The 112,012-nt window shown below is 71.0% G+C and carries 113 protein-coding genes and 1 pseudogene (2 of these 114 only partly in view); 46 read left to right on the top strand and 68 right to left on the bottom strand.

Translation table 11 applies throughout. The features are described 5' to 3' along the window. From ACWD2L_RS11325 to ACWD2L_RS11340, 4 genes are all read left to right on the top strand, one after another. Nucleotides 1–1,136 carry the 3' portion of an FtsX-like permease family protein gene (locus ACWD2L_RS11325; protein ID WP_451188983.1) on the top strand. Its footprint begins 202 nt before the window's first position, so only the last 1,136 of its 1,338 coding nucleotides appear in the window; its start codon lies off the left edge, out of view; its stop codon occupies nt 1,134–1,136. Nucleotides 1,137–1,203: 67 nt separating this feature from the next. After that, entirely contained in the window at nt 1,204–2,517 is a 1,314-nt protein-coding gene (locus ACWD2L_RS11330) for a sensor histidine kinase (RefSeq protein ID WP_451188986.1), read from the top strand. Nucleotides 2,518–2,548: 31 nt separating this feature from the next. Continuing rightward, nucleotides 2,549–3,199, top strand: a complete 651-nt coding sequence (locus tag ACWD2L_RS11335; RefSeq protein WP_451188988.1) for a LuxR C-terminal-related transcriptional regulator — start codon at nt 2,549–2,551, stop codon at nt 3,197–3,199. A 365-nt stretch (nt 3,200–3,564) separates the two neighbouring features. Further along, complete coding sequence (locus tag ACWD2L_RS11340; protein WP_451188991.1) at nt 3,565–3,954, top strand: VOC family protein; 390 nt, start codon at nt 3,565–3,567, stop codon at nt 3,952–3,954. On the opposite strand, the gene ACWD2L_RS11345 is transcribed toward ACWD2L_RS11340, so the two are convergent. The 5 genes from ACWD2L_RS11345 to ACWD2L_RS11365 form a co-directional block, all read right to left on the bottom strand. Continuing rightward, on the bottom strand, nt 3,942–5,435 hold the full coding sequence (locus ACWD2L_RS11345; RefSeq protein ID WP_451188994.1) for an amino acid permease: 1,494 nt from the start codon (nt 5,433–5,435) through the stop codon (nt 3,942–3,944). The genes ACWD2L_RS11340 and ACWD2L_RS11345 overlap by 13 nt on opposite strands. Nucleotides 5,436–5,501: 66 nt before the next feature. Next, entirely contained in the window at nt 5,502–6,647 is a 1,146-nt protein-coding gene (locus ACWD2L_RS11350; protein ID WP_451188997.1) for an aminotransferase class V-fold PLP-dependent enzyme, read from the bottom strand. Nucleotides 6,648–6,751: 104 nt separating this feature from the next. Continuing rightward, complete coding sequence (locus tag ACWD2L_RS11355; RefSeq protein ID WP_451189000.1) at nt 6,752–7,288, bottom strand: helix-turn-helix domain-containing protein; 537 nt, start codon at nt 7,286–7,288, stop codon at nt 6,752–6,754. A 43-nt stretch (nt 7,289–7,331) separates the two neighbouring features. After that, nucleotides 7,332–8,945: an AMP-binding protein gene (locus tag ACWD2L_RS11360; protein ID WP_451189003.1), complete on the bottom strand. Its 1,614-nt coding sequence runs from the start codon at nt 8,943–8,945 to the stop codon at nt 7,332–7,334. A gap of 117 nt (nt 8,946–9,062) precedes the next feature. After that, nucleotides 9,063–10,043: a helix-turn-helix domain-containing protein gene (locus ACWD2L_RS11365; RefSeq protein WP_451189005.1), complete on the bottom strand. Its 981-nt coding sequence runs from the start codon at nt 10,041–10,043 to the stop codon at nt 9,063–9,065. 76 nt (nt 10,044–10,119) lie between these two features. Between ACWD2L_RS11365 and ACWD2L_RS11370 the strand changes: the two genes are divergently transcribed. Further along, complete coding sequence (locus ACWD2L_RS11370; RefSeq protein WP_451189007.1) at nt 10,120–11,652, top strand: alpha/beta fold hydrolase; 1,533 nt, start codon at nt 10,120–10,122, stop codon at nt 11,650–11,652. A gap of 48 nt (nt 11,653–11,700) precedes the next feature. Here ACWD2L_RS11370 and ACWD2L_RS11375 read toward each other — a convergent pair whose 3' ends face one another. Continuing rightward, nucleotides 11,701–12,576, bottom strand: coding sequence for a LysR family transcriptional regulator (locus ACWD2L_RS11375; RefSeq protein WP_451189009.1), 876 nt, complete (start codon nt 12,574–12,576; stop codon nt 11,701–11,703). Between the two features lie 143 nt (nt 12,577–12,719). Here ACWD2L_RS11375 and ACWD2L_RS11380 point away from each other — a divergent pair, with 143 nt between their 5' ends. Next, a complete protein-coding gene (locus tag ACWD2L_RS11380) occupies nt 12,720–13,529 on the top strand; it encodes an EamA family transporter (protein ID WP_451189403.1) in 810 nt (269 codons plus the stop codon). Between the two features lie 20 nt (nt 13,530–13,549). Here ACWD2L_RS11380 and ACWD2L_RS11385 read toward each other — a convergent pair whose 3' ends face one another. Together ACWD2L_RS11385 and ACWD2L_RS11390 are read right to left on the bottom strand one after the other, a co-directional pair. Next, nucleotides 13,550–14,401 (bottom strand): NmrA family NAD(P)-binding protein, encoded by an 852-nt coding sequence (locus ACWD2L_RS11385; RefSeq protein WP_451189011.1) that lies wholly within the window; start codon nt 14,399–14,401, stop codon nt 13,550–13,552. Continuing rightward, nucleotides 14,398–14,847, bottom strand: a complete 450-nt coding sequence (locus ACWD2L_RS11390; RefSeq protein WP_451189013.1) for a nuclear transport factor 2 family protein — start codon at nt 14,845–14,847, stop codon at nt 14,398–14,400. Before ACWD2L_RS11390 ends, ACWD2L_RS11385 begins: the two co-directional genes overlap by 4 nt. A gap of 107 nt (nt 14,848–14,954) precedes the next feature. Here ACWD2L_RS11390 and ACWD2L_RS11395 point away from each other — a divergent pair, with 107 nt between their 5' ends. Further along, nucleotides 14,955–15,548, top strand: coding sequence for a TetR/AcrR family transcriptional regulator (locus ACWD2L_RS11395; protein WP_451189016.1), 594 nt, complete (start codon nt 14,955–14,957; stop codon nt 15,546–15,548). A 29-nt stretch (nt 15,549–15,577) separates the two neighbouring features. On the opposite strand, the pseudogene ACWD2L_RS11400 reads toward ACWD2L_RS11395, so the two are convergent. Next, a pseudogene (locus ACWD2L_RS11400) lies at nt 15,578–16,418 on the bottom strand (helix-turn-helix transcriptional regulator). Between the two features lie 163 nt (nt 16,419–16,581). Here ACWD2L_RS11400 and ACWD2L_RS11405 point away from each other — a divergent pair. The 5 genes from ACWD2L_RS11405 (at nt 16,582) to ACWD2L_RS11425 (ending at nt 20,944) form a co-directional block, all read left to right on the top strand. Beyond that, complete coding sequence (locus ACWD2L_RS11405; protein WP_451189018.1) at nt 16,582–17,526, top strand: SDR family oxidoreductase; 945 nt, start codon at nt 16,582–16,584, stop codon at nt 17,524–17,526. Nucleotides 17,527–17,616: 90 nt separating this feature from the next. Continuing rightward, complete coding sequence (locus ACWD2L_RS11410) at nt 17,617–18,234, top strand: flavin reductase family protein (protein ID WP_451189021.1); 618 nt, start codon at nt 17,617–17,619, stop codon at nt 18,232–18,234. A 163-nt stretch (nt 18,235–18,397) separates the two neighbouring features. Continuing rightward, entirely contained in the window at nt 18,398–19,036 is a 639-nt protein-coding gene (locus tag ACWD2L_RS11415; RefSeq protein ID WP_451189023.1) for a hypothetical protein, read from the top strand. A gap of 67 nt (nt 19,037–19,103) precedes the next feature. Then, nucleotides 19,104–20,012: a TIGR03564 family F420-dependent LLM class oxidoreductase gene (locus ACWD2L_RS11420; RefSeq protein ID WP_451189026.1), complete on the top strand. Its 909-nt coding sequence runs from the start codon at nt 19,104–19,106 to the stop codon at nt 20,010–20,012. A 41-nt stretch (nt 20,013–20,053) separates the two neighbouring features. After that, nucleotides 20,054–20,944, top strand: a complete 891-nt coding sequence (locus ACWD2L_RS11425; protein ID WP_451189029.1) for an NAD-dependent protein deacetylase — start codon at nt 20,054–20,056, stop codon at nt 20,942–20,944. A gap of 42 nt (nt 20,945–20,986) precedes the next feature. Here ACWD2L_RS11425 and ACWD2L_RS11430 read toward each other — a convergent pair whose 3' ends face one another. The 15 genes from ACWD2L_RS11430 to ACWD2L_RS11500 all read right to left on the bottom strand — a co-directional run bounded on the left by ACWD2L_RS11430 (nt 20,987) and on the right by ACWD2L_RS11500 (nt 36,262). Further along, nucleotides 20,987–22,390: an ABC transporter substrate-binding protein gene (locus tag ACWD2L_RS11430; protein WP_451189032.1), complete on the bottom strand. Its 1,404-nt coding sequence runs from the start codon at nt 22,388–22,390 to the stop codon at nt 20,987–20,989. A 74-nt stretch (nt 22,391–22,464) separates the two neighbouring features. Then, the gene (locus ACWD2L_RS11435; RefSeq protein ID WP_451189034.1) at nt 22,465–23,925 is read right to left on the bottom strand and encodes a class I adenylate-forming enzyme family protein; all 1,461 of its coding nucleotides are present in this window, start codon (nt 23,923–23,925) and stop codon (nt 22,465–22,467) included. A 54-nt stretch (nt 23,926–23,979) separates the two neighbouring features. Further along, nucleotides 23,980–25,068, bottom strand: a complete 1,089-nt coding sequence (locus ACWD2L_RS11440; RefSeq protein WP_451189037.1) for a phosphotransferase family protein — start codon at nt 25,066–25,068, stop codon at nt 23,980–23,982. Beyond that, complete coding sequence (locus tag ACWD2L_RS11445; RefSeq protein ID WP_451189040.1) at nt 25,065–26,156, bottom strand: phosphotransferase family protein; 1,092 nt, start codon at nt 26,154–26,156, stop codon at nt 25,065–25,067. The genes ACWD2L_RS11440 and ACWD2L_RS11445 overlap by 4 nt, the downstream gene beginning before the upstream one ends. Beyond that, nucleotides 26,153–26,830, bottom strand: coding sequence for a TetR/AcrR family transcriptional regulator (locus ACWD2L_RS11450; protein WP_451189043.1), 678 nt, complete (start codon nt 26,828–26,830; stop codon nt 26,153–26,155). Before ACWD2L_RS11450 ends, ACWD2L_RS11445 begins: the two co-directional genes overlap by 4 nt. A gap of 16 nt (nt 26,831–26,846) precedes the next feature. Further along, on the bottom strand, nt 26,847–27,293 hold the full coding sequence (locus ACWD2L_RS11455) for a nitroreductase family deazaflavin-dependent oxidoreductase (RefSeq protein ID WP_451189046.1): 447 nt from the start codon (nt 27,291–27,293) through the stop codon (nt 26,847–26,849). Further along, nucleotides 27,286–28,560, bottom strand: coding sequence for a cytochrome P450 (locus ACWD2L_RS11460; protein ID WP_451189048.1), 1,275 nt, complete (start codon nt 28,558–28,560; stop codon nt 27,286–27,288). Before ACWD2L_RS11460 ends, ACWD2L_RS11455 begins: the two co-directional genes overlap by 8 nt. 4 nt (nt 28,561–28,564) lie before the next feature. Further along, nucleotides 28,565–29,347, bottom strand: a complete 783-nt coding sequence (locus tag ACWD2L_RS11465) for an SDR family NAD(P)-dependent oxidoreductase (RefSeq protein WP_451189051.1) — start codon at nt 29,345–29,347, stop codon at nt 28,565–28,567. A gap of 14 nt (nt 29,348–29,361) precedes the next feature. After that, entirely contained in the window at nt 29,362–29,562 is a 201-nt protein-coding gene (locus ACWD2L_RS11470; RefSeq protein ID WP_451189053.1) for a ferredoxin, read from the bottom strand. A 1-nt stretch (nt 29,563) separates the two neighbouring features. Then, nucleotides 29,564–30,826, bottom strand: a complete 1,263-nt coding sequence (locus ACWD2L_RS11475; protein ID WP_451189056.1) for an amidohydrolase family protein — start codon at nt 30,824–30,826, stop codon at nt 29,564–29,566. A gap of 27 nt (nt 30,827–30,853) precedes the next feature. After that, complete coding sequence (locus ACWD2L_RS11480) at nt 30,854–32,323, bottom strand: aldehyde dehydrogenase family protein (protein ID WP_451189058.1); 1,470 nt, start codon at nt 32,321–32,323, stop codon at nt 30,854–30,856. 55 nt (nt 32,324–32,378) lie between these two features. Next, entirely contained in the window at nt 32,379–33,581 is a 1,203-nt protein-coding gene (locus ACWD2L_RS11485; RefSeq protein WP_451189061.1) for a thiolase family protein, read from the bottom strand. Beyond that, entirely contained in the window at nt 33,578–34,006 is a 429-nt protein-coding gene (locus ACWD2L_RS11490) for a Zn-ribbon domain-containing OB-fold protein (protein ID WP_451189064.1), read from the bottom strand. Before ACWD2L_RS11490 ends, ACWD2L_RS11485 begins: the two co-directional genes overlap by 4 nt. After that, nucleotides 34,003–35,214, bottom strand: coding sequence for a CaiB/BaiF CoA transferase family protein (locus ACWD2L_RS11495; protein WP_451189067.1), 1,212 nt, complete (start codon nt 35,212–35,214; stop codon nt 34,003–34,005). The genes ACWD2L_RS11490 and ACWD2L_RS11495 overlap by 4 nt, the downstream gene beginning before the upstream one ends. Before the next feature lie 145 nt (nt 35,215–35,359). Beyond that, nucleotides 35,360–36,262, bottom strand: coding sequence for an alpha/beta hydrolase fold domain-containing protein (locus ACWD2L_RS11500; RefSeq protein WP_451189070.1), 903 nt, complete (start codon nt 36,260–36,262; stop codon nt 35,360–35,362). A 140-nt stretch (nt 36,263–36,402) separates the two neighbouring features. On the opposite strand from ACWD2L_RS11500, the gene ACWD2L_RS11505 reads away from it, so the two are divergent. Beyond that, a complete protein-coding gene (locus tag ACWD2L_RS11505) occupies nt 36,403–37,272 on the top strand; it encodes an IclR family transcriptional regulator (protein ID WP_451189073.1) in 870 nt (289 codons plus the stop codon). Nucleotides 37,273–37,288: 16 nt separating this feature from the next. Here ACWD2L_RS11505 and ACWD2L_RS11510 read toward each other — a convergent pair whose 3' ends face one another. Both ACWD2L_RS11510 and ACWD2L_RS11515 read right to left on the bottom strand, forming a co-directional pair. Further along, complete coding sequence (locus ACWD2L_RS11510; RefSeq protein ID WP_451189076.1) at nt 37,289–38,443, bottom strand: LLM class flavin-dependent oxidoreductase; 1,155 nt, start codon at nt 38,441–38,443, stop codon at nt 37,289–37,291. Between the two features lie 174 nt (nt 38,444–38,617). Further along, nucleotides 38,618–39,283 carry a TetR/AcrR family transcriptional regulator gene (locus ACWD2L_RS11515; protein WP_451189079.1) on the bottom strand — a complete coding sequence of 222 codons (666 nt, stop codon included), beginning with the start codon at nt 39,281–39,283 and terminating at the stop codon, nt 38,618–38,620. 162 nt (nt 39,284–39,445) lie between these two features. Here ACWD2L_RS11515 and ACWD2L_RS11520 point away from each other — a divergent pair, with 162 nt between their 5' ends. Further along, nucleotides 39,446–40,831, top strand: coding sequence for an ABC transporter substrate-binding protein (locus ACWD2L_RS11520; RefSeq protein ID WP_451189082.1), 1,386 nt, complete (start codon nt 39,446–39,448; stop codon nt 40,829–40,831). Between the two features lie 124 nt (nt 40,832–40,955). Then, entirely contained in the window at nt 40,956–41,573 is a 618-nt protein-coding gene (locus tag ACWD2L_RS11525; protein WP_451189085.1) for a TetR/AcrR family transcriptional regulator, read from the top strand. Nucleotides 41,574–41,588: 15 nt separating this feature from the next. Here the strand turns inward: ACWD2L_RS11525 and ACWD2L_RS11530 are convergent, their stop codons facing one another. The 4 genes from ACWD2L_RS11530 to ACWD2L_RS11545 are packed head-to-tail and all read right to left on the bottom strand — an operon-like array spanning nt 41,589 to nt 44,784. Then, entirely contained in the window at nt 41,589–42,386 is a 798-nt protein-coding gene (locus ACWD2L_RS11530; RefSeq protein ID WP_451189087.1) for an acyl-CoA thioesterase, read from the bottom strand. Between the two features lie 24 nt (nt 42,387–42,410). Then, nucleotides 42,411–43,208 carry an acyl-CoA dehydrogenase family protein gene (locus ACWD2L_RS11535; RefSeq protein ID WP_451189090.1) on the bottom strand — a complete coding sequence of 266 codons (798 nt, stop codon included), beginning with the start codon at nt 43,206–43,208 and terminating at the stop codon, nt 42,411–42,413. A gap of 8 nt (nt 43,209–43,216) precedes the next feature. Further along, nucleotides 43,217–44,326, bottom strand: a complete 1,110-nt coding sequence (locus tag ACWD2L_RS11540; protein ID WP_451189093.1) for an acyl-CoA dehydrogenase family protein — start codon at nt 44,324–44,326, stop codon at nt 43,217–43,219. 5 nt (nt 44,327–44,331) lie between these two features. Then, the gene (locus tag ACWD2L_RS11545) at nt 44,332–44,784 is read right to left on the bottom strand and encodes a nuclear transport factor 2 family protein (protein WP_451189096.1); all 453 of its coding nucleotides are present in this window, start codon (nt 44,782–44,784) and stop codon (nt 44,332–44,334) included. Nucleotides 44,785–44,924: 140 nt separating this feature from the next. Here ACWD2L_RS11545 and ACWD2L_RS11550 point away from each other — a divergent pair, with 140 nt between their 5' ends. The 4 genes from ACWD2L_RS11550 to ACWD2L_RS11565 are packed head-to-tail and all read left to right on the top strand — an operon-like array spanning nt 44,925 to nt 48,868. After that, nucleotides 44,925–47,039 (top strand): branched-chain amino acid ABC transporter permease, encoded by a 2,115-nt coding sequence (locus tag ACWD2L_RS11550; RefSeq protein ID WP_451189099.1) that lies wholly within the window; start codon nt 44,925–44,927, stop codon nt 47,037–47,039. Continuing rightward, nucleotides 47,020–47,730 (top strand): ABC transporter ATP-binding protein, encoded by a 711-nt coding sequence (locus ACWD2L_RS11555; protein WP_451189102.1) that lies wholly within the window; start codon nt 47,020–47,022, stop codon nt 47,728–47,730. The genes ACWD2L_RS11550 and ACWD2L_RS11555 overlap by 20 nt, the downstream gene beginning before the upstream one ends. Nucleotides 47,731–47,741: 11 nt before the next feature. Beyond that, a complete protein-coding gene (locus tag ACWD2L_RS11560; RefSeq protein ID WP_451189105.1) occupies nt 47,742–48,449 on the top strand; it encodes an ABC transporter ATP-binding protein in 708 nt (235 codons plus the stop codon). Further along, nucleotides 48,446–48,868 (top strand): hypothetical protein, encoded by a 423-nt coding sequence (locus ACWD2L_RS11565; RefSeq protein ID WP_451189108.1) that lies wholly within the window; start codon nt 48,446–48,448, stop codon nt 48,866–48,868. Before ACWD2L_RS11560 ends, ACWD2L_RS11565 begins: the two co-directional genes overlap by 4 nt. On the opposite strand, the gene ACWD2L_RS11570 is transcribed toward ACWD2L_RS11565, so the two are convergent. The 13 genes from ACWD2L_RS11570 to ACWD2L_RS11630 all read right to left on the bottom strand — a co-directional run bounded on the left by ACWD2L_RS11570 (nt 48,869) and on the right by ACWD2L_RS11630 (nt 62,702). Beyond that, a complete protein-coding gene (locus ACWD2L_RS11570; protein ID WP_451189110.1) occupies nt 48,869–49,696 on the bottom strand; it encodes a phosphotransferase enzyme family protein in 828 nt (275 codons plus the stop codon). 2 nt (nt 49,697–49,698) lie between these two features. Next, on the bottom strand, nt 49,699–50,484 hold the full coding sequence (locus ACWD2L_RS11575) for an SDR family NAD(P)-dependent oxidoreductase (RefSeq protein ID WP_451189113.1): 786 nt from the start codon (nt 50,482–50,484) through the stop codon (nt 49,699–49,701). 13 nt (nt 50,485–50,497) lie between these two features. Further along, nucleotides 50,498–51,646 (bottom strand): acyl-CoA dehydrogenase family protein, encoded by a 1,149-nt coding sequence (locus ACWD2L_RS11580; protein ID WP_451189115.1) that lies wholly within the window; start codon nt 51,644–51,646, stop codon nt 50,498–50,500. Between the two features lie 16 nt (nt 51,647–51,662). Next, nucleotides 51,663–52,814 (bottom strand): thiolase family protein, encoded by a 1,152-nt coding sequence (locus tag ACWD2L_RS11585; RefSeq protein ID WP_451189118.1) that lies wholly within the window; start codon nt 52,812–52,814, stop codon nt 51,663–51,665. Then, complete coding sequence (locus tag ACWD2L_RS11590; RefSeq protein WP_451189120.1) at nt 52,811–54,019, bottom strand: CaiB/BaiF CoA transferase family protein; 1,209 nt, start codon at nt 54,017–54,019, stop codon at nt 52,811–52,813. The genes ACWD2L_RS11585 and ACWD2L_RS11590 overlap by 4 nt, the downstream gene beginning before the upstream one ends. After that, entirely contained in the window at nt 54,016–55,623 is a 1,608-nt protein-coding gene (locus tag ACWD2L_RS11595) for a FadD3 family acyl-CoA ligase (RefSeq protein WP_451189123.1), read from the bottom strand. Before ACWD2L_RS11595 ends, ACWD2L_RS11590 begins: the two co-directional genes overlap by 4 nt. A gap of 18 nt (nt 55,624–55,641) precedes the next feature. Continuing rightward, a complete protein-coding gene (locus tag ACWD2L_RS11600; RefSeq protein ID WP_451189125.1) occupies nt 55,642–56,802 on the bottom strand; it encodes an acyl-CoA dehydrogenase family protein in 1,161 nt (386 codons plus the stop codon). Further along, the gene (locus ACWD2L_RS11605) at nt 56,799–57,842 is read right to left on the bottom strand and encodes an acyl-CoA dehydrogenase family protein (RefSeq protein WP_451189128.1); all 1,044 of its coding nucleotides are present in this window, start codon (nt 57,840–57,842) and stop codon (nt 56,799–56,801) included. The genes ACWD2L_RS11600 and ACWD2L_RS11605 overlap by 4 nt, the downstream gene beginning before the upstream one ends. Before the next feature lie 3 nt (nt 57,843–57,845). Further along, nucleotides 57,846–58,670 (bottom strand): enoyl-CoA hydratase/isomerase family protein, encoded by an 825-nt coding sequence (locus ACWD2L_RS11610; protein ID WP_451189131.1) that lies wholly within the window; start codon nt 58,668–58,670, stop codon nt 57,846–57,848. A gap of 98 nt (nt 58,671–58,768) precedes the next feature. Next, a complete protein-coding gene (locus ACWD2L_RS11615) occupies nt 58,769–59,590 on the bottom strand; it encodes an SDR family oxidoreductase (protein WP_451189134.1) in 822 nt (273 codons plus the stop codon). Continuing rightward, nucleotides 59,581–60,528, bottom strand: a complete 948-nt coding sequence (locus ACWD2L_RS11620; RefSeq protein ID WP_451189137.1) for an HpcH/HpaI aldolase/citrate lyase family protein — start codon at nt 60,526–60,528, stop codon at nt 59,581–59,583. The genes ACWD2L_RS11615 and ACWD2L_RS11620 overlap by 10 nt, the downstream gene beginning before the upstream one ends. Next, nucleotides 60,528–61,724 carry a CaiB/BaiF CoA transferase family protein gene (locus ACWD2L_RS11625; RefSeq protein WP_451189139.1) on the bottom strand — a complete coding sequence of 399 codons (1,197 nt, stop codon included), beginning with the start codon at nt 61,722–61,724 and terminating at the stop codon, nt 60,528–60,530. The genes ACWD2L_RS11620 and ACWD2L_RS11625 overlap by 1 nt, the downstream gene beginning before the upstream one ends. A 9-nt stretch (nt 61,725–61,733) precedes the next feature. Continuing rightward, complete coding sequence (locus ACWD2L_RS11630) at nt 61,734–62,702, bottom strand: TIGR03621 family F420-dependent LLM class oxidoreductase (RefSeq protein ID WP_451189142.1); 969 nt, start codon at nt 62,700–62,702, stop codon at nt 61,734–61,736. 76 nt (nt 62,703–62,778) lie between these two features. On the opposite strand from ACWD2L_RS11630, the gene ACWD2L_RS11635 reads away from it, so the two are divergent. The 5 genes from ACWD2L_RS11635 to ACWD2L_RS11655 all read left to right on the top strand — a co-directional run bounded on the left by ACWD2L_RS11635 (nt 62,779) and on the right by ACWD2L_RS11655 (nt 67,072). After that, complete coding sequence (locus ACWD2L_RS11635) at nt 62,779–63,633, top strand: enoyl-CoA hydratase/isomerase family protein (protein ID WP_451189145.1); 855 nt, start codon at nt 62,779–62,781, stop codon at nt 63,631–63,633. 107 nt (nt 63,634–63,740) lie between these two features. Further along, nucleotides 63,741–65,033 carry an aromatic ring-hydroxylating oxygenase subunit alpha gene (locus ACWD2L_RS11640; RefSeq protein ID WP_451189147.1) on the top strand — a complete coding sequence of 431 codons (1,293 nt, stop codon included), beginning with the start codon at nt 63,741–63,743 and terminating at the stop codon, nt 65,031–65,033. Beyond that, nucleotides 65,030–65,359 carry a hypothetical protein gene (locus tag ACWD2L_RS11645; RefSeq protein WP_451189149.1) on the top strand — a complete coding sequence of 110 codons (330 nt, stop codon included), beginning with the start codon at nt 65,030–65,032 and terminating at the stop codon, nt 65,357–65,359. Before ACWD2L_RS11640 ends, ACWD2L_RS11645 begins: the two co-directional genes overlap by 4 nt. A 20-nt stretch (nt 65,360–65,379) precedes the next feature. After that, the gene (locus ACWD2L_RS11650; RefSeq protein WP_451189151.1) at nt 65,380–66,291 is read left to right on the top strand and encodes a PaaX family transcriptional regulator; all 912 of its coding nucleotides are present in this window, start codon (nt 65,380–65,382) and stop codon (nt 66,289–66,291) included. 19 nt (nt 66,292–66,310) lie between these two features. Further along, a complete protein-coding gene (locus tag ACWD2L_RS11655) occupies nt 66,311–67,072 on the top strand; it encodes an SDR family NAD(P)-dependent oxidoreductase (RefSeq protein ID WP_451189155.1) in 762 nt (253 codons plus the stop codon). On the opposite strand, the gene ACWD2L_RS11660 is transcribed toward ACWD2L_RS11655, so the two are convergent. From ACWD2L_RS11660 to ACWD2L_RS11735, 16 genes are all read right to left on the bottom strand, one after another. Then, the gene (locus tag ACWD2L_RS11660; RefSeq protein ID WP_451189159.1) at nt 67,057–67,851 is read right to left on the bottom strand and encodes an enoyl-CoA hydratase/isomerase family protein; all 795 of its coding nucleotides are present in this window, start codon (nt 67,849–67,851) and stop codon (nt 67,057–67,059) included. The two genes, ACWD2L_RS11655 and ACWD2L_RS11660, sit on opposite strands and share 16 nt — an antisense overlap. Next, a complete protein-coding gene (locus ACWD2L_RS11665; RefSeq protein ID WP_451189161.1) occupies nt 67,848–69,059 on the bottom strand; it encodes a CaiB/BaiF CoA transferase family protein in 1,212 nt (403 codons plus the stop codon). The genes ACWD2L_RS11660 and ACWD2L_RS11665 overlap by 4 nt, the downstream gene beginning before the upstream one ends. Continuing rightward, complete coding sequence (locus tag ACWD2L_RS11670) at nt 69,056–70,516, bottom strand: aldehyde dehydrogenase family protein (RefSeq protein WP_451189164.1); 1,461 nt, start codon at nt 70,514–70,516, stop codon at nt 69,056–69,058. Before ACWD2L_RS11670 ends, ACWD2L_RS11665 begins: the two co-directional genes overlap by 4 nt. A 62-nt stretch (nt 70,517–70,578) precedes the next feature. Next, nucleotides 70,579–71,346, bottom strand: coding sequence for an SDR family NAD(P)-dependent oxidoreductase (locus tag ACWD2L_RS11675; RefSeq protein WP_451189167.1), 768 nt, complete (start codon nt 71,344–71,346; stop codon nt 70,579–70,581). Further along, complete coding sequence (locus ACWD2L_RS11680; protein ID WP_451189170.1) at nt 71,343–72,335, bottom strand: NADPH:quinone oxidoreductase family protein; 993 nt, start codon at nt 72,333–72,335, stop codon at nt 71,343–71,345. The genes ACWD2L_RS11675 and ACWD2L_RS11680 overlap by 4 nt, the downstream gene beginning before the upstream one ends. A 4-nt stretch (nt 72,336–72,339) precedes the next feature. Then, nucleotides 72,340–73,113: an enoyl-CoA hydratase-related protein gene (locus ACWD2L_RS11685; RefSeq protein WP_451189172.1), complete on the bottom strand. Its 774-nt coding sequence runs from the start codon at nt 73,111–73,113 to the stop codon at nt 72,340–72,342. Then, nucleotides 73,110–74,135 (bottom strand): phosphotransferase family protein, encoded by a 1,026-nt coding sequence (locus ACWD2L_RS11690; RefSeq protein WP_451189175.1) that lies wholly within the window; start codon nt 74,133–74,135, stop codon nt 73,110–73,112. Before ACWD2L_RS11690 ends, ACWD2L_RS11685 begins: the two co-directional genes overlap by 4 nt. After that, nucleotides 74,132–75,427, bottom strand: coding sequence for an acyl-CoA dehydrogenase family protein (locus ACWD2L_RS11695; RefSeq protein WP_451189177.1), 1,296 nt, complete (start codon nt 75,425–75,427; stop codon nt 74,132–74,134). Before ACWD2L_RS11695 ends, ACWD2L_RS11690 begins: the two co-directional genes overlap by 4 nt. Before the next feature lie 6 nt (nt 75,428–75,433). Then, a complete protein-coding gene (locus ACWD2L_RS11700; protein ID WP_451189180.1) occupies nt 75,434–76,264 on the bottom strand; it encodes an NAD(P)-dependent oxidoreductase in 831 nt (276 codons plus the stop codon). A gap of 31 nt (nt 76,265–76,295) precedes the next feature. Further along, nucleotides 76,296–76,802 carry a DoxX family protein gene (locus ACWD2L_RS11705; protein ID WP_451189183.1) on the bottom strand — a complete coding sequence of 169 codons (507 nt, stop codon included), beginning with the start codon at nt 76,800–76,802 and terminating at the stop codon, nt 76,296–76,298. Further along, nucleotides 76,799–77,731, bottom strand: a complete 933-nt coding sequence (locus tag ACWD2L_RS11710) for an alpha/beta fold hydrolase (RefSeq protein WP_451189186.1) — start codon at nt 77,729–77,731, stop codon at nt 76,799–76,801. Before ACWD2L_RS11710 ends, ACWD2L_RS11705 begins: the two co-directional genes overlap by 4 nt. A gap of 8 nt (nt 77,732–77,739) precedes the next feature. Next, complete coding sequence (locus tag ACWD2L_RS11715; protein WP_451189189.1) at nt 77,740–79,404, bottom strand: thiolase C-terminal domain-containing protein; 1,665 nt, start codon at nt 79,402–79,404, stop codon at nt 77,740–77,742. 42 nt (nt 79,405–79,446) lie between these two features. After that, nucleotides 79,447–80,805: a cytochrome P450 gene (locus ACWD2L_RS11720; protein ID WP_451189191.1), complete on the bottom strand. Its 1,359-nt coding sequence runs from the start codon at nt 80,803–80,805 to the stop codon at nt 79,447–79,449. A 13-nt stretch (nt 80,806–80,818) separates the two neighbouring features. After that, a complete protein-coding gene (locus tag ACWD2L_RS11725; protein ID WP_451189194.1) occupies nt 80,819–81,019 on the bottom strand; it encodes a ferredoxin in 201 nt (66 codons plus the stop codon). A 48-nt stretch (nt 81,020–81,067) separates the two neighbouring features. Then, nucleotides 81,068–81,928: a mycofactocin-coupled SDR family oxidoreductase gene (locus tag ACWD2L_RS11730; RefSeq protein ID WP_451189196.1), complete on the bottom strand. Its 861-nt coding sequence runs from the start codon at nt 81,926–81,928 to the stop codon at nt 81,068–81,070. A gap of 26 nt (nt 81,929–81,954) precedes the next feature. Then, a complete protein-coding gene (locus ACWD2L_RS11735) occupies nt 81,955–82,839 on the bottom strand; it encodes an NAD(P)-dependent oxidoreductase (protein WP_451189198.1) in 885 nt (294 codons plus the stop codon). Nucleotides 82,840–82,990: 151 nt separating this feature from the next. Here ACWD2L_RS11735 and ACWD2L_RS11740 point away from each other — a divergent pair, with 151 nt between their 5' ends. The 7 genes from ACWD2L_RS11740 to ACWD2L_RS11770 all read left to right on the top strand — a co-directional run bounded on the left by ACWD2L_RS11740 (nt 82,991) and on the right by ACWD2L_RS11770 (nt 87,202). After that, nucleotides 82,991–83,377, top strand: coding sequence for a carboxymuconolactone decarboxylase family protein (locus tag ACWD2L_RS11740; protein WP_451189200.1), 387 nt, complete (start codon nt 82,991–82,993; stop codon nt 83,375–83,377). A 2-nt stretch (nt 83,378–83,379) separates the two neighbouring features. After that, nucleotides 83,380–84,249, top strand: a complete 870-nt coding sequence (locus ACWD2L_RS11745; protein ID WP_451189203.1) for an NAD(P)-dependent oxidoreductase — start codon at nt 83,380–83,382, stop codon at nt 84,247–84,249. Beyond that, entirely contained in the window at nt 84,246–84,851 is a 606-nt protein-coding gene (locus ACWD2L_RS11750) for a carboxymuconolactone decarboxylase family protein (RefSeq protein WP_451189206.1), read from the top strand. Before ACWD2L_RS11745 ends, ACWD2L_RS11750 begins: the two co-directional genes overlap by 4 nt. A gap of 137 nt (nt 84,852–84,988) precedes the next feature. Beyond that, entirely contained in the window at nt 84,989–86,284 is a 1,296-nt protein-coding gene (locus ACWD2L_RS11755) for a cytochrome P450 (RefSeq protein ID WP_451189209.1), read from the top strand. Beyond that, nucleotides 86,281–86,469 carry a ferredoxin gene (locus ACWD2L_RS11760; protein WP_426884863.1) on the top strand — a complete coding sequence of 63 codons (189 nt, stop codon included), beginning with the start codon at nt 86,281–86,283 and terminating at the stop codon, nt 86,467–86,469. The genes ACWD2L_RS11755 and ACWD2L_RS11760 overlap by 4 nt, the downstream gene beginning before the upstream one ends. Nucleotides 86,470–86,480: 11 nt before the next feature. Continuing rightward, a complete protein-coding gene (locus ACWD2L_RS11765) occupies nt 86,481–86,756 on the top strand; it encodes a hypothetical protein (RefSeq protein ID WP_451189212.1) in 276 nt (91 codons plus the stop codon). A gap of 137 nt (nt 86,757–86,893) precedes the next feature. Beyond that, entirely contained in the window at nt 86,894–87,202 is a 309-nt protein-coding gene (locus ACWD2L_RS11770; RefSeq protein ID WP_327674687.1) for a hypothetical protein, read from the top strand. Between the two features lie 42 nt (nt 87,203–87,244). Here ACWD2L_RS11770 and ACWD2L_RS11775 read toward each other — a convergent pair whose 3' ends face one another. Further along, nucleotides 87,245–88,252: a 2Fe-2S iron-sulfur cluster-binding protein gene (locus ACWD2L_RS11775; protein ID WP_451189215.1), complete on the bottom strand. Its 1,008-nt coding sequence runs from the start codon at nt 88,250–88,252 to the stop codon at nt 87,245–87,247. Nucleotides 88,253–88,300: 48 nt separating this feature from the next. Further along, the gene (locus tag ACWD2L_RS11780) at nt 88,301–89,065 is read right to left on the bottom strand and encodes an SDR family oxidoreductase (protein WP_451189218.1); all 765 of its coding nucleotides are present in this window, start codon (nt 89,063–89,065) and stop codon (nt 88,301–88,303) included. 82 nt (nt 89,066–89,147) lie between these two features. On the opposite strand from ACWD2L_RS11780, the gene ACWD2L_RS11785 reads away from it, so the two are divergent. The 6 genes from ACWD2L_RS11785 (at nt 89,148) to ACWD2L_RS11810 (ending at nt 95,140) form a co-directional block, all read left to right on the top strand. Beyond that, nucleotides 89,148–90,653, top strand: coding sequence for a class I adenylate-forming enzyme family protein (locus ACWD2L_RS11785; protein ID WP_451189220.1), 1,506 nt, complete (start codon nt 89,148–89,150; stop codon nt 90,651–90,653). Beyond that, nucleotides 90,646–91,788 (top strand): thiolase family protein, encoded by a 1,143-nt coding sequence (locus tag ACWD2L_RS11790; protein WP_451189223.1) that lies wholly within the window; start codon nt 90,646–90,648, stop codon nt 91,786–91,788. The genes ACWD2L_RS11785 and ACWD2L_RS11790 overlap by 8 nt, the downstream gene beginning before the upstream one ends. 108 nt (nt 91,789–91,896) lie before the next feature. Continuing rightward, nucleotides 91,897–92,217, top strand: a complete 321-nt coding sequence (locus tag ACWD2L_RS11795) for a hypothetical protein (RefSeq protein ID WP_451189226.1) — start codon at nt 91,897–91,899, stop codon at nt 92,215–92,217. Between the two features lie 30 nt (nt 92,218–92,247). Then, nucleotides 92,248–93,543, top strand: a complete 1,296-nt coding sequence (locus ACWD2L_RS11800; protein WP_451189229.1) for an amidohydrolase family protein — start codon at nt 92,248–92,250, stop codon at nt 93,541–93,543. Further along, on the top strand, nt 93,540–94,301 hold the full coding sequence (locus ACWD2L_RS11805) for an SDR family NAD(P)-dependent oxidoreductase (RefSeq protein ID WP_451189232.1): 762 nt from the start codon (nt 93,540–93,542) through the stop codon (nt 94,299–94,301). The genes ACWD2L_RS11800 and ACWD2L_RS11805 overlap by 4 nt, the downstream gene beginning before the upstream one ends. Then, nucleotides 94,301–95,140, top strand: a complete 840-nt coding sequence (locus tag ACWD2L_RS11810) for an SDR family NAD(P)-dependent oxidoreductase (protein ID WP_451189235.1) — start codon at nt 94,301–94,303, stop codon at nt 95,138–95,140. Before ACWD2L_RS11805 ends, ACWD2L_RS11810 begins: the two co-directional genes overlap by 1 nt. A gap of 2 nt (nt 95,141–95,142) precedes the next feature. On the opposite strand, the gene ACWD2L_RS11815 is transcribed toward ACWD2L_RS11810, so the two are convergent. Genes ACWD2L_RS11815 through ACWD2L_RS11825 form a run of 3 tightly spaced genes read right to left on the bottom strand, consistent with a single transcriptional unit; the run spans nt 95,143 to nt 98,578 of the window. Further along, complete coding sequence (locus ACWD2L_RS11815; protein WP_451189238.1) at nt 95,143–95,937, bottom strand: SDR family NAD(P)-dependent oxidoreductase; 795 nt, start codon at nt 95,935–95,937, stop codon at nt 95,143–95,145. Beyond that, nucleotides 95,934–96,770: a TauD/TfdA dioxygenase family protein gene (locus ACWD2L_RS11820; protein WP_451189241.1), complete on the bottom strand. Its 837-nt coding sequence runs from the start codon at nt 96,768–96,770 to the stop codon at nt 95,934–95,936. Before ACWD2L_RS11820 ends, ACWD2L_RS11815 begins: the two co-directional genes overlap by 4 nt. Continuing rightward, entirely contained in the window at nt 96,767–98,578 is a 1,812-nt protein-coding gene (locus ACWD2L_RS11825) for an aldehyde dehydrogenase family protein (RefSeq protein WP_451189243.1), read from the bottom strand. The genes ACWD2L_RS11820 and ACWD2L_RS11825 overlap by 4 nt, the downstream gene beginning before the upstream one ends. A 134-nt stretch (nt 98,579–98,712) precedes the next feature. Here ACWD2L_RS11825 and mftR point away from each other — a divergent pair, with 134 nt between their 5' ends. Next, nucleotides 98,713–99,345, top strand: a complete 633-nt coding sequence (mftR, locus tag ACWD2L_RS11830) for a mycofactocin system transcriptional regulator (protein ID WP_451189246.1) — start codon at nt 98,713–98,715, stop codon at nt 99,343–99,345. A gap of 19 nt (nt 99,346–99,364) precedes the next feature. Here mftR and ACWD2L_RS11835 read toward each other — a convergent pair whose 3' ends face one another. Continuing rightward, nucleotides 99,365–100,909 carry a GMC family oxidoreductase gene (locus tag ACWD2L_RS11835; protein WP_451189248.1) on the bottom strand — a complete coding sequence of 515 codons (1,545 nt, stop codon included), beginning with the start codon at nt 100,907–100,909 and terminating at the stop codon, nt 99,365–99,367. Nucleotides 100,910–101,050: 141 nt separating this feature from the next. Between ACWD2L_RS11835 and mftA the strand changes: the two genes are divergently transcribed. The 5 genes from mftA to mftF all read left to right on the top strand — a co-directional run bounded on the left by mftA (nt 101,051) and on the right by mftF (nt 105,485). Then, entirely contained in the window at nt 101,051–101,203 is a 153-nt protein-coding gene (gene mftA, locus ACWD2L_RS11840; RefSeq protein ID WP_451189251.1) for a mycofactocin precursor MftA, read from the top strand. Nucleotides 101,204–101,217: 14 nt separating this feature from the next. Further along, entirely contained in the window at nt 101,218–101,493 is a 276-nt protein-coding gene (gene mftB / locus ACWD2L_RS11845; RefSeq protein ID WP_451189253.1) for a mycofactocin biosynthesis chaperone MftB, read from the top strand. Beyond that, nucleotides 101,490–102,704: a mycofactocin radical SAM maturase gene (gene mftC, locus ACWD2L_RS11850; protein WP_451189256.1), complete on the top strand. Its 1,215-nt coding sequence runs from the start codon at nt 101,490–101,492 to the stop codon at nt 102,702–102,704. The genes mftB and mftC overlap by 4 nt, the downstream gene beginning before the upstream one ends. 65 nt (nt 102,705–102,769) lie before the next feature. Beyond that, on the top strand, nt 102,770–103,954 hold the full coding sequence (mftD, locus tag ACWD2L_RS11855) for a pre-mycofactocin synthase MftD (protein WP_451189258.1): 1,185 nt from the start codon (nt 102,770–102,772) through the stop codon (nt 103,952–103,954). Between the two features lie 34 nt (nt 103,955–103,988). Next, a complete protein-coding gene (mftF, locus tag ACWD2L_RS11860) occupies nt 103,989–105,485 on the top strand; it encodes a mycofactocin biosynthesis glycosyltransferase MftF (RefSeq protein ID WP_451189261.1) in 1,497 nt (498 codons plus the stop codon). On the opposite strand, the gene ACWD2L_RS11865 is transcribed toward mftF, so the two are convergent. The 3 genes from ACWD2L_RS11865 to ACWD2L_RS11875 all read right to left on the bottom strand — a co-directional run bounded on the left by ACWD2L_RS11865 (nt 105,370) and on the right by ACWD2L_RS11875 (nt 109,221). After that, nucleotides 105,370–106,353 carry a hypothetical protein gene (locus ACWD2L_RS11865; protein WP_451189264.1) on the bottom strand — a complete coding sequence of 328 codons (984 nt, stop codon included), beginning with the start codon at nt 106,351–106,353 and terminating at the stop codon, nt 105,370–105,372. The genes mftF and ACWD2L_RS11865 overlap by 116 nt on opposite strands. A gap of 97 nt (nt 106,354–106,450) precedes the next feature. Then, nucleotides 106,451–107,860, bottom strand: coding sequence for an acyl-CoA reductase (locus tag ACWD2L_RS11870; protein WP_451189267.1), 1,410 nt, complete (start codon nt 107,858–107,860; stop codon nt 106,451–106,453). Then, on the bottom strand, nt 107,857–109,221 hold the full coding sequence (locus tag ACWD2L_RS11875) for a hypothetical protein (protein ID WP_451189269.1): 1,365 nt from the start codon (nt 109,219–109,221) through the stop codon (nt 107,857–107,859). The genes ACWD2L_RS11870 and ACWD2L_RS11875 overlap by 4 nt, the downstream gene beginning before the upstream one ends. Before the next feature lie 158 nt (nt 109,222–109,379). On the opposite strand from ACWD2L_RS11875, the gene ACWD2L_RS11880 reads away from it, so the two are divergent. From ACWD2L_RS11880 to ACWD2L_RS11890, 3 genes are all read left to right on the top strand, one after another. Beyond that, on the top strand, nt 109,380–110,027 hold the full coding sequence (locus tag ACWD2L_RS11880; RefSeq protein ID WP_451189271.1) for a TetR/AcrR family transcriptional regulator: 648 nt from the start codon (nt 109,380–109,382) through the stop codon (nt 110,025–110,027). 111 nt (nt 110,028–110,138) lie between these two features. After that, nucleotides 110,139–110,942, top strand: coding sequence for an enoyl-CoA hydratase (locus ACWD2L_RS11885; RefSeq protein WP_451189274.1), 804 nt, complete (start codon nt 110,139–110,141; stop codon nt 110,940–110,942). A 62-nt stretch (nt 110,943–111,004) separates the two neighbouring features. Then, nucleotides 111,005–112,012, top strand: partial view of an amidohydrolase family protein gene (locus ACWD2L_RS11890; protein WP_451189277.1) — the 5' portion only. It continues 171 nt past the right edge of the window; the window shows 1,008 of its 1,179 coding nt (coding positions 1–1,008); it begins with the start codon at nt 111,005–111,007; its stop codon lies off the right edge, out of view.

Consider the following 112,012-nt stretch of genomic DNA (forward strand, 5'->3'; position numbering starts at 1 on the left):
TGTTCTTCGCCATCGCCTCCACGCTGACCGTGAACGTACGGCAGCGCACCGTGGAACTGGCCCTGCTCCGCAGTTGCGGCGCGACACCCGCGCAGATCAAGCGCATGGTCGTCGGCGAGGCGGCCGTGATCGGGGTCGTCGCGTCGCTGCTCGCCACCGGGCCCGCGGTCCTCGGCGGGCGCGCGCTGGTGGGTGCCTTCCAGGACACCGAACAAGTCGCGCACAGTGTCGATCCCGTGTTCGGGACGGTCGCGGTCGGGAGCGGCGCCGCGGTGACGGTGCTGGCGTCGGCCGGTGCCGCGTTCCTCGCGGTGCGCCGCGCCACCCGGCAACAGGCCGGCGAGCGACGGCCGCGCGGACGACTGCGGACCATCGGCGGGACGGCGGCGCTCGTGCTCGGTGTCTGCTCGGCGAGCGCCACCTTCGCGTTCGACTCGACCGATCCGGCGCTGATGGCGCTCCCTGCCTACGGCTCGATTCTCCTCTCCATCGGCTTCGCCGCGTTCGCCCCCGCACTGCTGCGCACCGCGCTCGCCGTGCTCACCTGGCCGCTCACCTCGCTGACCGGCGCGAGCGGATACTTGACGGTCCACAACCTGCGACAGCGCGCCGGGGACCTCTCCGCCGTGCTGATGCCGCTGATCCTGTTCATCGGTGTGGCGACGGCGACGCTTTCCATGCAGGCCGTGGAGAACGACGCGGTCGCGGCCTCCGGCCTCGCGCGCAGTGTCGACGACAAGAACCTCGCGTCGCTCAACCTGATCGTCGTCGGCATCATCGTCGTCTTCGCCTGCATCATGCTGATCAACAGCCTGTACGCGGCGACCGTCCACCGGCGCCGCGAGTTCGGCGGTCAGCGGCTCGCGGGCGCGACTCCGGGCCAGGTCCTCACCATGGTCGGCGCGGAGAGCGCGGTCCTGACGGTCACCGGTGTGGTGGCGGGCACGATCGCGGCGCTCGCCGGGCTCATGCCGTACACGGTGGTGCGCGCGGACGGTGTGCTGCCGGGGCAGGCGCCGTGGATCTGGCCGGCCACGGTGGCCGTTGCCGTCGCGGCGACGTTCGGCACCGGTCTCGCCACGACACGGCGGGTGTTGCGCGCCCCGGCGGTGGAGGCGGTGGCCGTTGCCGCCTGAGGCGCCGGGCGCGGCCCGGCATAATCGGAGCGGCACGGGCCTACGGGGCGGCGGACGGATCACCGACATGCACGTCACACGGATCGAACGGAACGTACAGATCGAGCGGATCGCACGGATCAAGGCAGCGGCGTTGGCCGGGGCTCGTGGCCTCGCGCTGGCCCTGCTGTCGCTCGCCGGTTCCCTCGTCCTGTTGGTGCTGTGCGTCGTCTCGATCGTCTGCACCGTGGTCGGCGTCGGCCTGTTCACCACCCCATCGCTGCTGCGGCTCGTCCGCTCCCACGTCGACGTACGGCGCACGCTGGCGGCGCGTTGGTGCGGCGTGACCATCCCGCGGGCCGCGTACCGGACCCGGCCCGGCGGCCGACTGCCCGGTCCGCTCGGGCAGCCGGGCGCGTGTCTGCGGATGCTGCGCGACCCGGCGACCTGGCGGGACCTGCGCTGGCTGGTCGTCGACATGACCGCCGGCTTCGGCACCGCGCTGCTGCCCGCCGCGCTCGTCGCGTACCCGATCGAGGGCTACGCGCTCGCGGCGGGGCTCTGGCGCGCACTCGACGGGGGAGTGTGGTGGTACGGCTTCGTCCCGGTCAGCGGTCAGGCCACCGCACTGGCCGCGGCCGTACTCGCCACCCTCATCGCCTTCGCCGCCTGCTACGTGGCGGAGCCGATGCTCCGCGTCCATTTCACGCTCACCCGAAGCCTGCTGGCCCCGCGCGGCGCCGAACTGCGGCACCGCGTCGAGGAATTGGCCCGGACGCGGCACGACGCCGTCGACGCCTCCGCCGCCGAACTGCGCCGCATCGAACGCGACTTGCACGACGGCGCGCAGGCGCGGCTCGTCGCGATGGGCATGCACCTCGGCACCGTCGACGCACTGATGGAAAGCGACCCGGCGACCGCCCGGGAGCTGCTTTCCCGGGCCCGCGCCGACTCCGTCCGGGCGTTGGAGGAACTGCGCGAGCTCGTCCGAGGCATCTACCCGCCCGTCCTCGCCGAACGCGGCCTCGCCGACGCCGTCCGCGCGCTGGCCCTGCGGATGCCCGTGACCGTGGAGCCCCGGATCGAGCTGCCGGGCCGCCCCGAGGCCGCCGTCGAATCCGCCGCCTACTTCGCGACGAGCGAGGCGCTGACGAACGCCGCTAAGCACGCCGCCGCAACCCGCGTCTTCCTCCAACTCACCCACCATCACGGCACCTTGTGCATCGACGTCACCGACGACGGCCGCGGCGGCGCCGACCCCGAAGGCTCAGGCCTGCGCGGCATCGCACGCCGCCTCGACGCCTTCGACGGCACCCTCACCGTGCACAGCCCCGAAGGGGGCCCCACCAGCGTCACGATGGAGATCCCGTGCCGACTGCTCCCGCCCGGTAGCGTGGCGTGAGCCGATTGCCGAGATCCCCACGGGAGCCAGCGTGCGCGTAGTGATCGCCGAAGACCTCTTCCTGCTGCGCGACGGACTCGTCCGCATGCTGGAGGCGTTCGGCTTCGAAGTGCTCGCTGCGGTGGACAACGGACCGGACCTCGCCCGCGCGCTCGAGGAGCCGAGCCTCGAGGTCGCCGTCGTCGACGTCCGGCTCCCGCCGACCCAGACCGACGAGGGCCTGCGGTGTGCCCTCGCCGCCCGCCGCGCCCGCCCCGGCCTGCCGATCCTGGTCCTCTCCCAGCACGTCGAGCAGCTGTACGCGCGTGAACTCCTGGCCGACGGCAAGGGCGGCACCGGCTACCTGCTCAAGGACCGCGTGTTCGACGCCGCGCAGTTCGTCGACGCCGTACGCCGCGTCGCCGCGGGCGGCACCGCGATGGACCCCGAGGTCGTCTCCCAGCTCCTGGCCCGCAGTTCCACCCGAGACCGCGCCGTGAACCGCCTCACGCCCCGGGAGACCGAGGTCCTGGAACTGATGGCCCAGGGCCGCTCCAACACCGCCATCGCCGAGAAACTCGTCGTCACGGAACGCGCCGTGAGCAAGCACACCGCCAACATCTTCCAAAGGCTGGAGCTGCCCCCGTCGAACGATGACAACCGGCGGGTGCTCGCGGTGCTGGCGTATCTGGACCGGGAGTGAGACGTCGACGACCTCCTCGTCCATGTGGAACAGACCCAGGTGGAGCCGGCGTAGCGTGCCGATGCCGTGCTTGCCCTTGTGGGCCTTCGCGCAGGACCGTCACGCGACCGACGACCGACAGGCGTGCCGGCTTCGCCGGGTCGTCCACGGTGCTGCGGACGGTGGCGAACGGCGCGCCCACGATCCGTTCAACCTCGACGAGCGGCATCTGGACACCCCATCACCATCATCTTCGCTGTCATCCTGTCCCCGGCCCCGCTGCCGGTGTGGCCCTTACCAGGAGCGTGGACGGAACGTTCGGCATGGAGACATCAAAACAGGCCCCACTGACAGTCGCCGTTCCACCCGCCCCTGGAGGTCACCTCATGGCCGGAGCATCCACCCAGATCGTCGCCCTCGTCATCGACGCAGAGGATCCCGAGCGGCTGGCCGCCTTCTGGTCGCAGGTGCTCGGGCGGCCCGTCGAGCGGCGGGCGGGGCCGTACATCTGGCTGCGCCGGGAGGGCGGCCTGGTGTTCGGGTTTCAGCGCAATTCGCGGCCCACGCCCGGCAAGGACCGTATGCACGTCGACCTCACCTCACCCGACCTGGCGGCCGAGCAGGAGCGGGTCGAGGCGCTCGGTGGGCGGAGGCTCACGGAGTACGACGAGGGCGGGTTCCTGGTGATGGCGGATCCCGAGGGCAACGAGTTCTGCATCCTGCCCGAAGGGTCCGTTGACATGGACGACGACGGGCGCGCCCACTACCTGGAGTGATCCGGCTCGATGGGGTGTCTTTTACCCGGTTCGCGGGCGGGCGGGACCGCACCGTCCGGCGCCGTACTGTCCGGCAGGGCCGTCGCCGTCTCGTACCGCCGCGCCCCGAACCGGTACACCAGCACCAGCACCGCGAAGAACGGCAGGCCCGCCTTCCAGGAGTCGTCCAGACCCTCGATGAACACGGTGGAGACCAGGATCGCCGCGAGGGCGAGGGCCGCCGCGACCGTGGTGAAGGGCGCGCCGCGCAGTCGGGCCGGTGAGGCGGGCAGGCCGTGCCGGGTGCGGTGGCGGCGGAAGGCCAGGTGCGTGGCCAGGATGAGGATCCAGACCACCAGCGCGCCGAACACCGAGATGCCGAAGAGCAGGATGTACGCCGTGTCCTCCGAGTGCACCGAGAGGAGCGCGGCCGCGCCCAGGCCGATGCCTGACACGGCGAGCGCCCGGCGTGGGACGCCGCGTGCGCTGACCCGTGCGAACACGCGCGGCGCGTGCCGGTCCACCGCCAGGGAGTGGATCATGCGGGTGGCCAGGTAGGTATTGGCGTTGGCGCTGGAGAGGGCCGCGGTGAGGACGACGAAGTTCATGATGCCGGCCGCCGCCGGGATGCCCGCCACGTCGAAGAGCTGCACGAAGGGGCTCGCCGTGACGTCGCCGCCCTTCGCGGTGCGCGTCCACGGCACGACGGTGACGACGATCGCCATGGCCAGGACGTAGAAGAGCGCGAGGCGGACGACCATCCGGCGGGCCGCGCGGGGGATGTCACGCACCGGGTTCTCGGACTCGGCCGCGGTCACCGCGATGATCTCGGTGCCGATATAGCTGAAGATCACGAAGACGAAGGCGGTGGCGAGGCCGCTCACTCCGTGCGGCAGCAGTCCGCCGTGTCCGGAGAGGTTCGAGGTGCCGACCGCCGGATGGCCGGGCAGCCCGAGGAACACATACGCGCAGCCGAGCAGGACGAAGACACCGATCGCGGTGATCTTGATGGTGGAGAACCAGTACTCCAGGCGACCGAACACTCCGACACTCAGCGCGTTCGCCGCGAGGAGCAGCAGCGAGAACACCACCACCGGTAGCCAGAGCGGGAGTTCGGGCCACCAGAAGCGTACGTAGATGCCTGCCGCGATCACCTCGCCGCCGATCGCGATCACCTGGATCGTCCAGTACGTCCAGCGGATCACGAATCCCGCGAGCGGTCCCAGATAGTGCCGCGCGATGCTGCCGAAGGAGCCGGCCGCCGGGTGCACGGACGTCATCTCGGCGAGCGCCCAGCCGATCACCAGGGCGATCAGCGCACACACCACGTACGCGATCACCGTGGCAGGGCCCGCGGCCGAGATGGCGAGACTCGAACCGAGGAACAGGCCGGTGCCGATGGCGCCGCCAAGCCCCATCATGCTGAGCTGACGCCCGGTCAGAGACCGTTTCAGGCCGTGATCCTGCGGTGGTGCCGAGTCGGTGCGGGGCTCGTCGGGCATGTCACTCGCTCCGTGGTGAGTGCGGTGTTCCTGGACGTGCTGTTGCTGCTGGGCGACGTGCTGTTGCTACCTGGCGCGGATCTCGCCGAGCGCGGCGATCAGCGCGTCGACGTCGGCGAGGGTGTTGTAGTAGTGGAACGAGACGCGGAGCAGGGTGCCGCGCGGACTGGTGACGATGCGGCGCTCGCCGAGCGCGGCGGCCAGCGCGTCCGGTGCGGCGTCGGCCAACGCCACCTGCGGGCCCCGCAGTTCGGGGTCGGAGGGCGAGGCCAGGATCTCGCCGGTCTCGGTGAGGCGCCGATGTGCGTACGCGGTGAGCTCGCGGATGTGCGCCTCGACGTCCTTGGCGTTGGCCTCCGCCAGCGTGCGAAGACCGGCCGCGGCGGCGTACGCGGATGGGATCGACGGAGTGCCGGTCTCGAAGCGCCGCGCGGTGTCCGGGAAATCGAGCGTCCGGGGGTCGAAACCGAAGGGATCCACCCGCCCGAACCAGCCGGTGAGCTGCGGCGCCACCTCGTCACGCACGCCACCCCGCACATACAGGAAGGCGATGCCGGGAACGCCCAGCAGATACTTCAGCGCCCCGCACACCAGGTAGTCGCAGTCCAACTCCCGTACGTCGAGGGGGAGTACGCCGAGACCCTGATACGCGTCGACGAACACCCGCGAGCCCGCGGCCCGCGCCGCCCGGACGGTCTCGGCGACCGGCAGCCGGACGCCGTTGCGGTACGAGACCAGGGGGATGGAGACAAGGTTCGTGGACTCGTCGATGGCGGCCGCGTACCCGGCGGCAGGGACGATCCCGTCCTCGTTCGGCACATGCCGCACCTGGGCGCCCCGCCCGCCCTGCGCCAGCCACACATGCGCGATGGACGGGAACTCCATGTCCGTCGTGACCAGGCCCGGACGGCGCGACCAGTCCAGCGTGGACGCCACCTGGTACGCACCCTCGGAGGCGCAACTCACCACGGCGATCTCGTCTGTGGCTGCACCGATGTGCGCGGCGAACGCGGTCCGCGCGGCGTCGACCTGCACCATCCACTCGCCCCACGGCGCACCGTGGCTGCGCATGGACCACTGGAATTCCTGGAGCGCCGTCAGCATGTGCTCCGAAGCTGCTCCCTGGCTGCAACTGGCCAGGTGGACCGTGTCCTTGAGGGAGGGGAACCGGGCGCGGAAGCGCTCGGGGGTGTCCAAGGTGTCGATCGGCACGGGCGACTCGCATTCAATCCCAGTGAAATTGTTCAGTACAAGTGATCGAATCAGCCGAGTGCGGGCGGCGTCAATGGGTCTGCGCGTGCCAGGAGTTGAGGGGGCTATCGGCTCGGCGGCGTCACACTCACCAGGAATCGTGCGGTCTCCTTGCCCTCGTTCACATACCGATGCGGGACGCGGGAGTCGAACGTGCAGCTGTCGCCCGGTCCCAACTCGTAGCGCCCGTCGCCCGCTTCGACGACCAGGCTGCCGCGCAACAGCAGCACGCACTCCTCGGACGGATGGCTGTAGTGGGCGTCGGAGGACACGCCGCCCGGCTCCAGCGTGCCCTCCAGGACCTCGAGCCGCGCCGACCCGGCCGACACCCGCGTGTACTCGATCCCGCCCTGCGGCGACCGCACCTGGATTCGGCGCTCCCGCCGCACCAGCGCGACCTCCTCCGTCTCGTCCTGCCGAAACAGGTCGAACAGCGGAAGCCCGAGCGCGGCGGAGAGTCGGCGCAGCGTCTCCAGACTGGGGTCGGTGAGCCCGCGCTCGACCTGACTGACAAGCCCGGTCGACACCCCGGCCGCCGCCGCCAACTCCCGCACGGTCATCTTGTGGGCCTTGCGCAGCTCACGTATCCGATTGCCGATCACGGGGCGAGGTTAGACCACCGCGGCTCGTCTTCCGAGGGGCCGGTCAGTTGATCCGCCGCGCAGCCCCCGCCCACGCCTTGTCCCGCAGCACGTACTTCTGGATCTTTCCGGTCGACGTCTTGGGGAGCTCGCCGAAGGTCACCGACTTCGGGGCCTTGAAGCGGGCGAGGCGGGTCCGGACGTGGTCGATGATCTCCGTGTCGGTGGCCGAAGTGCCGTCCCGGAGGGTGACGTACGCGGCCGGGACCTCGCCCCAGCGTTCGTCGGGAACCGCGATGACCGCCGCTTCCAGGACCGCCGGGTGGTCCATGATGGCCTGTTCGACCTCGACCGACGCGATGTTCTCGCCGCCCGAGACGATGACGTCCTTGGAACGGTCACGGAGTTCCACATACCCGTCGGGGTGCACGACGCCGATGTCGCCGGTGCGGAACCAGCCGTCCGGGGCCGCGGCCGCCGTCGCCTCGGGGTCGTCCAAGTAGCCGAGCATGACGTTGTTGCCACGCAACGCGATCTGGCCGGTGGTCGTGCCGTCCGCCGGGACGTCGGTGCCGTCGTCGGCGATCACGCGGGCCGTGCACGAGATCATGTTGCCCACGCCCTGGCGGGCCTTGAGCCGGGCCTGCGCCGCGCCGTCCAGGGAGTCCCACTCGGGGCGCCAGTCGCACAGCATCGCCGGCCCGTACGTCTCCGTGAGCCCGTAGAGATGCGTGACGTCGAAGCCCAACTCGCCCATCCTGCGCAGGATCGCGGGGGAGGGCGGGGCGCCGCCCGTCGCCATGCGGATGGTGCGCCCCGGCGGGAGGGGCGCAGCCTCCGCCGCGTACGCGATCATCGACAGGACCGTGGGCGCGCCATTGAGGTGTGTCACGCCCTCCTCGCGGATCAGCCGCCACACCTCGGCGGGATCGAGCTTCGGCAGACACACGTGCGTCGCGGCCGCCGCGGTCACCGCCCAGGGGAAACACCAGCCGTTGCAGTGGAACATCGGCAGGGTCCACAGGTGCACGGCGGAGGGCGTGAGCCCCGTGTGGCCGACCATCGCCACCGCTTGCAGATACGCGCCCCTGTGGTGGTACATCACGCCCTTGGGGCGGCCCGTCGTGCCCGATGTGTAGTTGATGGCGAGGAGGGAGCGTTCGTCGGTCGGGGTGCGGTGGAGCGGGGCGGCTCCCGCCAGTAGGGACTCGTACTCCTCGCCCGACCTGATGCGGTGGGGCGGAGCGTCCAGGCGGGCCAGCGCGTCGTCGACCAGGACGTCGAACGACGGGTCGTGGATCAGCACGGCCGCCTTCGAATGGCTCAGGATGTACGCCACTTCGGCCGCCGCGAGCCGCGTGTTCACCGCCACGAGCGGCACGCCGGCCCATGGCACGCCGTAGTGCGCCTCGAGGAGCACGTGTGTGTTCGGCGCGAGCACCGCCACCGGCCGTCCGTCGGTCAGCGGTGCGAGAGCGCCCGCGAGGCGGGTGCAGCGCTCGTGCAACTCCGCGTAGGTCCACCGCCGTTCACCGTCGACGACGCCGATCCTGTCGCCGTGCGCCGCGGCGGCACGGTCCAGATACGCGGTGGGGGTGAGCGGCTCGTACGACAGCGCGTCGAGAGGTGGGGCGTCGAGTGGCGAGGTGTCGAGTCGCGGGGCGGTGGGGTCCGGCATGGCGTCCTCCTTGACGGAGCAGGCGTGCTCCCCGGCGGGAGTCTGACCTTGCCTACCCCGCCCGATGACCGCCAAGCCGTGGAACCCGCACCCGCCGAAACCCGCGCCACCGAGTGGTCAGGCGTCGGCGAGCTGCGTGTCCAGCGCCGCGAGGAGCCAGTCGTGGGCCGTGCCCGGAGTCGGTTCGGGGTGGGCGCCGTCCGGGGTGGTCAGCTCCGACACCAGGTCCCAGTAGCGGTCGAGGCGCGGGTCGGAGGCGAGCTGCCGGGCGAGGCCGCGGCGGAAGGCCAGGGTGTCGCGGGACCTGGTCACACTCGCGTATGTCGCGACGAAGCAGTCCAGAGCCTCGCCCGGCGTGGGCGACTCGCCCGCCCGCATCGGTCTGCCCGCGAGGTCGTACGCCTCGGCCAACCCTGCGTACAACACGGAGGATTCGCGCGCGCCGGCCGCACTGTGGGCGCGGGGCTGGGTGGGTCCCGTGTCCGGTGTGCAAGGGCGTGACACCAGCGCGCACAGGCGCGCGAAGGCGAGTACCTGGGCCGGGGCCGGGGCGTCGGGCGGTTGCGGAACTGTGGCCTGCAGGAAGGCAGTTCGGGACGCGGCCGGCATCCGTGGAGGCAGCCAGGCCCGCCAGAACCTGGCCAGTGGCGCCGTACTCGGAGGCGTGTCCAGCGCGCCGACGAGCCGTAGCCGGTCCGCCCGCTCCTGCGGAGTGCACTCCTGAACGAGGCGCAGCGCCGCCTCCTGCCAACGCAGCGCGCTGAGCCGGGAACCGAGGGTACGCAGCTGCCCCGCGACGGCGTCCTCCAGTGCCCCGTCCGCCCCCGCCCGCTCGTCGACGATGCGCCGCACCTCGGGAACGGGCAGGCCGAGCCCGCGCAGCGAGCGGATCATCCGGAGCCGGTCCAGCGCGTCGGAGCCGTACCGGCGGTGCCCGCCCGTGCTGCGGGTGCGCTCCGGGAGCAGTCCGTTGTCGGAGTAGAAGCGGACGGTCTTGACGGTCGTGCCCGCATGCTCGGCGAGCTCACCGATGCTCCACAGTCCGTCGGACGATCCGCGTGAATCGGTCGGGTCGGTCGAGTCGGTCGACAGGTGCACTTGAACCTCCCTCAGGGGGAGTTCCTAACGTACCTCCCAGCACTGACAAGCACTGCTGGAAGACGGGGAGATGGATATGGGAACGAAGGTGTTCGTGCTGGTCCCGGGTCTGTTCACAGGCCCGGACACGTGGCGGGAGACCGCCGGGAAACTGGCGTCCGAGGGCGCGAAGGTCCAGGTGGTGGACCTCGGTCCCGCCACAGACCTGGACGCGCACATCGCACGTGTCGTAGCGGCCATCGACACCGTCGCAGAGGGAGCCGGGGGAGCCGAGGGGGCCGACGGAGCCGATGCCCGGAACGTCGTCCTCGTCGGGCACGACTACGGCGCGTATCCGGCGGCAGGCGCGGCGGACCGGCGGGCCCACCGCGTCGCACGGGTCGTGTACCTCGACACGGGGCCGGTGCAGGACGGCGCCGTCGCCCTCGCCGCGGTCCCCGACCAGGAGCTGCGCGAGCGCATCGCCAAAGAGGGGGACACCGAGGGCGAGCTGCCTGTTCCCTCCCGGGAGGAGTGGCGGCACTGGGGGAGCACCGCCGGCGTCCCCGACGAGGCCCTGGACCGGCTGACCGCACACGCCTCGCCCCAGCCGCTCGGCACCCTGCTGCAACCGCTGCGGCTGACCGGCGCGGGAAACGGCCTGCCGACAACCGGAGTGCTCTGCGCGGAGAGCGGAGCGACCATCGACACCGTCCGCATGCTGCTGCGCTTCGGTGACCCGACCATCAAGGCGCTCGCCCGCCCGGAGGTGACCTTCTTCGAACTGCCCACCGGGCACTGGCCGATGCTGTCCTGCCCGGACGAGCTCGCCGGCGTACTGCTGCGCGCGGCGGCCGACGAAGGCACCCGGCTCGAACCCGTCGACGAGCAGGAAACGGCGGACTCCGGATACCTCCGACCATTCCTGCTGGACGTACCCGAGATCCCGCGGGAACGGCGCGGTGCCATCGACCTGTACGTCCCCGAGGGCGCGTCGGCGGAGCCCCGCCCGGCGATCGTGTTCGTGCACGGCGGACCCGTGCCGGAGGACGCGCGACCGACTCCGCGCGACTGGCCGACCCTGATCGGATACGCCCGCCTCGCCGCCTCACATGGCGCGATCGGTGTCACCCTCGACCACCGGCTGCACGCGGTCACCGCCTATCCGACGGCGGCCGAGGACGTGGCCGCCGCGGTGGCCGAGGTGCGCGCCGATCCGCGCGTCGACGCGGACCGGATCGCGCTGTGGTTCTTCTCCGGCGGCGGCCCTCTGACGGCGCCGTGGCTGAGCGAGGCCCCGCCGTGGCTGCGCTGCCTGGCGGCGAGCTATCCCATCATGGCGGCGCTGCCCAGCTGGGGCGTGAACGATCCCCGTTTCCGGCCCGCGGACGTGGTCGCGCACGGCGGGACACCGCCGTTCGTCCTCATCCGGGTCGGCCGCGAGGCCTCCGCGGTGGCGGCGACGGTGGCCGAGTTCGTCGGGGTGGCGGAGGCGGGCGGCGCCCCGGTCGAGGTGATCGACGTACCGGAGGCGCCGCACGCCTTCGAGGGCCTCGATCACGGCGATGTCGCACGGGATGCGGTGACGGCGGCGATGGAGCGGGTGCTGGGGCGGTTGGGGCTGGGATGAGACTCGGGCGCTCCGACCTCGGCCGATCTCGGTCGACCTCCGCCGACCTCAGCCCCCGTACAGCTCGCTCAGCAGCGCGATGGCCGCATGCGTACGGGGGTGGGGCTCCCGCTCGTCCCATATGACCCGCACCGGCACCGGATCCGCGCCCGACACCGGGCGGAAGACGACACCCTCGCGCCGGTACTGGGCGACCGTGGCCTGCGGGGTGACGCCCACGCAGCGGCCGGTGGCGATGGCGGCGAGCCAGTCGTCGACGTCGGCCGTGTACTCGACGTCGCCGTGCGGATCGCCGGGCCACAGGTCGGCGGTGGTCGTGCCGGTGCGCCGGTCCACGACGACGGTGCGTCCGCGGATGTCCGCGAGGGGGACGCGGCGGCGCTTGGCCCAGGGATCGTCGGCGGCCATGACGACGTAGCGGGGTTCGTGGCCGACGACGGCGGAGGCGTAGCGCCGCCGCAGATCCGCCCGGTGCCGTACGACAGCGAGATCGCAGACGCCCTCGGCGAGTCCGCCGGTGGGGCTGTTGTGCCGCACCAGGAGCAACTCGACGTCGGGACACCGCTGGTGCCAGCGGCGCTGGAACTCGGTGGTGTGCCGCCCGAACGCTCCCCAGGCGTGCCCGATCCGCAGCCGCGTGTGGCCCGTCGTGGCCTCGCGCACGAGGTTCTCGGCCTCGGTGAGCAGTTGCCGGGCGCGGTGGACGACCCGGAGGCCGGTGGCGGTTGGTGTGACAGCGCGGCTCGTGCGGTGCAGGAGGCGTACGCCGAGCACGGTCTCCAACGCGTGCAGGGTGCGGGACACCGAGGCCTGGGAGACGCCGAGTTGGATCGCGGCGTCGGTGAAGCTGCCCGTGTCGACGATCGCGAGCAGAGCGCGCAGATGTCGCAGTTCAAGCCCCGCGAGGCCGCTTCCCTCATCCATACGCCCAGCGTATGTGAGAAGCGTGACATGCATTTTGCGTATGGCCCGTACGGGTCGAATCTCACACCATGGCGACCACATCCCACCGCTCCCCGCAGCCGACCGGCACCACCGCTTCAGCTCACGCCGGCGGTGTCGCGCTGATGCTCGGCAGCGGCCTGTCGAACCAGGCCGGCGCGTCCCTGGGCGCGCTGGCCTTCCCCGTGCTCGGCCCGGCAGGTGTCGTCGCCGTACGCCAATGGGTCGCCGCCGTAGTCCTGTTGACGGCGGGCCGCCCGCACATCCGCTCCTTCACCGCCGCCCAGTGGCGCCTCGTGCTCGCCCTGGCCGCGGTCTTCGCCACGATGAACCTGACGCTGTACTCGGCCATCGACCGGATCGGCCTGGGCCTCGCGGTCACCCTCGAATTCCTCGGCCCGCTCACCGTCGCCCTCGCCGGAACGCGGCGCCGCCTCGACCTGCTCTGCGCCCTCGCGGCGGCGGCAGCCGTCGTCGTGCTCACCCGTCCGCGGCCGAGCACGGACTACCTGGGCATCGCCCTGGCTCTCGTCGCCGCGGTGTGCTGGGGCTGCTACATCCTGCTCAACCGGGCCGTCGGCCACCACCTCCCCGGCCTCCAGGGCTCGGCCGCGGCGGCCGGGGTCTCCGGCCTGCTCTACCTGCCGATCGGCTGCGCGGTCCTCTACCTGCACCCGCCGACCATCACGGCACTCCTCTGCGCCCTGGCGGCGGGCGTGCTGTCCTCGGCGGTGCCGTTTCTGTCCGATCTCCTGGCACTGCGCCGGGTCCCCGCCCGCTTCTTCGGCATCTTCATGAGCGTCAACCCGGTCTTCGCGGCACTCGTCGGCCTGCTGATCCTCGACCAACACCTCGACCTGCTCGCCTGGTTGGCGATCGCCGTGATCGTGGCGGCGAACGCGGTGGCGGTGGGCACCTCCACCACTCGCACATAGGGCCACGGCACTCGGGACCCTCACCCGGTGCTCCGCCTCTCGCTTTCCAGAAGCGCTCGGAAGCTGCCCGGCGGGCGCCCAGTGACGCGCTGGACGGTGTCGGTCGTGCGGTCCTCCGCTCCCTTCGCGATCGCGAGGTCCATGGCGGCCAGCAGCGCGGCGAACTCCTCCGGGATCTCCGCCGCGAGGCGATCGCGTAGCTGCGCGTAGGAGAGGTGTTGGTGGGTCACAGGGTGGCCCGTGACCTCGGTGAAGAGTGTCGCGATGGCGTCGTAGGTGAGTGCCTCCGGGCCGGTGAGTACGAGATCGGTGTTGGGGGCGACTTCGTCGGTCAGGGCGTGCACGGCGACGGCCGCGATGTCCTCGGCGTCGACGAAACCGACCCGGCCGCTCCCGGTCGCGGTCCGGATGGCGCCCTCGTCGCGGATGCTCACGGCGTGGGCATGCGCACCGGTGAAGTTCTGCATGAACCACGAGGGCCGCAACACCGCCCAGTTGTCGAAGAGTTGGGGCAGCTCCCGGTGGACCGTTCCTGCCGCCGGCCCGCCCTCGGGGACGGCCGAGGAGCTCAGCAGCACCGCGCGGTGGACGCCGGCGGCGCGGGCCCGACGGAGGAACGGCGACATGGCCGCCGCCGGGTCGGGGTCGCCCACGCGTGGTACGAGGTAGACGCGGTCGACTCCGCCGAGGGCGGTGGCGTGGGTGGCGGGCTCGTACCAGTCGAAGGGAACCGGCTCCGTGTCGGGGATCGGGGTCGCGCGGCGGCTGGCGGTCTTCACACGATGGCCGGCCGCCGTGAGCCGTGAGGTGACGCGGCTGCCCGTCGTGCCGGTGGCGCCGATGACCAGTGTGGTGCCGATGGGGGTGGTCATCGTGTGCTCCCGGTGAAGTCGGCGCCGTCCTGCTGGAGGGTGAGCGGGTTCCAGTAGTCGCGGTAGGACGTGATGTGTCCGTCCTCGACCGTGACGACCGCGACGTAGGTCATGTCGAAGGGGCTGTCGGTCTCCACCAGGCGGCCGGCGCCGCGCATTTCGGCCACGATCGTTCGCGGGTCGGTGGTCTCGTGGATCCGCAGTTCGGGGAAGTCGTGCAGGTCGATGTGGTCGGGGTAGTGGCGCATGTACGACGCGACGGCTTCCCTGCCGTCCAGCCGTCGCGGCCAACCCGGGGGAGCGAAGGGGAACTCCATCACGCCGTCCTCGGCCCACAGCTCGACCCAGCCGGCGATGTTCTTGTTCAGCAGCAGCCGCAGGCCGTGGCGGAACACCTGCGCTGATGACGACGGCGAAGATGTCGGTGTGGATGCCGGTGTGGGCATGGGTGTCCTCCTGCTCGTACAGCACATAGAATCCGGACCTGTGGTCCGGATTCGAATGTAGCGGACCGCCGGTCCGTTTTGCAATGAAGGGGAACGCGAGGAACCGCATGCCCGAACGCAAACCCCGCAAGGATGCCGCCCGAAACCGGGAGGCCGTCCTCGCCGCCGCCGACGCGCTGTTCGCGCGCGGTGAGAGTCCCGAGGAAGTCACCATGGCCGACATCGCGGCGGAGGCCGGCGTCGGCAAGGGCACGCTCTTTCGGGCCTACGGCGATCGGACCGGGCTGCTCCGCGCGCTGTACGAGGCGCGGCTCGAACCGGTCACGGAGGCCGTCGAATCCGGACCGTCGCCCCTCGGCCCCGACACCTCACCGCGGGAGCGTGTCACCGCCGTGCTCGACGCCGTGCTCTGCTTCAAGCTGGACAACCGCCGACTCGCGCTGGCCCTGGAGCGGACCGGGAGCGGCAGCCCCTACCAGGCGGAGCACTACGAGCGGTGGCACGGCCTGCTCCGTTCCGTGCTGGAGAGGATTCCCGGTCTGGCCGACGGGGACTTCGCGGCCCACGCGCTGCTCGCCGCCACACGGGCCGACCTCGTCGAGCACCTCGCCGGAAAGGAGCTCGCACCGCGCGAACGGATGCGGGCCCAACTGGCGGACTTCGCGGCCCGCGTCATGGCCGGCGCGCCGGACGACTCTTGACGGCCGGCCTCAGGGGGGCGGCCGTCGGCTCAGCGTGGCAGCGCCTGCGACCCTATGACGGACAGCAGTTGCAGCTTCTCGTGGCTCTCGCTGCCGGGGACGGCCGTGTAGACGAGGAGCAGATGGGACTGGCCGGGGTCGACAAGGGTCTGGCAGGTCAGTTCCAGCGCGCCGACCTCGGGGTGGACGAAGTGCTTCACCTCGTGGGGGCGGATGCCGACCTCATGGTCGTCCCACACCCGACGGAACTCCTCGCTCCGCGCGAGCAGCAGCTCGGCGTAGTGGGACGCGCGGGAACCGGGCCCCCGGAGCGTCGCGACGCCCCGCAGGCCCGAGACGAACATGCGGGTGAGGAAGGCGTGGTCCTCGGGAGCGTAGAGCAGGCGCGTGGCGGGATCGGTGAACCAGCGGTAGCCGATGCTGCGGGCGGGGCCGGTGTGGACGGTCTGGTCGCCGGTGAGCGCGACGCCGAGCGGGGTCTGGCGCCAGTGTCTCGCCGAGCTCCGTGACGATCTCGGCGGGGGTGTCCTGGAGGCGGTCGAGGACGCGCAGCAGGCCGGGGCCGATGTGTGTGGTGTCCGCGCCGCGCGGGGGCGGTGTGTGTCCGGCGAGCCGGAACAAGTGGTCGCGCTCGTCGAGGGAGAGGTGCAGCCCCTGCGCGATGGAGGCGATCATCTGCTCGGACGGATGGGGCCCGCGTTCACGCTCCAGACGTGCGTAATAGTCGGTCGACATGTGGCACAGCGCCGCCGCTTCCTCCCGCCGCAGACCGGCCGTCCTGCGGCGGCGTCCACGCGGCAGGCCGACGTCCTCGGGCTGCAGGCACTCGCGGCGGCGCCGGAGGAACTCCGCGAGGCCGGTCCGATCGATCACCCGTGTCTCCGTCACCGTGCGTGTGGACTTCGTGCGTGTGGTCTCTGTGCGTGTCTCCCCTGACGTCCATTTCTACCGTTCGCGCGTCGCGGTAACCACGGATTGTCGATCCCCCCTTCACTGGTTGCCGTCGCCGCGGCGCCGGTCGAAGCTCGGGAGCATGCCACGCAAACCCATCGACATCACCGTCCCCGACCTGTCCGGCAAGCGCGCCGTGGTCACCGGAGCGAGCGACGGCATCGGGCTCGGCCTGGCCACGAGGCTCGCCGCGGCCGGGGCCGAAGTGCTCCTGCCCGTGCGCAATCCGCGCAAGGGCGAGGCCGCGCTCACCACGATCCGCGAGAAGGTCCCGGACGCGGACGTGTCGCTGCGCGAACTCGACCTGTCCTCGCTCGACTCCGTCGCGGCCCTGGGCGAAACCCTGCGGGCGGAGGACCGGCCGATCCACCTGCTCATCAACAACGCCGGCGTCATGACCCCGCCCGACCGGCAGACGACCACCGACGGCTTTGAGCTGCAGTTCGGCACCAACCACCTCGGCCACTTCGCCCTGGTGGCCCACCTGCTGCCGTTGCTGCGCGCGGGCCAGGCGCGGGTGACGTCGCAGGTGAGTGTCGCCGCGAACCAGAACGCCATCAACTGGAACGACCTCAACTGGGAACGTTCCTATGACGGCATGAAGGCGTACAGCCAGTCGAAGATCGCGTTCGGCCTCTTCGGCCTCGAACTCGACCGGCGCAGCCAGGCCCAAGGCTGGGGCATCACCAGCAACCTCTCCCACCCCGGCGTCGCCCCGACGAACCTCCTCGCCGCGCGCCCCGAGGTCGGCCGCGCCAAGGACACGACGGGCGTACGCCTGATCCGGGCACTGTCCGCCCGCGGCATCGTCGTCGGGACGGTGCACACGGCGCAGCTTCTCGCCCTCTACGCCGCCACCTCCCCGGGAGCCGAGCGCGGCCGGTTCTACGGACCGCGCGGGATCGGGCACATGGGCGGCCCGCCCGGGGAGCAGAAGCTCTACTCGCGCCTCAGTGGCACGGCGGAGGCGCAACGCGTCTGGCAGGTCTCCGAAGAGCTCACGAAGGTTCCGTTTCCCGGCAGTTGAGGGCGGGATGGCGCCCCGTGTCACTCCGTACCAGTGTGTGCGGGGAGGGCCACGGCAGGCGTCTGTGCAGGTGAGCGCATACTGGCGGGCATGCGTCTCGACTTCCATGTTGCCGAACAGAACGCCCGGAGCGTCTACCGTCTGCTGACCGCCACGGTGGTGCCACGCCCCATCGCCTGGGTGTCCACCGTGTCCCCGGACGGCACGGACAATCTGGCTCCGCACTCGTTCTTCACCGTCGCCTGCGCCCGCCCGCCGATCGTGCAGTTCACCTCCGTCGGCCGCAAGGACTCGCTGCGCAACGTGGAGGCGAGCGGTCAGTTCGTGGTCAACCTCGCGCCGGAGCCGCTCATCGAGCAGGTCAACGCCACCGGCACCGATTTCCCGCGGTCCGTCAGCGAGTTCGACGCAGTGGGCGTGCGGCGCGAGCCCAGCGCCCTCGTACGGCCGCCACGGGTCGCGGAGTCACCGGTGGCCATCGAATGCGAGCTGCACAGCACCGTCCGGCTCGGCGACTCCACGGTCGTCTTCGGCCGTGTCGTGCACATCGCCGTGGACGAGGCCGTGTGCGACGAAGGGCACCCCGAGGTCACACGGCTGCGCCCGCTTGCGCGGCTGGGGAAGGACGAGTGGAGCACGCTGGGCACCGTGCACGAACTCGCTCGGGGTCGCTACGAGGGCGGTGCCGGAGCACAGGGCACGGCCTGACCCGGTGCAGCTGTGCATGCGGTGACACAGCCGTGACACAAACCAGGGCAACGGGAGTGTCGCGCCGCCGGTCGTACAGGGCGTACGGAACATTCGAAACGAGCATGCGCGAAGCCGTGCACAACCACGTGGGGATGTACCGATGAGACCTGGTGACGCAGCGATGACGAACACACGGATCCACACCCGAAGCGTCAACTCCCGTACCCGCAAAGCCCTGTTGACGCTGACTGCCATCGCCGCCGCGACGGCGGGCGTGGCGGTCACTGCTGCGGCCGCGTCCGCCTCCGGCGGCCCGGGGTTCCTGGCCGCGTCCCAGCTCCCGCCGCACCCTTCGTCGCCCTGGTACGCCGGCCCGGTCACGGCCGGGCAGCCGGACCCGCTGCCGATGTGCGTGGGCGAGGCCCTGCCGTCGATCTCGGTGCACCGTGCGTACCACACCGACCTCGACGCCACAGCGCTCCAGGTGACGGTGGTCGAGCGCGACACCCGGCACGCCAAGGACTTCGCGGCGCTGCTGCGCAAGAAACTCGCCGGTTGTGCCGAGGCGGTGATGCGGCAGTACCCCGACGTGAACGCCACGCAGAAGTACTACGGCCGGCTCCCCGTGGAGGAGGGCGCGTACGTCTACGGCGTGCACACCACGACCACGTGGGGCGCGTCCGACATCAACCTGTTCTCCGTGGGCCGGGACGGCGCCACCGTGACGGTGGTCCGCTGGGGCCAGATGGGCTCCTACGGCGACGCGCCGGTGGGCGCCTTCAAGAAGACGACGGTGACAGCGGTGAACAAGCTGCGCTGAGGCGCCGCGCGGCCCGGATCCCGAAGGGGTGCGGGAGGAAACTCACGTCGCGACGAGAGGCCCCGCCATGAGAATCGGCCTGACGGCTCGCCCGTACACGACCGAAAAACTGATCGAGCAGGCCAGGTCCGCCGAGGAGGACGGCTTCAGCTCGATGTGGTTCGACAGCTCCGTTCTCGGCGACCCGCTCGCCGCCATGGCCGTTGCGGGCCGCGAGACATCGAGCATCGAGCTGGGCGCCGCGGTCCTGCAGACCTACCCCTGCCATCCGCTGCTCCAGGCCAACCGCGTGGCCGCGACCGCCGAGGCCATGGGCAGGTCGGGGCTCGTGCTGGGCATAGGCCCGTCCCACGAGCGTGTCGTCAACGGCCGCTACGGACTCTCGTACGACCGCCCCGGACTCAACACCGAGGAATACCTGCGCATCCTCACCGGGCTGCTGCGCGGGGAGGAGGTCACGCACGAGGGCGCGGAGTGGACGGTCCGCGGGGCCAGGGTGCCGGTGGCGCGGCCGGTGCCGGTTCTGCTGGCGGCCCTGGGACCGAGGCTGTTGCGCGTCGCCGGTGAACTGGCCGATGGGGTGGTCCTGTTCATGGCTTCGGCTCGCGCCATCGAGACTCATGTCGCGCCGCGTCTACGTGCTGCTGCCGAGGCCGCCGGACGGCCCGAGCCACGGATCGTCGCCGGCCTTCCGATGGCGGTCCACGACGACGTGGACGAGGCACGCGCGGCCACGGCGGAGACGGCGACGAGCTACGAGGGGCTGCCCAACTACGAGCGGATCATGGCGATCGGCGGCGCCCGGACCCCGGCGGACGTCGCCGTCCTGGGCGACGAGAACAGCGTGACCCGGCAGCTGCGCCGTCTGCTCGACGCCGGGGCGAGCGACATCCAGGCGTTCGCCGTCCCGGTCGGCGCGGACCGACGGGCGTCCCGGAAGCGCACGAGGGAGTTGTTGGCCTCGCTCACCGGCTGAGCCGCCTGCCCCGAGGCCGTCACGTACGTAAGCTGGTCCGCATGCGTACCCGTCCGACCCTGAGCTGGGAACCCAGCGGCGACCTGCCGCCCGCCACCACCGACCTGCGGCCCGTCGTCGAGTCCGTGCGTGCGGGCGGGGCCGTCGTGCTGAGCGGGGCCGGGCTCTCCACCGAGTCGGGGATCCCGGACTACCGCGGGGAGCACGGCTCGCTGCGTCAGCACACCCCCATGACGTACCAGGAATTCACCGGCAGCGAGCAGGGCCGGCAGCGGTACTGGGCGCGCAGCCAGCTGGGGTGGCGGGCGATGACCCGCGCCGAGCCGAACGCCGGACACCTGGCCGTGGCCGAGCTCGCCACGGCGGGCCTGGTCACCGGAGTGATCACGCAGAACGTCGACGGTCTGCAGCAGGCCGCCGGCGCCCCTGACGTGATCGAGCTGCACGGAAGCCTGAGCAGGGTGGTCTGCCTCCACTGCCGCGCGGCCACCGACCGAGCCGACCTCGACCGGCGGCTGCGCGAGGCGAACCCGCGGTTCGAGGCCGAGGCCGGGCGGCACCGTGCCGCGCGCGTGAACCCGGACGGCGACGTGGAACTGCCGGACGAGGCAGTGCGCGAGTTCCGGGTGGTGCCGTGCGCGGCCTGCGGCGTCGGGGTCCTCAAACCGGACGTCGTCTTCTTCGGTGAGAACGTGCCGCCGGAACGCGTCGACACCTGCCGGCGGCTCGTCGCGGGGGCGGCCTCGCTGCTCGTGCTCGGATCGTCGCTGACCGTCATGTCAGGGTTGCGGTTCGTGCGCCAGGCCGCGGATGCCGGAACCCCGGTCCTGATCGTCAACAACCAGCCGACCCGCGGGGACCGGTGGGGTGTGCGGGTGGAGCTGCCGTTGGGGAAGGCGCTGGAGACCGTCGTGGCAGAGGTGGGAGTGTGAGCCCTCTGCCGGGCATTCGACGGACTCCTGCCTCGGCCTCGGCTACTTGAGGTCCTTGAGGCTCTTTCCCACATCCGCCAGCTTCCCCGCCTTCCCGTACCGGTCGCTGAGCTTGTACGACGCGATGTCGCAGCGGTAGGCGCCCTTGTCGGCGTCGAAGTCGGCGGGCTTCCAGCCGTCCGGTGTCGCCTTCTCGATGTTCATGCACTTCACGGGGGAGTCCTGGACGGACACGTTCACCGGTGCCTGGAGGCCGCCGCCGGTCCACGCGGTCTCCTTGCGGGCCGCGTCGTGGACGCACTTGCGGGTGAGGTCGTTGCCGCACCTCGTCGCGGACTTGGCGAAGAGGAGCCAGGCCGACATCGCCTTGACCGCGGGGAGGGTGAGCTGCTTGTCGGGGGCGTACTTCTTGAAGAGGTCGACGACCTGTTGGGTCGCCGGATTCGAGCCGGCCTTCTCCATCGGGTACATGCCGCTGACGTCGGCGAGGTTGTTCTGGGCGGCCAGGACGGCCGGACCGGCGAGTTTGAGGAAGGCCGGGCCGTAGGCGTTGCTGTTCGCGTCGATCCAGTCGAGCTTGTAGTTCATGGCGGTGAGTTCCTGCTCGAGCTTCGCCAGGGAGCTGAAGTCACCCATGAAGATCAGGCCCTTCACCTCTTCGTTCTTGATGGCCTGGGCGTACGGGGTCCAGTTGGTGACACCGGACGCGGGATAGAGGTCCGTGTAGGCGGGCTTGACGCCGCGCGAGCGGAAGTAGTCCACGCGCTGGTCGAGGGAGGAGCGGGTGACCGGGGAGTCGCCGGAGATGATGCCCACGGAGTCGACCGTGTCGGGGTAGGCCTTCTTGATCAGCCATTCGTAGAAGCCCGCGTAGCGGAAGTACGAGGGGCCGCCCGCCTGCATGGCCAGTTGCAGCTCAGAGCCCTCGTTCCTGTGCTGGACCGTCTGGGCGGGGAAGTCGGGGAGCAGGCAGGAAAGGCGGTCCTTCACCCCGAGTCCGTCCAGTGCCGCGCTGCCGCCGGCCAGGACGAAGTCGGCGCGGCACGCATCGTTCACCCGCTGGCGGACCTCGACCATCTTGGTGTCACGGACCGTCGGGACGATCTTGCGGCCGTTGATGCCACCGGCCTCGTTGCACCACGACGTGAACGCCTTGGCGGCGTCGGCGAATTCGGTGTTCTTGGTGAAGCCGACGTCCGACATGACACCTACGTGGATCTCCTTCGCCGTGACTCCTTGGGCCGGGGAACCGCTCGGGTTGCCCGCGCCGCACACGTTCTTGAGGTCGCCGAAGTCACCCGACGCGGGCGCCGCGGACGCTTGGGCCGCCGCCTTCCCGTCGGTCTCGGGGTCGCCGCGGCCGGAGCTGTCGCCACGGGTGGAACAACCCGCCGCGAACAGCGCGGCGGCCACCGTCAGGGCGGTGATGGTCCTCTGGGGCCTCACGGGCTGTCCTGCCTTTCGGGAAAGGGGAGTTGACCGATGGTGTGTGCCGGGAACGAATGGTGTGTGCCTGGCGATCAGCCACCGCGCGCCGCCACCAGCGCCCCGCGGTTCACCTTGGTCGCCGCGCTGCGCGGCATGACGTCGACGAACTCGGTCGTCTTGGGCAGCTTGTACGCGGCGAGGCGGGCGCGCGCGTACGCGACGACCTCGTCGTGGGTGGGCGGCGCGGCCGGGTCCGAGGGTTCGATCAGGGCGTGCACCCGGCGGCCCCACTCGGGGTCGCGCAGACCGATGACCACGACGTCGGCGATGGCCGGGTGGTCGATGAGGGCCGCCTCGACCTCGGCTGGGAAGATGTTCGCGCCGCCGCTGATGATGATGTCGACGCGGCGGTCGAGAAGGTAGAGGTAGCCGTCGGGGTCCAGGTATCCGACGTCCCCGGCCGTCTGGAAGCCGTCGGGTGTCGTCTTCAGGGTCGGGGCGTCGCCCAGGTACTCGTAGCCGTGGTAGCTGGCGGAGCGGAGGTAGATGTCGCCGGTCCCGCCGACGGGTACCTCCTTGCCTTCGGGGTCGAGGATACGCAGTTCGGTGGCGCGCAGCGGCCGGCCGACGCTGCCCTGGTGTGCCATCCACTCGTCGGCGCGCAGCGCGGTGATGCCGAGGCCCTCGGTCATGCCGTACGCCATGACGATGCGCTCGGCGCCGATCAGGCCGGCCCAGCGGTGCACGAGGGCCGGAGGCATGGGGGCGGCGCCCTGGAGGATCCACTCCAGGCTGGACAGGTCGCGGCCGTCGACACCGGGCAGGTCCGCGATGCGTTGCAGCATGGTGGGTGTGGCGGTGAAGGTCGTCACCCGGTGGCGCTCGATCGCCGACACCACGCGGGCGGCGTCGAACTTCTCCATCACCACCAAGCGGTCCCCGTCGAACATGCCGAACAGCGTGGTGAATCCGTTGGCGTGGTACATCGGCGCGACCACGAGGATCGTCTGCGGGCGCGGCACCGGGGCCCAGGACTGCATGAGCGGGGTGCTGAACGCGGGGGCGTGCATGGCCGGGCGCGCGGTGAGGATGACCTTGGGGGTGCCCGTCGAGCCACTGCTGCAAATGCCGTTCGCGTAGGGGGATACGACGTCGAGCGGCAGGATGGGCACGTGCGCGCTCGTCGTCGCGTCGATCCATGGCAGGTCCTCGGCGCCCAGGTGCACGGCCGCCCGCACCACCTCGCGCAACCGGTCCGATTCCCACTCGGGCAGATCCCAGCGCACCGGTACGGGCACCGCGCCCAGCTTCCACGCGGCGAAGACACCGAGTACGAGCTGCGGTGAATTGCGCAGGGCCAGCGAGAGCCGGTCGCCCTCGTGGAGACCGCGTGCCGCCAGCGCGCCGGCCAGTTGGTCCGAGCGGCGGTCCAACTCCCGCCAGGTGTGCGCGGATTCGGTGCCGTCCGCCGCGACATGGTGCAGCACCTCGGCGCCCGTGCACGATGCCGCCAGCTTTCTGATCAACAGGGCGATGCTCGTTCCGCGTTCCATGGCCGTACTCCTCCAGATGAGCCGACGGGACGTTCGTGGGCCGCGCGCTGTGTGTCAGACGCCGAGCAGGCCGAAGCTGTCGTGCCAGGCGACCGCCTGCGCGAGCCGCCCCGCGTGCCGTTCGGTGATCGACCGGTCGACGGCCCGGGTGATGCCCCACAGGAAGAACCCGTAGGGCAGATGCGCCCGGTACGCCCACCACGCCTCGTCACGCCCGGGTGGTGTGCCGCCGTGTGCGGCGAGCCGGTCGAGGTAGTGGTCGAGCAACTCCCTTTCGCTGCGGGCGCGTTCGTCGGGGTCGAGGGCGGCGGCGAGGTGGTACCCGACGTCGAGCGCCCAGGCGCCGTACTGCACCACCTGCCAGTCGATGAGTCCGGGCGCCCCTTCGGGCGTCGCGTAGATGTTGCCGGTGTGTACGTCGCCGTGGACGAGGCAGCGCGGGTGTGCGGGCGACAGCTCGGCGAGCGCGTTCACCGCGGCGAGCAGCCGGTCGGCGCGGCGCACACCGGCCGGGGCGTCCGCCGCCCGGCCGTCGTCGAGCTGGGCCCGTAGGCGCTCGGGTCCCGTGTAGCCGGTGAGACGGGCGAGCCGGGGCGGGAAGGCGGCGGCGAGGTCCACCTTCTGCTTGACGCCGTCCCAGGTCGCCTTGACGCCGCCCCACGTCGCCGCGTGCAGCGCCGCCAACTGGTCGAGTGTGCCCGCCGCTTGATCCCGGCCGAAGCCCATCAGCGGGTCACCGAACCGGTTGCCCGTCGCCACCAGGTCGTGCATCAGGAGCAGCGGATGCCCGGTCTCCTCGTCCACCTCGGCGTGCACGCACGGCGGCGTGCGCACCGGCAGCGTTCCGGCGAGCAGTCGGTAGAAGTCGACCTCGGCGCGCGACGTGCCGCGCTGCCGGGTGGCGGGGTTGAAGTAGGCCTTCACGCACAGGGCCGGCGGGGCGCCTCCGGGCGTGGCCCCGTTCTCGTACGCGACGTCGAAACGCACCTTGGTGGCCACCGTCTCGATCCGCTCGGTGACCTCCGTCGCGGTGACCGTGACGCCGGGGTGCCGCCGCCGCAGTACGGCGGTGAGCCAGGCCGGTGAGAGGGTCGTGTCGAGGTCGTGCGGCGCGGGGCCGCCGGGAAGACTCGTGACGGTCATGACACCTCCACGGTTCCGGAGTCGCGCCCAGCCGCCGGCCAACCCAGCAAGCGGCACGAACGCTCGATGAACGGGTTCGGGCGCCCGGCCGCGGGCAGCTTCATCGACCGACGCGTGTGCAGCGCCAGCAGGCCCGCCTTGAGCCCGGCGAACACCTCGTGCCAGTGCAGATGCTCGACCGGACGTCCTGTCAACTCCCGCCACAGGTCCACGGTTTCCTGTCTCGTGCCGAGCCCTTCGAGACGCGTGACGCCCTGCTCGACGCTGTGGATGTCGTCGAAGAGCAGCCACCAGCCGAGGTCGGCCATCGGCCCGGCGAGGGAGGCCTGTTCCCAGTCCATCACTCCCACGACTTCGTAGTCGTCGCCGAACATCATGTTTCCGATGCGGGCATCTCCCCACGACAGGCCGGGAGTTGACGTTGGCGGACGCGTGGCCGTCACCCAGGCGAAGAGCTCGTGCACGGTGTCGGGGATCTCGTCCTCCAGCGCCCAGTCCGCGAACCGTCGCCAGTACGTGAGCTGTTGCTCGTCGCCGGGTGCGCCCTGACCGGAGTCGTGGAGGAAGGTGAAGTCCTCGGTCGGCGCGCCGTGGATGGCCGCGAGCTGCCGGACGGCACCCTCCCACAGGATGCGGCGCTCGCCGGGTGTCGCCCCGGTCAGCCAGCCCGTCTCGTTGTACACCGGCATGCTCACCGGCACCCGGCCCCGCATCCGGCGCATCACGTAGAACGGCTGGCCGAGCAGCGCGGGATCCTCCTCGTACCAGAGTGCTTCGGGCACCCGGACCGTGCCGAGGCGGCGCAGCGCGGCCAGCATCTCGTACTGGAGCCGGAACCGCGGATCGAGGAACATCTGGTGCTCGGGCGCGGGAGCCACCCGCAGGACGAGTTCGTGGGAGCGCCCGGCGGAGTGGGCGTCGAAGAGGATCGTCTCGTTGGAGACACCGGCGCCCAGGGGATACACCAGGTTCGCGATGCGTACGTCCAGTGCGGTGCCCGCGCCGAGGCGGACGGCCAGCCACGGGCGCAGAGCTTCCGCGGCCGCGTCCAGATCGCGGCCCTTGGCGAAGACCGGAGCCTCGCTCATGCTTCCCCCATCCCTTGAGTCGGCGGTCCGCCGAACGCGGCCAGGCAGAACTCCCACAGCCGCCCGGCGACGTCCTCGACCGGCTCGTGCGCGGTGGCGAACGCGTAGTGGTGGTAGGCGGACGTGACCAGCTTCATCGCGAACCACGCGTCCTGCGCCGGATCCCTCGGCCGCAGCAGCCCCAGGGCCGCCGCCTCCCGCAGCTCGCGTTCGACCAGGTCACCGAAGGGCTGGGCGGCGCGCGCCATCTCGTCCGGGAACAGCTGGTGCAGCCGCCAGTGCTCGGCGGTGATGAACCGTGGCCCCGTGCGCTCGCGCCCGTCGCCGAGTCCGTCCAGGATGTGGGAGATGTAGAACCGCAGCCGGCCGACGGGGTCGGGAAGCTCGCGTGCCGCGGCCTGCATGCGCGCCGCCTGTACGGCGATGATCTCCTCGACGAGGGCGAGCAGAATGTGGTCCTTGCTCGGGAAGTGCCGATAGATCGTCTGGAGGGCGACACCGGACTCGCGGGTCAACTCCTGTGTCGTGAACGCGCTTCCCTTCTCCGATGCGAGCCGGTGCGCGGCCCGCGTGATCGCCTGCGCCTGCTGGACGCTGCGCGCCCGCGACCGCTGTACGGAGGGGGAGCGGTCGGCCGCGTGATCCGCCCAGGTGGTGGGGTTCGGGTTCGACATGTGACGGGTCCTCGTCCTACGTGTCCGTGGTGGGTGTCAGCACGACGACCGGGATGAGGCGTTCGGTCCGGGCCTGGTAGGAGTCGTAATTGGGCCAGTAGTCGTTGACGGCCTGCCACAGGCGCTCCCGCTCGCTGCCCGCGGTGACGCCGCGCCCGACGACCGGGATGTGCTCGCCCTTGACCTGGACCTCCGCCTCCGGGTGGTCGAGCAGGTTCAGGTACCAGGACGGGTGCTTCGGTGCCCCGCCGGTCGAGGCGACGACCAGATAGTCGTCCCCGTCCCGTCCGAAGATCAGCGCCTTGGTGCGGGGCTCGCCGGACCTGCGGCCCGTGGTGGTGAGCAGCAGGATGGGCACGCCGTTCCACTCGTAGCCGACCTCGCCGTCGGTCTCCCGGTAGCGGGCCACGTGTTCGGCGCCGACGAGCACCAAGTCGGGCTTCTGGTAAGCGGGTTCACTCACGTCCGTTCCCTTCCGTCGAGGACTCGAAGACCACCGGGATCTCTGTCGCGCCCCGCTCGTAGAGACCGATGAAGCGCGGCCGTGCCGCGTCCGGGTCGAGCCGCAGCCCCGGCAGCCGGTCGAGCAGCGCCCCGATCCCGACCCGCATCTCGGCGCGCGCCACATGCATGCCGAGGCAGACATGCGCGCCGCCGCCGAACGCGAACGACGGGCGCAGCTTGCGCGTGATGTCGAACTCGTCCGGACGGTCCCAGCGCGCCGGATCGCGGTTGGCGGCGCCGATGCACAGGTGCAGGACGGAGCCCTCCGGGAGGTGTACGCCGTGGAGGTCGGTGTCGCGCGTGACGTACCGGGAGAACATCGGGTCGGTCGGTGTCCAGCGCAGCGCCTCCTCGATGGCGGGCCGCAGCAGGTCACGGTCGTCTCGCACGGCGGCCAGGACCTCGGGGCGCTGGAGCAGCGCGGTGAGCGTGATGCCCATCTGCTTCCATGTGGTGCCCGAGCCGGCCGTGAGCAGAAGGACCGCGAAGGAGTAGATCTCGGCGTCGGAGAGGCGGTGCGCGACACCGTCCTCGTCGGTCATCTCCGCTTCGACCAGGACGCTGATGAGGTCGTCCTGCGGGGAGGCGCGGCGGGCCGCGACGACCGGCGCGAGGATCTCGACGATGGCCTGCGGATCGCGCAGTGCGGCCCGGATGTCCAGGGCCCGTTCGACCGAGACACCGAAGCTGCCGGTGATCGTGAGCACGGGGATGGCCGCACAGAAGTCCACGTTGAGTTCGGCGCGGCCGTCGTCGGCGAAGGAGTCGATGAGGAGGTGGACCGTCTGCTCGATCCAGTTGCGGATCCACCACTGCGCCTTGCCGGGCACGAACGACGGCTGCACCAGGGCGCGGTAGCGGCGGTGCTGCGGGCCGCCCATCGACAACATGCTGTTCTGTGCGGCGAGTTCACCGGTACGCGGGTCGATCGGGGTCGGTGAGGCGGCGAACACCTCCGCGTTGCGATACGCCTCGTCGCAGGCCGCGTAGCTGAACGCGGAGAAGTGCGGGCGGTCCGGGTACGGCAGGCCCTGGAAGTGGGCGGGCCCGTCGTAGCCGGTGAGTGCGTGCACGGTTCCGCGGTGGACGGGGGCCTCGGCGCGCAGCCGGTGCCAGGCCGGGTAGGGGTCGTCGTGGTAGCCGCCGCCGACTTGTGCGAGGTAGGCGCCGCGCAGGTCGAAGAGTTCACGGACCCGGTCGCGGTCGAGGTTCGCGGGCGTGGTCATGGCATCACCTCGCCACGTATCCGCCGTCGACCGGCAGGACGACGCCCGTGAGGTTGGCGGCCCGGTCGGAGACGAGGAAGAGGGCGGCCTCGGCGCAGTCCTGCGCGGTGATGGCCCGCCCCAGGGGATGGCTCGCCGCGACCCGCCGCACGGTCTCCTCCAGCGCGTCCGCGTCCGAGGTGTCGAGTCCGCCCGCCGGCATGAAGTTGGTCAGCGGCATCCCGGCCGGGCCGATGGCGTTGGCGCGGATGTCGAAGGGGGCTCCCTCGATCGCGACCGCCCGCGTGAGCTGGTGCACGGCCCCCTTGGTGGCTCCGTAGACGGAGCCGCCCCAGGCCACGAGCCCCGCCACGGAACCCGTATTGAGGATGACTCCGCCGCCGCCCTGCCGCTTGAACTGGAGTACAGCCTGCTTGCAGCCGTGGAAGACTCCGGCGAAGTTGACACCGACCAGGCGCTGGAAGTCCTCGGCCGAGTGGTCCTCAAGTCGCGCGCCCAGGCGGGGCGTTGGGATGCCCGCGTTGTTGAAGACGATGTCGAGCCGGCCGAAGCGCTCCACGGCCGCCACGACGGCGGTCACGACGTCCTCCTCACGGGAGACATCGCAAGCCACCGCCGCCGCGGTGCCGCCGGCCTTCTCGATGACCCGCACCGTCTCCTTCGCGGCGTCGGCGCGGATGTCCGCGCACACCACGCGGGCGCCCTCCTGCGCGAACCGCAGCGCGGAGGCCGCGCCCACGCCGGATCCGGCGCCCGTGACGATGGCCGTCCTACCTTCGAGCAACATGTTCGTCACCGCCCTTACTGATCGCTGTGCGCAAGCCGCAACGCCTGCGTGGGACACCCCTCGACCGCCGTCCGGACCGCATCCAGGGGCTCGGGCGGCCCGACGACCACCGCCTTCGCCTCCTCATCGTGGGTGAAGGTGTCGGGGGCGTAGACGACACAGATGCCGGTGCCGAGACACCGCTCCCGGTCGACGACCACCTGCGGTCCTGACACCTCAGGCCTTCGCCGTGGCGAGAACCGGCGGCTTAGCCGGAGTGAAGCGGTACAGGCGCTCCGCGTTGCCGCGCTGGATCTTGTACTGCCGCTCGGGCGACAGGTGGGCGATGCGGCGCTTGACGAGGTCGATGCAGTTCGGCCACGTCGAGTCGGAGTGCGGGTAGTCCGTCTCGCACATGATGTTGTCCTCGCCGATCACGTCGATGCTGGCGATGCCGTGCACGTCGTCGATGAAGCAGCCGTGGACGTGCTCGCGGAACGTGGCGCGGATGTCGAGGGTGTCGAGGTCGACGGCGTCGCTGCCCGCGTGGTCGTTGAAGCGGACACCGCGCTTGATCCAGTGCCGCTGGGTGTCGAGGACCTGCTCGGCGCGCTCGAGGAAGTACGGCATCCAGCCGATCTCGCCCTCCGACAGCGCGATCCTCAGGTTGGGGTAGCGCTGGAACATGCCACTGAACAGCCACGACAGCATGGCTCCCGAGGTACGCGTGGCGCCCCAGGCGAGGTTGGCGAGGAACGGGGCGTCGGGTGCGATCTGCGGCACCGTGGAGGACGAGCCGACGTGCATCGACACGACCATCCCGAGGTCGTTGGCCGCGGCCATCACCGGGTCCCAGTAGCGGCCCTTGTCGTGGATGGTGGGAAGGCCGAGCGGCGCCGGGTTCTCCGAGAACGCGAACGTGGTGGCTCCCTTGGCGGCGCAGCGCTCCAGCTCCTTCGCGGCGAGCGCCGGGTCCCACAGCGGGATGAGGACGAGTGGGATGTAGCGGCCGGGCGCGGCGGCGCACCACTCCTCCAGCATCCAGTCGTTATAGGCCTTCAGGCAGACGAGCCCGAACTCGCGGTCGCCGGCCTCCATGAACAGCTGCCCGCAGAAGCGGGTGACCGTGGGGAAGCACAGCGAGGCGAGGATCCCGGCCTGGTTCATGTCCTCGATCCGGGCCTTCGGGTCGTAGCAGCCGGGCCGCATCTCGCTGTACGGGAGCGGCTCGGGGCTGAACTCCTCCTTCGACTTGCCGACCACCGCGCTCAGTCCTGAGCTGGGGAACCGCTTGCCGTCATAGACCCAGCAGTCCATACCGCTGTCGTCCGTCTCCATGTGCGGGGCGCGGTCGCGGTCCGCCTTCGGGACGCGGTCGACCCACAGGTGAGGCGGTTCGAGGATGTGGTCGTCGACGGATATCAGCCAGTCGAGGGCGCCGTTGCTGGTGAGGTCCGGCGTGGTGTGGTCGGTGGGCACGGGGTGTTTGTCTGTGGGCACGGGGTGCTCCTTCAACTCGTGTGTGTCTTAACGGAGTTCGCCGATCGCCAGATGCTTGAGTTCCTGGAACGCGCGGATGCCGTCGGTCCCGCGCTCGCGGCCGAGGCCGCTCTGCTTGTAGCCGCCGCCGGGGGCGTAGGCGCTGAAGACGGCGGTGTTGACGTTGACCGCGCCGGTGCGCAGGCGGCGCGCCACGGCGGTCGCGGCCGCGGTGTCGGCGCCGTAGACCTGGCCCGACAGGCCGTACGGGCTGTCGTTGGCGATGCGGACGGCATCGTCGAGGTCGCGGTAGCCGAGGACCGTGAGGACCGGGCCGAAGATCTCCTCCTGGGCGGCGGGGTTGTCATTGCCCGGCAGGTCGAGGACGGTCGGCTCGAAGTAGTGTCCTGGCTGCAGCCCTTCGGGGCGTCGGCCGCCGCTGACCACGGTGCCGCCGTGCTCGGTGGCGAGCGCCACGAACCGCTCGCAGCGCGCCAGTTGGGCCGCACTGATGACAGGCCCGAGCGTGGTCCTGGGGTCGGTCGGATCGCCGACGACAATCCGCGCATACGCCGCGCTCACGGCCTCCAGGACTTCGTCCTTCCTCTCTTGTGGCACCAGCATCCGCGTCGCGGCGACACACGCCTGGCCCGCGGTGGCCGCCACGACGGCGACCGCCCCGGCCGCCGCCCGGCCCACCGCGTCGTCGAGGTAGATCTGCGCCGACTTGCCGCCCAGTTCGAGCGCGACACGCTTCACGGTGGGTGCGGCCTGCGCGAAGATGCGGCGGCCCACGGCGGTGGACCCGGTGAACGACACCATGTCCACGGCCGGGTGGCCGGTCAGCAGCTCGGCGCCGGCCGCGCCGCCCTCCACCACCACGCTCAGCACGCCCGGCGGCAGCCCGGCCGCGTCCGCCGCCGCGCCGAACACCAACGACGACAGCGGGGTCAGTGGGCTGGGCCGCAGGATCACGGAGTTGCCCGCCATCAGCGCCGGGACGATCTTCTGCAGCGCCATCACGATAGCCCCGTTGTACGGGGTGATGGCCACGACGACGCCCACCGGTTCGTGCCGCTCCACACTGAGCGCGACCCGGCCGCGCACCAGCTCGTCGACGGGCACGGGCGTCGCCGCCTCGTGCGGCATCCGCAGGTACAGGTCGATCGCACCACGTGCCACCGCCACCCCGCCCTGCAACTGGGCCCGTTCGGCGAACGCGGGCGGCTGACCGGCCTCGGCGACCATCGTGGCGACCAGCGCGTCCCGCGAGGCCTCGACGTGATCGAGGAAGGAGTGCAGGGCGCGGGCGCGCTCGGCGGCCGGGACGTCCGCCCACACGCCGCGCTCGAAGCTCTCGCGCGCCTCGACGGCCGCGCGCTCGATCTCGGGCAGCGGTGTCACCGACACATCGGTCACGTGCGAGGTATCGGCCGGGTTCTCGACGGCCAGCTTTTCCTCGCCGTCGACCCACTTCCCGGCGACGTACGAGCGCCGCTGCTCGATGATGTCGTGCACGGTTCCGCCTCTCTCGCACCGTGAACCGGCGCGGTGAACAAGGGGGTTGGTGGAGCTACCAGGGAAGTGCGCTGTACACGACCGCGCCCCCGTAATGGGGCGACGAATGGCAGGCGAGCCCGAACGTGGCCTGCGCCCGCTGGCGCGGCCCGGCTCGCCCCGCCAACTGCACGTAGCACTCCAGCATTTGAGGCACCCCGTGCATGCGCCCGTTGCCGAGCGCGCCGCCGCCACTGAGCACGGGCAGGCCGCCCGATGTGTCGCTGTCGATGCCGCCGTCCAGGACGAAGCGGTGTGCCTCGCCGGGCGGGCAGTAGCCCAGGGACTCCAGCCAGAAGTACACGAACGGAGAGAACCCGTCGTACAGCTGCGGAACGTCGATGTCGGCGGGCTTCACACCGGCGTGCTCCCACAGCCGCCGTGCCGTCCCCGCGCCCCCGGCCATGATGTCGTCGAGCGGCCAGTGCAGCGGAAGTCGGCGCGGTCCCGGAGCGCTGCCCGCGTACCCGGCGACGTACACGGGCCGGTGCGGCAGGTCGCGGGCGCGCTCGGCGGACGTGAGGACGAAGGCCGCGACACCGTCGACCGGGATGTCGCAGTCGTAGCGGCAGATCGGGTCGTTGACCATCGGCGCGGCGAGGTACTCCTCGGTGCTGATTGGGCGCCCGTGCCAGTACGACCAGGGAATCCGCGCCCCGTTCTTGCGGGCTTCGACGAGGACCGCGGCCATCGCCTCCCGGCCCGCCCCGAACCGCTGGAGGTACTCGTTGTACGCGAGCCCGATCATCGGCAGCGGCCCGAAGAAGCCCTGCGGCGCCGTCCACTGCTGTGCACCGCCGAACTCACGCTGTGCAGTGCCGTGATACGAGGCGCGCGGGTTGTGCAGGGCGCGGTGGACGAGGACATGGTCGGCGGCGCCGCTCGCCACCGCGTTGACCGCCATCGCCACCGAACCGGGAATCTGCCCGACACCCTGGAACCCGGCGACGTAGGACGGCTGCGCGCCCAAGTGCTCGGCAAGCCACGCCGGTGTGACGGTGCTGACACCGTCCTCTGCGGCATGGCCCCCGGAGCTCGGGAACAGTGCGGAGCCGACGAACCCGTCGACGTCCTGCGGGGTGAGCCCCGCGTCGGCGATCGCGGCGCGGGCCGTCTCGACCGCGAGGATGCCCAGCGGCCGCTCGGCATGCCGCCGTACGGCACTGTGCCCGTACCCGACGATCGCGACCTGCCCACCGGCGGCGAACCTCCCGCTCACGACGCCACCTCACTGAGTGTGAAGCCCGGTACGGAGACGCCCGCGGCCACGTCCTCGAAGGCGACCCGTACGCGATCGCCTACGCCCAACCGGGAGTTGACCCCGTCCAGCAGCCGCCCGACCATCCGCAGCCCGGCCTGCTCCTCAAGCTCCACGTCCACCAGCACGAACGGCACCTCGTCCGCCAGGCCCGGCAGCGCCGACTGCCGCACCACGGTCCAGGACCGCACCGTGCCCCGGCCGCTCACCTGCTCGTACGAGAAGTCCGGATCGGTCGCACGACAGTGCGGGCACGTCACATCAGGCGGTAGGGCGAACGCCGCACACCGGGCGCAGCGCGCGAGGGCGAGGATGTGTCGCGCAGAAGCCTCCCAGTACGGGGCGGACTGCGCGTCCGGCACGGGGACGGGGCGCGGGGCGCTCATGTGATCGCCCCCGCGTCCTTCAATTCGGCGATCTCCACCCAGCCGTAGCCGAGTTCGAGGAGCACGGACTCGGTGTGCTCGCCGTGCTCGGGCGCCCGGCGGAGCGTCGGCGGCCGCTCGTCGAACTGCACGGGAACCGTCGGCATCGCATACGACCCGCCGTCCTCCAGCTCCACCTCGCCGACGTAGTCATTGGCGACGACCTGCGGATCGGTCAGCAGCTCCTCGACGGCCTGAACCGGCGCCCACGGCGCGTCGATCCCCTCGAGCAGCACCTTCCACTCCTCGAACGTCCGCCGCGCGAACTCGGCCTCCAGCTCGGCGACACACGCCTCCCGGTTCTCGCCGCGCGCCCGCAGATCGACGAAGCGTGGATCGTCGGCGAGCTCGTGGCGCCCGATGAGCGCGCAGAACTCCCGCCAATACCGGTCCCCTTGGAGGAACACCAGCTGGACGTGGCGACCGTCCTTGGTCCGGTACGCCCCCACGAGCGGGTTCACGGAACCACCCCGCCCCGACACACCGCGCGGCTCCCCGCCCGCGAGCGCCGACAACACGTCGGAGGACAGCGTCCACATCGCGGTGGCCAGCAGCGACACATCCACCACGGAGCCCTCGCCGGTGCGTTCGCGCTTCAGCAGCGCGCCGGCCACTCCGAACGCGAGCGCCATGGCGCCGTTGCGGTCGCCCATCGCCCCGCGCTGACTGATCGGGTACTCCCGCTCCGGCGGCGTCAGTACGTGGGCCATCCCGCCCTGCGCCCAGAACGCGGACGAGTCGTACCCGGCCCGGTCGGCGTGCGGGCCGCGGACGCCGTAGCCGTGGCCACGCGCGTACACGAGCCGGGGGAAGCGACGTGCGAGTTCCCCGGCGCCGAGGCCGAGGCGGTCGAGGGCGCCGGGCCGCAGATTGGTGAGGAACACGTCTGCTGTGGCGAGGAGTTGGTCGAGCAGCGCCCGTCCCTCCTCGTGGCGCAGGTCGAGGGCGACGGACCGCTTGCCGCGGTTGGCGAGCGCCACCGACAGGTTTACACCGCCGCCGTCGGTCCCGATCCGTTGGGTCGCGAGCCCCCGGTACGGGTCGCCCTCGGGCCGCTCGACACGGATGACGTCCGCGCCCCAGTCGGCCAGCAGGGCGCCGGCCACCGGCACGAACACCCACTGGGCGAGCTCGACCACCCGTACGCCGTCGAACGCTTCGCTCCCCATCGAGCACCTCCCGCTCGCCGCGGTCCGAGTCGACCCGGCGTTGCCACGGTAGAGGCACACTGTTGAATTTGGGAAGTGGCGTTCTCGCATAAATAGAGTTGCACTCTTTTTCAGGTGGTGGCGGCCCCGTACTCCTCCCGCCCGGTCATGACGGCTCCTTCATCAGCAGGGGACGGACGAACCGCGCGAGGGCGTCGAGGGTCTCCGCCGACGCCGGCAGGTCCAGGAAGACGCTCGGCCAGGCGTGCGGCACTCCGGGAACGTACGAGGCGGACGTCGGCACCCCGGCGTGGGCGAGCGCCGAGGCGAACGACACGGAATCTTCGAGCAGGACCTCGTCCGTGCTCGCGTACAGCAGCGTCGGAGGGAACGCGGAGAGGTCGCCGAGGAGCGGGGAGGCCAGGTCGTCGTCTGCCGGATGGCCCTGAAGGTACTGGTCCGCGGCCTGCCGGGCCGCCTCGTGGGAGAACAGCTGGTCCGTGGCGGCGCGCGAGCGGTAACTCCCCGCCGTACAGCGCAGATCGAGCCATGCCGACAGCAGTACGAGCCCGCTCGGTACGGGCACGCCGGACCGCGCGCACGCCACCACGAGCGCCGCCCCGAGCCCACCGCCCGCCGAGTCACCCAGCACGACGGGTGGGACGTCGGACTCGGACAGCAGCCGCTCGTACACCTGCGCCGCGTCGTGCGGCGCCGCGGGGAAGGGGTGCTCGGGCGCCAGCCGGTAGCGCGCGGCCACCACGCGGGCACCCGTCGCGGCGGCGAGCCGCGCCGCGAACGCCGTGAACAGTGCCACGGGCCCCAGCCAGTAGCCACCACCATGCAGGTACAGCGCGGTGCCGCGCGGCTGGGGCGGAGTACACACCACGCAGGGCACATCCCCGTACCGCACGTCGCGGATGTCCACACCGGGGTGCGCCGGCCGGGGCAGGGAGTCCATCGCCCCACGTCGTTCGGCGAGTTCGGGTGGCGTAGCCGGCGTCGATCTTCTGACCGGCGGCAGGTCCCAGGTGTACGAGGTGGGGACGCCCGGATCGGTTGGTGTCATGTGCGCGGGTCCTTTCGTGGTGTGCATCGTGTCGTCGTGATGCGTTGTTCGCCTTCACGAAAAGTTCTTCGTCGGGCCGAAATCCCGTACGGGTGAGGTACGTTGGCGGCTGCCCGCACCGATCTCCGGAGGAGGACGTGATGGCGCGACCGGCCCCCGCCGCCGCGAAGGCGCTGAAGATCATCGACCTGCTGGTGTCGCAGCGCGGCGAACAGTTCACGATCTCCGACATCGCCCGGCGCACCGGGAGCAGTCTCGGCTCCGCACACGCCGTCCTCGCGGTCCTGGAGGAGTCCGGCTACCTGACCCGGCATCCGGCCCGGCGGACGTACGGGCTCGGCCCCGCCCTGGTGAGCGCGGGCATGGCCGCCCTTGAGCAGCATCCGGCGATCCGGGCCGCCGCCGAGCGCATCGGGCCCCTCGCCGCCGAGCTCGAGGCCGACGTGGTGGTGAGCGCGGGCACACCCACCGAGATCGTGTCCGTCGCCGTGGGTGGTACGGGTTCCCGGTACGGGCCCGGCTTCCGGGAGGGCGAGCGGGTGCCGCTCACGCCGCCGCTCGGCCTCGTGTTCATGGCGTGGGCGCCTCCCGCGGAGGTGGAGTCATGGCTGGCGCGCGCGCCGGAGGCGGTGGACCGCGACCGGGTCGAGCTGGCGCTGACGACGGTGCGCGAGCGCGGGTACGCGCTCGGCCTGGCCACCTCGGCCCACCGGGCCCTTAAGGGCATCCGGGCCGAGGACCGGCCGACGGCGACGGACCGGGACGTGTGGACCTGGACCGCGTCCTTCGACGACGACTACGACCTGCCGTCCGTCGACCCGGAGGGGGAGTACGACCTCGGCATGGCGTCGGCGCCGGTCTTCGACGCCGACGGGCGGGTGCTCGTCGCCATCACGGCGTCCGGGTTCTCGCCGGGCCTCACCGGCAGGGAGACCGTGCGCGTCGCCGAGTGCGTGCGGGCGTGCGCCACCGTGGTGACCAAGCAGACGCGCGGCCGGTTTCCCGCGTAGCGCCCCATGGTCCTGGTCAGGCGCCGCCGAACAGGGCTTCGTAGTCGACGCGATGGCCCCGCCGTTCCAGCTCGGGGATGACGCGGGTGCCGAGGAGTTCGAGGCTGCGCATGACCTTCTCGTGCGGCAGCGTGCCGAACTGCGTGTAGCACAACAGCTGGTCGACACCTGCCTGTTCGTACCTGAGGATCTTCTCCAGGCACTCCTCGGGCGTCCCCACGATGATCATGTCCTGCTCTGTGTACTTCGCGAGGTCGATCTCGCCGCGCATGGTGGGCCGCAGCAGCGGGAACGCCTTCTCCTTCTCCTCCTCCGGGAGGTGCGCCAGCTCCCATTCGAGGGTGAACTCGGCGAGATTCTGGTACCACCACTTCACCGAGTCCCACAGCCCGTAGTGCGCGGCCTCCTCGGGGTCGTCCGTGCAGTGCACCAGGGTGTAGGCGCCGACCCGGTCGTTGACGGCCCGGGGCAGTGGCTCGACGCACTCGGCCTGGCCGGCGCGGTACACGGCGATCTGCTCGGCCATCTTCTCCACCGGCTGCATCAGCGCGAACGACAGCAGTCCGAGGCCCAGCTTCCCGGCGTTGTGGGCGGACTGGGCGCTGGCGGCGGCCAGCCAGGCCGGCGGATGCGGGTCCTGGACGGGGCGCGGGGTGATGAAGCGCTCAGGAAAGTCGATCGTTTCGGACTTCCACTTGAGCTTCTCGTCCGTCCACGCGGCGATGACGAACTCGAAGGCCTCCCGCCACATGTCGCGGGAGCGGTCGTCGGCCGGGACGTTGAACGCGAGTTGCTCGTTGGGCGTCGAGCGGCCCGAGCCCCACTCCACCCGGCCGCCGCTGAGTACGTCGACGGTGGCGACCTTCTCGGCGACACGCACCGGATGCTGGAACCCGGAGGGGAGCAGGACCACGCCGAAGCCGAGCCGGATGTTCTCGGTGGCCTGGGACAGCGCCCCGAGAATGGTCTCGTTGGACGGGGACGCGGACCGGCCCTTGCGGAAGTGGTGCTCGACCACCCACGCGGTCTGGAAGCCGAGCCGGTCGGCGAACTTGATCTCTTCGAGCGCCTCGGCGTACGTCTGCTGCTCGGCGCGCTTCTGCCCGAGCGGGAACGGCTCGGCCGAGGGGCCGATCTTCGGCTGGAACTCGTAGAGCAGATCGAGCTTCATCGAATCTCTCCTTCGCGAATGCGCCTCCAGCCGCGCGGACGTCCAGCTATCGACGCTCCATTTTCGCTATAGCGAAACTGTCTTCGCTTACGTCGAGAGTGTGTGACCGCACACCTCAACTGTCAAGAAGAGTCGCCCTGTTGAGGGTGAGAGGTAGAGCGGTCCGCGGACGGGTCAGTCGCCGGCCCCGGTCAGCCCGCCCAGGCAGAAGTCCCAGACCTCCTTGGAGGTGACGGGGGTCGACTTGCTGCCCGTCGGGACGCCCGGGGTCTGGGCCGTGAACATGGCCGTCTGCATCACGAGCGCGGCGATCCGGCGCGGCTTGGCGGCGCGGGCGTCGCCCGACTCGACGGCCTGCTCGACGAGTTCGGTGAAGACGTCGAGCAACGGCACGTGTGCGGTGGCCACTTGGGCAGGATGGGTGGCGAGCAGCTGCATCGCGAAGTCGGTGAACAGGGGGCTCTGCTGGTTCGGGCGTGGCTGCGAGCTCTTGTAGAGCAGATCCACCGCGACCCGCAGTCGCTCCAGCGGCTTCTTCTTGGCCGCGGTCGCCGTGCGGATCTCGTCGGCGGACCGCGACAGGGCGTCCTCGAAGAGTGCGAGGAGCAGCTCGTGCTTGCCGTCGAAGTGCTGGTAGAAGCTGCGCAGCGACTGCTTCGAGCGCTCGACGACCTCCTGCACCGTGAAGTCGGTGGTGCCCTTCTCGCCCATCAACTCCTGGGCGGCGTCCAGGAAACGCTGGATGCGCTCCTCGGCACGGAGCTTGGCTGCGCGGGTGGACCGCTCGACGGCGCGTTGGCGCCAGGCGGGCGGAGCGGGTTCGGCGGGGACGGCGTTCATGGCAGAACGATACTCCGCGTCAGTGAAAAGCGTGGGGCATCGCCCTACCGAATCGCCCACCGCACGAGTGTTGGGCAAGATTCTCCTGCCCGGAACGTTGCTTCGCCTCAGCGGAGAATGTAGTTTCCGCCGCAATCGAGGTACGCCCCCTGGGGAGGACCGTTGCGAAGGCTACTCATCGGCGTGGTGACCGTGCTCGCGGTGCTGCTCGCCGGATGTTCCACCCGCTCGGACTCGAAGAACGCCGGTTCCGAGGACAAGGAGACCGCCAAGGCGAGTGCCTCGGCCGCGGCCGCAGGCGGCGCCGACTTCGGGACGCTGAAGGATGTGTGCGGCAAGGGCGAGGCGAAGGGCGGCGGCGCCCAGGGCGTCACCGCCAAGGAGATCAAGGTCGGCGTCTTCACCGACGAAGGCTTCAACAAGACCCCTGAATTCACGGAAGCCGCCAAGGTGTTCACGTCCTGGTGCAACGACAACGGCGGGATCAACGGCCGCGATCTCACGCCCGTCACCCACGACTCGAAGCTCCTCGAGGTGCGCCAGCGCATGCAGCAGGCCTGCAAGGAGGACTTCGCCCTGGCAGGCGGTGCCGCCGCGCTCGACGGGCTCGGCGTCAAGGACCGGCTGAAGTGCCTGCTCCCCAACTTCGCCGCCCAGTCGAGCCTGCCGCCCGCCATCGGATCCGACCTGCAAGTGGTGGGCTCGGGGCCGTACGCCGACTACTTCCAGTACGCCGGCCTCTACAAGTGGCTGATCACCGAGAAGTACCCGTCGTCCGCCAAGAGTGTCGGCATCATCTCCGGGGACAGCCCGGTCACCAAGATGATGACCGCGCAGTTCAAGGAGTCCATCGCCCAGCTCGGCGGCAAGGTCTCCTACACCGAGCTCTACCCGGCGACCGGCGTCTCGGACTGGACGCCGTACGCCCAGTCCATCAAGAACAAGAAGGTCAAGGGCCTCGTCTTCCTCGGCGACTTCAACTCGCTCGCCAAGCTGGAGCAGTCCCTCACCAGCCTCGGCTACGCACCCGACTGGATCGACTCCAACAGCAACTCCTACGGCGACGCCTTCCTGAAGCTCGCCGGGTCGGCTCTGAAGACCCAGCACAATTACGCCGAACTGTTCGCCACGGCACCCCTGGAGACGTCCTCGCCCACCACGGCGAAGATCAAGCAGCTGTACGCCAAGTACGCTCCCGACGCGAAGGTCGGCTACCAGTCACTGCGTGCCTTCGCCTCCTGGCTGCTGTTCGCCACGTCGGCCCGCGACTGCGCCGAACTGACGCGGACGTGCGTCTACGAGAACGCCACGAAGAACACCGGCTGGACGGCCGGCGGCATCCAGGCCCCGTTCGACCTGTCCAAGCTGCAGACCCCCGCCACGTGCTACTCCATCGTCGCGGCCACCCCCGAGGGCTGGAAGCCGGCCGACTTCAAGCCGGACAAGGGCCCCTACCGCTGTGACGCGCCCGCCGTGAAGTACCGGGGCAAGTACGTCGAACCCGCCACGCTCGCCGACGTCGGCAAGTCGATGTCCGACGTGAAGTGACAGGCGCCGACTCCTGCTGATCGCGGGCTCCCGCCCTCTCCCGTACTGCGCTGACCGTACGTAGGGTGAACAGCGCGAACGGTTCGTCACCGGTGAGTGGAGAGCGGAGAGGGCGGGTGGGCCCATGGCCTCGGCGCGGCATGAGGAGATACTCGGGGCGGCGCTGGAGGTGTTCGCCGAGCGCGGCTACCGGGGCGCGTCCATCGACGCCGTCGCAGAGCGCGCGGGGCTGACCCGGCAGGGCGTGCTGCACTACTACCCCAGCAAGAAGCGCCTCCTGTTCGCCATGATGCACCTGCGCGAGGATCTCAACCGGAAACACCTGCAGTCCGACTGGAACGAGCCCGACATGCCGTCCCGGCTCGCGGAGGCACTCGCCTTCGACCAGCGCATCCCGTCCCTCGCGCAGGTGCACAGCGTGGTGATGGCGGAGGCGGCCACCGGCCAGGAGCCGGCCCGCGGTTTCGCCCGCGAGCGCTACCGCGAGCTGATCGACAACCTCACCGAGGGCTTCACCGGCCGCTTCGGCGAACGCCTCCCCAGCGGCCTCACACCCCGCACCGCGGCCACCGCCCTCATGGCCCTCTTCGAGGGCATGCAGCAGCAGTGGATGGTCGACAGCGACGACGAGCGCTACCAGGACACCGTGCGGGAGACGATGACGGTGCTGCTGCTGGGCGCTCAGCCGGCGGCGGAGATGCCGCCGGACACCACCCGGCCCGCTTCCGTGCGGGCTGGGTGATCGCGCTGCTCGCCGCTACTCCGCGAACCGCAGCAGCGCGTCCTGTGCGTACGACGCCACCAACTCGCCCTGCTCCGTGAGGATATCGCCGCGCCCATGGCAGCGCCCGTGCGCCGAGAGCGGACTGTGCTGGCGCAGGAGCAGCCAGGTGTCGGCGCGCACCGGCTGGTGGAACCAGAGGGAGTGCGAGGTCACGGCGGAGGCGAAGGCGCGGCCCGCGTCGTGCTGGGTGACACCGGGGACGGGGCGCAGCGCCGTCCCGATGAGGGTGAGGTCGGTGGCGTAGGCGAGCAGCGCGGGGCCGAGCTCGGCGGCCACTGGTGGGGTGCGCGTCCACAGCTCGTAGGCGGGTGCCTCGCTGTCGGGGGAGTCGAGGTCGGTGGCGGCGCGGGTCTCCCACGGCAGCAGCTCCAGATCTACCCGCCGTTCCTCGCCCGGCAGTTCGCCCGCCGCCTCCACGGTCTGCCGCTGCGGCCCGCCCTCCCACGTGTGCAGGCTTACCGTGGCCACCGCGACGACCCCGTGCTCCTGCCGCGCCTGAATCTGTACGGCCCCGTACGTCCGCCCCTGCTGCACGCAGTCCGTCTCGTAGCGCACGGGCTGCCCGCCCTTGCCCTCGCGCGGGAACAGGACGTGCAGGGACTTCACGGCCTTGCCCGGACACGTGAGTTCGGCGACGCGCGCTGTCTGCGCGAGGAGCTGTCCGCCGAACAGGCGGTGGTACGCGAGCTGTTGGGAGGGCGTTTCGTACACGCCCTGTCCGAGGGGCTTGGGGGCGAGGCAGTGGAGCAGGTCGTTCCATGTGTCGGTCATGCGAAACTCCTCCAGGTGCCGTGCCTACAGGTGTACGAGACGGGGGGCGGCGTGGCGCGTCGCGATCAACTGGCCTGCCTGGTGCGTGAGTTCGCGTGCGCTGCCGAGCAGGCCGTCCAGGGCCAGGGCCCGCTTCACGTGCCGGTGGAGTTCGTGCTCGGCGGTGAAGCCGGTGCCGCCCAGGGTCTGCTGGCAGTGCCGGGCGGCGGTGAGGGCGGCCCGGCCCGAGGCTGCCTTGGCGAGGAGGGAGCTGAGATCGCCGTCGGCGGCGAGCAGAGTGGCCTCCGCACCCTCCAGGGCCACCAGCGTCTCGGCTAGTTTGTGCCGCAGGGCCTGGAAGGCAGCCAGTGGGCGGCCGAACTGGTGCCGATCCAGGACGTGCTGGCGGGCCAGCGCCAGCATCGCGTGTCCCGTGCCGACGAGCCACCAGCCGACGGCCTGGCGCCCGAGGGTGAGCGGCACTGGGGCGCCGGGTTCGGACAGCACCCGCAGCGGAAGCTCCGGGTCGATCCCGGCAGGTTTCACCCCGGACGCGTCCCGCTCCCAGCACACCCACAGCCCGCCCGCGTACGGCATCGGAACCGTGCCGCCCAGTGGTCGCCCCGCCTCGTGCAGCAGCACGTCGTTGAGGACCGGTGCGTGGGTGCCGGTCTCGCCGAGCAGGCGGAAGACGGCGCGGATCGCGTCGGCCGGGGCCTCGGTGAGCATCTCCGGCCAGCCGAGGCCGGTGAGTGCGGTGTCGAGCGGCCCCCGGTCCGCGACGGGTGTGGTCATCGTCTTGCGGAACGCCTCTTCGAGCAGTTCCCGGTCACTGTCCTCCATGGTGACGATCACTCCTTGCCGAGGTCGAGCAGTCGCCGGGCCACGATGTTGCGCTGGACCTCGGCGGTTCCGCCGTAGATGGTGGCGGCCCGCGAGTACAGGTACTCCGTGCGCCAGGCCGGGTCCGTCAGCTCCACCGCTCCCGGCAGCAGATCCCGGGCCGTGTCGAAGAGCTGCTGCTCGGCGGTGGCGAGGAGGATCTTGTCGACGGACGTCTCCGGGCCGAGCCGGCCGCCCGCCGCGAGCCGCGCCTGCGTGGCGTGCGAGCGGCAGCGCACGGTGTGCAGCGCCAGATACGCCTCGCCGAGCGCCGCCGCCTCGTCCTCCGATGCCGACATCCGGTCGACGAGCCGGTCGAGGCGGGTGTAGAGGTGGGCGACCCGGTGCCAGAAGCACGTGGAGCGCTCGTGCGGCAGCAGGTCCATGGCCAGCTTCCAGCCGTCACCCACCGCACCGAGCAACCGGTCACCAGGCACGCGTACGTCGTCGAGGAACACCTCCGCGAACTCGTCCACGCCGTGCATGGTGCGCAGCGGTCGGACCGTGATGCCGGGCGAGTCCATGTCGAGGAAGAACGCGCTGATGCCGGCGTGCCCGGGGTCGGGCCCGGTCCGGGCGAGCAGTACGCAGCGCGCCGCGTACTGGGCGAGGCTCGTCCACACCTTCTGGCCGCTGATCACCCAGCCGTCACCGTCGTCGGCACGTACGGCCTTGGTCGTCAGGGACGCGAGGTCGCTGCCGGAGCCCGGCTCGGAGAAGCCCTGGCACCACTGCTCCCGGCCGTCGAGGAGCCGCGGCACCATGTCGGCGGCCAGCGCGGGCGGAGCGTACGAGAGCAGCGTGGGCACGAGGACCTCGACCATGGAGTACAGGCCCGGGGCGGCGAGCCCCCGCGTGGCGACCTCCTCGCCCAGCGCGGCCCGCAGCACACTTGGTCCGCCGACCCCGCCCACGGCCGCCGGCCAACCGTGCCGCATCCAGCCTGCCTCCCACAATTCGTTGCGCAATCGGGCCAGTTGTGCGACATCCGCGTCGAGGGAGTTCGCCGTCGGGTCGGGCGTCAGGTCGTGCTCGTCCAGCCACGCACGTAGTCCCGCACGGAACGTGGCGGTGTCCATGGAGGTCACGTCCGTGTCCGCTCGAAGGCGTGCGGGCGCCCCGAGTCGTGGGCGCCGCTGCGGCGGATGAACGTCATGGCGCGGGTGTGCAGCCGCCAGCCGTCCGCGGTGCGCCGGTAGGTGTCGTTGTAGTAGCCGATGCGCAGGTCGTGCCGTGAGTGCTCGACGAAACACAGGGGCTGGGTGCCGGTGGCGCTCTGGCCATCGTCGGCGAACTCCACGACCGGTGTGCCCGTCATGAAGAGCCCCTGGGGGGCGGCCGCGATCAGCTCGGGGAAGTCGTCGAGCGGGTAGGTGTCACCGAACGCGCTGTAGTTGCCGTCGGGGGTGAACACGGCCAGGACGCGGTCCGTGTCGCCCTGGGACATCGCCACGGCGTAGCGGGCGAGCAGCTGTTGGATGTCGGCGAGGTCGTCGTACCTGCGGCTGGAGCCGGTGGGTGTGTGCTCTGCGGTCAACGGGGCGGCCGTCCCTTCCAGTTGGTGTGGATGTCGGATGGCAACCGGCATCCCGTGTGCGGATGGTTGATTCTCCGACAGTGAGAAGCTAGTTTCCACCCCTAGGCCCAGCCAATGGAGAGGGCCGGGGAGGAAAACTCGTGGAACAGTTCCTCACCTTCGGCGTCGTCGGACTGACCACCGCCGCCATCTACGCCATCGTCGGCAGCGGCCTCGTCCTGACGTACACGACCGCCGGGGTCTTCAACTTCGCGCACGGCGCGGCCGGCATGCTCTCCGCGTTCGCCTACTGGCAGTTGGCCTTCGGCTGGGGCTGGCCGGTGCCGCTCGCCCTGGCCTTCGTACTCCTCGTCCTCGCACCCGGCTTCGGGCTGCTCGTCGAACGCGTCCTGATGCGTCCTGTGCAGTCGCTCGGGGAGGCGGAACGGCTCGTCATGGCCGTGGCCCTGCTCACCGGCTGCATCTCGCTGGCCCGCTGGATCTGGGACCCCAGCGCCGCCCGCCCCCTGCGCCCGTTCTTCGCCGACTCACCGGCGATCGACCTGGGCCCCGCCGCCGTCACCTGGCACCAGGCACTCACCCTCGCCGTCGCCGTACTCGTCGCTGTAGGGCTGTGGTTCCTGCTCGGCCGCACCCGCGCCGGCGCCGAGATGCGGGCGTGCGTCGACGACCGCGCGCTCGCCGGACTCACCGGGGCCTCGCCACAGCGCGCCGCCCGGCTCGCGTGGGTGCTCGGAACCCAACTCGCCGCCATCGGCGGCATCCTGATCGCGCCCACCGTCGCCCTCGACGCCCAGCAGCTCTCCCTCCTCATCGTCTCCGCGTACACGGCCGCGGTCTTCGGCCGCCTGCGCAGCCTGCCGCTCACCTTCCTCGGCGCGCTCGTCGTCGGCTGCCTGGAGAGCTTCCTCACCGGGTACCTGCCGCAGAACGACTACCTGCCGGGCCTGCGCCTCGCCGCCCCCGCGCTGCTCCTCTTCCTGGCCCTGATCGTCTTCCCGCACCGGCGACTGCGCGGGCGTGAACGCCGCCTCGTCCAGGTGCCGTTGCCAACCTTGCGCGGCACACTCGTGTTCGCCGGGTGTGTACTGCTGTTCGCCGTGTTCCTGGCGACCGTCCTCGACAGCGAGGGCCTCATCTCGTACGGGCCGCTGTTCGCGCTCGGTGTCGTCGCCCTCTCGTACGTGCCGCTGGCCGGGTACGCGGGACAGATCTCGCTGTGCCAGCTGAGCATCGCCGGGATCGGGGCGATCGTGTGGGGACACCTCGGCGGGCAGGGCCAGTTGTGGGCGCTGCCGGTCGCCGTGCTCGTCGCGGCGGCGGTCGGCGCGCTCATCGCGGTACCGGCGCTGCGGCTGTCCGGCATCTATCTCGCCCTGGGTACGGCGGCGTTCGCGGTGGTGCTTGACCGCTGGGTGTTCACCCTGCCGTCCTTCGAACTCCTCGGCGTCCGCATCGCCCTGTTCGACCAGGGCTCGGTCGAGGTGTACGGACCGAACCTGCTGGGCTGGCAGCTGACATCCGAACGCGAACTCCTCCTGTTCTCCGCCGTGTTGCTGGCGCTTGCCTCACTCGCCGTCGCCTGGCTGCGGCGCGGCAGATTCGGACGCGCGCTCATCGCGCTGCGCGACAGCGAGGCCGCCTACGCGACGCTCGGCGGCCGGCCGCTCGGCGCGAAGGTCGCCGTCTTCGCGCTGTCCGCCGCGCTCGCCGGACTGGGTGGAGCCCTCTACGGGATGGTCCAACGCACAGTCACCGCCGAGCAGTTCAACCTCGTCGCCAATCTTCCCGTCTTCCTGATCGCCGTCATCGGCGGCCTCGGCGCCGTCGGCACCGGACTGTTCACCGGCCTGTCCTACGTGGCCCCGCCCCAGCTCCTCGCCCCCTTCGGCGACTGGGCCCACGACGCGTCGACGCTCCTCATCGCGCTCGCAGGAATGGGCCTCGCGCACAGCCCAGGCGGCATCGTGCCGCGCATGCGGGCCGAGTGGCAGCCACTGGTGTGCGACCGCGTGCTGTTCCCCGCCACGGGGGCGGTGGTCGGGCTGCTGTGGCTCCTGTACGGAACCGACCAAGTCGGCGGCGCGCTCTTCCTCGTCACGCTGATCGTGGCATCGACGGCCCTGCGCATGTGGGCCACGGCACGGCAGTCCGGACCACACCTGCCGCCCGACCCCGTCGAGTGGTGGGGGATACGCCGCCCCTGGCGGACCGAGGACCGGGAGGTGATCGCGCGTGGCATCGCTACGAGCTGACGGAGTCACCGTCGTCTTCGGCGGCAACCGCGCCCTCGACGAGGCCGGATTCGAGGCCGAGGCCGGCCGCATCACAGGCCTCATCGGGCCCAACGGAGCCGGGAAGTCGACGCTCTTCGACGTCGTCTCCGGCCTGCGCAGACCCCAGTCGGGCACAGTCACGCTCGACGGGGACGACGTCACCCGCGCCACCCCCGCCAAGCGCGCCCGGCGCGGCATGGCCCGCACCTTCCAACGCCTGGAGCTGTTCGGCCGCCTGACCGTCCGCGACAACCTGCTCGTCGCCGCGGAACTCGGCGCCCGCGGCCGAAACTCGGCCCGCACCGCCGACGGCATCCTGCGACGCATCGGCCTCACCGCCGACGCCGACACCGCCGCCGACGCGCTGCCCACCGGCGCCGCCCGCCTCCTGGAGGTCGGCCGCGCCCTCGCGGGCCGGCCCCGCGTCCTCCTGCTCGACGAACCCGCCGCCGGCCAGGACGCCGACGAGACCCACCGCTTCGCCGCACTGCTGCGCGACGTCGCCGCCGAGGGCTGCGCCGTCGTCCTCGTCGAACACGACATGGGCCTGGTGATGAGCGTCTGCGACCAGGTGTACGTCCTCGACCTCGGCAAGATCGTCGCCTGCGGCCCGCCCGCGGACATCCAGCAGGACCGGACGGTCCTGGCCGCCTACCTGGGAGAGGCCTGACGGTGATGGCGATGGAGCCCCTGCTCGAACTGCGCGGCGTGTGCGCCGCCTACGACCGCATCACCGTGCTGCACGGCATCGACCTGGAGGTCGCGGCGGGCCAGATCGTCGCGCTGCTCGGTCCCAACGGCGCAGGCAAGACCACCACCCTCAACGTAGCGGCGGGCGCCCACCGCCCCAGCGCGGGACGCCTGCTGCTCGGCGGCCGCGATGTCACGGGGGCGCGCTCGCGCGATCTGGCCCGCGCCGGAGTGTGCCTCATCCCCGAGGGCCGCGGCATCTTCCCCAACCTCTCCGTGCGCGACAACCTCCGTATGATGACCTTCACCGGCCGCGACCGGACGGAGATCGAGGACATCGCGTACCAGCGTTTCCCGGTCCTCGGCGAACGGCATCGCCAGGCCGCCGGCACGCTCTCGGGCGGCGAACAGCAGATGCTCGCCCTGGCCCGGGGCCTCGCCACCGACCCGGCGGTCCTCCTCCTCGACGAACTGTCCATGGGGCTCGCACCGCTGGTGGTCGGTGAACTGTACGAACACGTCGCGGAGTTGGCCCGCAGGGGTGTGGCCGTCCTCGTGGTCGAACAGTTCGCCACCGCAGTCCTCAAGATCGCCGACCACGCGGCCGTCGTCGTACGCGGCAGCGTCCAATGGCAGGGCCACCCCGACAGCTCCCTGCACGCCGAACTGTCCTCCTACTACCTCGGGAGCGCCGCATGACAGCTCAGCCGGACCACAGCACCGACCGCGCCGACCGCTTCGCCCGGGACCTCGCCGCGCTCAAGATCCCCGACCCGGCCACCGCCCGCAACGGCCTGTGGCTGCGGGCGGGCGGCGCGCTCCTCCTGGTGGGCCTCGTCCTGGGTGTGCTCACCTTCCCCCTCACCCACGCCACCGAGGACCCGCTCGCCCAACGCGACGCGCTCGCCATCGGCATCACCGGGGTGGTGTGCGCGGTGGTGGGCGGCGCGGTGTACCTGCGGTACTCGCTCACCGGCTTCCTGCGGTTCTGGCTGGCGCGGCAGTCGTACGACCTGTCGACGCTGGGGGAGCGGACAACGGGGAACGACGCCCCGCGTAAGACGGAGCGGGAACGCATCGCCGTGGACGGCACGGAGGTCGCCGCTCCCCGCTCCTGATCAGCCGACCGCCGCGCGGAGCCGGCCGAGCCACTCCAGACCCATGGCGCGCCCGCGCGGATACCGGTCGTCCCGATCCCACCGCCATGTCGTGACAACGGCCAGCACAAGAACCCGGCACGCCCGCAGCACCTCCTGATCGACACCCGGATAGTGCGCGGCGACCTCGTCGGGCGCATGGGCGAGATCGAACTCGACGGGCCCCCGGCAACAGGTCTCCAGGTCGATGAAGACCGGCCCGTGCCGGGTGGCGAGTACGTTGCCGGGGTGCGGCTCCCCGTGCAGCAGCTGCTCACCGGCACCGCGCTCACTGATCGTCTGAACCGCGCTGCGCAACGTATCGCTGAGCAGTTTCCGGTCCGCTGCGGCGAGGTCCGGGGTGCGTTCGTGGTCCGCCAACAGCCGCCCAGCGTGCGCGACACGTTCGGTGAAGTGCGGGGTGTCGGCATCGACCTTGCGCATGCCGGCGTGCAGTCGCGCGAGTGCGTGGGCGTACTGGACCGGCGGGACATCGTGCGGTGCCACGGACTCGTAGTACGTCCACAAGGTGACCACGAACCCGTCCCGCTCGTAGGGGCGCGCCTCCACCCGAGGATCGAGCGCGGCCACGGGGCACCCGGCCTCCGCGAGCCGCTGCGCCAGCCCGACCTCGAACTCCGCGATCTGATCGTCGACCGGCGCGACACGGGCCAGCACGTCACAGGGCAGCAGCCGCAGGGTGAGCTTGTTGGAGTCGTGCAGCACGACTGCGTCGACGGCGTCGAGTCCAAGTGACGAGGCAAGTGACTTGGCGGCGTTCATCGCACGCGTGGCTTCGGATCTCTGCATCGTCAGACGGTATAGCCGCCGTCCACCGCCAGGTGCTGCCCCGTGATGAACCCGGCCCGGTCCGAGGCGAGGAACGTGACCGCCTCCGCGATGTCCTGGGCGTTGCCGAAGCGACGCAGCGGGATGTTGCGGCGGGTGACTTGGAGGGCGGCGTCGTCGAGTTCACCGTCCTCGATGAGGCGGGCGGCGATGCCGTCCGTGAGCATGCCGGGTCCCACACAGTTGAAGCGCACCCCGTAGCGGCCCTCCTCCGCCGCGAGGGCGCGGACCACCGCCTCGACCGCGCCCTTCGTGCCCGAAGACAGCCCGTCGCGAACGGGGTAGCGCTGGGTGGCCGCCGTGGTGACGGCGACGACGCTGCCGGCGGTCTCGCGGAGGGCATCGAGCGCCGGGTGGATCAGGTTGTAGAAGGCCAGGGTGTCGGCGTGCAGCTGCTGCCGGTACTGGGACGGCGGCACCCGGCTGAGGTGCACCATTGGTACGTGCGGGCCCGCCGCGTAGACGAGCGTGTGCAGCGCCCCGAACCGGTCGACCGCCGAGCGGATCGCCGCGGCCGCCTCGTCCTCGTCCGTCAGGTCCGCCCGCACGGACTCCACCTGGGCGCCCTCCGCGCGGAGTTCGGCGGTCAGGGCCTCGGCGGACTCCGCGCTCGCACGGTACGTGAACAGCACTGAACTGCCGCGCCGGGCCAGCGTGCGGACGATCGCCGCACCGATGCCGCCGGTGCCGCCCGCGACGAGTGCGGTGCCCTTGCGGCCACCGAAGTCCTGGTTGTCGTCGTCCGTCAACTCGTCAACTCCCTCACAGGTTCAGCGACTTCGCGATGATCACCTTCATGACCTCGCTGGTACCCGCGTAGATCCGCGTGATGCGCGCGTCCGCGTACAGTCGGGCTATCGGGTACTCGCGTATATATCCGTAACCGCCGAAGAGTTGAAGGCATCGGTCCACGCAGCGGGCCTGCGCCTCCGTGCAGAACAACTTCACCCGTGCCGCGTCCGCTCCCGAGAGGCGGCCCTCCACCAGCTCCACGATCGCCCGGTCGAGCATCGCCTGCGCCGCCTCCACCTCCGTGGACACCGCCGCGAGCTCGAACTTCGTGTTCTGGAACGAGGCCAGTACGTTCCCGAAAACTTTGCGGTCCCTCGCGTACGCCAGCGTGGTGTCGAGCGCCGCCCGGGACTGGGCGACCGAGCCGACCGCGACCGTCATGCGCTCCTGCGGAAGGTTCCGGCTCAGGTAGGAGAACGCCTCACCCTCCTCGCCGAGCCGGTTCGCGACCGGGACGCGTACGTCGTCGAAGGCCAGCTCCACGGTGTCCTGTACGCGGATGCCGATCTTGTCCAGCTCGCGGCCCTTCGTGAAGCCGGGCATGCCGTCCTCCACCACGAGGAGCGTGAGACCCGCCCGCCGGTTGTCCGGGTCCCTGGCCGTACGGGCCACGACGATCACCAGGTCGGCCAGCAAGCCACCCGTGATGAACGTCTTCGCCCCGTTCAGGACGTAGTCGTCGCCGTCGCGCACCGCGGTGGTGGTGATGCCCGCGAGGTCGGAGCCGGTGCCGGGCTCCGTCATGGCGATCGCCGTGAGGAGGCGGCCCGCGGCGAGCGACGGGAACCAGCGTTCGCGCTGATCCTTGTTCGCGTAGGCGAGGAAGTAGGGGAGGATCACGTCGAGTTGGGTGCGCACCGTGCCCAGGGTGACCAGAGCGCGCGATGCCTCCTCCTGGAGGATCGCGTTGTAGCGGTAGTCGTCGGTGCCCGCGCCGCCGAACTCCTCGGGGATCGACAGGCCCATCACGCCGATCTCCCCGAGGAGTTCGAAGACCCGGCGGGGCATTCGGCCGGCCTGCTCCCACTTCTCGTAGAAGGGGACGACCTCGCGGGCCACGAAGTCCCGCACCAGGTCCCGGAACGCCTCGTGGTCGGCGGTGTAGATGTCTCGGTGCATCCCGTAACCCCTGGTTCTATTCGGCGAGTTCGACGACGGTGGCGTTGGCGGTGCCGCCGCCCTCGCACATCGTCTGCAGGCCGTAGCGGATGCCACGGTCCCGCATGTGGTGGACCAGGCGCGTCATCAGGACCGCGCCCGACGCGCCCAGCGGGTGGCCGAGCGCGATCGCGCCGCCGAGCGGATTGAGGCGTGCCGGGTCGGCGCCGGTCTCCGCGAGCCAGGCCAGCGGGACGGGGGCGAAGGCCTCGTTGACCTCATAGGCGCCGATGTCGGAGAGCGTGAGCCCGGCGCGGGTCAGCACCCGCACGGTCGCCGGGATCGGCCCGGTCAGCATCAGGACCGGATCGGCGCCCGTCACCGCGCCCGCCCGGTAGCGCACCAGCGGCGTGAGGCCGAGTTCGCGGGCCCGCTCCGGTGTGGTGACGAGGAGGGCGGCGGCGCCGTCGGAGATCTGCGAGGCGTTGCCCGCGTGGATCACGCCGCTCGGGTCGAAGGACGGCTTCAGGCGGGAGAGTGTGTCGGGCGTCGTGCCGCGGCGGACTCCCTCGTCGGCGGTGAGTGAGGTCGCGGGGTGCGGGGCGAGCTGGGCGTCGAAGGCCCCCGCGTCTTGCGCGCTTGCCGCCAACTCGTGGGAACGGGCCGCGTATTCGTCCAACCGCTGCCGGTCGAAGCCCCACTTGCGGGCGATCCTCTCCGCCGACTCGCCCTGGTTGAAGGTGAAGTGGTCGTAGCGCTCGAGGACGCTCGGCGACCATGGCGCCCCGCCGGCCCGCGCCGCTCCGAGCGGCACCCGGCTCATCACCTCGACACCGCCCGCCACCACCATGTCGTACTGCCCGGACAGCACGGCCTGCGCGGCGAAGTCGAGGGCCTGCTGGCTGGACCCGCAGGCCCGGTTCACCGTCGTCGCCGGAACCGTCTCCGGCCAGCCGGCGGCGAGCAGTGCGTAGCGCCCGATGTTCCCGGACTGGTCGCCGATCTGCCCTACGCAACCCCAGATCACGTCCTCGACGTCGGCGGGGTCGATGCCGGTGCGGGCGACGAGCTCGGTCAGGATGTGCGCGGACAGATCGGCGGGGTGGATGTCGGCGAGCGAGCCGTTCCGCTTGCCGATGGGGGTGCGGACGGCCTCCACGATCACGGCCTCACGACGGTCGGATGTCACTGTTCGCCCTCCTCCTTCATGGCCGAGGTCAACTCGTCGGTGATGCCGAGTTCGCGCAGGATCGCGGCCGTGTGCTCGCCGAGCGCCGGTACGTTGCCCATGGGCGCCTCGCCGCGTCCCTCGAACACGGGTGGTGGCAGCGGCGCCAGGGTCGGTCCACCGGGGGTGTCGATCTCGCGCCAGCGGTCGCGTGCGGTGTGCTGCGGGTGGGTGAGGACCTCGCTGGGAGTGTTGAGCTTGGCGTTGCCGATGCCCGCCGAGTCGGCAGCTGCCTGGATGTCGTGGAGGGTGTGCGCGGCACACCAGCGGGTGATCTCCGCGTCGAGGCGTTCGCGGGCGGCGACCCTGTCGGCGGTGGTGGCGAGGCCGGGGTCGTCGGCGAGGTCCGGGCGTCGGAGGAGGTCACGGGCGTAGCGCTGCCACTCGCGGTCGTTGGTCGTGCCGAGGACCACGGTGTGACCGTCGGCGGTGGCGTACGCGCCGTAGGGGGCGACCGCGGGGGAGCCCATGCCCACGGGCTGCTGGTCGATGCCGGTGTGGCGGGTGTACGTCAGGGCGTAGCCCATCAGCTCGGTCATGGTGTCGAACATGCTGACGGAGACGGAGGCGGGCCCTTGCGGGGGCACGGTGGCTGAGGCGTTTCCGCGTCCACGCTCGGCCAGCAGCGCCGTGATGGACAGCGCCGCGTACAGTCCGGTGCACACGTCCGCCATCGGCGGCCCCGGCTTCGCGGGCTGCCCCGGCAGTCCGGTGATCGCGCACGCGCCCGCCTCGGCCTGCACGAGGAGGTCGTACGCGCGCTTGTGGGAGAGCGGGCCGCCGGGGCCGTAGCCGTCGATCTCCATGGTGATGAGGTCGGGGTGGCGGGCCGTCAGGTCGCTTGCGGAGATGCCCAGTTTGGTGGCGGCGCCGGGTGCGAGGTTCGACACGAAGACGTCGGCCCGGTCGAGCAGCCGGTGCAGTATGTGTGCGCCGTGGGCCGACTTGAGGTCGAGCGTCAGGGACTCCTTGCCACGGTTGACCCACACGAAGTGGGCGGCGAGGCCGTGCACCACGTCGTCGTAATACCGGGTGAAGTCGCCGCCGGGTGCCTCCACCTTGATGACACGTGCACCCAGGTCACCGAGCGCACGCGTGCACAGCGGAGCCGACACCGCCTGCTCGACCGAGACGACGGTGACACCGGTCAGCGGCCCCGCCGTCACGCGTCACCGCCCTGGGAGGCGGGGCCCGGGAACGCGGCGCGCAGCTCGTGCTTGAGGACCTTGCGGCTGGCGTTGCGTGGCAGCTGGTCGACGAAGCGGACGTCCCGCGGAACCTTGAAGTTGGCCATGTTGGCGCGTGACCAGGCGATGACGTCCGAGGCCGTGGCACTTTCGCCGGGCCGGAGCACCAGGTAGGCGCAGCCGACCTCGCCGAGGCGCTGGTCGGGCACGCCGATGACTGCGGCCTCGGCGACCGGGCCGTAGCCGAGCAGCAGGCGTTCGATCTCGGCCGGATAGGCGTTGAAGCCGCCGACGATGAACATGTCCTTCTTGCGGTCCACGACCGCCAGATTGCCCTCGTCGTCCAGACTGCCGATGTCACCGGTGCGCAGCCATCCGTCGTCGCCGATCGCGGCGGCCGTGGCTTCGGGGTCGTCCCAGTAACCGCTGGTGACGGTGTATCCGCGCACCTGGATCTCGCCCGTTCCGCCGGTCGGGGCAGGCTTGCCGGCGTCGTCGGCGATCCGTACGTCCACGTCGGGGATCTGCCGGCCGTTGCCGCGGGCGACCGTCGCCGGGGTGTCTCCGAGGCGGGTGGTGGTGACGAGGGCGGATGCCTCGGTGAGCCCGTACGCGCTCATCACGATGTCGAACGACAGCTCGTCCTTCATCGCGTGGATCAGTGGCTCGGGGATGGTGGTGCCGCCCGTCATGGAGATCCGCAGGGACGAGGTGTCGCGGTGGGCGCGGTCCGGGGCGGCGAGCAGATCCTGGAAGATCGTCGGAGGCCCCAGCATGATGGACACCCGCTCCCGCTCGATGAGTTCCAGGGCCAGGGCCGGGTCGAACACGGGCATCGGGACGACGGTCACCCCGTGCAGGAACGAGGCGAGCCAGCCCGCCTTATAACCGAAGCAGTGGAAGAACGGCGGCACGACGAGGAACACGTCGCCGGTGCGGAAGGTGTACTGCTCGGCCATCCACCCGTAGGCGCGCAGCGACTGCCCGTGGGTGAGGACGACGCCCTTGGGATGGCCGGTGGTGCCGGAGGTGAACATGATGTCGGAGACGGTGTCGGGCGTGATCCGGTCGATGGACGTCTGCGCGGCACCTTCGTCGACAGCCCCGCTCTTGCCCTCGTTGAGGAATTCCTTCCATGAGAGGTCGGCGTCGCCGCGCTCGGCGGCAAGGGACACGGTGGTGCGCAGGGCGTCCAACTCGGGGTCGTGCTTGCGTAGTTCCGTCACGTAGTCGGTGTCGAGGAACGGTGCGGCGAAGAGTGCCTTCGCCCCCGACTTCCGCAGGATGTAAGCGAGTTCGGCGGCCTTGAAGCGGGTGTTGAGCGGGACGACGATGCCGCCCGCGCCCTGCACGGCGAGTGCGGCCACGATCCACTCGGCGCGGTTCGGGGCGCAGATGCCGACCCGGTCGCCGGGGGAGATGCCGAGGGCGAGCGCGGCGCGCACCGCCCGCGTCATCCGCCGGTCGAGCTCGTGAAAGCTCCAGCGCGTCGCGCCGTCCACGAGGGCGGGTGCGTCACCGTACTGTGTGGCGGCCCGGCGGACGACGTTCGGGATGCTGAGGTATTCCTGGTCGTAGCGCATCACGGGCTCCGTTTTCCCCTACGGCAGCCGCAGCAGCCGTTTGGCGATGATGTTCCGCTGGATCTGGGACGTACCGCCGTACACGGACGCGGCGCGCGAGTACAGGTACTCGCCGTACACTGACCCGCCCGCCTCGGCGAGTTGATCGGGCAGGACCCGGAGCGCGGTCTCGTACAGGCGCTGCTCGGCACGCGTCATCAGCAGCTTGTCGATCGACGACTCGGGACCGGCGGCGCCGCCCTCGAGGCGTTCGGCGGTGCGCCGCCGGGCGTGCGCGACGAGCACCTGGTAGTCGACGACGCACCGCCCGACCGCGGTCACGAGTCCATCGGGCAACTCGACCGCGCGCTCGTGCAGTTCACGCCGCAGCCGTTCCAACAGCACCCCGTACTTGGAGAGATGGCCGGTATCCAGGGCGTTGCGCTCGTAGTTCACCGTTGTCATCGCGAGCCGCCAGCCGTCACCCTCCGCGCCGATCCGTTCGGCGACCTCGATCCGCACATCGTCGAGGAACAGTTCGCAGAACTCGTCGTCCCCGTTCGCCGCCTTCAGGGGACGCACGGTCACCCCGGCCCGGTCGAGCGGCAGCGCGAACGCGGTGATGGAGCGGTGTGCGGGGGCGTCACGGTCGGTGCGGGCGAGGAGGAGGCAGTAGTGGGAGTGCTGGGCGTAACTGGTCCACAGTTTCTGGCCGTTGACGATGTAGTGGCCGTGGACGTCGTTGTGCTCCGCTTCCTCGCTCTTGCGCGCGTACGTCGTCATGCCCGCGAGGTCGGAGCCCGCGCCGGGCTCGCTGAAGCCCTGACACCACACGTCGTCTCCGGCGAGCATGTGCGGAAGGAGCCTGGCCCGCTGTTCGTGCGAGGCGAACTCCAGCAGCGCGTGGGCGAGGTAGCCGATGCGCGGCACGCCGGGCGCGCGGCAAGCGCCGAGTTCGTCGCTGATCGCGACCTGGTGCAGCGCGGTCAGGCCACGGCCGCCGTACTCCTCGGGCACGTCGAGGCCCACCCAACCGCCGGAGTGCAGCATGCGGTGCCAGCGGTGCAGGAACAGGGCCGGTTCCTCGTCGGGGCGGCGCTCGGGCAGCGGGTGCTCGGCGAGCCAGGAACGCAGTTCGTGGCGCAGTCGGGTGAGGTCGGAGGGGGCGCCGAAGTCCAGCGGCAGGTCCTGCTGGGTCACATCGCCTCCGTGGGATCGGGCGTCACCGTGACATCGGGCGTCACCGTCGCATCGGTCGTCTCCGTGGCCTCAGCGGACGGCGGGGCGGCGAGTGCGGACAGCAGCTCGGCCGTCCCGGTCAGCACCGTGGCGCCGACGCGCACCCGGCGCAGATACAGATGCGCGATGTGCTCCCACGTCTGGGCGATCCCGCCGAACACCTGCATCCCCGCGTACACCGCCTCCAGGGCCGACACGTCCACCTCGGCCTTGGCGACGCGAGCCGCGGTCAGCGCCGCGTCAGGGCCGGTGTGGTCGAGACACCAGGCGGCATACCGGGTGGCACTGGCACACGCCTCGACGGCGACCGTGGCATCGGCGAGCAGATGCTGCACCGCCTGATAGGAGCCGATGGGCCGCCCGTACTGCACACGTTCGCGCGCGTAGGCGGCAGCCTGCTCGACGAACGAGGTGGCTGCGCCCACGAGTTCACTGCTCACCATGACCAGCGCCCAGGCCTGCCAGGCACATACGTGCTCGCGGCTCAGTCGGCCGATGACCTGTGGTGTCGCTGTGGCCACGCGGACGGTGCGAAGCAGATCGGTGGTGGGCGCCGCATCGCCGAGCGCCAGGGATCGTACGACCCTGTCGGCATCCACGGACACCGCGCTGTCGGCGCCCTCGGCGTCCCAGGCGCGGAAGCCGCCCGCGATGCCGCCACCGAACCGCAGATCACGACCGAGCGCGATGGTGGGCGTGCCCTCGTACGAGACGTCCCCACCGCCCGCCTCGACGAGCCGCAGCACCTCGGGCGCCAGCAGCACCGTGCCGAGGAACGATGCCGACATCGGCTGCCGGCCGAAGTCCTCGGCGAGCAGCGCACACTCTTGGGCGCTCGCCAACGGCCGCTCGCCACGCCGCAGTTCGACAAGCCCGAGCCCGTCCAGCGCCTTCTGTGTCGCGGCCCGCTGCGCCGCCGTCGGCTCGGCCGACGTGCACCGGTGGTCGGCGACGAAGGCGGCAAGCGCCTCGCGGACCAGCCGGAACTCCTCCGCCAGCACCGCTCACTCCGTCCGGTCGCCGGACGGGCCGCGCGCGGAGCCCTTGGTCCCGCGCTCGGCGAGCGCGCTGACGATCCGCAGGTAGTCCGGGCTGGTCATGGTGGCCTGTTCGGCCATCAGCGCGGCCTCCATGCCGCCGCGCGACACCTGCTCCGCCACCACGGCCAGCGCGGCCTTTGTCGCTCGCAGCGCCTGCGCCGGCTGGGCGGCGAGCCGGTGCGCCAACGCCAGTGCCTGCTCGGTGAGTTCGGTGGCCGGGACGACCCGGCTGGCGAGCCCGAACTCGACCGCCTTCTCGGCCGGAATGCTGTCCCCGGTGAACAGATACTCCTTGGCGCGCGACAGGCTGGTCAGCAGCGGCCACAGAGTGACACCGCCGTCTCCGGCGACGAGCCCGACGGACACATGCGGATCGGCGAGGTACGCGTCATCGGCCATCAGGACGAGATCGCACCCGAGCGCGAGTGAGCAACCAAGCCCCACAGCGGGCCCGTTGACGGCGGCGACCACCGGAAGCGGGAAGCGGATCATCGCCGTCTGGATCGCCCGGTCGAGCCGAATGGAACGCTCACGCAGCTCGGCGTCGTTCGTGTGGCGCAGCAGATGCTCGAAGTCCCCACCGGCGCTGAACGCCCGCCCGGCGCCAGTGACCACCACGGCCCGCGCGTCGCCGTCCGCGGCGATCTCGTCCCAGACCTCGGCAAGTCGCCGGTGCAACTCGGCTGACACGCCATTGAGTTGATCGGGCCGGTTGAGTGTGACGATGCGAACGTCCTTCTCGGCGGTCACGGTCAGTACGGGGGATGTCTCATCGCCCGTGGAACCCATGGAACCTCCTCGGCTCGGCTGCGTTCTGCGCGCCGATTCACGCTATGGGCGCGCCGAGTGGGTGTCAATCATCTTACCGCTATACGTAAATGGGATTCTCAAGAAGCCTCCTCGCCCGCCTCAAGGTCTTCGAGTAGTCCCTCAACCCGAGCCCGCGCCCGCCCCACCACACCCCCGCCCGGCGCCGCATGCAGCCGTCCCGCCTCGACGGCCGCGAGTGCCGCCTCCGCGACCTCGCGCGGCGACAGGATGCCGCCGCGACGGGCCGCCATGTCGCGCATGGAGGTGGGGGTGCCGGGCGGGAGGCGGATCGCGCCCAGGGCCACGGAGTTCTGGCCAAGAGGGGTGTCGACCAGGCCGGGGCACAGGACCGTGGCGCCGAGCGTGGGAGCGACGCGCTTGAGTTCCGCGTCGAGTGTCTCGGTCAGGCCGACCACCGCGTGCATGGTCGTCGTGTACGGCGCCCGGTCGGGCAGCGGGGCGAGGCCGCCGGAGGATGCGGTGTTGAGGAAGTGGCCGGTGCCGCGCTCGATGAGCAGGGGAGCGAATGCGCGGACGCCGTGGACGACGCCGAGCATCTTCACGCCGATCATCAACTTCCAGGTCTGGGAGGTCTGTTCCCACAGGGGCGCCGCGGGTGACACGACTCCGGCGTTGTTGCACACCAGGTCCACCCGCCCGTACGCGGAAACGGTCCGGTCGGCGAGCGCGCGCACCGATGCCTCGTCCCGGACATCCGCCACCACCGCTGTCACCTCGGCCCCCGCCGCCAGCGCGGCCCGCGCCTTCGCCAGGCCCTCCTCGCGTACGTCGGAGATGACGAGGCGGACCCCGCGCCCGGCGAGGACCTCGGCGAGGCCGTAGCCGATGCCACTGGCTCCGCCGGTGATGACGGCGACCTGGTCGCTCGCTATGTGCATCGTGACTCCGTTGGTCGGTGGGCGGCCCTGTCCAGGACATTGGTGGCAAGCAGAACGTGGGCCGCGTCGATGAGACGGCCGTCGTGGCCGATCGCTCCCGTGCCCTCGGCCTCGGCGGCACGGTAGCGTGCGATGACGTCCTCGGCTGCCGTGATGTCGTCCCTGGACGGGGTGAACTGTTCGTTGGCCAGGGGCACTTGGGAGGGATGGATGGCCCATTTGCCGTCGAATCCGAGCAGCGCGGCCTGCCGCGCCGACTCGCGGTACCTCTCCGGTTCGCCGTACGCCGGGAACGGTGCGTCGATCGCGGCGATGCCGGCCGCCCGTGCGGCGGTGAGCACCTGGGCGCGCGCGTAGTGCCAGAAGTCGCCGGGGTAGGGGGAGAGCGGATCGAAGTTGCCGTCCACACGGGCCCGCAACGACACCGACAGGTCACCCGCGCCGAAGATGAGGGCCTCCAGACGGGTGCTGGCACGGGCGATCGGCAAGGCGTTCGCCAGGCCCTCGGCCTCCTCGATCAGCACCTCCAGGGCGATCCGCCTGCCCAGGCCGAGCTTCCGTTCGAGCTGGGTGAGGAGGACGTCGACCCACCACACGTCGCGTGCGGTGCGCACCTTGGGGATGATGACGACGTCGAGCGCGTGGCGGGCGCCCGTGACGACCTCGATCAGGTCGTCGTGGCACCAGGGTGTGTCCAGGCCGTTGATGCGGACAGCGCGCAGTGTGGTGCCCCAGTCCTGCCCGGTGAGGGCGGCCACGGCGGTGGACCGCGCCGACTCCTTGGCGGACGGGGCACAGGCGTCCTCCAGGTCCAGGAAGACCAGGTCGGCGCCCGAGTCGGGGGCCTTGGCGCACATTCGCTCGCTGCTCGCGGGGGTGGCCAGTTCGCTGCGGCGCGGGCGGTGCCGGTGTGTCCGGGCCGCTCCGGAATCCGGCATCAGATGGTTCCTTCCGCGCGCAGTTCGTCGAGCTTGGCGGGGGAGAGGCCGAGCAGCTCGCCGTAGACGGCTCCGTTGTCCGCGCCCAGGTCGCGTCCCAGGTGGGTGACCTGTCCCGGCGTTCCGCTCAGGCGTGCCACCGGTGCCTGCACCGTCACCTCGCCGAAGTCCGGATCGGGGACGCCCACGAAGGTCCCGCGCGCCCGCAGGTGTGCGTCCGCCAGCAGCGCCGGCGCGTCGTACACGGCGGTCGCCGCCGCCTCGGCCGACTCGAAGACGGTCATGGCCCGGTCGAGGGTGTGCCGCCCCACCCAGTCGGCCACCGCCTCGTCCACCTCCACCGCCCGCTCCTGGCGGCGCACCGGATCGATGAGATCCGGGTCGCACGCCATGTCCTCCCGGCCGATGGCGCGGAACACTCGCGCGGCGATGCTGGGCGAGGCGCTGGAGACGGCCAGCCATCGCCCGTCGGCGGTGCGGTAGGTGTTGCGCGGCGCGCTGGCCGGCAGCATGTTGCCCGATCGGCCCTTCACCAGGCCGAGTTGGTCGTAGGCGAGGGTTCCCGTCTCCAGGAGGCGGGTGAGGGGTTCGACGAGGCTGACGTCGACGAGCTGGCCTCCCGCCCCGTGCACGTCGCGGTGGTAGAGGGCCATCATCACCGCGTACGTCGCCGCGAGCCCGGCCACCCCGTCGGCGAGCATGAACGGGGGCAGTGTGGGCGGCCCGTCGGGTTGTCCGGTCTGGTGGGCGAAACCGCTCATCGCCTCGGCGAGGGTGCCGTAGCCGGGTCGGTCGCTCTTCGGTCCACCGCTCCCGTAGCCGGTGATGTGCGCCATCACGATGCGCGGGTGAGCCGCGTGGACGGAGTCGTAGTCCAGGCCCCAACGGGTCAGCGCACTGGGCCTGTTGCCCGCGACCAGGACGTCGCTCACCTCCAGGAGCTGATGCAAGAGGTCCTGTCCCGACGGCGTATGCAGGTCGAGCGTGGTGCACTTCTTGTTCCGGGCGATGCTCTTCCACAGCAGGCCGATGCCGTCGCGGCGATCGCCCCAGGTGCGCATGGGGTCGCCGGAGCCGGGCTGCTCGACCTTGATGACCTCCGCGCCGAACTCGCCGAGCGTCGTCGCCACGGTGGGGCCCGCGGCGAGAGTGGCGATCTCGATGACGCGCAGCCCGTGCAGCGGACTGTGTGTCACGGTGCCTCCTCAGGTCCCGGTGAGCCGCGCGACCACGGGCGCGAAGCGCTCCGCCTCGCCCTGCTGCACGGTGATGTAGTTGGCTCCGAAGCGCGTCCGCCGCTCCTGGAGGCGCTCGACCACCTCGTCGAGCGTGCCGATGACCACGTTGGGGTGCTCGGGCAGTCCGTCGGACGAGATCCCCAGGGTGCGCGCCACGCGGTCGGCCGCGGACGCCGGATCGTCGGTGATCCGGGCGAAGAAGGGTGAACTCTCCACCTCCAGCCGCGAGATGTGTTCACCCGCCGCTTCCCTGACCAACCCGTATCGGTGTGCCGCCTCCTCGGCGGGCGTGCGGCCCGCCGCGTTGCGGGCGTCGAAGGGCACGTTCGCGAGGCTCACGATGTCCGCCTCGCGCGCCGCGAACGACAGCACACGGCGTCGGGAGCCACCGATCATGAGGGGCGGGTGCGGGCGCTGCACCGGCAGCGGCAGCCCCGCGTGGTCGACCGCGGTCACGTGCTCGCCCCGCAGCTCCAGCGGCTCACCACTCCACTGCGCCTTCATCAGTGCGACCACCTCGACGAGCTTGTCCACGCGCCGCCCCGCGGGCGCGAACGGCAGCCCCATGGCCCGGTATTCGGGCTCGCTCCACCCGGCCCCGATGCCGAATTCGAGGCGCCCGTCGGAGAGCAGATCGAGCGTCGCGGCCTCCTTCGCGAGGACGCCCGGCACGTGATAGTCGACGCAGAAAACCCGGCAGCCGACACGCAGTGTGTCGGTGACGGCGGCGGCCGTGGCCAGCGCCGTCAGCGGCGCCAAGTGCTGGGCGGGCCAACGGGCTTCGCGCTGGGCCGGTCCCGGCCCGAGATAGTGGTCGGCCAGGAACAGGGTGCTGTAGCCGAGATCCTGTACGGAGCGCGCGGTGTCCCGCCACCCCTTCGCGGATGTTGCCTTCGTCGCCTGGACGGCGAACCTGAATGGCTGCACACTTGTCACGCAACTCACGATAACTGTCCAGCAGTTGGGGCGCCATGCCCCGGCCGCGACGATCGGGAACGGGAGGGCCGGGCCTGTGGTCAAGCGTGCACGCTTCGCCGAGTACAAGGACCGCTACCGCAACTACCGCTTCGAGCTGAGCGAGGAAGGCATCCTGTTCATGCAGTGCCACACCGACGGCGACAGCCTGGTGTGGGACTGGAAGGCGCACGACGACATGGCCGACGCGTTCGCCGACGTGGCCGGCGACCGCGAGATCAAGGTCCTCATCCACACGGGCACGGGCGCCAACTACAACGCCGACTGGGGGAGACTCCCGAACGGTGAATTCCCCGAGACGCCCATGTACGACGCGATGCCCGGCGTGCGCGGGCTGCGCAAGCTCGACGAGAAGGCCTGGTACAACCGCAACCTCATGTGGAACGTGCTCGACGTCGACGTGCCGATGATCAGCGTGGTCAACGGGCCCTGCAACATCCACTCCGAGGTCCCGCTCATGGGCGACATCGTGCTGGCCTCGCAGGACGCCTACTTCCAGGACGTCTCGCACTTCCCGCGCGGCCAGGTTCCCGGCGACGGCCAGCACGTCATCTGGCCTTTCCTGGTGGGCCACAACCGCGCCCGCTACCTGCTGCTCACCGGAAAACAGCTCGGCGCGCAGGAGGCCAAGGAGTGGGGTGCAGTCGCCGAGGTGCACCCCAAGGACGCGGTCCTGGACCGTGCGTGGGAGCTGGCCCGCGAACTCGCCAAGCGTCCGTATTTGGTCCTGCGCTACACCCGCCAGCTGTTCACCCAGAACCTCAAGCGCGCCTTCCTCGACGAACTCGGCCATGGCCTGGGCCGCGAAACGTACGCCCAGCAGGAGTTCTTCCCCTTCGGCGGCGGCATGGCGCCGCTGGACCGCGCGTACGACGACGAGCCGTGGACCTGAGGCGTCCAAGAACATACGACAGTTATCTGGAGCATCATGTTGCTAACTGTCTAGTATGAGGGCGTGGCAACAACCGACCGGCACAAGTGACCGAGAGGAACCGCTCCATGACGGAACTTCAGGAACGACTGGCCACCGGCAAGGGCAAGTTCACGCCCAGCTACCCCGAGCTCGACACCGGGCCCGTCTCCTACGAGGACTGCGTCTCGCCCGAATTCTTCGAGGCCGAACGCGCCGCGGTCTTCCAGCGGTCCTGGCTCTACGTCGGCCGCTCCGAACAACTGGCCCGCCGCGGCGCGTACTTCACGCGAGAGCTGCCGGGCAACCTGGCCTCGATCGTGGTCACCCGCGGTACCGACGGACAGGTGCACGCCTTCCACAACGTCTGTGCGCACCGGGGCAACAAGGTCGTGTGGCAGGAGCATCCGCAGGAGGAGAGCGCCGGCATGTGCCGGCAGTTCCACTGCAAGTACCACGGCTGGCGCTACGGGCTCGACGGACAGGTCAGCCATGTCACGAACGAGGAGGAGTTCTTCGACCTCGACAAGAAGCGACTGCGGATGCCGCCGGTGCACTGCGAGGAGTTCGCCGGGTTCGTGTTCGTCAATCTCGCCGAGGACCCGGTGCCGCTGCGCAGCTACCTCGGTGACCGGCTCCTCGAACTGGAGCAGTACCCGTTCGAGAAGATGACACGGCGCCACGGCTTCCGCGCACACATCAAGGGCAACTGGAAGCTCGCCGTCGACTCGGTCTGCGAGTGGTACCACCCGCCGTACGTGCACGCCCGGTTCATCGACAAGGACGTCGCCAAGGCCGAGAAGATGGTGCCGCCCGTCGACTCCTACCACTACGATCTGTTCACCCCGCACATGCTTACCTCGGTACCCGGACCGCCGCCGCTGCCCCCGCGCGAGCCCGGCGTGCTCGGCCCGGCACGCAACGACCAGAAGTGGGTGTACCGGCTGTTCCGCGCCGGACTGTTCGGCCCCGACGACGTGCCCGACCTCGGCGGCCCGCTCCCCGAGTTCCTCAACAAGGGGAACATCCGCTCCTGGGGCAACGACCAGTTCTGGCTCTTCCCCAACCTCTCCGTGCAGATCTGGGCCCGCGGCTTCTACATCACGTACACGTACTGGCCCGAGAGCGTCGACTCGCACATCTACGACATCGACCTCTACTTCGTGCCGCCCGAGAACGCCCAGCAGCGGCTCGCGCAGGAACTCGTCGTCGACAGCACCATCGAGTTCGCCATGCAGGACGTGAACACCATCGAGGCCACCCACTCCGGCCTCAAGTCCCGTGCCAACCGCGAGTTCCACCTCAGCGACCAGGAACTCCTCATCCGGCACTTCCACAAGACCGTCCGCGACACCGTCGCCGCCCACGAGGAGACGCGATGAACACGCTTCCCGAGGGCTTCGCCGAACTCGAGCCGTACGTCGCCGACTGGGCGCTGCCCACCCGGCAGCAGCGCTACGACATGCGCCTGAGCAAGGACATGACGGAACTCGGCGCGTTCTACGACGCCATCGCACCGCGCGCCGAGGCCGCCATCGCCCATCTCGACACCCTCGACATCGACGACCTTCCCGAGCCCGAACTCCGGCTGCTGCGGCTGCTGTTCTCAATGATCCTCGTCTCCTACGCGGTGAACGTCTTCGAGCAGCCGAGCATCCCCGACGCCGGCGCCGCCTACTTCGACACCCTCGTCGAACCCGCGGTGTGAGGCCACGTACGCTCACGCCGATGAACGCGCAGATTCTCGCCGATGTCGACCTGCCGAGGTCCCAGACCGGTGCCAACCCGCAGCACCTCGTCCTCGGCCTGTTCACCGACCACTGGTCCGCGACCCCTGAACCCCTGCCGTCCGCCGCCCTGGTGGCCCTGCTCGCCGACTTCGGCAGCACACCGGTCAGCGCCCGCGCGGCCATCGGGCGGCTCGCACGGCGGGGTGTCCTGGAGGCGGAGAAGCGGGGGCGTCGCACGTACTACCGGATGACGCCGGACACGGCCCGCGTCCTGGAGCAGACGCAGCGGCGCATGATGGAGTTCGGCGCCCCCGGCCGGCCCTGGGACGGGCTGTGGACCACCGTGATCTTCTCCGTCCCCGACGAACAGCGCGAGCTGCGCCACGTCATCCGCCGGCGCCTGCGGTTCCTCGGCTACGGCGCCGTGTACGACGGTGTGTGGATGTCGCCGCGCGCCGACCACGTACAGACCGCCGAGCTCCTGCGCAGCGTCGGCGTACGCAGCGCCACCGTGCTGCGCTCCACGCTGACCCACACCCAGGGGGACGGCGACCCGCTGGCCGCCTGGGACCTGGACGCCATCGGGGCCGCGTACGCCGAATTCATCGCGTCCCACGCCGAGTTGGCGGAGCGTGCGGCGGCAGGACAGGTGGGCTCGGCGGAGGCCCTGTCCGTCCGGACCAAGGTCAAGGAGGAGTGGCTCCAGATGGTCAGCACCGACCCGGAGCTGCCCGCGGACCTGCTGCCCGCCGACTGGCCGGGGCACGCGGCCCGCGCCCTGTTCGCGCAGGTCTACGACGCGTTGGGGCCGCTCGCCGAGGTCCGCGTCCGACAGGTCGTCGCCGAGCACGAGCCGGCCCTCGCGGTCGAAGCGAACCATCGCACCACCGAGCCATCGGGAAAAGACTGAGCTCAAGGAGGCGCACGACATGACCAGTGCCGCAGGGAGTCTCGCCGGGAAGGTCGCCGTCGTCACCGGCGCCGGTTCGGGCATCGGCCGGGCGACCGCCCTGCTCTTCGCCGAGCACGGCGCCAAGGTCGTCTGCGCCGACCGCAGCGGCGAACAGGCCGCCGTGGCGAAGGAGATCGGGGACGGTGCCGCCCTCGCCGTGCACGCCGATGTCTCGGTCGCCGCCGACGTGGAGCACATGATCAGCGCGGCGTCGGAACACTTCGGGCGGCTCGACGTGCTGTTCAACAACGCCGGGTTCGGCGGCCCCCGCAAACCCCTCGTCGAACAGGACGAGGCCACCTTCGACGAGGTCATCGCCGTCAACCTCAAGGGCGTCTTCCTCGGCATGAAGTACGGCATCGCCGCCATGCTGCGTACCGGTGGTGGCTCGGTCGTGAACACCGCCTCGTCCGCCGCGCTCGTCGGCTGGAAGAAGCACTCCGTCTACGCGGCCGCCAAGGGCGGTGTCGTCCAGATGACCAAGTCCGCCGCCCTCGACTACGCGACGCAGGGCATCCGCATCAACGCCGTGTGCCCCGGCATGACCTGGACGGGGCTCGCGGGCGCCGACGCGGAGAGCCCCGAGCCGCCTCCCGACGCCGTCATGAAGGCGCAGCCCATGCACCGCTGGGGTCTGCCCGCCGAACTCGCCGCCGCCGTACTGTTCCTGGCGAGCGACGCCTCCTCGTTCGTGACGGGCGTGGCACTGCCCGTCGACGGCGGCTACGTGGTCCCCTGATCCGGCACCCAGTCGGGCCGGCGCTTCTCCATGAACGCCCGCATCCCCTCCCGGGGTTCGGGTGACTCCTCCAGCGCCCAGAACATCGTCTGGTAGTCGATGACGCCGTACCGTTCGTTGAGCATCCGCTTGACGTTCATCCGCGCCATCGGCGGCGTCCGCAGCACCTCATGGGCTGCTGCCAGGGCGGCCTCGCGCAGCTCTTCGTGTGGAACGACCCGCGAGACGAGGCCGAGCCGCAGCGCCTCCGCCGCGTCGAAGCGGCGCGCCGACAGCAGCAGGTCGCGGGCCGCCGCCACCCCCACGTGCGCGGGCAACGCCGCCGCGAACGTCGCATCCGGGATGCCGCGCAGCAGCTCGGGCACCCGGAACGTCGCCCGGTCACTGACCACCGCGATGTCCGCCATCATCGCGATGAGCAGCCCGCCCGCCTGACAGATCCCGTTCACCGCCGCGATCACCGGGGCGCGCGACTCCCGGACGGCGGTGAACGGCAGGATGTCGTGGCCCAGGGCGGACACGTCCGCGTCGCCCGGCTGAGCCCGGCCGCCCAGGTCACCTCCGGGCGCGAAGACATCGTCAGTGCCTGTGATGATGAGCGCGGCCAGGTCCGGATCGGCGTTGACGAGACATACCGCCCGCTTGATGCCGAAGTACATGGCAGGTGTCAGCGCGTTGCGTCCCTCGGGGCGGTCGATGTGACACCAGGCGATGACACCGTCCCGTTCGAGACGCAGCCCGGTCGTGCCGAGGTCGTCCTTCTGGGCACCACCGTTCACGTGACCGCTCCCGCCTCCTTCAATGCGAGGATCCGTTCCCAGCCCATGCCGAGTTCCAGCAGGATCTGCTCGGTGTGCGCCGCGAACTCGGGAGCGGGGTCGAGGTGGTCGAGCGGCTCGGCCTCGAACTGGACGGGGCTGGCGGCCAGTTCGAGGCTCCCGGCGCGGGTCACGTACTTGTTGGCGCGTACCTGGACGTCGTCACCCACCTGGACCGAGTCCTGGACCGGAGCCCACGGCCCGGACAGGGTGACGAAGCGTTCGGCCCACTCGGCGAGCGGACGCGTGGCGATGACCTCGCGGAGCAGTGCGACGCCCTCCTCGGCGTGCTCGGCGATCAGCTCCGCGGTCGCGAAGCGCGGGTCGCCGGCCAGGTCGGGGCGGTCGATGTGCCGGCACACGTCCGCCCAGTACTTCTGCGGCTGCAACATCACCAGGGACAGATGCCGGTTGTCGGAGGTGCGGTAGATGCCGCTGAGTGGGTTGGCCATGCCGTTCGGGCCGCCGGGCATCGCCATCACCCACGGCTGCTTCTTCGCCCGCGCCAGCGCGATGCCGTGCCCCATCGCCCACACCCCGCTGCCGAGCAGCGACACATCCACCACGGATCCCTCACCCGTACGCTCCCGCTTGACGAGTGCTGCCGCGATGCCGCCCGCCAGGTTCGTCCCGGAGATCGTGTCCCCGTACGCGGGTACTGGCAGCGGCAGGATGCCGTCGAGGGCTTCCGGGGAGATGCTCGCGGCGGCCGAGGAGCGGGCCCAGAACGCGGTCATGTCGTAGCCGCCCTTCCCGGACTCCGGCCCGTGTGGGCCGAACGCGCTGCCGCGGGCGTAGACGATGTCCGGCTTGATCGCGCGGATGTCCTCGGGCTCGATCCCGAACTTCTGTCGCGCCCGCGGCAGGAAACTGGTGAGGAACACATCGGCTCCCGCGACCAGTTCCCGCAGCACCTCAAGCCCTTCCGGCTTCGAGATGTCGAGTCCGAGGCTGCGCTTGCCGCGGTTGGCGTGCTCGATGTTCGGATTCGGCTCGCCCTCCTCGAGGACGAACGCGCCGGTGCGGCGCAGGCCGCGCTGCGGGTCCCCGTTCACCGCGTGCTCGATCTTGATGACATCCGCGCCCCAGTCGGCGAGCACGGCGCCGCCCGAGGGCACGAAACCGTACATCGCGACCTCGATGACCCTGATTCCCTCGAGAGGCCTCATGCCGACACCGCCGCCCCGAACGTCTTGGTCTCCAGGAACTCCGCGAGCCCTTCGAGCCCGTACTCGCGGCCGACCCCCGACTGCTTGTAGCCGCCGAAGGGGCTGTCGGGGGCGAAGTAGCTGCCGCCGTTGATGCTGAACGTGCCGCAGCGGATGCGCCGCGCCACACCCACCGCCCGCTCGTCGGACGCGGAGAAGACCGCCCCCGACAGCCCGTACGCCGAGTTGTTGGCGATCCGGACGGCGTCCGCCTCGTCCTCGTACGGGATGACGGAGAGGACCGGGCCGAAGACCTCCTCCTGCGCGATCTCGCTGACGGGGTCGACACCGGCGAGCAGTGTCGGCTTGTAGAAGAAGCCGGGGCCCGGCACCCGCTCGCCGCCGCACACCAGCTTCGCCCCGTCGGCGACGGCCCGCCGCACCATCGCGTCCACCTTGTCGCGCTGCCGCTCGCTGATGAGCGGGCCCATGTACGTGGCGGGGTCGGCCGGGTCGCCGACCGGGATGTGGGCCAGGCCCTGGGCGACCATCTCGACGACCTCGTCGTGCCGCTCGCGCGGGACCAGGAGGCGGGTGCAGATGGCGCAGCCCTGCCCGGCGTGGCTGCACGACATGAACGCCGCCATCATCGACGCCGCCCGCAGGTCCGCGTCGTCGAGCAGCACCATCGCGGACTTGCCACCCAGCTCCAGGAAGACCCGCTTGACCGTCCCGGAGGCCGCCGCCATGATCCGGCGCCCTGTCGCGGTCGAGCCGGTGAACGTGACGACGTCGACATCCCTGTGCGTGGTCATCAGCTCCCCGGCCGCCGCGCCGGACGAGGAGAGGATGTTGACGACACCCGGCGGGATGTCGGTGTGCTCGGCGATCAGCTCGCCGAGGGCGAGGGTGACAAGGGGTGTGTCGGGGGCACCCTTGAGGACGACGGTGCAGCCCGCGGCGAGGGCGGGGGCGACCTTGGCCAGCGCGATCTGGTTCGGGTAGTTGTACGGGATGATCGCCGCGACCACCCCGGCCGCCTCCTTCTCCACCCAGCGGCGGTGTTGCGCGCCGCGGGACTCGTGCACACCGAGGTCACGGCCGAACTCGTACGTCGGCAGCAGGTCCGCGTACCAGCGCACGACGCCGATCGGCTCCTCCAGCTGGGCGCCCGCGGTGAGCTGGTGCGGGGCGCCGACCTCGGCGATCGTCAGGGCCCGCAGCTCCTCCTTGTGGTTCACGAGGGCCCGGTGCAACTGGTCGAGGCAGCGGGCGCGGAAGTCCCGGTCCGTGGCCCACGACGTGGTGTCGAAGGCGCGGCGGGCGGCGGCGATCGCTGTCTCGGCCTCCGCCGGACCCGCGTCGGGGGCGTGGCCCACGACGGCTCCGGTGGCCGGGTTGACGGAGGCGAAGGTGGTCGCGGTGCCGGAGAGCCGGCCGTCTATCAGCAGCCGCCGGTCGGGGGCTTTCTCGGTCATGGGCGGTACGCCTCCTGCATTGATGTGTCGGGCGTGCGGGGTGTGCGGGGGTGTGTGGGGTGTCAGACCTTGCGGGTGATGCCGCCGTCGACGCGGATGATCGCGCCCGTGGTGAAGCTCGATGCCGCCGACGCCAGGTGCACGACCAGCGGGGCCACCTCCTCGGGCCGGCCCATCCGGCCGAGCGGCACGAACGGCGCCTCGTCGGGGTCATCGGGCGCCCAGCCGCGCGACAGGTCGGTGGCGAAGGGGCCCGGCAGGATCGCGTTGACACGCACCTTCGGCGCGTACGCCTCCGCGAGGCCGACGGTGAGCGCGTTGAGGCCCGCCTTGGCGCAGGCGTAGGGGAGTTCGCGGGTGCTGGCGGTCAGCGAACCGGCCGTGCCGACGTTGACGACCGAGCCGCCGTCGTGCTGCGCCATGTGTGTCGCGGCGAGCACGGCCAGCCGGAAGGGGCCCTTCAGGTTCACCGCGAGGGTCTTGTCGAACAGCTCCTCGCTGATGTCGCTCAGGTCTGTGTAGGGAGGCGACATGCCCGCGTTGTTGACCAGTACGTCGAGGCGCCCGAGCCGGTCCAGTGTCTCGCCGACGAGGCGGTCGCAGTCGTCCCAGTGACCGGCGTGGAAGACGACCGCCTCGGTGCGCCGCCCGGACTCCCTGGCGATCTCGGCGGCCGCCGTCTCGCAGGCGTCGAGTTTGCGGGAGGCGATCACGACGTCGGCGCCCGCCTCGGCGAGGGCTCCGGCGATGGCGCGGCCGATGCCGCGCGAGCCGCCGGTGACGACGGCCGCCTTGCCGGTCAGGTCGTGGAGTGCGGCCAGGGTACTCACTGCCGTGTGTTCCCTTCGTCGGTGACGCGTACGACGACCTTCCCGACCGCCTCGCCGTCCGCCACGCGGCGCAGCGCCGCCGCCGTGTCCGCTAGGGCGAACTCGGCGCCGATGTGCGGGCGTACGGTGCCCGACGCGAACAGCGCGCGCAGCCGCTCCTCGTTCGCCTCGAACCTCTCGGTCAAGTGCTCGGCCAGGTCACGTAGTTGGAACCCCGTCACCTGAACTCCCTTGAGGAGAACCAGATTGAGCGGGATGCGCGGGATGCCGGCCGCGAAGCCGATGCTGACGAACTGGCCGCCCCAGCGCAGCGACCGCAGCGCCGGCTCGGCGAGCGGCCCGCCGACCGGGTCGAGCACCAGGTCCGCCCCGGCGGGCAGCGCCTCCTTGAGTGCGGCCCGCAGCTCACCCTCGCGGTGGTCGATCAGCACCGTCGCGCCCTGCGCCTTCGCCGCCTCCAGCTTCCGCCGCGACGAGGCCACCGCCGTGACCCGCGCCCCGGCGAGCACCCCCAACCGCACGGCGGCCAGGCCCACTCCACCACCCGCGCCAAGCACCACCAGCTCCTGACCCGCCGCGATCCCGGCCACCGTCTGCAGCGCGTGGTACGCGGTGCGGTGTGCCACACCGAGCGCCGCCGCCACCGCGAGGTCCACACCGTCCGGCACCGCGGTCACCGACCGCGCCGACGCCACGGCCTGCTCGGCGAACGCCCCGACCATCGCCGTGCCGGACACCCGGTCCCCGACCCGTACGCCGGTCACATCGTCCGCGACGGCCTCGACGACCCCCGCGAACTCGCTGCCCGGCACGAACGGCGGCTCCACCGGAAGCTGGTACTTCCCGGCGACCAGGAGTACGTCCGGGTAGTTGACGGCCGCCGCGCCGACCCGCACCCGCACCTGGCCCGCCGCGAGGACGGGCGTGGGCACGTCGGTGACACGGACGACCTCCGGAGGCCCGTACGCGGTGCACTGTGCCGCCTTCACCGCCTCAGCACCCCCGCCACACGGGCGCGCGCTTCTCCATGAACGCTGTCGCGCCCTCCTTCGCGTCCTCGCTGGCGAAGACGGACCGCTGGAGCTCCCGCCGGCGGTCGGCGGCGCGGTCCGGATCGGTGAGCGTCGTGCGCACCAACTCCTTGGCGGCGGCGAGGCCCAGAGGTGCGTTCGCCGCGATGCGCCCAGCCAACTCCAGGGCTGTCGAAAGCACTTGGTCGGCCTCGGCCACGGTGTTCACGAGGCCGATCTCGCGCGCCCGATGTGCGTCCACCGGGTCCCCCGTCAGTACCAGCTCGAGTGCGTGCGCCAGCGGAATCCGGGTGCCGAGCGCCGTCCCGCCCCCGGCAGGGAACAGTCCGCGCTTGACCTCCGGGAAGCCGAACTTCGCCGACTGTGAGGCCACCACGACATCGCAGGCGAGCAGCAGTTCCATGCCGCCGCCGAGCGCGCTGCCGTTGGCGGCACCCACCACGGGGATGGTGACCCCGCCGTCGAGGAGGCGCTGATAGGCGGAGCGCCCCGGATCGTCGCCGAGCCCCATCCGCTTCCCCTGGGCGAACGCCCGCAGGTCCATGCCGGGGCAGAACACCCGGTCACCGGATCCGATGAGCACCACGGCCCGGATCTCGGGGTCGGACTCCGCGTCCAGGAGGGCGTGGCCCAGGGCGGCCATCAGCTCGGGGGTGAGCGCGTTGCGCGCCTCGGGCCGGTTGAGTCGGGCGACCAGGACGTTCCCGGAGCGCTCCCGTATCAGAACGTCGCTCATCCCCGGTAACCCGAAGTCCCGGCGAGGTCGGCGGCCTCGCGCATCAGCCGCAGGATCATCGGCCCGTACGCCTGGAGCTTCGGGTCGTCGCCGGCCCGCTGGTAGCCCTGCTCCAGGACGATCGCGAGCTTCCACTTCGCCAACACGGCGTAGTAGTCGAAGTCGTCGACCTGGCGTCCCGACAACTCGCTGTAACGGCGGAGGAGGTGATCACGCGACGGCATGCCGGTGAGGTCCACGTATCCGGACGTCGCGGCTTCCTGCACGGCGGTGTCCTCGGGCCAGCTGTGCAGCATCCACGCAAGGTCCAGCTTGGGGTCGCCGACCGTGCCCATCTCCCAGTCGACGATCGCCGCGAGCCGGGCGGGGCCGCCGTGCCGGAACATCACGTTGGCGAACTGGTAGTCGCCGTGCATCAGGCCCGGTGTGTAGTCGAGCGGCTTGTGGGCGCGCAGCCAGGCGGAGGCCTCGTCGAGCCCGGGGATGTCCCGGGACCTGACGCGCTCCAGGAACGACGTCCAGCGGTCCACCTGCCGCTGGTGGAAACCGTCCGGGCGGCCGAGGTCGGCGAGTCCCTTCGCCCGCCAGTCGACCTTCGACAACAGCGCGATGCCGTCCGTGAGTTGCTCGGCAAGCCCGCGCCGGGCGGCGGCGTCACCGGCGAAGGGGTCCGGCCACTTCTTGTCCGTCAGGTTCATCGGGGACCAGCCGTCCACGAAACCCATCAGGTAGAAGGTGCGGCCGAGGATCGACGGGTCCGTGCACACCGCGACCGCGGGAGTGTGCGGCACGTCCGTGCCCGCGAGCGCCTCGATGATCCGCCACTCGCGATGGATGCCCTGGTCGCGGGAGGCAGGCGCCGTGGGCGGCGGGATGCGCAGCGCGCAGTGCAGGGGGCCGCGCCGGATCTCGTAGATCTCGTTCTGGGTGCCGCCGGAGACGAAGGAGTGGGTGAGCGGTTCGCCCTTGCCGGGCAGGTCGAGTCCGTCGAGCCAGGTCGTGAGGCGTTCGATGTCGATCACAGGTTCCGGCCTTCCTCGGGCGTGTACTTGGCGCGGGCCGCTTTTCGGCGCGTGGGCAGATGACCGGTGGGCCACAGCCCGTCCGTGGCCTGGTGGCCGCGCAGCACCTGACGGGCGACGGTCACCTTGTGGACCTCGGTGGGGCCGTCGGCCATGCCCATCACACCCGCGCCGAGCAGCATCTTCTGGAACGGCATCTCGTTGCTCATCCCCAGCGCCCCGTGCACCTGGGCCGCGCGCTGCGCGATGTCGTGCAGCACCTGCGGCATGACGACCTTCACTGCGGCGATGTCTTTGCGGACTTTTCTGTAGTCGTTGTGCTTGTCGATCGACCAGGCGACGTACAACACGAACAGCCGGAACTGGGTGAGTTGGGCGTACGAGTCGGCGATATAGCCCTGCACGAACTGCTTGTCCGCGAGCACCCCGTCGCGTGTGCGGCGGCTCAGCACGCGCTCGCACATCATGTCCAGGGCCTTCTGCGCGTGGCCGATGGTGCGCATGGCGTGGTGCACGCGACCGCCGCCGAGCCGCGTCTGGGCGATCGCGAAGGCCTGGCCGGGGCCGCCGAGGACGGCGTCGGCGCCGACGCGCACACCGTCGTAGTGGATGAGCGCGTGTGCGCCCTCGCCCATCGGTTCGTCTCCCAGGCCGACGTCGCGTTCGATGCGGATGCCCGGTGTGTCGGCCGGGATCAGGAACATCGACATGCCCTTGTACGGGCCCGCCTCCGGGTCGGTGACCGCCATGACGATGAAGAACGCGGCGGTGCGGGCGTTGGAGGAGAAGAACTTCCAGCCGTCGACGACCCAGCCGCCGTCGCCGTCGGGGACCGCACGTGTCTCGAAGAGGGCCGGGTCGGCGCCCGCCTGCGGTTCGGTCATCGAGTAGCAGGAGAACACCTCGCCGTCGAGCACCGGGCGCAGGTACTTCGCCTTCTGCTCCTCCGTGCCGTAGTGGGCGATGATCTCGGCGTTGCCGGTGTCCGGGGCCTGGCAGCCGAAGACGACCGGCGCCCACTCGGAGCGGCCCAGGATCTCGTTGAGCAGGGCGAGCCTGAGCTGTCCGTAGCCCTCGCCGCCGAGTTCGGGGCCCAGGTGGGCGGCCCACAGGCGGTGGCGGCGCACCTCGTCCTTCAGAGGCCTGACGATCTTACGGAGTTCGGGTCCCGGCGGGGTGAACTGCTGCCCAGGGAAGGCCAGATCGAGGGGCTCGACCTCCTCGCGTACGAAGGTGTCGGCCCAGTCGAGCAGCTTCTGGAATTCGGGGTCCGTCTCGAAGTCCCATCCCATGGGTGACTACTCCTTGTCCGTGGTGAGTGGCGCGCCCATGCGCTCCAGGGCGACCCGGGCCTGGTCGAGCACCGCCTCCGCGCCGGAACCGTCGACGAGCGACCCCATCAGCCGTACGTCCTTGCCGAGCAGCCCGCCCGCGACGGCACCCATGCGCGCCGGATCGCACCCCGCGGCCGCGAGCCGGCCGAGCGCGAAGCTGGCGGCGCTGCCGTGCCCGGCCACCTCGGCGAACCGCTCCGGCTCGACACCAAGCCGCCGCCCCAACGCGAGCGCGCTCGCGGCGATCCCGAACGTGGCCGTGAACAGTGTGTTGTTGAGCAGCTTGGTGACCTGCCCGGCGCCCAGCGGGCCGAGGTGCACGATCGGATCGCCGTACGTCGCGAAGACCGGTCGGCAGCGCTCCACGGCCTCGTCCTCGCCGCCCGCCATCACGAGCAACTTCCCTTCCGCGGCGGCCGGCCCGCCCCCGCTCACCGGCGCGTCCACGACCCGCACCCCGCGTTCAGCGGCCGGTGCGCCCAGGCGGCGGCAGGTGTCGGGGTGGACGGTGCTGTGCACCACGAGCACGGCTCCCGGGCGCAGGCCCGCGAGGACACCCGACTCGCCGAGGACGACTTCCTCCACGTCGGCGTCGCCCACCACGCACACACCGACCACGTCGCAGACCGCCGCCAACTCGACGGGTGTGGCGGCTATTTCGGCCTTCGTGCGGGCGAAGGGTTCCAGGGACTCGGGGCGGCGCGCCCACAGAGTGAGGGGGATCCCGGCGTCCAGGACGCGCTGGGCCATGGGTGCGCCCTGGCTGCCCAGGCCGATGAAACCGGCGTGTGTCACAAGTCCTCCAACGCTCCAACGCGAGACATGGTCAAGCCTTCTCGGACGGTGCGGGCCGCCAGAACGTGGCCAGGAGCCCGGCCGTCGCCAGCACTCCGACACCGAGCGCGACACCCCCGCCTGCCCAGCCGGTCACCTCGATGTCGAACGCCGCGTCGAGCGACCAGGGGCCCGCTCCGATCACGGCCAGCGCCAGACAGCCCACCCCGAGTACGAGCACGTACTCGTAGCCGTCCTTCATGACGAAGAACCCGTTCGCGCGATGTACGAGGAGGCCCGCGACGAGCATCACGGAGATGACCGCGGCGCAGGCCAGCGGCGTCAGAAACCCCGCGGCGAGCAGCACCCCCGCACCGATCTCCGTCACCACGCTCGCCCACGCCTGGAGCCGCCCGTTGCGCAGCCCCAGGCTCTCGAACCAGCCGGCGGTGCCGGCGATGCGCCCGCCACCGCGCCAGTGGTTGAGCCCGTGCACGGCCATCGTCGCCCCGATCACGCACCGCAGCAGTAGTACGGCGAACGCTTCGGCCCCGCTCATGCGGCCTCACCCTTCTCTCCACGCTCTCGCAGCACGACGCACTCTTCCGCGAACGCCAGCACCCGCAGGTGATAGCTGAGCGCGGCGAGACCCAGGCTCACGTTGTGTCCGCTGCCCGCCTGTTCGTTGGCCCGGACGCGGGGAGCGGCGGTGAACAGGCCGGTGATCTCGGCGAGCGCGGCGGGCCCGGATTCCCACACCCGCTCGTGGTCGCCGAGGCTGAACTGCACCGGGACGCGCACCTCGGCGGCGAGGCGGGCGAAGTCGCGTTCCACCCACGCCCGCGCCGGGCTTTCGTAGGCGGGGGAGTCCGAGGCGATGTACGGGGTGTTCCACACGTCCTCGGCGTACAGCTCGGCCGGACCCCACAGCGTCTCGCGGGTCCCGGCCGGGCGTCGGCCGTACCGCAGGCGCGTCATCCCCGCCGCTTCGAGGGCGCGGATGGTGGCCGGCTGGTGCCGCAGCCCCGTGCCCGCGATCTCCAGGCCGAGCAGTCGGCGCCCGCGCGGGTCGGCCGCCATCCGCATCGCCAGTTCGCAGCCCGCCGAGTGCGCGGCCACGAACACGGCCGGGCGGCCCGGAAGTTGGTCCAGGAAACGCTCCATCGCCGCGTACGTGGTGTCCAGGCGGCGCTGCGGGTCGCGGTAGCGCTCGGCGTAGGGCGCGGAGATGCCGTAGCCGGGGCGGTCCATCGCCACGACCGCGTAGCCGAGCCGCGCCCCCGTGCGCAGCAGCGAGAACTCCGGCCGCCCCGGGCAGTCGAAGTACAGCGAGGTGGTGCCACCGCCGTGCAGCGCGAAGACGACCGCGCGGGGCGAAGGGGCCGAGCACACGCGCGCGGACAGCGGGAAGCCGTCCACCCGCACCGTCTTGGTGTGCACGCTCGGCGCGGATGCCGGGTCGCAGGCCGACTGAAGACGGCCGGGCACGGGCGCCGTCATCCGGCCGCTCGCAGCAGCATGACCCCGCTCGGGGTGAGGCCTCCGGTGCTGACCACGGCGGTCCGGGCGCCGGTGATCTGCCGGGCACCGCCCTCGCCGCGCAGCTGGGTGATCGCCTCGCGGACGAGGCCCATGCCGTGGGTGCGGCCGTGCGAGAGCTGACCGCCGTGCGGGTTGACGGGGAGCACACCGTCCCGGGCGATGTTCTTGCCGCCGTCCAGAAAGTCCTTCGCCTCGCCGATCCCGCAGAAGCCCAACGCCTCTATCCAGGAAAGGCAGTTGACGGTGAAGCCGTCGTACAGCAGGGCCACGTCCACGTCGTCCGGTCGCAGATCGGTGCGGGTCCACAGGTGCGCCGCCTGCCCGAGCACCTGCGGCTCGTGCGTCGACGTGGTCTGGTCCCACTCCAGGCGCTCGACGAGCTGTGTGCCGACCGCCTCGACGAGGACCGGCGGCTTCGGCAGATCCCGCGCCGCGTCCACGGCGGACACCACCACCGCCACCGACCCGTCGCACGGCACATCACAGTCGTACAGGCCGAAGGGGCTCGTGATCGGGCGGGCCGACAGGTAGTCGTCCATGGTGAGCGGGGAGCGGTAGATCGCCTCGGGGTTGAGCGCGGCGTTCGCCCGCTGGTTGAGGGCGATCCAGCCGAGCGTCGCGCGGGTCGTGCCGTACGTGTGGAAGTGCCGCTGCGCGTTCTGCGCGAGGTGGATCGCGGCGGAGCTCGCGCCGAACGGGGCGAGCCACTGCGCGCCGTCCGTGACCCGGTCCTGGCGTGGCACGGGCCGCAGACCCTCGCGCATCTGCTGGGTGTGCGTGGACTCCCACACCGTACGGAAGCACAGCACGTGCCGGGCCAGGCCGCCAGCGACCGCCAGCATCGCGCCGATCACCGAGCCGGCCGGGCCGAATGTGTCCATGCCGCCGTTGTGCCACGTCGGCCGGATGCCGAGCGCGGACTCCACGGTGGTGACACCGCCCTCGCCCATGCCCGCGAAGACACCGGAACCCGGGTACGTGGCAAGGCCGTCGATGTCGTCGAGCGTGAGCCCCGCGTCGGCGACCGCGTTCTCGCAGGCCTCGACGGTGAGCGCCAGCGGCGGCACACCGAGGCGGCGACCGATGCGGGAGGCGCCCGCGCCGGTCAGCGCCGCCCGGTGCTCGAAGCGCTCGGCGCTCACCGGCGAGCGGACCAGCGCCTTGACCTGCTCAGGGCCCGGGTCGTCGGGCGGCAGCGCGGGCAACGGGTCCGCCTGCTCGGCGCACGGCCGGAACAGCGGCAGCCACACGTCCTCGACCTGCTCGAAGACGGCCGCCAGGCGCATGCCGAGCCGCAGTTCGGACGCCTCGCTGCCCACGATGTTCGTGGTGAGCCGGACCCGCGGATCCTCGTCCAGGGCCACCCGTGCCACTACGTAAGGCGGCTCAAGACCGGGCGCGGCAAATCGCTCGTTGACCGTGAAGGAGACCAGCGTGGCCGTGCCCGCGACCTCGGTGACGGTCAGGTCGTGACCGCGGCAGCGGCGGCACACCGGCAGCGGCGGATGGTTCAGCGCGGAACAGTCCGCGCAGCGCTGGAAGCGGAGTCGGCCGTCCGCGCCGGACGTCCAGAAGAACGCGGTGTCATCGGTGAGCAGGGGCAGGGAACGCCGGGCCACAGGGGCTCCTCCACACGTCGGGGACCAGGAGACCAGGAGCGGTCAGCGGATGTCGGCCCGCTCGCCGCGCGCGGTCACCGGAGCGGCCAGGTCCTGCTCGTCGCAGGCCTTCTGCAGCCTGTCCAGGGTCTCGTCGAGCCCAGGCCCGAGCCGTGGTCCCGGCGTGAACGTCGCGGGCAGGTGCCGCATGCCGTTGATGATGCCGACGGAGTCGTAGTGCACCGTCCCCTCCGCCTCGCACACGTAGTCCGGTATTCGGTCGAGGACGTGCGTGATCATCCGCTTGAAGACGACGCGCGCCACGTTGGAGCCGATGCAGCGGTGGATGCCGAGGCCGAACGCCTGGTGGCGGTTGCCCTTGCGCTCCATGTCCACGTGGTTCGGGTCCGGGAACACGGCCGGGTCGCGGTTGGCCATCGCCCACGACAGCCAGAGCCGGTCGCCCTCCTTGAACTCCTGGCCCGCCATCTCGCAGTCCACGGAGACGGTGCGGCCGTCACCGACCGCCGGAGTGAAGAAGCGCAGGAACTCCTCGGTGGCCGAGTCGAGCAGCGTGTCCCGCTCCCGGCTCAGCCGCTCCCGCTCCTTGGGGTGCTGCGAGAGCCACTCCACCGAACGGCCGGTGAGCGCCGTCGTCGTGTCGAAACCGCCGCCGATCAGCAGCGCGAGCACGCCGAGCAGATCCATGTCCGACGGCTTCGAGCCCCCGAGGTCGGCGGTGAGCACTGCGTTCACAAGCCCTGGGCGCGGGGTGGCGCGGATCGCCGCCATCTGCTCGAAGATGTCCCGCATCATCGTCATGTGCAGCTCGCGCACGCGCGGCCGGTCCGGGGAGTCCGGCGGCGTGTAGACGCCGGCGTGCGCGGGCTCGTTGTAGATCTGCCAGTTCTTCAGCGGGATCCCCATCATGGCGAGGGTGAACACCGCGGGCACCGGGTTGGCGAGGTCCTCCACGAAGTCGATGCGCCCCGACTCGATCCTCTCGTCCAGGCAAGCCCGGATCAGCTCGTCGAGGAACGGGATCCAGCGCTGCACCGCGGCGGGCGACAGATACGGGTTCAGCGCCTGCCGGTAGTAGCGCTGCTCCGGCGGGTCCATCTCCAGGAAACCGCCGCGAAAGCCCTGGTCGGGCGGTGGCGGTGGGATGGTGATCCCGCGGTAGCCGCGGCGTTCGCCGTTGACGTCGTGGTCGTTGGAGAGCTTGTCGGCCGAGCGCGCGATGTCGAAGACCGTCTGGTGCCCAGCCGCCACGAAGTGTCCGCCGTGGGTGTCGGTCCAGGCCAGCGGGCAGCCGCTCTGCATCTCCTCGGTGATGTCGACGAACCGCTCCCGGTAGTCCGGGGCGTGCCGGTCGAACTCGTACCGGCGGCTCTTGCGGGCCGCGTCGTCGTCCGTGGTCACGGTGCTCCTTCGTTCACGTCGTCCGGGTGACGGATATGGCCCGCTCGGGGCAGGAGCGCACCGCCTCCTGCGCGGCCTCCTCCTCCCCGGCGGGCACTTCATCGGCGACCGGCGACGAGTGCCCGTCGATCTCGCTGAGCTGGAACACCTTCGGCGCGATCATGGCGCAGAGGGTGTGACCCTGGCAGCGGTCCTGGTCGACACTGACCTTCATGAACACACCTTTCTCGAACCGGTGGTGACAACCGATGGTGACGGAGCGTCAGCGGCGCCAGTCGTACCACTTGAGATAGCCGCCCGCGTCCACGCGCAGCTGCACACCGGTGATGTAGCGGGCCTCGTCCGAGGCGAGGAAGAGGACCGCGTTGCTGATGTCGATCGGCTCCACGTACGGGATGGGCATCGCCTGCTGCACGGCGAACCCGGGCTCGGCGTCCTCGCGGGTCGGGTGCTCCAGATCCGGGCGGAACGACCGATACATCGGCTCGCTCTGCAGCATCTGCGTGTTGCAATTCGTGGGGTGCACGACATTGGCGCGCTGCTTCAACGGGGCGAGATTGCGGGCCAGTTCGTGCATGTACTCGGCCAGCGCGCGCTTCGCGTAGGCGTAGCCGGCGCCGCCGGGGTTGGATCCCGGGTTGTCGACGATGCCGTGCTCCATCAACGCGGCGGTCGACGCGGTCGCGATCACGCAGGCGCCCTCGCGCAGGTGCGGCAGGGCGGCCTGGATGGCGTTGATGCTGCCGATCAGGTCGACATCGACGGCGTCGGACCAGGCCTGTAGCGGCGGCGTGCCTTGCAGGGGCGCGATACCGGCCTGCGCCACGACGATGTCGATGCCGCCGAACTCGGCCACCGTACGGTCCACCGCGTCCCGCATGGCGTCCATGCTGCGCACGTCGGCCTGAATGGGCAGTGCCTTGCGGCCCGCCTTCTCCACGAGCCGCGCCGTCTCCTTCAGGTCCTCCGGCGTGGCCATCGGATAGTCGACCGTCTCGTAGTCGCGACACAGATCGATCGCGACGACATCGGCGCCCTCCTCCGCGAGCCGCACCGCGTGACTGCGGCCCTGCCCACGCCCCGCGCCGGTGATGAACGCGACCTTGCCCTCGACTCGCCCCATGCCGCTTCCCCTTGTCGTCTTTGTCGCTACGTAGTGATGCCGGGCTCTGTGTGTTGTGGTTGCGGCGCCAGGGCCGCGTGGCCCGCTTCCAGCGCCCCGAGCCGCGCCCCCACCCCGTCCGCGATCCCTCGGACGACGGCCAGGTCCTTGTCCACGAACTCTCTTACGTCGCCGATGAACCGCTCCGCCGACCCGCGCGACGCCGCACCGGCGAGCGCCCTGCTCGCGGCGCTCCCGTGGGTCAGGGCCGACAGCAGAGTCGGCTCGTCCACTCCGAGCCGCCGCCCGAGCCGCGTCGCCTCCGCCACAAGGCCCAACTGGGCAGTGAACAGGGCATTGTTGACCAGCTTCACGCTCTGCCCCGCGCCCACCGGGCCGACCGCGAGCACCGGGTCCGCGTACACCGCGAGCACCGGCCGCAGCCGCTCCACAGTGGCGTCCTCGCCGCCCGCGAAGACGGTGAGCCGGCCCGCCGCGATGTCGTGCGGACCACCGCTGACCGGCGCGTCCAGCACCTCGACGCCCCGCTCGGCGAGCTCCCGGACCGTGTGCGGGCTCGCCGTGGTGTGCACGACGAGCACGGCGCCGGGCGGCAGCGCGCCGAGCAGCCCGCCCCCGAAGCACACCTCCCGCACCTGTCGGTCGGTGAAGACGCACACCACGAACGCGTCGGCGCTCTCGGCCGCGTCCTCGACACGGTCGACGGCTCGTACGCCCTCCTCGGTCAGCGCGGCGCGGCGCTCGGGCGTGCGGCCCACGGCGCACACCTTGTATCCGGCCGCCAGCAGACGGCGGACCATGGGGAGCCCCATGCGCCCCGCACCGGCGAACCCGATCCGTTTCACAGGTGGTCCAGGGGGCCCGGGTGATCCGTGCATCGCAAGAACACCCCTTCCGTTTCGCGAGAACATTAATCTCAGCTACGGGTATGCGGAAGGTGTCGGCTGCGACTTTCTGGTCAACGCACGGCGGGTGATGCCCTGTTGCCCAGTGATCGGGAGAACCATATTCTCACTGACAGGACGCGCAAACAGGACTCAACTCGCCATATCAGGAGGCGCCGTGGCCCACCCCGAGCCGCCGAAGGACGCCCGTGCCATGCGCAGGGCTGTGCTCGGTGACGCCTACGTCGACGCCGCCGTCCGCGACCAGCGGCCCGCCGTGGCCGAGTTCCAGGACTACATCACCGAGACGGCGTGGGGCGTGTGGGCCCGGGAGGGCGCGCTCAGTCCGCGCGACCGGAGCCTGCTCGTCCTCGCCATGACCGCCGCGCTCGGGCGCATGGAGGAGTTCCGCACCCATGCGACCGCCGCGCCGCGCGCGGGCGTCACGCAGCAGGAGATCGACGAACTGCCCTTCCAGATCGCCGCGTACTGCGGTGTACCGGCCGGGAACGCCGCCCGCCGCTGCCTCACCGAGGTCGCGAAGCCCTCCACGGACGAGGTCTGACGATGGCAACGATCGGTTTCGTCGGGCTCGGCAACATGGGCGGCGCACTCGCCGCCAACCTCGTGGAGCGTGGTCACGACGTCCTCGCGTACGACAGCGCGGACGCCGAGCGCACCCCGGCCGGTGCCATCGGCTGCAAAGATGTCGCCGAAGTCGCGCGCGGCGCAACGGTGTTGGTGCTCTCCCTGCCCGACGGGCACGTCAGCGAAAAGGTCGCACGCGAGATCACCGACACGGCCGGCCGCCGTACCAGCCACGTGGTGGACACCTCGACGGTCGGCGTGAGCGCCGCGCGGCGCGTCTCCGAACTGCTCGCCGAACATGGCATCGGGCACGCCGACGCCCCCGTCTCCGGCGGTGTCGCGGGCGCCCGCGCCCGCACGCTCACCATCATGTACGCCGCCCCCGACACGGTCTGCGCCGCGATCGAGCCGGTGCTCGCCGACCTGAGCGAGCGGCGCCGCAGGGTGGGGGAGCGGTCGGGCCTGGCGCAGGCGGCGAAGCTCGCCAACAATTTCCTGTCCGCCACCGCGCTCGCCGCCACCAGCGAGGCGCTCGCCTTCGGGCGCGCGGCGGGCCTCGACCCGGCGGTCCTGATGGACGTACTGAACGCGTCCAGTGGGCGCAGCGGCGCCACCGAGGACAAGTTCCCGCGCCACGTCCTCACCGGCAGTTACGACTCGGGGTTCGCCAACTCGCTGATGGCCAAGGACGTCGAGCTGTACCTGGGAGCCGTGGCCGAACAGGGTGGCCCCGGCGAGGTCGGCGCGCTCATCGGCGCGCTGTGGCGCCGGTTCGCCGAGGCGGAACCGGGTGTCGACTTCACCCGCGTGTATCCGTACGTCGAGGCCACCGGAAGGGGTGACGCATGACCGCCACACCCGAGGCCGGTCCGAGCGGGCCCCGCATCACCCCGCTGCCGGTGCGCCAGTGGCCGCCGCAGATGCACGAGGCGCTGGCCGCCCTCACCCCTGCGACGCCCCGGCACCCGGTCCCCGAGAAGGGGGCCAAACGCCCCAAGGGCCTCAACGCCCTCGGCGTACTGGCCCACTACCCCGAACTGACCCGCGCCTTCAATGTCTTCAACGGCCACCTCCTCTTCGCCACCACCCTCACCATCCGCCAGCGCGAGCTGCTGATCCTGCGGATCAGCGCGCTGCGGGACGCCACGTACGAATGGCGGCAGCACGTGTGGATAGCCCGGCACGAGGCCGGCATGACGGACGAGGAGATCGAACGGGTCGGCACCGGGCCCGAGGCCGTCGGCTGGAGTGACGAGGAGCGGTTCCTGCTGCGGGCCGTGGACGAACTGGTCGGCGACGCGCGGATCGCCGACGCCACCTGGCGGGGGCTCGCGAAGGACCTCGACGAGCGGCAGCTGATGGACGTGGTGTTCAGCGTCGGCGCGTACGACACGATCGCCATGGTGTTCAGGACCTTCGACGTGGCACTCGACGACGACCTCAAGGCGTGAGGGCGTCGTCCGTCGCGGTGGGCGGAAATGCCCTTCTCGTAAATAGAGATGGTTGATATCGTTCGGGCGGCACATGCGCATGCACGGCACGGCAACGGCACGGCTCGATGCACCATGCACCTGAGAGGGGCGCCAGCGTGAGGGACTTGGAGGAGGTCGACTTCTTCCGGGACGAAGAGGTCGTCGCCGACCCGTATCCGTACTTCAAGGCCGTGCGGGGGCAGTGTCCCGTGCAGCGCGAGAAGCACCACGACGTCGTACTGATCACCGGGTACGACGAGGCCGTGGAGGTCTACAACGACACGGAGCGCTTCTCCGCGTGCGTCTCGGTGACCGGCCCGTTCCCCGGCTTCCCCGTCCCCCTGGAGGGCGACGACGTCTCCGGGCTCATCGAGCGGCACCGCGACGAGCTGCCCATGAGCGATCAACTGCCCACGCTGGACCCGCCGGTGCACACCGACCACCGCTCGCTGCTGATGCGGCTGATCACACCCAAGCGCCTCAAGGAGAACGAAGAGGCGATGTGGCGGCTTGCCGACGGGATGATCGAGGACTTCCTCGCACCGGGGAAGGGCGAGTTCATCAGCGAGTTCGCCGGCCCCTTCACGTTGCTCGTCATCGCCGACCTGCTCGGGGTCCCCGAGGAGGACCGGGCGGAGTTCGCCGAGGAACTGCAGGGCCGCCCGCGTGGTCGCGGCGCCATCGGCAGCACCGAGCAGGAGGAACTCGGGCACACGCCACTGGAGTTCCTCTATGGCCGGTTCTCCCGCTATATCGAGGAGCGCCGCCGCGAGCCCCGCTCCGACGTGCTGACCGGCCTGGCCACGGCCACGTTCCCCGACGGGACGCTGCCCGAGGTCGACGCGGCGGTCCGGGTCGCGGCCAACCTGTTCGCCGCGGGCCAGGAGACGACCGTACGGCTGCTCAGCACCGCCCTCAAGATCCTCGGCGAGGACGGGGAGCTTCAACAGCGGCTGCGCGCGGAGCGGCAGTTGATCGCCCCGTTCGTCGAGGAGTGCCTGCGCATCGAGTCCCCGGTCAAGGGCGACTTCCGGCTCTCCAAGGTGCCGGTCGAACTCGGCGGCGTCGAGCTGCCCGCGGGCACCACCGTGATGGTGCTCAACGGGGCGGCCAACCGCGACCCCGAATGGTTCGAGAACCCCGACACCTTCGACGTCGAACGACCCGGCGTCCGCCGCCACCTGGCCTTCGGACGCGGACCGCACACCTGCCCCGGCGCACCGCTGGCCCGCGCGGAGGCACGCGTGGCGATCGAGCGGCTCCTGGACCGCACCTCGGACATCCGAATCTCCGAGGAACACCACGGCCCGGCCGAAGCCCGCCGCTACCACTACGTACCGACGTACATCCTGCGCGGACTCACCCGACTCCACCTGGAGTTCACCCCGGCAGGGCAGGCGGCGGACCGGTGAAGGCCACCGTCGACGACGACCGCTGCCGCGGGCACGGCATCTGCTGCTCCACCTGCCCCGAGGTCTTCGACCTGAGCGACGACGGCTACGCGGTGGTCCTCGCCGAGGAGATCCCCGCCGAGCACGAGAACGACGTACGGGTCGCGGCCCGGGCCTGCCCCGAGCGCGCGATCACCGTCCACTGAGGGGATGCGCTGTGACGATCAATATGGCCTCCGCGTACGCGGGCGACGCCCGGACTCCGTCCTGCGGCCGGCTGCGCGAGCTGGACGAGGAGATCATCGAGCTGCTGCGCCGCCGACGGGCGATGGTGCGCGAACTGCCCGCGCCGAACGGCCCACGCGGCATCGACCCGTCCTTCACCGGCGCCGTACGCGACACCATCACCCGCTACAGCGACCGACTGGGCAGCGGCAGCGAACTCGTCGCCCGCGCGATCCTCGTGCTGTGCGACCCGGGGGACCGCACATAGAGGCCGCCGTTCGGGGCGGACACTGAACCCGACCGCCGGAACCGGTCCCGAAATCGCATCATGCACGACACCATGGGGAGCAGGCCCTGTCCGCCGGTGGGCGGGGCGACCGCGCGTACCCCCACGGAGGACTCGACATGCTGCTCGCCGCCGACAAGGGCGACATCACCACGATCATCGGGGGCATCGCCCCTGACTGGGGCCCGTTCGGGACCCTGGGCGCCGAGGCGAAGACGATGATCCAGGTCGTGATGGCCGTCGCGATCCTGCTCTGCCTCGGCGTCGCGATCTGGGGCGCCGCGAAGCAGCGGATCGGTGCGACCGCGCTGCGCGACACGTTCAGCGCCGAACAGGGCAAGGGCCTGATCATCGCGGGGCTCACCGGCGTGTTCATCATCGGCTCGCTAGGCACGGTGTTCACCATCGTGTACGGCATGGCCGTCTGACAGCTGTGGGGTCAGGGCCGGTTCAGCGGAGTCGGTGCCGGTTCACTCGTACTCGACGACGACCGACTCCGCGTCCTCGTCCGGTACCGCCTGGCAGGTGAGTACGTACCCCTCCGCGACCTCGTCGTCCATGAGCGCGTCGTTGGCCCGCATCGTCGCCGTGCCCTCGCGCAGGATCGCCATGCAGGTCGCGCAGTTGCCCGCCTCGCAGGAGAACGGCGGGGCGAAGCCGGCGCGGCGGGCGCTCTGCAACAGGGTCTCGCCGGAGCGTTTAGCGATGGTCTGGCGCCGCCCCTGCATGACGACGGTGACGGTACCCGCCGCCTTCACCGGCGTGGGAGCGGGAGCGGGCGCAGGCGCCTCGCCGCCCCCGAACCGCTCGCTGAACACCCGCCCCGTGCCGGCCAGGGCCGACTCCACCAGTTCCATGAACGGCTCGGGCCCGCACACATACGCGTCGGCTCCCGCGTCGCCGCCGACGAACTCCTTGATGTCCGCTGCCGCCAAGTAGCCGCGTACGTCGTCGAGATGGCGTACGACGTCCAGGCGGCCGGGGTGCCGCGCCGCCAGGTCGTGCAGCGCGTCGTGGAAGATGGCCTGGCCGCGGTCCCGGTCCGCGCACAGCAGCCGGACGCGGCGATCGGAGCCCGCCAGCGCGCTCTTGGCGAGGGAGAGGACCGGGGTGATGCCGCTGCCGCCGCAGAACCCGAGGAGCGGGGTGTCGGCGGGACGCAGGGTGAACCTGCCGCGCGCCGCCGTCAGTTCGAGCTCGTCGCCCTCACGGACATGGTCGTGCAGCCAGTTGGAAGCGGCGCCGCCAGGCACCCGCTTCACGGTCGTGGTGATCTCCTCCTCGAAGCCGGGTGCGCTCGAGAACGAGTACGCGCGCGGCGCCGGACGCCCGTCCACGGTGATACGGAAGATGCAGTACTGCCCGGCCTCGTACGCGAGTGGCCCGTCGAGCGGCGCGAGCGTGTAGGTACGGGCGTCGGCGGTCTCCTGGACGATCCGTGTCACGGTCGCCCGCCGGAAGAGCGGGGGGCTCGGCATGGGCCTCCTTCTTCTCGTACAAGGGGGATAACTACCCCGAGGTGACGGCTACTTCGGCGGGAAGCGGAGCGCGCCGTCCAGGCGGACGACCTCGCCGTTCAAGTAGTCGTTCTCGCACAGCCCCTGGACCAGCGCCGCGTACTCCTCGCTGCGCCCCATGCGTTTCGGGAACGGCACCTGCGGCCCCCAGTACGCTTCCAGCTGGTCGCCGGCCTTCCCGTACGCGGGCGTGTTGATGGTGCCCGGTGCGATGGTGGTGACCCGGATGCCCAGCGGGGACAGGTCGCGGGCCGCGACCAGTGTCATGCTCGCGACGCCGCCCTTGGCCGCCGCGTAGGGGAGTTGGCCGATCTGACCCTCGTACGCGGCGATGGACGCGGTCGTGACGATGACGCCGCGGACGCCCTCCTCCAGCGGCTCCTGGCGGGCGAGCGCGGCCGCGCCGAGGCGCAGCACGTTGAAGACGGAGGTCAGGTAGTAATCGATGGTGGTGCGGAATCCATCCAGGGGGAGCGGGCTGCCGTCCTTGCCGACGAGTCGGCCGCCGGTCGCGGGGCCGCCGTGCACATCGACGACGATGCGCAGCGGCCCGGCCGCCTCGGCCTCCACGAGCGCCGCGTTGACACTGTCCTCGTCGGTGGCGTCGGTGCGGACGTACCGGATGCCGAGCTCCCCCTCGAGCGCCTTGCCCTTCTCGTCGTTGACGTCCGCGGCGACGACCCGCGCGCCCGCCGCGTGCAGTCGGCGCACGGTGGCCTCGCCGAGGCCGCCCGTGCCGCCGACCACGATCGCGGAGCTTCCGGTGATCTGCATCTGTACTCCCCACTCACTCGTGTGGTCACTGGTGCCGTCACTCTTGAAAGTCTCGCTCTACTGAAGCGAGAATAGCACTCTCATGAACATCTTGATGACCCTTGAGATGGCCGCATCGGCAGGGGAGCGGCCCGCGGTCACGCTCGACGACCGCTCCCTGTCCGCCGCCCGGATCCTCGGCCTCGCGCGCCGCGCCGCCGAGCGTTTCCGTGGCGCTCCGGCGGTGCTGTACCGCGCGCCCAACCACCTCTCCTATCCCGTCGCACTGTTCGGCTGTGCCCTGGCCGGCGTACCGTTCGTGCCGCTCAACTACCGCCTCGGGAAAGATCAGTTGACGGAGATCGAGGGGCGGCACCCGGACGCGGTCCGCATCGGCCCTGACGATCTGGAGGGTCTGCTCGACGTCACCTCCACCGGCGAGCTCCCGCCCGATGACAAAGCAGGCGACATACAAGCCCCCTGGGACCAGGACGCGGTCGCCGTGATCCTCTACACCAGCGGCACCACCGCGGCCCCCAAGGCCGCCCTGCTGCGCCACCGCCACCTGCTCGCCTACGTGTTGAACACGCTGGAGTTCAACTCCGCCGCCGAAGGTGACGCGGCGCTCGTCGCCGTGCCGCCATACCACATCGCCGGCCTGACGAACCTGATGTCCAACCTCTACACCGGGCGCCGCGTCGTCTACCTGCCCGCGTTCTCGGCCGGTGAGTGGCTGGCCGCGGTGCGCCGGGAGAAGGTCACCCACGCCATGCTCGTGCCGACGATGCTCGCCCGCATCGTCGACGAACTCCCGGCGGGCGAAGGCGCAGACGTCCCCACCCTGCGCAGCCTCGCGTACGGCGGCGCCCGTGCCTCGCGCGCCGTCGTCGAGAGGGCGCTGCGGGCCTTCCCAGACACGGGCTTCGTGAACGCCTACGGGCTGACCGAGACCTCCTCGTCGATCGCGGTGCTCGGCCCCGACGACCATAGGGCCGCGCTCGAAGCGGGCGATCGGGTGGGGCGCGACCGGCTCGCCTCGGTCGGCCGCCCGCTGCCCGGCGTCGAGATCGAACTACGGACGGCAGACGGGGAGTTGTGCCAACTCGGGGGAACCGGCCTCGTGCACGTGCGAGGTGAGCAGATCTCGGGCGAGTACAGCGGTCGCAGTGTGCTCGACGCGGACGGCTGGTTCCCCACCGGGGACCTGGGACGTATCGACGTCGACGGTTATCTCTACGTCGAGGGCCGCGCCGACGACACCATCATCCGCGGCGGCGAGAACATCGCCCCCGCCGAGATCGAGGACGTCCTGCTGGAACACCCCGGCGTGCGCGAGGCGGTCGTCATCGGGGTGCCGGACGAGGAGTGGGGGCAGCGGATCGTCGCGGTCCTCGTCGGTAACGAAGAAGGCGTCCAGCCGGAGGAGCTCCGGCTGTGGGTGAGGAACCGGCTGCGTACCTCCAAGACCCCCGACACCGTCGTCTTCCGCGCCGACCTGCCGCGCACGGGGACCGGAAAGCTGCTGCGCCGCACGCTGATCGCCGAACTGACCGAGCCGGACCCCCACCGAGCCGGACCCCAGGACAACCCGGAGAAGTCCCATGCCTGAAGCCGTGATCGTCTCCGCCCTGCGCACCCCCGTGGGCACCGCCCGCAAGGGCACCCTGCGCGACACCGACGCCTACACCCTCGCCGACCGCATCGTCCGCGCGAGCGCCGACCGCCTGGCCGAACTCGGCGTCGAACCCGACCGTATCGACGACGTCATGCTGGCCGAAGGCCTCTACGGCGGCGGCGTCATCGCCCGGCACGCCGCGCTGACCGCCGGTCTCACCACCGTGCCGGGACTCGCGCACAACCGGCACTGCGCCGCGTCGCTGGCCGCCGTGCAGTCGGCGGCGGCCTCGATCCGCTCCGGGATGGACGAGGTGGTCATCGCGGGCGGGGTGAACTCGGCGTCCACCTCCCCGCGGCTGCGACTCGCGGACCAGCCATGGGTGCCACCCACCCACCCCGACCGGCCCGACGCGCCCAACCTGGACATGTCGATCACGGTCGGCTGGAACGCCGCCATCGCCGCGGACATCTCCCGCGAGGACATGGACGCTTGGGCGCTGCGCTCGCACCGCAACGCGATCCGCGCCATCGACGAGGGCCGCTTCAAGGACGAGATCGTCCCGGTCGAGACGCCGTACGGTCTTTTCGACGTCGATGAACACCCGCGCCGCGACACCTCACTCGAGAAGCTGGCCGGGCTCAAGCCGCTGCACCCCGAGATCGACGGCTTCAGCATCACCGCGGGCAACGCGGCCGGAGGCAATGACGCCGCCGCGGCCCTCGCCGTCGTCAGCGACCGGCTCGGGCTGCCCGCCCTCGCCACGGTCAGGGCCTGGGCCTCCGTCGGCGTCGACCCGGCCGACACCGGACTCGCGCCCGTGCAGGCCATCCCGAAGGCGCTGGCCCGCGCGGGCCTGAGCACCGGGGACGTCGACCTGTACGAGATCAACGAGGCGTTCGCGTCGATGTGCGTGGCCGTCGTACGCCGCCTCGACCTCGATCCGGAATCGGTCAACGTCAACGGCAGCGGCTGCTCGCTCGGCCACCCCGTCGCCGCGACGGGCGGCCGGATGCTGGTCACGCTCGTCCACGAACTGCGCCGCAGGGGCGGCGGCATCGGCGTGGCGGCCATGTGTGCGGGCGGGGGCATGGGCTCGGCCGTGGTGGTGGAGGTTCCGGCGCCATAAGCGTCCCAGTTCCGTACGAAATCTTGATTGCCGAATTCAGAGAAGCTAGTTTCCGCATGGGTGGGGAACGGATCGCCCCGGTGGGAAACCGGCAGTGAGGAGTCGTCCATGACGTCAGCCGTCCGGGAACTGCGCCCCGGCCTCCAACTGGCCAGCTCCGTATGCGGAGTTCGCGTCATCGTCATTCGGGCTCCGGCCGACCGGACCCCCGAAATCACCTGTGGCGGCGAGCCGGTGGTCACGGCAGATACCGCGCCCCCGGCATCCGGCGGCCCCGCCGGCGAGGCCGCCACCCTCATCGGCAAGCGGTACGTGGACGGGACGGACACCCTCGAACTCCTCTGCACCGCCTCCGGATCGGGCGAACTCGCCTGCGACGGCGCCCCGATGACCATCAAGGCGGCCAAGGCGCTGCCCGCGTCGGACTGACCCAGCGGATCGGACGGAAGGCACTCGGCCATGCAGCACGACGACCTCATACTCATCAGCGTCGACGACCACATCATCGAACCGCCCGACATGTTCGTGAACCACCTCCCGGCCAAGTACCGGGACGACGCGCCCCGCATGGAACACCGCGAGGACGGCACCGACGTGTGGCGCTTCCGCGACGCGGTCCTGCCCAACGTCGCGCTCAACGCGGTGGCAGGACGCCCCAAGGAGGAGTACGGCCTCGAACCCCAGGGCCTCGACGAGATCCGCCCCGGCTGCTACGACGTGCACGAACGCGTCAAGGACATGGACGCGGGCGGCATCCTCGCCCAGATGAACTTCCCGTCCTTCCCCGGCTTCGCCGCCCGCCTCTTCGAGACCGAGAACAGCGACCTGTCGTACGCGCTGGTGCGCGCCTATAACGACTGGCACATCGACGAGTGGTGCGGCGCCCACCCCGGCCGCTTCATCCCGATGGCGCTGCCCGCGATCTGGGACGTCGACGCCTGCGTGAAGGAGGTGCGGCGGGTCGCCGAGAAGGGCTGCCACTCCCTGACGTTCACCGAGAACCCGGGCGCCATGGGCTTCCCCAGCTTCCACGACGCGTACTGGAACCCGCTGTGGCAGGCGCTGTGCGACACCGACACCGTAATGAACCTGCACATCGGCTCCTCCGGCCGCCTCGCCGTCCCTTCGGCGGACTCGCCGCCGGACACGATGATCACGCTCCAGCCGATGAATCTCGTGCAGGCCGCCGCCGACCTCATCTGGTCGCGCCCCGTCAAGGAGTACCCCGACCTGAAGATCGCCCTGTCCGAGGGCGGCACCGGCTGGGTCCCGTACTTCCTGGAACGCATCGACCGCACCTTCGAGATGCACGCCACATGGACCCTCCAGGACTTCGGCGGCAAGCTGCCCAGCGAGGTGTTCCGCGAGCACTTCCTCACCTGCTTCATCAGCGACCCCATCGGTGTGAAGCTGCGCCACGAGATCGGCATCGACAACATCTGCTGGGAGGCGGACTACCCGCACAGCGACTCGATGTGGCCGGACGCCCCCGAGGAGCTGCACGGCGTCCTCACCGAGCACCAGGTCCCCGATGAGGACACCAACAAGATGACGTACCAGAACGCCATGCGCTGGTACTCCTTCGACCCCTTCACGCACATCAAGAAGGAGGAGGCCACGGTCGGCGCCCTGCGGCAGCGTGCCGCGGGCCACGACGTGTCCATCCAGGCACGCAGCAAGCGCGTCGTCGAACCCTCCAAGAAGCTCGAGGCGTTCCGGGCGCGGGCCCGCGCGGCCACGGCGGCGGCGAAGTGACGCCCTTCGACCTCACCGGCCGCTCCGCGCTGGTCACCGGCGCGGGCGCGCCCGGCGGCATCGGCGCCGCCGTCGCCCGCGCCCTGGCCCGCGCAGGCGCCGCCGTCCTGGCCACCGACGTGGACGGCGAGGCCGCCGAACGCATGGCCGCCGCCATCCGGGCCGACGGCGGCAAGGCGGAAGGCGCCGCCCTCGACGTCCGTGACCGGGCTGCCGCCGACGAGGCCGTGGCGCGGGCTGCCGCCCTCACCGACGGCACGCTGCACATCCTCGTCAACAACGCCGGTGTCACCGCGCCCGCCATGTTCCCCAAGCTGACCGAGGACAGCGTCCGCGCACTCCTCGACATCCACGTGCTGGGCACCTTCAGCTGCGCCCAGGCCGCCCTCGCCCACCTCCCCGAGGACGGCACGGGCCGCATCATCAACGTCACGTCCTCCGCGGGACTCACCGGCACTCTCGGCCAGGTCAACTACTCCGCCGCCAAGGCCGGCATCATCGGCCTGACGAAGTCCCTGGCACGCGAACTGGCCCGCAAGAACATCCTCGTCAACGCCGTCGCCCCGCTCGCCGCGACACCGATGACCGAGACGATCCGCACGGACGAGAAGTTCGCCGCGGGCATGCTCGCCCGCATCCCGCTCGCCCGCTGGGCCGAACCCGACGAAGTGGCACCGGCGTTCGTGTTCCTGGCCTCCGACGCGGCCTCCTTCGTCACAGGGCAGGTGCTGCCGGTCGACGGCGGCCTGGTCATCTGATGGCCGACGACTGGTTCAGCGGCAGGGCGGCCCTGGCCGGCACCGTCGCCGTGATCACGGGCGGAGCCGGCGGCCTCGGCGGCGCGATCGTGCACGACCTCGCCGCCAACGGGGTCCGCACGGCCGTCCTCGACCGCGACGAAGAGGCGGCCCGAGCCCTGGAGAAGTCGCTCGCGGGCCACGACGCCCTCGTACGAACCGGGGACGTACGCGAAGAGGCCGCGCTCCAGGGCCTGTTCGCGGCGGTCGACGCACGATGGGGCCGCCTCGACACCCTCGTCAACGTCGTCGGAGGCACCTTCCGCGCCCCCTTCACCGAGACCCGGCCACGCGGCTGGGACGCCCTCATCCGGACCAACCTCACCCACGTCCTGCACGCCTGCTCGCTCGCCGTGCCACGGATCCGGGCGGGCGGCCGGGGCGGCAGCATCGTCAACGTGTCGACCATCGAGGCACACCGCGCCGCCCCCGGCTTCGCGGTGTACGCGGCGGCGAAGGCGGCCGTCGAACAGTTCGCCCGCACACTGGCCGTGGAGCTCGCCCCGGACGGCATCCGCGTCAACAACGTCGCCCCGGACTACGTGCCCACACCGAGCCTGCGACGACTCGCGGGGGACGGCCCCGCCCCGCTCGCCACACCTGAGGCCCTCGCCACCGCCATCCCGATGGCCCGCGCGGGCAGACCCGAGGACGTCTCGGGGTGCGTCGTCTTCCTTGCGTCGGCCCTCTCGTCGTACGTCACGGGCACGACGCTGCATCCAGACGGCGGCACATACGCGTCGTCCGGCTGGTTCAACTGGCCGGGGACGGGCTGGGCGAACCACGTCCCCGGCATGTGACCTCAGGTGTTGCGGCCGCCGTTGACCCCGATGACCTGGCCGGTGACGTACCCGGCCTCCTCCGACACGAGGAACGAGCACGCCGCCGCGATGTCCTCGGGCCGGCCCGCCCGCCGCACCGGAGTCACCTTCGCGATGTCCTCCACCGAGTGACCGAGCAGCCCCCGCTGCTCCGAGCCGCGCAGCATGGGTGTGTCCACGAAGCCCGGCGGGATCGTGTTGACGGTGATGCCCTTGGGGCCGAACTCCAGAGCCAGGGACTTCGTCAGGCCGATGAGGCCGGACTTCGATGCCACGTAGTGCGTCATGTACTGCTGGCCCGAGTGCGCGCTGGACGACGAGATGTTGACGATGCGGCCCCAGCCGGCCTCGATCATGTGCGGAATCGTGGCCTGGCACAGATAGAACGGGCCGCTGAGGTTCACGGCGAGGATGGTGTCCCAGGACTCGTCCGTGATGTTCAGGAACTCCTTGAAGCCCGTCTTCCCGGCGTTGTTGACCAGCACGAGAACCGGCCCGTACGCGCCGCGGACCTCCTGCACCGCGGCGTCCACCTGCGCCCGGTCGGAGACATCGACACCGCCGAGCGCCATCGCCTCGTGCCCGCTCTTCCGCGCCTCCTCGGTCACCGCCTCTGCGGCCTCCTTGTTGAGGTCGAGGACGGCGGTCGCGAAACCGTCCGCGGCCATCCGTAGCGCGATGGCCCGGCCGATGCCGGACCCCCCGCCCGTGACCAGTGCCGTACGCCGCTGTGTCACGCCGGTGTCGGGTGTGCCGGTGCTGGCTGTGTCGGTCACGCGATCGCCTCCTCGCCCGCCAGTGATGTGCGGTGCATCAGCCGCGACGAGTTCTGCTCGTACGGCAGCGCCCGGTGCAGCATTCCGGTGTTGTCCCAGACCACCAGGTCTCCCTGATGCCACTGGTGGCGCAGCGTGAACCTCGGCTGCGACGTCCACTGAAGGAGCCGGTCGAGCAGCGCCCGGCTCACTTCATGTTCCATGCCGACGATCTCGCCCGCGGTCGTACCGATCAGCAGCGAGGTGCGGCCGTTCTGGTGTGTCCATACCAGCGGGTGCTCGCGCGCCGGGTTGCGGTCCCAGGCCGCGCGCTCCTTGGGCGTCGGGTCCGGGGTTACATGCAGTTGCGAGGCGGAGAAGCTGTGCACGACGCGCACGCCGTCCAGCTCGGCGCGCTCCGCCTCTGACATGGCCTCGTACGCGGCGTAGGTGTTGGCGAACTCGGTGTCGCCGCCTCCGCCTCTGTCGACCCGACGGGCCGTCAACAAGGTCGCCCTGTCCGGAACTTCGCTGGTCGTTCCGTCGATGTGCCAGAAGAATGTCGCCTCGCGATAGGCGGCGAGCCGGCTCTTCGACGGGTCCCGGGTGATGGCCTGCACCTCGGGATGCTCGGGCACACCGCCGTGCGGAATCGGCACGACCTGCCCGAGCAGCCGGCTGAAGGCGACCAGGTCGCTGTCGCTGAGGTCGGCATCCCGGTAGACGACGACGCCGCGGCGTTCGAGGGCCTGGCGGCACTCCTCGGCCACCGCCTTGTCCACCAGGCGGTGCCCCGACAGGCCGGTGATCTGCACGCCGGTCGTCGGCGTCAGCTCGGAGACGGTGACACTCATCGGCCCCCTCCGTCCGCGTCCCGTGCCTCTACCTCTACCTCTACCTCTACCTCTACCTCGCCGAAGGTCTTGCGTTCCATGAACTCCTCAAGGCCCGCGACACCCTTCTCCCGTCCGATGCCGGACTGCTTGTAGCCGCCGAACGGGGTGTCGGAGAAGAAGTAGTTGCCGCCGTTGATGCTGAACGTGCCGGTGCGGACGCGCCGCGCCACCGCGAGCGCCCGCTCCCGGTCGGCGCTCAGCACGGCCCCGGACAGCCCGTACACCGAGTCGTTCGCGATGCGCACCGCGTCGTCATCGTCGTCGTACGGGATCACCGCGAGGACCGGGCCGAAGACCTCCTCCTGGGCGATCTCGCTGTCCGGGGCGACATCGGCCAGCAGTGTCGGCGCGTAGAAGTAGCCCGGATCTATGCGCTGTCCGCCGGTGACGAGCGTGGCGCCCGCGGCGACGGACCGTTGCACCATGCCGTCGACCTTGTCGCGCTGCCGCTCGCTGATGAGGGGACCCATGTACGTCTTGGGATCGCTCGGGTCACCGACGCGCACCCGCTCCATGCGCCGTGCCACCTGCTCGACGATCGCGTCGTGGTGGCGGCGCGGCACCAGCATCCGCGAGGTGATCGCGCAGGCCTGCCCGGAGTGCAGACAGATCATGTACGCCGCGTACGTGGCGGCGTTCTTGAAGTCGGCGTCGTCGAGGACCACGAGGGCCGATTTTCCGCCGAGTTCGAGGAAGACCCGCTTGACGGTGTCGCTCGCCGCCGCCATGATTCGCCGCCCGGTCGGGCTCGCCCCCGTGAAACTCACCAGATCCACATCGGGGTGGGTGGTGAGCACCTCGCCGACCGAGGCCCGCGACGAGGACAGGATGTTGACGACACCGGAGGGGATGTCGGTGTGCTCGGCGATCAGCTCGCCGAGGGCCAGTGTCACGAGAGGTGTGTCGGGCGCGCCCTTGAGGACGATCGTGCAGCCCGCCGCGAGCGCGGGGGCCAGCTTGGCCAGGGCCAGCTGGTTCGGGTAGTTGTACGGGATGATCGCGGCGGCGACCCCGGCCGCCTCCCACTCCACCCAGCGGTGGTGGCGCTGCCCCTGGTACTCGACCACACCCATGTCGTCGACGAACGAGTGGTCTTTGACGAGGTCCGCGTAGTACCGCACGAGCTCGATCGGCTCGTCCAACTGCGCGGCGTAGGTGAGCATGCGCGGCGACCCGGCGTCCGCGATCGTCAACTCTCGTAGTTTCTCCCGGTGTTCGACGAGCGCCTCGTGCAGCTGGTCGAGGCAGCGGCGGCGCAGCTCCGGGTCGGTGGCCCAGTCGGTGGTGTCGAAGGCGCGGCGGGCGGCGGCCACGGCCTGTCGCGCCTGCTCCTCGGTGGCCTCGGGGGCGTGGCCGAGGAGTTCGCCGGTGGCCGGGTTGTACGAGGCGAAGGTGGCGTCGGCGGCGACGAGCCGGCCGTCGATGAGCTGGCGTCGCGAGGCGAGGGGACGTCCCGGGTACTCCGTGGTGAGCTTCAGGACCTGCATGCGCGGTGCGGGTTCCATACTGATCACGTCGGACATGTGCAGTCGGCCGTCGGCCGCCGCCGCGGTCACGTTTTTCACCGCCTGCTGCGGGTCGCCCTCGATTTCGTAGTGCGCGATGTACGGCCCTCCGGGCTCCCGTGGCGCATAGCGGACGGCGGCCACGAAGCCGTCGAGCGCCACCATCTCGGGCAGATGGACCTCGTCGTACCAGCGGTTGAACGCGTCCAGGGCCTCTTCGCTCGCGGGCCGGGACTCTACGTGCAGGACGTGCTTGGTCATGGCGGCTCCTTCGCCGACCGGGCAACGGAAGGGACGCGGGAACGGAACGCCTGGATGGTATCCGCATTTCTCTCCTGAGAGAACCATGTTCTCAAAGGGTGACGGTATCTTGTTCCCCGGACGAAGGAGCGGATGTGGAGTCACCGAGGAGCGGCGTGGCCGAACCGGTCGCCCATGCGCCCAAGAGCGGCCGCCCGCGCGCCACGACCCGACCCGACCTCGAACGGATCGGCTTCGAACTCTTCGCCCGGCAGGGCTTCGACGCGACGACCGTCGATGACATCGCAGGCGCGGCGGGCATCGCGCGGCGGACGTTCTTCCGCTACTTCGCGTCGAAGAACGACCTCGTGTGGGGTGACTTCGAGCAACAACTCGCCGGGTTCCGTGAGCTGTTGAACGCCACCGGCCCCGGTGTCCCGCTCATGACGGCGCTGCGCGCGGCCGTCGTCGACTTCAACCGGTTCGACACCGCCGTCGTGCCCTGGCACCGGCAGCGCATGCAACTCATCCTGACCGTGCCCACCCTCCAGGCCGACGCCACCCTGCGATACGCCTCGTGGCGCGCCATCGTCACGGACTTCGCGGCCCGGCGCCTCGGCCTCGCCGCGTCCGACGCGCTCCCGCGGCTCTTCGGTCATACGGTCCTGGCGGCGGCGGTCACGGCGTACGAGCACTGGCTCGCGGTGCCCGAGGCGGAGTTGGGCGTGCTGCTCGACACGGCGATCCGGCGGCTCGAGGTCGGGCTCGGCGGGGCGCCCTCCGCGTAGCGGGTGTGCAGGGGGCGCCTCAGAGCAGCTCGCGCCGCATCGCGTCGGCGACCAGCTCACCGATCAGTACGGCGGTCGCGGCCGGGCCCCGGTGTGGTGTGTCCGGCAGCATCGACGTGTCCGCCACCCGCAGCCCGCGTATCCCGTGCACCCGCCCGTACTGGTCGACGGCGGGGCCCATCGGGACGGTTCCGCAGGTGTGTTGGGCCGTGCCGAGGTGGTCGCGTATCCATCCGTCCAGCGCGCGATCCTCGTCGAGGATGCCGGGCCCGGGGGTGAGAAGTCCGCCGCCCGAGAGCTCGGTGAACGGCGCGGTGTCCAGGAGGCCGGCCGTGACGCGGACGGCCGCGCGCAGCCGGCGCAGGACCTCGCCGTCGCGCAGATAGTCGTAGTCGACGGCGGGGGAGACCGTGGGGTCGGCGGAGCGCAGCCGCAGCCGGCCGGTGGGGCGCGGCGTCTGGACGGAGGCGAGAAACGAGCTCGGTGCGCCCGGCACCCGTATGGTCCCGCCGACGAGCCCGGCCATCGGCACCAGCGACTGGAGGATCTCGATGTCGCCGGGGCGATCGGCATCGCCAGCACGGGAGTTGAGGTGCAGGCAGCCGCCGAGCCAGCTGGTCGGGGGTGGGGCGAAGTCGTCGTGGGGCCGCCAGTCCAGGACCAGTTGCGGGTGGTCGGAGAGGCAGGCGCCGACCGCGGGCGCGTCGCGGACGACGGGGACCCCGGCCCGCTCGAGGTCCGTTCGTGGGCCGATGCCGGAGAGCAGGAGAAGGTGGGGCGTGACGAGCGCCCCCGCGCTCAACACCACACACCCGGCGTCGAGCGTCTCCCGCGCCCCGTCGCGCTCGACCACGACGCCCGTGGCCCGTCCTCGCTCGACCACCACTCGCACTACGGAACAACCGCCCACCACCGTGAGGTTGGGCCGTTCCAGAACCGGCCTGGACAGGTACGCGAGCCCGGTGTTCCGCCGCACGCCGTCGACGGAGTTCGACGGCACGGGCCCGAAGCCGGGCGGGCCCTGGTCGTTCTTGTCGGGCTCGGCGGCGAAACCCAGCTCCCGGGCGGCGTCGCGGAAGGCCACGGCGGCGGGGTGGGTCACAGGTTCGCGCGTGACGCGCATCGGCCCACCGTCTCCGTGCACGTCGCTCCGGCCGAAGTCGCAGTCGTCCTCCAGCGCGCGCAGCAACGGCAGCACCCGTTCGTACGCCCAGGCCGGATGGCCCGCCGCGGCCCACCGGTCGAAGTCCGCGCGCCTCGCTCGCACGAAGTACCCGCCGTTGACCGTGGTGGACCCGCCCAGCACCCGCCCGCGCGGCACCGACCACGGCCGCCGCGGAGTGAGCAGTACCGCATGGGAGGCGGTCGCGGGATGGTCCGGCTGGGCGCCCGGGACGAGGCGCGCGTCCAGCAGGGCCGGGTCGAAGTGCGACGGCACAGGACCGGCCTCAACCAGCAGCACGCTCCGGTCGGCGTCCTCGCTCAGCCGCGTCGCCAGCACGGCCCCCGCGCCACCGGCACCGACGACGAGCACGTCGGGGCGGACGGACGTGATCGGAGCCATGGGACCGGATCCAATCCCGCCGTGACGGCAGCGCGCAAGACCCCGGCGGTGCCCGCACCCTTTCTTTTGGCATCGCATGCCAATACTCTCGGATCCGTTCGCGCACACCCTCAACCACCCATCGGTAAAAGGGAGTTCCGCATGAACGTGCAGCTCGAATCCGCCCCGTCCACTCCTGCCGCCTCTGCCACCGAGGCGCCGGCCTCCTCCACCGCTGTGGCCGACGAGCCCCTCATCGAGGCCGACGACCTGGTCGAAGAGGTCTCGATCGACGGCATGTGCGGCGTGTACTGATCGTGGGTGCCCCTGTGATCGACCTGGACCGCGCCTGGGACGTGCACCCCCAGGTGTCGGTCAGGCCCGAACCCTTCGGCGCGCTGCTGTACCACTTCGGCACGCGCAAACTGTCCTTCCTCAAGGACCGGGGACTGCTCGCCGTCATCCAGGCGCTCGCCGACTCGCCCACCGCACGCGCCGCCTGCGTGTGCACCGGCGTCGGTGACACGGACACGGCTCGGTACGCGCGCGCCCTCGCCGTCCTGGCCCGCTCGTCGATGCTGGTCGAAAGGAGCCCGACACCGTGACGACCTCAACTCCCTTGGCGGCCGAGCCCGGTGCACGCCTGGTGGACCTGTTCGAGTACGGCCTCGACGCGCCGATCTGCCTCACCTGGGAACTCACCTACGCCTGCAACCTGTCCTGCGCCCACTGCCTGTCCAGCTCGGGCCGCCGCGATCCGCGTGAACTGTCCACCGCCGAGGCCAAGGCCGTCATCGACGAGCTGGAGGCCATGCAGGTCTTCTACGTCAACATCGGCGGCGGCGAGCCGACCGTGCGCCCCGACTTCTTCGAGCTGCTCGACTACGCGACCGCCCACCACGTCGGCGTCAAGTTCTCCACCAACGGCGTGCGCATCACCCCGGAGGTCGCCCGGCGCCTCGCCGCCAACGACTACGTCGACGTGCAGATCTCCCTCGACGGTGCCACGGCCGAGGTCAACGACGCGGTGCGCGGGGCGGGTTCGTACGACACGGCCCTGCGGGCGATGCGCCATCTGTCCGACGCGGGCATGAAGAACTTCAAGCTGTCCGTCGTCTGCACCCGCCACAACATCCCGCAGATGGACGACTTCAAGGCGCTCGCCGACCAGTACGGCGCCCAACTCCGCCTCACCCGCCTTCGTCCCTCGGGGCGCGGGGCCGACGTGTGGGACGAGCTGCACCCCCTGCCCGCCCAACAACGGCAGCTCTACGACTGGCTGGTGGCACACGCCGACCAGGTCCTCACCGGCGACTCCTTCTTTCATCTGTCGGCCTACGGCGAGCCGTTGCCCGGCCTCAACCTGTGCGGTGCGGGTCGCGTCGTGTGTCTCATCGATCCCATCGGTGATGTGTACGCCTGCCCGTTCGCCATCCACGACGAGTTCCTCGCGGGGAGTGTGCGCGACGCCGGCGGCTTCGCGGGTGTGTGGCGCGAGTCGGAGCTCTTCCTCCGGTTGCGTGAGCCGCAGCAGGGCGGGGCCTGCGCGTCCTGCACGTTCTACGACACCTGCAAGGGCGGCTGCATGGCCGCGAAGTTCTTCACCGGCCTCCCGCTGGACGGCCCCGACCCGGAGTGCGTCCAGGGGTACGGGGAGCAACTCCTCGCGGAGCGGGAGCGGCACGGCGCCACGATCCCGAAGCCGTCCGGTGACCACTCCCACCGCACCGGCCCGGTGACCGTGCCGCTCATGCGGAGGCCACCCGTGTCGGACTGCGACGAGAACCCGGTAGCAGGACTCAACCCGGCCACCTGACGACGAGATCGCTCGACGCTGCGATCACCAGCGTCACGCTCACCCGATGAGGAGACAGCCGCCCCATGGCAAGAAACCCATGGTTCGAAACGGTCACCGAGGCCCAGCGGCGCGCCAAGAAGTACCTGCCCAGCAGCGTCTACGGCGCCCTGGTCGCCGGCTCGGAACGCGGCCGCACCATCAACGACAACATCGGCGCGTTCGCCGAACTCGGCTTCGCACCAAGGGTGGTGGGCCACCACGCCGAACGGAACCTGACGACCACCGTGCTCGGCGTGGAGTCCGCCTTCCCGGTGCTGATCTCGCCGACCGGTGTGCAGGCCGTCCACCCCGACGGCGAGGTCGCCGTGGCCCGCGCCGCCGCCAACCGGGGCGTCATCATGGGGCTGAGTTCGTTCGCGAGCCGGTCCGTGGAGGACGTCGCCGAGGCCAACCCGAACACCTTCTACCAGATGTACTGGATGGGCAGCCGCGACTCCATGGTGCAGCGCATGGAGCGCGCCAGGGCGGCCGGCGCCAAGGCGCTCATCGCGACCCTGGACTGGTCGTTCTCCAACGGCCGCGACTGGGGCAGCCCGCCGATCCCCGAACGCGTCGACCTGCGCACGGCCGTGAAGTTCGCGCCCGACGTGCTGCCGCACCCGCGCTGGCTCCTCGCCTACGCGAAGTCCCGCCGCCTCCCCGACCTGACCACGCCCAACCTCCAGGCACCCGGAGGCCGGGCCCCCACCTTCTTCGGCGCCTACGGCGAGTGGATGCAGACCGCGCCGCCCACCTGGGACGACGTGGCGTGGATGCGCAAGGAGTGGGGAGGCCCGTTCCTGCTCAAGGGCGTCAGCAGGGTCGACGATGCCAAGCGGGCCGTCGACGCGGGTGTCACCGGCATCTCGGTCTCCAACCACGGCGGCAACAACCTCGACACCACCCCCGCCACCATCCGCCTCCTGCCGTCCATCGCCGAGGCGGTCGGCGCCGACATCGAGGTCCTCCTCGACGGTGGTGTGCGGCGCGGCGGCGATGTCGCCAAGGCCCTCGCGCTCGGCGCCCGCGCCGTCCTCATCGGCCGCGCCTACCTGTGGGGTCTGGCCGCGAACGGGCAGGCGGGCGTGGAGAACGTCCTCGACATCCTGCGCGGCGGCCTCGACTCCGCCGTCCTCGGCCTCGGGCACGCCTCCGTCGACGAACTGGGCCCGGACGACCTGGTGATCCCGGACGGCTTCACCCGCACCATCGGGGTCCCGCGTGCCTGACCCGGTGGACCTTTCCGTACGGCGAGGAGTCGCCATGAGCCTCCCGCACGGATACGTCGTCGCGCTCGACCGGCACACCCGCGTCCTCGACGGCGGGCGCGCGCTGCTCGGCGGCCACCCGACGCGGCTGCTCCGGCTGACACCGCGTGCCCGCGCACTCCTGACCGGGCGCACCCTACGGGTACGCGACCGGGCGGGCGCGGTGCTCGCCGACCGGCTGCTGGCCACCGGCCTCGCCCACCCCGTCGTCACCGAGCTGCCACGCATCGACCCGCGCGGCACGGTCACGTACGTCATCCCCGTACGCGACCGCCCCGACCAGCTGAACCGCGTGCTCGCGAGCATCCGCGCCACCACGACCGACGCCCCGGTGATCGTCGTCGACGACGCCTCGCACGAACCGGCCCCCGTCGCCGCCGCAGCAGCACACCACCACGCGCGCGTGCTCCCGCTCACCGACAACCTCGGGCCCGCCGGCGCCCGCAACGCGGCGCTGCGCGAAGTCACCACGCCGTACGTGGTGTTGGTCGACTCGGACGTCGTCCTCGGGCCCGACACGGTGGACGTCCTGTTGCGCCACTTCGCCGACCCGGCCGTCGTGATGGCCGTCCCCCGGATCACCGCCCTGCCGGGCCCCGACGCCGAGCGCTGGCTGGGCCGCTACGAAAGCGCCCGCTCCTCCCTCGACCTGGGCCGCCACCCGGCCGCCGTACGCACCGGCACCCCCGCCTCCTGGGTCCCCAGCGCCTGCATGCTCGTCCGCACCGACGCGCTCACCAAGGCCGACGGCTTCGACGCCGGGATGCGGGTGGGGGAGGACGTCGACCTGTGCTGGCGGCTCACCGGAGACGGCGGACGCATCCGCTACGAGCCCGCCGTGCGGGCTGCCCACGAACACCGGGTGGAACTCGCCGACTGGTTCCGCCGAAAGGCCCTCTACGGCACCGGCGCGCACCCCCTGGCCGGCCGCCACCCCGACAACATCGCCCCCGCGATCCTCGCGCCGTGGAGCGCCGCCCTGCTCGTCGCCCTGCTCGCCCAGCGCCGCTGGTCGCTCCCGGTGGCGGGCGGACTCGCGGCCGTCGCCACCGTCCGTAACGCCGAGAAACTGAAGGGCATCGAGCACCCTCTGCGGCACGCCGCCCGCCTCACCGCCCTCGGCACACTCTCGTCGCTCACCCAGGGCACGGCGCTGCTCACGCGCCACTGGTGGCCGCTGACGGCCGTGGGCTGCCTGGCCTCGCGCCGAATGCGCCGGGCCACGGCCGTCGCGGCGGTCACCGACGTCGCCCTGGAGACCTTCGGACACGGCGCGGAGCCCACCCGCCTCGACCCGGTCCGCTACACCGTGGCCCGGCGCCTCGACGACCTCGCGTACGGCTCAGGGGTGTGGCTCTCGGCGCTCAAGGGCCGCTCTACGGCCGCGTTGCGTCCGCGGGTCGTGCGGGCCGCTCGGCCCCGTTCCCCGCTTCCTCACCCGCGCGCATGTCCCCGTGGAGACGCGCGACCCCGCCGCACACCAGCGGCATGACCAGCGGCGCCAGCATGAGCAGGGCCACCGCCGTGGGGAAGATGATCATCAGCACGCCGGTCATCCACACGTTGTCGTCGTTGAGCCACAGCATGCCGAGCCCGGCGTAGTGGTTCAGGGGACCGGCCGCGAACAGGACCACTACGTAGGCGAGCACGGCCGCCGCGCAGGACATCAGCCCCAGCCCGAACGTGCGCAGGCGGGCGCGGCGTGTCAGCACCCAGGAGCGGTACACCGCGACGAACGGGTTCCGGCGCTCCAGTACGGTCTCGGAGGTGGCCCCGGACAGCCGGAACCAGAGCAGCGGCCCGAGGGTCCAGATGACGATCGGCAGCACCCAACCCACCAGCGTGTACTGCCAGGACGCCGTCTCGCCCAGGGGCGTAGGTTCGACGCCGGGCACATCGTGGCTGTCGACCAGGATGAACAGGAAGAGGCCCGCGAACACCACGACGGCCACGAAGACGCCGGTGAGGAAGTTGGTCACGACAGCGGCGAACAGGCGCGGACGGGTGCGCCGCCACAACTCGCCGACGGACAGCGGCCCGCCGTCGCGCCGGGCATGCGCGCTGCCGACCGCGTACGCGCTGTGGAGCACGGAGACGACGAGCAGCCCCAGCAGGAGGAACACCGGCGCCGTCACGGCCCCGACGGCCCGCAACGGGTCCAGGCCCCCGTCCGCGTACGCCACGTAGGAGTCCTCGTTGGCTATGTTGCGGTCCGCGTACTCCCGGACGTGTCCGAAGCCGTCCCATGCCGCGGCGAACGCGCCGGCGAGGATCGCGAACCCGAGCACGGCTGTGGCCAGCGACACCCAGAGGGTGAAGCGGTACAGCGTGCCCCGGTAGGGCCTGACGTCGTTTTCCATGGTCGGGCCCTACCTCCGTGCGGAACCGCGGTCGCGTGCTTGTGGCGATCAAGACGCGACATGTGACGCGTGGGGTTCCCGGTAGACGGATTCCGGTTCAGCGCACCCCGTCCTCGTGCACCATCCAGTGCACGAACCGGTGCAGCGGATACATCCCGTCGTGCGGACTGCCGATGGTGCTCGGCCCCGCCTCGCCGAGGCGTACGACCCGCTGCGCGCCGCAACTGGCCAGCCGGTCACGGTAGTCGGCCATCCGGTCGAACGGGTGGAAGCCAACCGTCTGCGTGGCGACGGTGACACCACGCAGCGCGTCGTCGAGCGAGTCGACCCGCACCACGTTGGCGACCTTGTTGATCGGATGGAAGTCCACCGGCTCGTCCGACCGGATCACCACGCCGCTGCCATCGGCCCGCCCCCAGACCCGGAACTCGTCGTCGAGCATGCGCAGCGCCTCGATCCGTTCGCGCAGCTCCATGTCGAGCGGCCGGGTGTCTCCGGAGGCAGCCGCCTTCGCCGTGATGTGTGCGTGCAGACGTACGCAGAACCGGTCCGCGTCGTCCCGTTCCCCCTCCACGTACAGGAACCGGCTGGCGACACAGGCTTCCTGGCCGAGCACCATCACATCGGTCGCGGCGAGTTCGGCGGCCCGCTCGATCGTGTCGTCGGTGGCGAGCGCCTCCTTGCCGAGCATCGAGATCGATGTCTTGGGATCGAATGACACCAACTGGAAGCCGGGGCCGAGGTACTTGACGACATTGTCGATGGCGTCGCCGCCGCCCCATGCCACGATCTTGTCGAAGTACTGCGGGCGGTACAGGACCCGCTCCACGGACTCGTCGCCGCCGCGCCAGTACGCCGCCGACATGGATGCCACGACGGGATGTGCGGGGTCGATGTCGGCCATGGTGCGCAGGATCGCGACCGTCGTGAACGGGTCGCTCGACGACATCTTGAACAGATTGACCGCCTTGACCAGCGCTCCCTGCGCGATGGACTTCACCGCGACGCCCGGAGAGTTGCCCGGCAGCACATGGATCAGCCGCGGAGCGAAGGCCCGCACGAAGCTCGTGCGGCCGGTGAAGTCCTCCTTGGGCACCCACGAGTCCAGCGCCCTGGGGTCGGGGAAGTTCTCCTCCACCACAGTGCGCAGCAACCGTGCGTCGAGATAGGAGGAGGCGTGCCTGACCTGCTCCTCCAGGACCGTCCGGGGGAGCGGGTGGGTGGCGGACATGCGGTCGATGCAGTCGGCGAGGAACGGGTTGTCCGGGGCCCGCAGCCGCTCGCCCGTCTCCACGAGGAAGTCGATGATGTCGGTCAGTGGCACGTCGAGCAGGGGTGGTACCTCGCCGCGCGGATGCACCGCCCGGTCCAGGTCCAGGGTCGGCGTGGCGAAGGCGACGCCCAGGTCACGGGAACGGTGGGCGACGTCCTGCCCCTCGTACAGCCGCCCGCGCAGGAAGAACGGTGCCGCGACGGCGGACGAGGAGTGGGTCCCGGCGGCCGTCATGACACACCACGCACATACGCGTCGACGGTGCCGGCGCACCCGATCTTGTCGTCGCCCGCGAGGTCCGCGTAGCGCACGATGTCGTTACGGATCGAGGGCCCCGACGCCCCGCAGGCACACGGGTCGAGGGTGAGGGAAATCCGGTCGCCGGTGATGACACCGCCCCAGCGCCCGTCGAGTGCGAGGTCGAAGAACGCGGCCCGCCCCTCGACCTCTCCGCTGTCGTGCGGGAGGAGGTGTTCCCCGGACTCGTCGAGCACGAGCGGGACCACCCAGGGCGGCACGTGATAGCGGTCGCCGGCGCGGCATTTGGGCATGCCGGAGTTCAGCTCCTGCATCGAGTAGTTCTGGAAGTTCCGGTCGGCCGGGATGCCGAACGTGTCGTGAACGAACTCCTGGTAGTCGGGCGGGAGCTGGGCGCGCTTGAGGCCGCCACCGACGTAGAGACAGTTGTCCGGGTGGAAGTCCTTGCGGGAGCAGCCCATGTCCCGTACGAGCTGCGCCACTTGGTACAGCGCGTTCCACATGCCGGAGATGTAGAGCTTCTCCGAGCGGTGCTCGATCAGGGTCTCGGCGGCCGTCGTCATCGCCTTCTCCAGCGCCTCCTGGCGCCGCGCGGCCTCGCGCTCGAAGTCCGCAAGTTCCTCGGGAAGCGCGGCGCCCTCGGCGATCTTCCTGCGGAGCAGGACCGTACGGGTCAGCGAGCCGACGGTGATGGGTGGCAGCGGCAGCCGGAAGCGCGGCTTGGCCGGGTCCCCGAAGGCCCGCTCCTGCGCCTCGGCGATCACCATGTTCTTCGGTACGGCGGCCGTCGGGGCGATCCCGATCATGCGGCGGTCGCCCGTCGGCCGGACGCCGGAGCCCCACGAGAACACGCCCACGGTGTCCTTGCGGGACCAGTCCATGTCCCGCTCGGTGGCGAGCAGCATCGCCGACTTGCCGGTCGTGCCGCTGGAGCAGGAGACGTGGTGGCCGTGCTCGCCGAGCCGCGCGATCCACTCGTCGATCCGGTCGCTGCCGTCGAGGTCCGAGGTGTCGAGCGGGGTGATCGGATACGGCGAGACGGTCCCCAGCCACTTCGAGAGCCGGTCCCAACGCCCCTGCGTCAGGAAGCTCTCCGGGTAGCTCTTGTAGACGCTGTGCGGGAACAACAGCGGTACCACATCGGCCGGTTCGCGGATTTCGGAGGTGCCGGACTCGCCGGCGCGGTGGCCGAGGAGCTTGATGCGTTCCTTGCGGTCCTGGAAGTGTTCGTCCAGGGCGGCGAGCTGCGTGGCCCGCAGATCGCGGGCGGAGTGGGCGAAGCGGTCGGAGGAGTCGACGAGCGCGGTCAATTGGTGTGTTGCGGTTGCTGAGGTCACGGGGAACACCCTTCGGTTACACCCTTCGGTGAATAGCAACTCGCCCGTATCATTTGCATGGTTCGGGGCCCGTGCGCAAGTGTTTCGTTCAAGCCCCTGCGGCGATTGAGCAGCGGGGTCCGGGGCGGAGCCCCGAGGAAGCGGCAGGTGAGAACGCCATGACGGACAAAGCCACGGCACCCCGCGTTCGAGCGGGCCGCCCCACCCGCGAACAGGCCGAGGCCCGCCACCAGGAGCTGCTCGACGCCGCCCTCGACCTGTTCCTCGAGCACGGCTTCGAAGTGACGACGATCGAGATGATCGCCGCCCGCGTCAGCATGACCAAGCGCACGATCTACGCCCGCCACCCGGACAAGGCGACCCTGTTCCGGACGGCGATCCAACGCGCGATCGAGCAACAGATCGTGCCGCCGCACGTACTCGAGGCCCTGGATCGCGGCGAGTTGAGTGCGACCCTCGAAGCGATCGCCCGACTCCGCATCGAGCAGATCGCCGCCCCGCACGGACTGCGCCTGCAGCACCTCATCAACGCCGAGAGCCACCGCTTCCCGGAGATCTTCACCGCGTACGTCGAGCAGTGCGCGAGGCCGCTGATCGACCACGTGGCAGCGGTCCTCCAACGGGCCGTCGACAAGGGCGAGATCGCCCCGACCCACGTGGACCATGCGGCATCGGCGTTCATGAGCATGGTGGTCGGCGGCCCGGTCCGCGCCATCGTCGGCGGCCTGGCCCCCACCCGGCAGGAACTCGACGCGAAGGTCGGTTTCGCGGTGCGCCTGCTGCTCGACGGGCTGCGGCCCCGATAAGGCTGGACAAGCCTCCGCCGCCGACGTACGGGAGTCTTACTTCCGTAAGGTGAGAATGTTATTCTCGCTGCGCGACGCCGGGTGCGACACCCGGCTAGAAGGAGCCGCCGCATGGACCAGCCCACGGATCAGATCCTGTACGAGGCGAAGGACGGCATCGCCACCATCACGCTGAACCGCCCCGAGGCAGCCAACGCCCAGTCGATGGACCTGCTCGACGCGCTCGACGCGGCGTGGACGCGGGCGGCCGAGGGCGACGACGTACGCGTGATCGTGCTGCGTGCGAACGGCAAGCACTTCTCCGCGGGCCACGACCTCAAAGGCACCTCGCACACCCCCGACAAGATCACCCTGGAGCACATCTACGGCCTCGAGTGCCACCGCTACCTCGGCTACTCGCTGCGCTGGCGCAACGTGCCGAAGCCGTCCATCGCGGCCGTCCAGGGCAAGTGCATCGCCGCCGGGCTGATGCTGTGCTGGCCGTGCGATCTGATCGTGGCGGCCGAGAACGCCGAGTTCTCCGACCCCGTGGTGCGGATGGGGATCAGCGGCGTCGAATACCACGGACACACATGGGAGTTGGGCCCGCGCAAGGCAAAGGAGATCCTGTTCACCGGGCGGGCGCTGACGGCCGACGAGGCCGAGCGGACGGGCATGGTGAACAAGGTCGTCCCGCTCGACGAACTCGACGGCGCGACACGCGACCTGGCGGAGCGAATCGCACAGATGCCGCCCTTCGGCCTGCGCCAGGCCAAGCGCGCGGTGAACCAGACGCTCGACGTGCAGGGCTTCCAGTCGGCCCTGCAGTCCGCCTTCGACATCCACCAGACCGGCCATGGCAACGCCCTCAGCGTCGACGGGTACCCGATCCTCACCCGCCTCGACGACATGAAGAAGCACATCAAACAGTCCTGAGCGAGCACACCGGCACACGAACAACAGGGCCGGCACACGAACAATAGGTAGGGAGAGAGCCCATGGCTTCGCGCACACTGCCGTACCCCCTGTTCGACGCGGACAACCACCTGTACGAGACCGAGGAGACGCTGACCAGGTACCTGCCCGACCGGTACCGCGGCGCCATCCAGTACGTACAGGTGAACGGCCGCACGAAGATCGCGGTGCGCGGCCAGATCAGTGAGTACATCCCCAACCCCACCTTCGACGTGGTCGCGCGCCCCGGCGCCATGGAGGACTACTTCCGGCACGGCAACCCCGAGGGCAAGAGCCGCCGGGAGATCTTCGGCGACCCGATGCGCTCGGTGCCCGCCTTCCGTGAGCCCGCGCCGCGCATGAAGCTGATGGACGAGCTCGGCATCGACAGGACCCTGATGTTCCCCACGCTCGCCAGCCTCGTCGAGGAGCGCATGCGGGACGACCCGGAGATGATCCACGCCGTCGTGCACTCGCTCAACCAGTGGCTCGACGAGGTCTGGTCGTTCAACTACCACGATCGCATCTTCACCGTCCCGGTCATCAGCCTGCCCATCGTCGACAAGGCCATCGAGGAACTCGACTGGTGTGTCGAGCGCGGCGCCAAGGCGATCCTGGTGCGTCCCGCGCCTGTGCCCGGCTTCCGTGGCTCGCGGTCCTTCGCGCTGCCGGAGTTCGACCCGTTCTGGAAGCGTGTCGTCGAGCACGACATCCTCGTCACGATGCACTCCTCCGACAGTGGCTACGCGAAGTACAGCAGCGACTGGGAGGGCGCGGGCGGCGAGATGCTGCCGTTCAAGACGAACGTCTTCCGGATGATGGACCAGTGGCGGCCGGTGCAGGACGCCGTGGCCTCGTGGGTGTGCCACGGCGCCCTCTTCCGCTTCCCCGAGCTGAAGATCGCCGTGATCGAGAACGGTTCCGACTGGATCGCGCCGCTGCTCCAGAACCTGGCCGACGTCTACAAGAAGGCCCCCGAGGGGTTCGCCGGCGACCCGGTGGAAGCGGTCAGGCGCAACATCCACGTCAGCCCGTTCTGGGAGGAGGACCTC

Source organism: Streptomyces sp. NPDC002754, assembly GCF_053592315.1.

Excerpts from the sequence above, each read along its gene's own strand:
- ACWD2L_RS11330 (WP_451188986.1), top strand. The coding sequence starts at position 1,204 with ATGCACGTCACACGGATCGAACGGAACGTACAGATCGAGCGGATCGCA.
- ACWD2L_RS11340 (WP_451188991.1), top strand. The coding sequence starts at position 3,565 with ATGGCCGGAGCATCCACCCAGATCGTCGCCCTCGTCATCGACGCAGAG.
- ACWD2L_RS11345 (WP_451188994.1), bottom strand. The coding sequence starts at position 5,435 with ATGCCCGACGAGCCCCGCACCGACTCGGCACCACCGCAGGATCACGGC.
- ACWD2L_RS11360 (WP_451189003.1), bottom strand. The coding sequence starts at position 8,945 with ATGCCGGACCCCACCGCCCCGCGACTCGACACCTCGCCACTCGACGCC.
- ACWD2L_RS11370 (WP_451189007.1), top strand. The coding sequence starts at position 10,120 with ATGGGAACGAAGGTGTTCGTGCTGGTCCCGGGTCTGTTCACAGGCCCG.
- ACWD2L_RS11375 (WP_451189009.1), bottom strand. The coding sequence starts at position 12,576 with ATGGATGAGGGAAGCGGCCTCGCGGGGCTTGAACTGCGACATCTGCGC.
- ACWD2L_RS11380 (WP_451189403.1), top strand. The coding sequence starts at position 12,720 with ATGCTCGGCAGCGGCCTGTCGAACCAGGCCGGCGCGTCCCTGGGCGCG.
- ACWD2L_RS11385 (WP_451189011.1), bottom strand. The coding sequence starts at position 14,401 with ATGACCACCCCCATCGGCACCACACTGGTCATCGGCGCCACCGGCACG.
- ACWD2L_RS11390 (WP_451189013.1), bottom strand. The coding sequence starts at position 14,847 with ATGCCCACACCGGCATCCACACCGACATCTTCGCCGTCGTCATCAGCG.
- ACWD2L_RS11395 (WP_451189016.1), top strand. The coding sequence starts at position 14,955 with ATGCCCGAACGCAAACCCCGCAAGGATGCCGCCCGAAACCGGGAGGCC.
- ACWD2L_RS11405 (WP_451189018.1), top strand. The coding sequence starts at position 16,582 with ATGCCACGCAAACCCATCGACATCACCGTCCCCGACCTGTCCGGCAAG.
- ACWD2L_RS11410 (WP_451189021.1), top strand. The coding sequence starts at position 17,617 with ATGCGTCTCGACTTCCATGTTGCCGAACAGAACGCCCGGAGCGTCTAC.
- ACWD2L_RS11415 (WP_451189023.1), top strand. The coding sequence starts at position 18,398 with ATGACGAACACACGGATCCACACCCGAAGCGTCAACTCCCGTACCCGC.
- ACWD2L_RS11420 (WP_451189026.1), top strand. The coding sequence starts at position 19,104 with ATGAGAATCGGCCTGACGGCTCGCCCGTACACGACCGAAAAACTGATC.
- ACWD2L_RS11425 (WP_451189029.1), top strand. The coding sequence starts at position 20,054 with ATGCGTACCCGTCCGACCCTGAGCTGGGAACCCAGCGGCGACCTGCCG.
- ACWD2L_RS11435 (WP_451189034.1), bottom strand. The coding sequence starts at position 23,925 with ATGGAACGCGGAACGAGCATCGCCCTGTTGATCAGAAAGCTGGCGGCA.
- ACWD2L_RS11440 (WP_451189037.1), bottom strand. The coding sequence starts at position 25,068 with ATGACCGTCACGAGTCTTCCCGGCGGCCCCGCGCCGCACGACCTCGAC.
- ACWD2L_RS11445 (WP_451189040.1), bottom strand. The coding sequence starts at position 26,156 with ATGAGCGAGGCTCCGGTCTTCGCCAAGGGCCGCGATCTGGACGCGGCC.
- ACWD2L_RS11450 (WP_451189043.1), bottom strand. The coding sequence starts at position 26,830 with ATGTCGAACCCGAACCCCACCACCTGGGCGGATCACGCGGCCGACCGC.
- ACWD2L_RS11460 (WP_451189048.1), bottom strand. The coding sequence starts at position 28,560 with ATGACCACGCCCGCGAACCTCGACCGCGACCGGGTCCGTGAACTCTTC.
- ACWD2L_RS11465 (WP_451189051.1), bottom strand. The coding sequence starts at position 29,347 with ATGTTGCTCGAAGGTAGGACGGCCATCGTCACGGGCGCCGGATCCGGC.
- ACWD2L_RS11490 (WP_451189064.1), bottom strand. The coding sequence starts at position 34,006 with ATGAGCGCCCCGCGCCCCGTCCCCGTGCCGGACGCGCAGTCCGCCCCG.
- ACWD2L_RS11495 (WP_451189067.1), bottom strand. The coding sequence starts at position 35,214 with ATGGGGAGCGAAGCGTTCGACGGCGTACGGGTGGTCGAGCTCGCCCAG.
- ACWD2L_RS11500 (WP_451189070.1), bottom strand. The coding sequence starts at position 36,262 with ATGACACCAACCGATCCGGGCGTCCCCACCTCGTACACCTGGGACCTG.
- ACWD2L_RS11505 (WP_451189073.1), top strand. The coding sequence starts at position 36,403 with ATGGCGCGACCGGCCCCCGCCGCCGCGAAGGCGCTGAAGATCATCGAC.
- ACWD2L_RS11510 (WP_451189076.1), bottom strand. The coding sequence starts at position 38,443 with ATGAAGCTCGATCTGCTCTACGAGTTCCAGCCGAAGATCGGCCCCTCG.
- ACWD2L_RS11515 (WP_451189079.1), bottom strand. The coding sequence starts at position 39,283 with ATGAACGCCGTCCCCGCCGAACCCGCTCCGCCCGCCTGGCGCCAACGC.
- ACWD2L_RS11525 (WP_451189085.1), top strand. The coding sequence starts at position 40,956 with ATGGCCTCGGCGCGGCATGAGGAGATACTCGGGGCGGCGCTGGAGGTG.
- ACWD2L_RS11530 (WP_451189087.1), bottom strand. The coding sequence starts at position 42,386 with ATGACCGACACATGGAACGACCTGCTCCACTGCCTCGCCCCCAAGCCC.
- ACWD2L_RS11535 (WP_451189090.1), bottom strand. The coding sequence starts at position 43,208 with ATGGAGGACAGTGACCGGGAACTGCTCGAAGAGGCGTTCCGCAAGACG.
- ACWD2L_RS11540 (WP_451189093.1), bottom strand. The coding sequence starts at position 44,326 with ATGGACACCGCCACGTTCCGTGCGGGACTACGTGCGTGGCTGGACGAG.
- ACWD2L_RS11560 (WP_451189105.1), top strand. The coding sequence starts at position 47,742 with ATGGAGCCCCTGCTCGAACTGCGCGGCGTGTGCGCCGCCTACGACCGC.
- ACWD2L_RS11565 (WP_451189108.1), top strand. The coding sequence starts at position 48,446 with ATGACAGCTCAGCCGGACCACAGCACCGACCGCGCCGACCGCTTCGCC.
- ACWD2L_RS11570 (WP_451189110.1), bottom strand. The coding sequence starts at position 49,696 with ATGCAGAGATCCGAAGCCACGCGTGCGATGAACGCCGCCAAGTCACTT.
- ACWD2L_RS11580 (WP_451189115.1), bottom strand. The coding sequence starts at position 51,646 with ATGCACCGAGACATCTACACCGCCGACCACGAGGCGTTCCGGGACCTG.
- ACWD2L_RS11595 (WP_451189123.1), bottom strand. The coding sequence starts at position 55,623 with ATGCGCTACGACCAGGAATACCTCAGCATCCCGAACGTCGTCCGCCGG.
- ACWD2L_RS11610 (WP_451189131.1), bottom strand. The coding sequence starts at position 58,670 with ATGGGTTCCACGGGCGATGAGACATCCCCCGTACTGACCGTGACCGCC.
- ACWD2L_RS11615 (WP_451189134.1), bottom strand. The coding sequence starts at position 59,590 with ATGCACATAGCGAGCGACCAGGTCGCCGTCATCACCGGCGGAGCCAGT.
- ACWD2L_RS11620 (WP_451189137.1), bottom strand. The coding sequence starts at position 60,528 with ATGCCGGATTCCGGAGCGGCCCGGACACACCGGCACCGCCCGCGCCGC.
- ACWD2L_RS11640 (WP_451189147.1), top strand. The coding sequence starts at position 63,741 with ATGACGGAACTTCAGGAACGACTGGCCACCGGCAAGGGCAAGTTCACG.
- ACWD2L_RS11645 (WP_451189149.1), top strand. The coding sequence starts at position 65,030 with ATGAACACGCTTCCCGAGGGCTTCGCCGAACTCGAGCCGTACGTCGCC.
- ACWD2L_RS11650 (WP_451189151.1), top strand. The coding sequence starts at position 65,380 with ATGAACGCGCAGATTCTCGCCGATGTCGACCTGCCGAGGTCCCAGACC.
- ACWD2L_RS11655 (WP_451189155.1), top strand. The coding sequence starts at position 66,311 with ATGACCAGTGCCGCAGGGAGTCTCGCCGGGAAGGTCGCCGTCGTCACC.
- ACWD2L_RS11665 (WP_451189161.1), bottom strand. The coding sequence starts at position 69,059 with ATGAGGCCTCTCGAGGGAATCAGGGTCATCGAGGTCGCGATGTACGGT.
- ACWD2L_RS11670 (WP_451189164.1), bottom strand. The coding sequence starts at position 70,516 with ATGACCGAGAAAGCCCCCGACCGGCGGCTGCTGATAGACGGCCGGCTC.
- ACWD2L_RS11685 (WP_451189172.1), bottom strand. The coding sequence starts at position 73,113 with ATGAGCGACGTTCTGATACGGGAGCGCTCCGGGAACGTCCTGGTCGCC.
- ACWD2L_RS11695 (WP_451189177.1), bottom strand. The coding sequence starts at position 75,427 with ATGGGATGGGACTTCGAGACGGACCCCGAATTCCAGAAGCTGCTCGAC.
- ACWD2L_RS11705 (WP_451189183.1), bottom strand. The coding sequence starts at position 76,802 with ATGAGCGGGGCCGAAGCGTTCGCCGTACTACTGCTGCGGTGCGTGATC.
- ACWD2L_RS11725 (WP_451189194.1), bottom strand. The coding sequence starts at position 81,019 with ATGAAGGTCAGTGTCGACCAGGACCGCTGCCAGGGTCACACCCTCTGC.
- ACWD2L_RS11730 (WP_451189196.1), bottom strand. The coding sequence starts at position 81,928 with ATGGGGCGAGTCGAGGGCAAGGTCGCGTTCATCACCGGCGCGGGGCGT.
- ACWD2L_RS11735 (WP_451189198.1), bottom strand. The coding sequence starts at position 82,839 with ATGTTCTCGCGAAACGGAAGGGGTGTTCTTGCGATGCACGGATCACCC.
- ACWD2L_RS11745 (WP_451189203.1), top strand. The coding sequence starts at position 83,380 with ATGGCAACGATCGGTTTCGTCGGGCTCGGCAACATGGGCGGCGCACTC.
- ACWD2L_RS11750 (WP_451189206.1), top strand. The coding sequence starts at position 84,246 with ATGACCGCCACACCCGAGGCCGGTCCGAGCGGGCCCCGCATCACCCCG.
- ACWD2L_RS11770 (WP_327674687.1), top strand. The coding sequence starts at position 86,894 with ATGCTGCTCGCCGCCGACAAGGGCGACATCACCACGATCATCGGGGGC.
- ACWD2L_RS11775 (WP_451189215.1), bottom strand. The coding sequence starts at position 88,252 with ATGCCGAGCCCCCCGCTCTTCCGGCGGGCGACCGTGACACGGATCGTC.
- ACWD2L_RS11780 (WP_451189218.1), bottom strand. The coding sequence starts at position 89,065 with ATGCAGATCACCGGAAGCTCCGCGATCGTGGTCGGCGGCACGGGCGGC.
- ACWD2L_RS11785 (WP_451189220.1), top strand. The coding sequence starts at position 89,148 with ATGAACATCTTGATGACCCTTGAGATGGCCGCATCGGCAGGGGAGCGG.
- ACWD2L_RS11790 (WP_451189223.1), top strand. The coding sequence starts at position 90,646 with ATGCCTGAAGCCGTGATCGTCTCCGCCCTGCGCACCCCCGTGGGCACC.
- ACWD2L_RS11795 (WP_451189226.1), top strand. The coding sequence starts at position 91,897 with ATGACGTCAGCCGTCCGGGAACTGCGCCCCGGCCTCCAACTGGCCAGC.
- ACWD2L_RS11800 (WP_451189229.1), top strand. The coding sequence starts at position 92,248 with ATGCAGCACGACGACCTCATACTCATCAGCGTCGACGACCACATCATC.
- ACWD2L_RS11810 (WP_451189235.1), top strand. The coding sequence starts at position 94,301 with ATGGCCGACGACTGGTTCAGCGGCAGGGCGGCCCTGGCCGGCACCGTC.
- ACWD2L_RS11820 (WP_451189241.1), bottom strand. The coding sequence starts at position 96,770 with ATGAGTGTCACCGTCTCCGAGCTGACGCCGACGACCGGCGTGCAGATC.
- ACWD2L_RS11825 (WP_451189243.1), bottom strand. The coding sequence starts at position 98,578 with ATGACCAAGCACGTCCTGCACGTAGAGTCCCGGCCCGCGAGCGAAGAG.
- ACWD2L_RS11835 (WP_451189248.1), bottom strand. The coding sequence starts at position 100,909 with ATGGCTCCGATCACGTCCGTCCGCCCCGACGTGCTCGTCGTCGGTGCC.
- mftA (WP_451189251.1), top strand. The coding sequence starts at position 101,051 with ATGAACGTGCAGCTCGAATCCGCCCCGTCCACTCCTGCCGCCTCTGCC.
- mftD (WP_451189258.1), top strand. The coding sequence starts at position 102,770 with ATGGCAAGAAACCCATGGTTCGAAACGGTCACCGAGGCCCAGCGGCGC.
- mftF (WP_451189261.1), top strand. The coding sequence starts at position 103,989 with ATGAGCCTCCCGCACGGATACGTCGTCGCGCTCGACCGGCACACCCGC.
- ACWD2L_RS11865 (WP_451189264.1), bottom strand. The coding sequence starts at position 106,353 with ATGGAAAACGACGTCAGGCCCTACCGGGGCACGCTGTACCGCTTCACC.
- ACWD2L_RS11870 (WP_451189267.1), bottom strand. The coding sequence starts at position 107,860 with ATGACGGCCGCCGGGACCCACTCCTCGTCCGCCGTCGCGGCACCGTTC.
- ACWD2L_RS11880 (WP_451189271.1), top strand. The coding sequence starts at position 109,380 with ATGACGGACAAAGCCACGGCACCCCGCGTTCGAGCGGGCCGCCCCACC.
- ACWD2L_RS11885 (WP_451189274.1), top strand. The coding sequence starts at position 110,139 with ATGGACCAGCCCACGGATCAGATCCTGTACGAGGCGAAGGACGGCATC.